This window comes from Planctomycetia bacterium (assembly GCA_021413845.1).
Lineage (GTDB): Bacteria > Planctomycetota > Planctomycetia > Pirellulales > PNKZ01 > PNKZ01.
Genome location: JAIOPP010000006.1, coordinates 1 through 115,343 on the forward strand (window position 1 = coordinate 1; position 115,343 = coordinate 115,343).

Annotated in this window: 70 protein-coding genes, 2 tRNA genes and 1 pseudogene (1 of these 73 running past the window's edge); 44 read left to right on the forward strand and 29 right to left on the reverse strand. The window is 59.8% G+C overall.

Translation table 11 applies throughout. The features are described 5' to 3' along the window. Positions 1–229 precede the first annotated feature (229 nt). From K8U03_00605 to K8U03_00630, 6 genes are all read right to left on the reverse strand, one after another. Positions 230–2,212: a DUF1998 domain-containing protein gene (locus K8U03_00605; GenBank protein ID MCE9603384.1), complete on the reverse strand. Its 1,983-nt coding sequence runs from the start codon at positions 2,210–2,212 to the stop codon at positions 230–232. A gap of 26 nt (positions 2,213–2,238) precedes the next feature. Continuing rightward, positions 2,239–5,925 (reverse strand): hypothetical protein, encoded by a 3,687-nt coding sequence (locus tag K8U03_00610; GenBank protein MCE9603385.1) that lies wholly within the window; start codon positions 5,923–5,925, stop codon positions 2,239–2,241. Then, the gene (locus K8U03_00615) at positions 5,922–8,066 is read right to left on the reverse strand and encodes a UvrD-helicase domain-containing protein (GenBank protein ID MCE9603386.1); all 2,145 of its coding nucleotides are present in this window, start codon (positions 8,064–8,066) and stop codon (positions 5,922–5,924) included. The genes K8U03_00610 and K8U03_00615 overlap by 4 nt, the downstream gene beginning before the upstream one ends. Beyond that, positions 8,059–9,576 (reverse strand): Hsp70 family protein, encoded by a 1,518-nt coding sequence (locus tag K8U03_00620; GenBank protein MCE9603387.1) that lies wholly within the window; start codon positions 9,574–9,576, stop codon positions 8,059–8,061. Before K8U03_00620 ends, K8U03_00615 begins: the two co-directional genes overlap by 8 nt. A 74-nt stretch (positions 9,577–9,650) precedes the next feature. Continuing rightward, entirely contained in the window at positions 9,651–11,102 is a 1,452-nt protein-coding gene (locus K8U03_00625) for a hypothetical protein (protein MCE9603388.1), read from the reverse strand. Next, complete coding sequence (locus K8U03_00630; GenBank protein ID MCE9603389.1) at positions 11,099–13,141, reverse strand: hypothetical protein; 2,043 nt, start codon at positions 13,139–13,141, stop codon at positions 11,099–11,101. Before K8U03_00630 ends, K8U03_00625 begins: the two co-directional genes overlap by 4 nt. A gap of 825 nt (positions 13,142–13,966) precedes the next feature. Between K8U03_00630 and K8U03_00635 the strand changes: the two genes are divergently transcribed. The 4 genes from K8U03_00635 (at position 13,967) to K8U03_00650 (ending at position 18,124) form a co-directional block, all read left to right on the forward strand. Then, the gene (locus tag K8U03_00635; GenBank protein MCE9603390.1) at positions 13,967–14,104 is read left to right on the forward strand and encodes a hypothetical protein; all 138 of its coding nucleotides are present in this window, start codon (positions 13,967–13,969) and stop codon (positions 14,102–14,104) included. A 1,105-nt stretch (positions 14,105–15,209) separates the two neighbouring features. Next, positions 15,210–15,365, forward strand: coding sequence for a hypothetical protein (locus K8U03_00640; protein MCE9603391.1), 156 nt, complete (start codon positions 15,210–15,212; stop codon positions 15,363–15,365). 510 nt (positions 15,366–15,875) lie between these two features. After that, entirely contained in the window at positions 15,876–16,199 is a 324-nt protein-coding gene (locus tag K8U03_00645; GenBank protein MCE9603392.1) for a hypothetical protein, read from the forward strand. Then, on the forward strand, positions 16,196–18,124 hold the full coding sequence (locus K8U03_00650) for a hypothetical protein (protein MCE9603393.1): 1,929 nt from the start codon (positions 16,196–16,198) through the stop codon (positions 18,122–18,124). The genes K8U03_00645 and K8U03_00650 overlap by 4 nt, the downstream gene beginning before the upstream one ends. A 37-nt stretch (positions 18,125–18,161) precedes the next feature. On the opposite strand, the gene K8U03_00655 is transcribed toward K8U03_00650, so the two are convergent. The 5 genes from K8U03_00655 to K8U03_00675 all read right to left on the reverse strand — a co-directional run bounded on the left by K8U03_00655 (position 18,162) and on the right by K8U03_00675 (position 24,862). Further along, a tRNA-Pro gene (locus K8U03_00655) sits at positions 18,162–18,236 on the reverse strand. Positions 18,237–18,560: 324 nt separating this feature from the next. Continuing rightward, positions 18,561–21,686, reverse strand: coding sequence for a vitamin B12-dependent ribonucleotide reductase (locus K8U03_00660; GenBank protein MCE9603394.1), 3,126 nt, complete (start codon positions 21,684–21,686; stop codon positions 18,561–18,563). Positions 21,687–22,271: 585 nt separating this feature from the next. Then, positions 22,272–23,171: an alpha/beta hydrolase gene (locus K8U03_00665; protein MCE9603395.1), complete on the reverse strand. Its 900-nt coding sequence runs from the start codon at positions 23,169–23,171 to the stop codon at positions 22,272–22,274. A 115-nt stretch (positions 23,172–23,286) separates the two neighbouring features. Then, the gene (locus K8U03_00670) at positions 23,287–23,973 is read right to left on the reverse strand and encodes a response regulator transcription factor (GenBank protein MCE9603396.1); all 687 of its coding nucleotides are present in this window, start codon (positions 23,971–23,973) and stop codon (positions 23,287–23,289) included. Beyond that, positions 23,966–24,862, reverse strand: a complete 897-nt coding sequence (locus K8U03_00675) for a sensor histidine kinase (GenBank protein MCE9603397.1) — start codon at positions 24,860–24,862, stop codon at positions 23,966–23,968. The genes K8U03_00670 and K8U03_00675 overlap by 8 nt, the downstream gene beginning before the upstream one ends. A 172-nt stretch (positions 24,863–25,034) precedes the next feature. Here K8U03_00675 and K8U03_00680 point away from each other — a divergent pair, with 172 nt between their 5' ends. The 4 genes from K8U03_00680 to K8U03_00695 all read left to right on the forward strand — a co-directional run bounded on the left by K8U03_00680 (position 25,035) and on the right by K8U03_00695 (position 29,857). After that, positions 25,035–27,116: a DUF2920 family protein gene (locus tag K8U03_00680; GenBank protein MCE9603398.1), complete on the forward strand. Its 2,082-nt coding sequence runs from the start codon at positions 25,035–25,037 to the stop codon at positions 27,114–27,116. 74 nt (positions 27,117–27,190) lie between these two features. After that, positions 27,191–28,054, forward strand: coding sequence for a phosphoenolpyruvate hydrolase family protein (locus K8U03_00685; GenBank protein ID MCE9603399.1), 864 nt, complete (start codon positions 27,191–27,193; stop codon positions 28,052–28,054). Between the two features lie 242 nt (positions 28,055–28,296). After that, positions 28,297–28,575: a hypothetical protein gene (locus K8U03_00690; GenBank protein ID MCE9603400.1), complete on the forward strand. Its 279-nt coding sequence runs from the start codon at positions 28,297–28,299 to the stop codon at positions 28,573–28,575. Positions 28,576–28,582: 7 nt separating this feature from the next. After that, positions 28,583–29,857 carry a Tm-1-like ATP-binding domain-containing protein gene (locus tag K8U03_00695; GenBank protein MCE9603401.1) on the forward strand — a complete coding sequence of 425 codons (1,275 nt, stop codon included), beginning with the start codon at positions 28,583–28,585 and terminating at the stop codon, positions 29,855–29,857. On the opposite strand, the gene K8U03_00700 is transcribed toward K8U03_00695, so the two are convergent. Next, positions 29,835–31,433, reverse strand: a complete 1,599-nt coding sequence (locus tag K8U03_00700) for a sigma-54 dependent transcriptional regulator (GenBank protein ID MCE9603402.1) — start codon at positions 31,431–31,433, stop codon at positions 29,835–29,837. The genes K8U03_00695 and K8U03_00700 overlap by 23 nt on opposite strands. Positions 31,434–31,490: 57 nt before the next feature. Beyond that, positions 31,491–33,104 carry a hypothetical protein gene (locus K8U03_00705; GenBank protein MCE9603403.1) on the reverse strand — a complete coding sequence of 538 codons (1,614 nt, stop codon included), beginning with the start codon at positions 33,102–33,104 and terminating at the stop codon, positions 31,491–31,493. Between the two features lie 428 nt (positions 33,105–33,532). Between K8U03_00705 and K8U03_00710 the strand changes: the two genes are divergently transcribed. The 18 genes and pseudogenes from K8U03_00710 to K8U03_00795 all read left to right on the forward strand — a co-directional run bounded on the left by K8U03_00710 (position 33,533) and on the right by K8U03_00795 (position 52,689). Further along, positions 33,533–34,894, forward strand: a complete 1,362-nt coding sequence (locus tag K8U03_00710) for a sodium-dependent bicarbonate transport family permease (GenBank protein MCE9603404.1) — start codon at positions 33,533–33,535, stop codon at positions 34,892–34,894. A gap of 133 nt (positions 34,895–35,027) precedes the next feature. Beyond that, entirely contained in the window at positions 35,028–35,660 is a 633-nt protein-coding gene (locus tag K8U03_00715) for a hypothetical protein (protein ID MCE9603405.1), read from the forward strand. 213 nt (positions 35,661–35,873) lie between these two features. After that, entirely contained in the window at positions 35,874–36,215 is a 342-nt protein-coding gene (locus K8U03_00720) for a DUF3467 domain-containing protein (GenBank protein ID MCE9603406.1), read from the forward strand. A 13-nt stretch (positions 36,216–36,228) separates the two neighbouring features. Beyond that, positions 36,229–38,148 (forward strand): preprotein translocase subunit SecA, encoded by a 1,920-nt coding sequence (locus tag K8U03_00725; protein MCE9603407.1) that lies wholly within the window; start codon positions 36,229–36,231, stop codon positions 38,146–38,148. Between the two features lie 107 nt (positions 38,149–38,255). Continuing rightward, positions 38,256–39,746, forward strand: coding sequence for an ATP-binding protein (locus K8U03_00730; GenBank protein ID MCE9603408.1), 1,491 nt, complete (start codon positions 38,256–38,258; stop codon positions 39,744–39,746). Positions 39,747–39,924: 178 nt separating this feature from the next. Further along, a tRNA-Thr gene (locus K8U03_00735) sits at positions 39,925–39,998 on the forward strand. Between the two features lie 136 nt (positions 39,999–40,134). Next, positions 40,135–41,460: a tetratricopeptide repeat protein gene (locus K8U03_00740; protein MCE9603409.1), complete on the forward strand. Its 1,326-nt coding sequence runs from the start codon at positions 40,135–40,137 to the stop codon at positions 41,458–41,460. A gap of 129 nt (positions 41,461–41,589) precedes the next feature. Continuing rightward, positions 41,590–41,808 carry a hypothetical protein gene (locus K8U03_00745; GenBank protein MCE9603410.1) on the forward strand — a complete coding sequence of 73 codons (219 nt, stop codon included), beginning with the start codon at positions 41,590–41,592 and terminating at the stop codon, positions 41,806–41,808. Beyond that, the gene (locus K8U03_00750) at positions 41,805–42,086 is read left to right on the forward strand and encodes a type II toxin-antitoxin system mRNA interferase toxin, RelE/StbE family (protein MCE9603411.1); all 282 of its coding nucleotides are present in this window, start codon (positions 41,805–41,807) and stop codon (positions 42,084–42,086) included. The genes K8U03_00745 and K8U03_00750 overlap by 4 nt, the downstream gene beginning before the upstream one ends. Positions 42,087–42,092: 6 nt before the next feature. Then, the gene (locus tag K8U03_00755) at positions 42,093–42,659 is read left to right on the forward strand and encodes a ribosomal protein L7/L12 (GenBank protein MCE9603412.1); all 567 of its coding nucleotides are present in this window, start codon (positions 42,093–42,095) and stop codon (positions 42,657–42,659) included. Between the two features lie 166 nt (positions 42,660–42,825). Next, entirely contained in the window at positions 42,826–44,241 is a 1,416-nt protein-coding gene (locus tag K8U03_00760) for an undecaprenyl-phosphate glucose phosphotransferase (GenBank protein ID MCE9603413.1), read from the forward strand. Positions 44,242–44,454: 213 nt separating this feature from the next. Next, positions 44,455–45,129 carry a hypothetical protein gene (locus tag K8U03_00765; GenBank protein ID MCE9603414.1) on the forward strand — a complete coding sequence of 225 codons (675 nt, stop codon included), beginning with the start codon at positions 44,455–44,457 and terminating at the stop codon, positions 45,127–45,129. A gap of 778 nt (positions 45,130–45,907) precedes the next feature. Beyond that, positions 45,908–46,360, forward strand: coding sequence for a VOC family protein (locus K8U03_00770; protein MCE9603415.1), 453 nt, complete (start codon positions 45,908–45,910; stop codon positions 46,358–46,360). 323 nt (positions 46,361–46,683) lie between these two features. Beyond that, positions 46,684–47,145, forward strand: a complete 462-nt coding sequence (locus K8U03_00775) for a hypothetical protein (GenBank protein ID MCE9603416.1) — start codon at positions 46,684–46,686, stop codon at positions 47,143–47,145. Continuing rightward, complete coding sequence (locus K8U03_00780) at positions 47,127–48,821, forward strand: PQQ-like beta-propeller repeat protein (protein ID MCE9603417.1); 1,695 nt, start codon at positions 47,127–47,129, stop codon at positions 48,819–48,821. Before K8U03_00775 ends, K8U03_00780 begins: the two co-directional genes overlap by 19 nt. Positions 48,822–49,609: 788 nt before the next feature. Beyond that, positions 49,610–50,206: pseudogene (locus K8U03_00785) on the forward strand (PQQ-binding-like beta-propeller repeat protein). A 33-nt stretch (positions 50,207–50,239) separates the two neighbouring features. After that, the gene (locus K8U03_00790; GenBank protein MCE9603418.1) at positions 50,240–51,592 is read left to right on the forward strand and encodes a PQQ-like beta-propeller repeat protein; all 1,353 of its coding nucleotides are present in this window, start codon (positions 50,240–50,242) and stop codon (positions 51,590–51,592) included. 458 nt (positions 51,593–52,050) lie between these two features. Then, positions 52,051–52,689, forward strand: coding sequence for a sigma-70 family RNA polymerase sigma factor (locus K8U03_00795; GenBank protein MCE9603419.1), 639 nt, complete (start codon positions 52,051–52,053; stop codon positions 52,687–52,689). A 34-nt stretch (positions 52,690–52,723) separates the two neighbouring features. Here K8U03_00795 and K8U03_00800 read toward each other — a convergent pair whose 3' ends face one another. Next, entirely contained in the window at positions 52,724–58,267 is a 5,544-nt protein-coding gene (locus K8U03_00800) for a protein kinase (GenBank protein MCE9603420.1), read from the reverse strand. Between the two features lie 585 nt (positions 58,268–58,852). Further along, positions 58,853–59,980 (reverse strand): hypothetical protein, encoded by a 1,128-nt coding sequence (locus tag K8U03_00805; GenBank protein ID MCE9603421.1) that lies wholly within the window; start codon positions 59,978–59,980, stop codon positions 58,853–58,855. Between the two features lie 285 nt (positions 59,981–60,265). Here K8U03_00805 and K8U03_00810 point away from each other — a divergent pair, with 285 nt between their 5' ends. The 13 genes from K8U03_00810 to K8U03_00870 all read left to right on the forward strand — a co-directional run bounded on the left by K8U03_00810 (position 60,266) and on the right by K8U03_00870 (position 85,037). Then, positions 60,266–61,744, forward strand: a complete 1,479-nt coding sequence (locus tag K8U03_00810; GenBank protein ID MCE9603422.1) for a DJ-1/PfpI family protein — start codon at positions 60,266–60,268, stop codon at positions 61,742–61,744. 327 nt (positions 61,745–62,071) lie between these two features. Then, complete coding sequence (locus K8U03_00815; protein ID MCE9603423.1) at positions 62,072–64,672, forward strand: tetratricopeptide repeat protein; 2,601 nt, start codon at positions 62,072–62,074, stop codon at positions 64,670–64,672. A gap of 26 nt (positions 64,673–64,698) precedes the next feature. Then, entirely contained in the window at positions 64,699–65,520 is an 822-nt protein-coding gene (locus K8U03_00820) for a DUF4159 domain-containing protein (protein MCE9603424.1), read from the forward strand. A 55-nt stretch (positions 65,521–65,575) separates the two neighbouring features. Beyond that, complete coding sequence (locus tag K8U03_00825) at positions 65,576–66,586, forward strand: MoxR family ATPase (GenBank protein ID MCE9603425.1); 1,011 nt, start codon at positions 65,576–65,578, stop codon at positions 66,584–66,586. A gap of 126 nt (positions 66,587–66,712) precedes the next feature. After that, on the forward strand, positions 66,713–67,618 hold the full coding sequence (locus K8U03_00830; protein MCE9603426.1) for a DUF58 domain-containing protein: 906 nt from the start codon (positions 66,713–66,715) through the stop codon (positions 67,616–67,618). After that, entirely contained in the window at positions 67,615–69,948 is a 2,334-nt protein-coding gene (locus K8U03_00835; GenBank protein MCE9603427.1) for a BatA domain-containing protein, read from the forward strand. Before K8U03_00830 ends, K8U03_00835 begins: the two co-directional genes overlap by 4 nt. Continuing rightward, the gene (locus K8U03_00840; protein MCE9603428.1) at positions 69,945–73,952 is read left to right on the forward strand and encodes a hypothetical protein; all 4,008 of its coding nucleotides are present in this window, start codon (positions 69,945–69,947) and stop codon (positions 73,950–73,952) included. Before K8U03_00835 ends, K8U03_00840 begins: the two co-directional genes overlap by 4 nt. Then, the gene (locus K8U03_00845) at positions 73,949–76,333 is read left to right on the forward strand and encodes a glutamine amidotransferase (GenBank protein MCE9603429.1); all 2,385 of its coding nucleotides are present in this window, start codon (positions 73,949–73,951) and stop codon (positions 76,331–76,333) included. Before K8U03_00840 ends, K8U03_00845 begins: the two co-directional genes overlap by 4 nt. After that, the gene (locus K8U03_00850) at positions 76,330–77,370 is read left to right on the forward strand and encodes a hypothetical protein (protein MCE9603430.1); all 1,041 of its coding nucleotides are present in this window, start codon (positions 76,330–76,332) and stop codon (positions 77,368–77,370) included. Before K8U03_00845 ends, K8U03_00850 begins: the two co-directional genes overlap by 4 nt. A gap of 63 nt (positions 77,371–77,433) precedes the next feature. After that, on the forward strand, positions 77,434–79,509 hold the full coding sequence (locus K8U03_00855) for a hypothetical protein (protein MCE9603431.1): 2,076 nt from the start codon (positions 77,434–77,436) through the stop codon (positions 79,507–79,509). 188 nt (positions 79,510–79,697) lie between these two features. Further along, a complete protein-coding gene (locus K8U03_00860) occupies positions 79,698–80,156 on the forward strand; it encodes a hypothetical protein (GenBank protein MCE9603432.1) in 459 nt (152 codons plus the stop codon). A gap of 239 nt (positions 80,157–80,395) precedes the next feature. Then, positions 80,396–81,805: an efflux RND transporter periplasmic adaptor subunit gene (locus K8U03_00865; protein ID MCE9603433.1), complete on the forward strand. Its 1,410-nt coding sequence runs from the start codon at positions 80,396–80,398 to the stop codon at positions 81,803–81,805. Between the two features lie 67 nt (positions 81,806–81,872). Beyond that, positions 81,873–85,037, forward strand: coding sequence for a CusA/CzcA family heavy metal efflux RND transporter (locus tag K8U03_00870; GenBank protein MCE9603434.1), 3,165 nt, complete (start codon positions 81,873–81,875; stop codon positions 85,035–85,037). Here the strand turns inward: K8U03_00870 and K8U03_00875 are convergent. The 9 genes from K8U03_00875 to pstS form a co-directional block, all read right to left on the reverse strand. Then, the gene (locus K8U03_00875; GenBank protein MCE9603435.1) at positions 85,034–86,647 is read right to left on the reverse strand and encodes a response regulator; all 1,614 of its coding nucleotides are present in this window, start codon (positions 86,645–86,647) and stop codon (positions 85,034–85,036) included. The genes K8U03_00870 and K8U03_00875 overlap by 4 nt on opposite strands. After that, positions 86,644–87,219 carry a chemotaxis protein CheB gene (locus tag K8U03_00880; GenBank protein MCE9603436.1) on the reverse strand — a complete coding sequence of 192 codons (576 nt, stop codon included), beginning with the start codon at positions 87,217–87,219 and terminating at the stop codon, positions 86,644–86,646. Before K8U03_00880 ends, K8U03_00875 begins: the two co-directional genes overlap by 4 nt. Next, complete coding sequence (locus K8U03_00885; protein ID MCE9603437.1) at positions 87,219–88,046, reverse strand: protein-glutamate O-methyltransferase CheR; 828 nt, start codon at positions 88,044–88,046, stop codon at positions 87,219–87,221. The genes K8U03_00880 and K8U03_00885 overlap by 1 nt, the downstream gene beginning before the upstream one ends. Before the next feature lie 54 nt (positions 88,047–88,100). Continuing rightward, complete coding sequence (locus K8U03_00890; GenBank protein ID MCE9603438.1) at positions 88,101–91,577, reverse strand: response regulator; 3,477 nt, start codon at positions 91,575–91,577, stop codon at positions 88,101–88,103. A gap of 351 nt (positions 91,578–91,928) precedes the next feature. Further along, positions 91,929–96,287, reverse strand: a complete 4,359-nt coding sequence (locus K8U03_00895) for a glutamine amidotransferase (GenBank protein ID MCE9603439.1) — start codon at positions 96,285–96,287, stop codon at positions 91,929–91,931. A 285-nt stretch (positions 96,288–96,572) separates the two neighbouring features. Next, positions 96,573–97,391 carry a phosphate ABC transporter ATP-binding protein PstB gene (pstB, locus tag K8U03_00900; protein ID MCE9603440.1) on the reverse strand — a complete coding sequence of 273 codons (819 nt, stop codon included), beginning with the start codon at positions 97,389–97,391 and terminating at the stop codon, positions 96,573–96,575. A gap of 12 nt (positions 97,392–97,403) precedes the next feature. Next, on the reverse strand, positions 97,404–98,306 hold the full coding sequence (gene pstA, locus K8U03_00905) for a phosphate ABC transporter permease PstA (protein MCE9603441.1): 903 nt from the start codon (positions 98,304–98,306) through the stop codon (positions 97,404–97,406). Then, complete coding sequence (pstC, locus tag K8U03_00910; protein MCE9603442.1) at positions 98,303–99,289, reverse strand: phosphate ABC transporter permease subunit PstC; 987 nt, start codon at positions 99,287–99,289, stop codon at positions 98,303–98,305. Before pstC ends, pstA begins: the two co-directional genes overlap by 4 nt. Before the next feature lie 75 nt (positions 99,290–99,364). After that, on the reverse strand, positions 99,365–100,438 hold the full coding sequence (gene pstS / locus K8U03_00915) for a phosphate ABC transporter substrate-binding protein PstS (GenBank protein ID MCE9603443.1): 1,074 nt from the start codon (positions 100,436–100,438) through the stop codon (positions 99,365–99,367). 281 nt (positions 100,439–100,719) lie between these two features. Here pstS and ppk1 point away from each other — a divergent pair, with 281 nt between their 5' ends. Beyond that, positions 100,720–102,819 carry a polyphosphate kinase 1 gene (gene ppk1, locus K8U03_00920; GenBank protein ID MCE9603444.1) on the forward strand — a complete coding sequence of 700 codons (2,100 nt, stop codon included), beginning with the start codon at positions 100,720–100,722 and terminating at the stop codon, positions 102,817–102,819. A gap of 18 nt (positions 102,820–102,837) precedes the next feature. On the opposite strand, the gene K8U03_00925 is transcribed toward ppk1, so the two are convergent. Continuing rightward, positions 102,838–103,962, reverse strand: a complete 1,125-nt coding sequence (locus K8U03_00925; protein MCE9603445.1) for an aminotransferase class I/II-fold pyridoxal phosphate-dependent enzyme — start codon at positions 103,960–103,962, stop codon at positions 102,838–102,840. Positions 103,963–104,103: 141 nt separating this feature from the next. Continuing rightward, positions 104,104–104,811, reverse strand: a complete 708-nt coding sequence (locus K8U03_00930) for a glycosyltransferase (protein MCE9603446.1) — start codon at positions 104,809–104,811, stop codon at positions 104,104–104,106. Positions 104,812–105,082: 271 nt separating this feature from the next. Here K8U03_00930 and K8U03_00935 point away from each other — a divergent pair, with 271 nt between their 5' ends. From K8U03_00935 to K8U03_00945, 3 genes are read left to right on the forward strand one after another with little or no spacing between them, the layout of a single operon-like run. Beyond that, entirely contained in the window at positions 105,083–107,173 is a 2,091-nt protein-coding gene (locus K8U03_00935) for an efflux RND transporter periplasmic adaptor subunit (protein ID MCE9603447.1), read from the forward strand. A gap of 44 nt (positions 107,174–107,217) precedes the next feature. Continuing rightward, the gene (locus tag K8U03_00940; protein MCE9603448.1) at positions 107,218–108,558 is read left to right on the forward strand and encodes an HlyD family efflux transporter periplasmic adaptor subunit; all 1,341 of its coding nucleotides are present in this window, start codon (positions 107,218–107,220) and stop codon (positions 108,556–108,558) included. Positions 108,559–108,576: 18 nt separating this feature from the next. After that, the gene (locus K8U03_00945; protein ID MCE9603449.1) at positions 108,577–110,820 is read left to right on the forward strand and encodes a hemolysin D; all 2,244 of its coding nucleotides are present in this window, start codon (positions 108,577–108,579) and stop codon (positions 110,818–110,820) included. On the opposite strand, the gene K8U03_00950 is transcribed toward K8U03_00945, so the two are convergent. Beyond that, positions 110,805–111,785 carry a cobalamin-binding protein gene (locus K8U03_00950; GenBank protein ID MCE9603450.1) on the reverse strand — a complete coding sequence of 327 codons (981 nt, stop codon included), beginning with the start codon at positions 111,783–111,785 and terminating at the stop codon, positions 110,805–110,807. The two genes, K8U03_00945 and K8U03_00950, sit on opposite strands and share 16 nt — an antisense overlap. 102 nt (positions 111,786–111,887) lie before the next feature. Here K8U03_00950 and K8U03_00955 point away from each other — a divergent pair, with 102 nt between their 5' ends. Next, positions 111,888–113,300 (forward strand): aldehyde dehydrogenase family protein, encoded by a 1,413-nt coding sequence (locus tag K8U03_00955; GenBank protein MCE9603451.1) that lies wholly within the window; start codon positions 111,888–111,890, stop codon positions 113,298–113,300. 114 nt (positions 113,301–113,414) lie between these two features. Here the strand turns inward: K8U03_00955 and K8U03_00960 are convergent, their stop codons facing one another. Together K8U03_00960 and K8U03_00965 are read right to left on the reverse strand one after the other, a co-directional pair. Beyond that, the gene (locus K8U03_00960; GenBank protein ID MCE9603452.1) at positions 113,415–114,719 is read right to left on the reverse strand and encodes a type III polyketide synthase; all 1,305 of its coding nucleotides are present in this window, start codon (positions 114,717–114,719) and stop codon (positions 113,415–113,417) included. A gap of 495 nt (positions 114,720–115,214) precedes the next feature. Next, a protein-coding gene (locus K8U03_00965) for a molybdopterin-dependent oxidoreductase (protein ID MCE9603453.1) crosses the window boundary here: on the reverse strand, positions 115,215–115,343 show its 3' portion. It continues 363 nt past the right edge of the window; the window shows 129 of its 492 coding nt (coding positions 364–492); its start codon lies off the right edge, out of view; the stop codon is at positions 115,215–115,217.

Genomic DNA, 115,343 nt, shown 5'->3' on the forward strand with positions numbered 1-115,343 from the left:
AGCAGCAGGTCGACGTCACGCACCCTTTGCCCGTAGCATTGGGCTGCGGTGATGAGCGAGACTTTTTGTTGGGGATCGTCAAGCGCCCCCCACTCGTCCGCAATCATGCTGGACAGTTGTTGTGCTGCGATGTATTCAGGATCGCCAAGTTCACCAAAGACTTCCCTCATGTTGCTCCTTAGTGCTCGGTGAACCTATTGCCGCGATCTATTAGGCGAGTCATCATTGGTCAATCGAGGTTGTCGGCGTCAAAAAACGAAGCTGCTGGACTAAACCCCCGTGGAGGAATCACAAGCACTCGATCCTGATACCCGTTGTTTCGCTCGCAGCTCGTTTCCGGGACGAGCGCACAAGCATGACATGCAGCCCTATTTAGACCCATGTGTCCTTGACCTGACGTGGTGGAGCAAACTGGGTCAGAAGAACACCAAGTTGCCGTTCGCAGCGCCTCCTGCAGAACAGGGACCAGACGGTCGGGATCGCCCATGCGCACGAGTCCGCCTAGGCTTCCGTCTGCGTCCGACGTCGACGTATAGATAAGAAATCCGGCCATCTCGCCTCCTGGGCATGTAGGGGGCATCGCCGAATTTGGCTCTGCGACATATAGTCGTTCTCGTAGCGAGGCTGAGGAATACCCGCACTCCAGCGTCAACTGCCTGATCAGAAGATGAGCGATTGTGTGAACGAGGACAAATCTTGCAGAGGGGCACGACGAACTGTTCCAACCCTCTTGAACCGCGACGTTGAGAAAGTTCGACCGGAGTGGTTCCATCCGCTCATCGACTGCTGTGCGTAACTCCCACTCGCGAACGCGCTCCAGATTCAACTCGATAAAAATGCCTTCGCCGCGGAGTTCGATCGCCGGCAACCACTGCATCGGCCCTCGAGAGATACTCGCAAACTTGGCCTTTGCTGAGTCTATATCTGGATTCTCACGGGAAATCCGACGAAAGCCTTGGAGCGCCGTTACTTCCCTGAGGCGATGGACCTTGACTATCCGATCGAGATAGCTGCGCCATGTTTCTGGCACTTCGACGGCGTGAGCGTCGAAGTTTCCTCTTGGGTTTGATTCCCCTCGCCGCAGGGCCTCGCATTCCGCGAATCGCCGTCCGGATGGCGTAATCCTTGGATCCTGGGAAGCGCTTTCGCCGCGCAGTCGGTCTAAGATTGCCATTACGCAAGTGTCGTCTGTGAAACTTTTCTCTCGATCAAAACCTTGTTCTCGCAGCCGACGCAGCTGCCTTCGAGAAAAGTTCTCCAACTCTGGAGGTGGCAGGTTCTGTTCTGCACGATCTTCGCAATCATCCTCCCATCGACTGCGTAGTTCATCGACATATTCATCAAGTGCCTCCGCCAATGAATCGGTATAGGGCGGGATCGAGATTACGGAGGTAGAAACCGGCAAATGGATGTTGGTGGCTCCACGAAGGAAGACTTTTAACGGTCGCGCACAGCCCTTTGCATCACGGCGGTTCTCCAACCACGGGCGCCACCCTTCGCACCTCTTAGTTCCCTTTAATGCTCTGTCGGCAAATACTCCGCGCAAGGGTTCTTTCACTCCACAGCTGCAAGAAACGATTAAGTCGTCAATGGCGAGAGAGCCGCCAAGCGTCTTGAGATGCATGTAATGGAGTGGTTGTGGTTCAACCTTTGCGGCCTCGTCGCTTACTTTGCGGTGAGCCCACGCATACCAGGGGAAGTCGTCAATGTGTCCGGGATGATCCGGCTCAGGCCCTTCGGCATCGTGATGACAGACGACGACAAGACGAGTGGGTACACCAACCCCTCGGCATTGCCGATTGCCGTTTGTGCGTGTGCATTTTGCCTTTCCCCCGTTAAGCGACTCGAATGCGAATCTTTCGCCAAACTCGGGACTGATCTCAGGTGACTCGTTGCTGACTTCTCGGGCCATTCCGATGGCGCTACACTCGGGGCAGTAGAGCCACCGCGGGAAACGGCAGGCTGGAAGGAGAGCTGGAAACGTATTTTCTTGATCGGCCACCGGAGGTGCCTGAAACCACCTCTTGTCCACCAGTCTTTCGAGATCTGGTTCGTGAATAACTTGGCACTTGTTCCTTGCTGGCCAGAAGTCCAGTCCAAGTGGCATCGCTGAATGAAACTGGAAGTCCACCACGGCACCGGTTCCAAAAGTCAAAAGTGCTTGACTCTGACGAATTTCGCCGATTTTTTTGACTTGTGGACGCCGACTCATTCCTTCGGATCTTGAGCGAGCCATTTTTACCCCTTTGTGGCATCAGTTGTAGAGCCATCCTCGTTATCGTCGGAGGACTTCGGTGGTGAAGACAGCACCGGAACGATCTTCAGCCGGAAGCCGGTTTCCGGTTCAACATTCCGCATTGAGTTGGGGGCGCCTTCCAATCCGTCTCGTTCTCGACGAGGAGCGGTCAATTGCCGTAGCAATCGGTTCGGCCCGACATCCCATTGCATGCCAGAACCATATTTCGCATTGGACGAATATAATGCAGCCCATTTTTGCCAACGTTGAAGCCTATCTTTGACTTCCTGTTTTGTGACAGCCGCCTCGCGGGGGTCCTGTGCGATTACTCGATCAACGACCGGCTGTACCAGCGACCAAAGATGATCGATATTGGCTGTGCCCAATGCTAATGGATCCGCGACAAGTGAACCATCTAAATGACGCAGGATAGCGATCAATACCGCCGATAGCGCTCGATCACGCGTCGGTGACGACCAGGGAGTTACACTTGTTGCCTCTACCTCCCGGTAAAATGCCTCGTGATACGGCACAAACCTCTCATAATGCGAGCGGTCGCGAGAACGTGTCCAATTGAGAAGGGTTATGACAAGGCCTGGAAACTTTCGTCCGACGCGACTCGACGCTTGGATATACTCCGCTGTGGTCTTCGGTTGTCCCTGTATCATCATTAGGCCAAGCCGGTCGACGTCTACGCCAACACTGATCATATTGGTTGCCAACAGAACGTCGATTGCGTTGCCACCCGAAGGAGGCCGGTATGGCTGTTGAAGAAGTTGAAGTATCTTCGGGATATCAGCAGACTTAAGCCGGCTGGTCAATTCTTGCGGCTGAGAAAGGACTCGGACCGGATTGATGTGACCGAGGCGCTGTCGTATTTGCGCGAAGCTCTTCATGTAATTCGGGACGTCGTCTTGAGCGAGAACGTTTCCCCCGGCAAGTTCCCGGATGCTATTGAAGTAGCTCACTAGTGTCCAATATGGATCTCTCACATCGTCCGGCAGCTCGCTGACTAATTGTGTAAGAGCTCCACAACATCGCAAAAATAATTGCTTCCCGGACGTGCCGGGCGCCATCAGGCCTAAGTATGTGCGCCCAGGAAGGTCCGGGGCAACCTGTGCAAAAAAGGACTCTCCCGCAGTCAGGGCTGGTGGCGGAAATTGGCGGACCTTTCGTTGAAATAAGTTCCACACCTGTTCATCGGCTCGCCTGATAGTCGCCGTCGAGCCGATCACCTTGGGAGTACGTCCTGCATTGTCACGCGCCAGAACGTCAACCGCAGTCTCGAACAGGCCGACCATGGTACCCAACGGTCCAGAGATCAGGTGGAGCTCGTCCTGGATGATCAAATCCGGAGGTGGGAGGTGCGCCGCAAACGATAAGCGTCCAAAGAGCGAGCGGGTGTCGGCATTCCAAGTCAAACGAGCGAATTTATCAACCGTGCCAATTACGACGGAGGGTGGTTCGTCGTAAATCTGCTCGTCCACGATCTGCACTGGCAAACCGGAGTCCCGACGGAATGGACAATTTCCCTTAAGTGGCGCCGGTAGTCGGCCTCCACATTGAAAAACAAGCCGAAGTCCTCGGGCATTCAACTCATCCGGCGAATTAATGGTTTTGCCCAGGGAATCGGTGATTCGCATGCGAGAAACATCTATCGCGTTACCACACCATGGACAATCGCGAATGTGTCTTAAGTCAGATCCCGATTCAGGTTCATGCCCGTCTTTAAGGCGCGTCAGGATGCTGTATGCGCCCTCTACGACGTCCTCGCCGGTGCCAATGTCTCTGAAGCGGTTTGGTGAGGAATTGCCACCGATCCACAATCCGATGACGAAGGGGGTTAGTCCAACATTCAGTGTCTGATTACGAATGTCTCGTTTTTGTTCGCGAATTCCTTCGCAAGCGCAAATAAGTCTCGTGGCTCTTTCGAACTGCTGAGTTGTTAGAAGGCGAAGCGTATACCGTGTGATGACACTAACGCCAGCGCCCAGATCCGGATTTGTCGGTTCGCGTAAACGGCGATGAAAAAGTGTAAAAGCCGTTAGCCCCAGATATGCTTCGGTCTTCCCGCCGCCGGTCGGAAACCAGATCAGGTCCATCAGCTGTCGTTCTGTGGGGCGTTCACTAGTAGTGTCGCCACTAGATGAACTTGGCGCATCGACTCTTAGATCGGGAACAGCAATCGAGTTAATCGTCATCAGCAGGAACGCCAGCTGAAACGGTCTCCACTTGGCCGGTGCCAATGTATCCAAGTCTTCGATCGGCTTTCCTGCTCGACGTGCGCTCTGTAGCGCAGCCATCTGCTGCTGCTGAAACATTGCTTCATTTGCCAATCGAAAGCATCGAAATGCAATGGGGTTGGAACGCAGAGTCTGAATGCCAGCTCGCATCCTGGCGAGCACTTCGCGACCAAGTACGTCAATATTCGGAACCGCAGCTCGTTCGCGTACAGAATCACTTTGATCTGGATCGCGTATTTCCGCGACCGCTTCATCAATTTCTAACCGACGGTCTTTCAGCCACGCAGCATAGGTACAACACAGTCCTTCGAGGGCACCGAGGATCCAGTCGTCATTACGCGCCCCGGCAAGATATTTCATGATAAATATATTGTCAGGCTCTTCCTCTCTGAAGTCGTCGGGCAGCGCAGATCGAAGCGCACCTATTAGCTTAGCAGACTTATCGTCATCCTTGGAGTTGAAGAGATCGTAGCGCAATTCCGGCACCTTGAACTGAGGAACAAACTCAGTCCAGATACGTGTTGCAGTCCGATGTGTCGGGGAAGTGCGTTGCCAGTCTGCCGCACAGCCGTGACCTGTGGCAAAGTCGCGAGCATGCCGATATAGGAGAAGATGCTGTACGTAATCGGGATCTGACGTCCGGCTCGCCCCCGCTGGAGACTCGACAAAAACCTCCTGTTCTTCGCTATCCGTTGGGAAAGCTTCGATTTTGGGCTGGAAAATCGTGTTGCATTCTCGCTCTTGCCAATCGGTTGCGGATACTTCATTTCGGTTCACGAGCGTTGCCGTAATCAGTTTCGGCTTATTTGGCCCATGGTCATGTTGCCGAAGATCCAGTTCAACACGCGAAATCGGCCCCGTTTCCCCGTCAAAAGGATACAGCTTTTTGTCTTGGGCTCCGACGCAGATCAATTGCGTTGTCGAGAAGCCAACTCGCTTCCAAGTCTCACGTTTCTTTGGGTTTGCTTCTTCTGCGGCCTTGGCGGTTCCTTCGGCGGTAACGCCCAGAGGAACTTCCGTCGTTTTTCCGAGACCTTGCAAGAGTCCACCGAGAAGCGGCTCGCTTGGCTTTTTCGTTTTGCCGTCCGTTAATGTCGTATTCTGTGAAGGCTCATCCGGAGGTGTGTGAATGTAAATCGCGGCCGATATCCGCAATTGAACCGCGGTCACTTCGTGTCTGACATGAAGCGTTAGCCCCATGGCCGAAGGCCACATGGCATTAATCAAAGATGGAATGCCCTCCAAAGAGGACTCATTATCGCCCTCTTGCAATTCATCGTTTTGCTCAGTATCCGTAGCAGAATTCATTGGCCGGAGTGAACCGCAGATGTAGGTCCTAGAAGGCGGGTCAGCCAATACCTCATCGTCGACGCCAGGTCCTACCGTTGACTTACGAAATTCTTCAACCAGTGAAGTACGCGCGGTCAGGTATCCTGTCATGTTCATCGATTGCCTATCCTTTCAATGCACCCTGAAAGTTCCGGTAAGAGCACAAAGGGGAATGCCGGGTTTCCCGTAACAAATGTTCTCACATCTATAATCCGGACGGAGTACTGGCAATTAAGGGCGTCTTCGACTCCAAGATGTTTGCGCACGAAGTCGGCGAACTCGACAGTAAATCCAGGTCCAAACTTCCACGTTGATGCTAATCCCGCAACCTCGAGGCCGAATCTGCCATCACCGGCATAGTGAATGCGAAGGCGTCCAAGCCGGCGGAATTCACGCCATAGCGCCTCCTGCATTGCGACGAATTCTTGCTGGGCCACAACTTCGGCGGCGTCATTCAATCCGCCAATATCGAAGAACTCGAATTTCCAATTGAAGACATTCGGGAGCCAGTAGCTACCCGAGCATCGATAAACTTCTCGACGTGCTCGGGTAGCGGCAACATAAGCCAAGCGACATTCCTCGGGGTCGGAACTTCGTTGATCGAGAATGCGATCAAGGTTTGCGATTACTACGACATCAAACTCGCGGCCTTTAGCTTGATGGATCGTTGAGATCCATACTTCTCCTGCCTGAGGTTGCTCCCGCAAGTCAGTGGGTACAACCGGGTTTCGATCAATACCCTCTATGATGTCGTTTAAAAGAAACCCATTTGCATTAATGCTGAATGCAGTAGTTAGCCAGTCTAGGTTTTTCGATGCCTCGTTAACAGTACGCGATACTCGCGTCGCGTATGCCTCGAGGAACCCGGCGCGTGTATACCTTTCGGTGGTGTTCAAACTCCCAAATACGCGCCCAATCCAGCCAGGATACCCTCTGCCATCAGATTCTGCCACAACCTTAAGCGGCCTATTGAACCGCTCCTTCAATATCGAGCACCCTACCTCAAGCTGTCGTACTTCCCGATTGGTTCGAGCCAAAATGGCGACACGCGTCTTGCGCGAATCTTCGTTAGCCAATTCTAGAGGATCTTCGAGGACTGGCTGTTCCTCAAGTAATGACCGGAGCATATTTCGATCCGGATGCTCTCCGGGAAGTTTGTTTCCAGCTTGGTCATCCATCGCAGTCTGCAGGTTGACCATTAGACGTTTGCAGGAGTGACTGAATCGGAACTGTTCTGTAAAAGCGAGCAGTTCAAGATCATTGTAGATGACTTTAAGCTCACGTATCAGCCAGAAGGCATCCATAGACCGCTCTTCGAGCGGCATGCCTTCTAGCGCGAATCCATAGATCGCCTGACGAAGATCGCCAAGGATCAGAACTCCATGCTTTGTACCGCTCAATGCGCTGAGCAAGTTGCGAATTAAGCGCGCCCGTACCCCGACGACATCTTGGACTTCGTCTATGACGACCAGCCGCACTCGCTGTCGAATGAGCCGCACTGCTTCAGCTTGCACTTCAGCACCCTTGCCACCTTCCAATATCTGTGCCAGCAAACGGACATTGGCGTCATACCCTGTTTGCGCGCCGTTGGAAAGTAAAGAGCCTAAAAGTACACCTGTGAGTGAGTCGAGAGTAGAGATACGAGGATGCTGGTAAATAGCGCCCTCTCGCCGCACCATTTCTAACGCCAGCCGCTGGCTCAATTCTGCAGCTGCTGCTCGCGAGAAGCTCACGACCAAGACCGTGCTAAGATCGCCACGCAGATGATTGGGACCGGCAAGTTGTACGAGCCGTTGAATTACGGCATGCGTCTTGCCTGTGCCCGGCGGCGCAATTACTAGTTGATGCTCGTTCACTTGCGCCAATATGACGCGGTTTTGTGGGGTGACGAGCGACGCACATGCTCGGGAGGGAGCGTCTGACAGAGAAGTCGGCTCGTCACATACGGGTTGCAAGGTTACGGGTGTGTCATCAAGAGTGCGAGGAACCGGCGGAAGAAGGAATCGATGAGCGTCACAGATACCTAGGTAAGGATCCTTAATCGCGATCCGAAAATCCTGAAAGTGCTTGCGCTCAGCCCGCTGCGAATCCGTTAAGTCCTTCATCACTTCGCCACGCCGCAACATCCAGAACAGACGGATATACTGGTACAGCTCCTCCCAATTGAGGGCTTGCTGGAAACGAGTTACATCGGCCTGTATGCGATCATAGCTGACTACATTAAGTCGAACCTGGATATTGGTCTGAAAGTCATCCATGAGTCGACCTGCTTGTGCCCGGTACTAACGCAAGTGGAATGCGACTAAGTTCAACTTGTTCCCGGGTCTCTTGATAATTGTCCAAGCCGTCAAGTTGTATCCGACCGATTGCCATTGCAGTGACATATAAATATTCATCTAGGCCAACTCGTAATCTCACATCGTAGGGTATGGCGCTTCGTAGATCGGGATCACGGCGGTGTACTACTGGCACCGATAATATTTCCAGCGGCTCATATTGCCCTCTGTCGGGTACGTAGCCGACTTCTAGAACGGCTTGCGGCGCAGCCAAGTCGGTTACCCGATACTTGTACTCTCGATAGGTTAGCTCTCCGCTTCCTCGCGGAAACGGTTGCCCTTTGCGAAGCACATAGTGGAGTCGATCATCGAATTGCCGTATAGCGATATCTGCTGATAGGGCTAGTTCAAAACCACGCTCGGCGAGAATTGCACATCCTCTGACAGTGGCCCGCTGCCTATTCTCTACAACCAACTCTCGCGCTTGCGGCCAAATCATTTGCAGCTTCTTGCGTACCATTGCTGACTGCGGCGGTCCGCCCACAAGCAGATAGTGTGCAACATCTTCAATCGCTAAATTGGCGCTACGCGTAGTTTCTATCGCGAGCCGGCGGACTTTGTCGACAAACCAATCAAGGCACTCTTCAATCATCGGCCCCGTCAACTTGAAGTATGGATAGAGTTCCGGCGGGGTATCCTGTTGCCAAAAGTCAGTATTGTTGGCCAGCGAGCCCGTAGACAGATAGGCTATTTTCCCGCGCTCCAGACGACTCAGTATCGAGCTTTGTATGCTCCGATTCGCTGAGTCAAACCAAGACTGAGCATCTGGGCATCGGGAAAGCGCCTTTGAAAGGATCCGCAAGTCGAGGTCCCGGCCGCCAAGACCTGAGCTCCGGGCATTTACGTTTAGGTCCTCGATGCGGTTTGGTGAGCGGGCGCAACGCACGATTGTGATATCTACAGTTCCGCCGCCCCAATCAATCACACCGACTGGTCCCTCTGGAAAATCGCCGTGTTGAATCGCGGAATACACCGCCGCAGTTGGCTCATAGACAAACTCAACTTGTGATATACCAGCGCCTCTCGCAGCTCTGAGTAGGGCTTGCCGATGGGCGGGAGGGAACTCCACGGGAGTGGCAATCACGGCTCCGAGCATGTCCGGTGCTGGACGGCCGCCGAAAAGCTGCTCAATCAATGATTTCAAGAAGCGAGTGACAAGTTCTTCGGTATGAAACGTTTTCGGGCCTATGCGAAGTTCCGGAGCTCGGCCTAATTGCGGCTTGAGTCCGGTGATGATTAGGCTATTGTCACCATCCGTTAGAGACGCCTTTAGCGCATCGAAGCCATATCGATAGGCATCTTGGAAATAAGAGATCATTGACGGTATTGGAAGATCGCCGGTCGGTCCTCCGAGTGTTTCAGCAAAGCGCTGCTGTTCGATCATTGCGGAGGCTGAATTCGTTGTTCCGAAGTCGATCCCAATCCAGAGCATGTTCCCTGCTCCTCTCATTTCCATAAGCGTTGGCACTTAGAATGTCCATTGACTCGTTCGCTAAAGGACGCCGGTCAAGAGGCTTTAATTGGGTGTCCTAGGCCGCCAATCTGTTGCCACAGGATTTCGTCTAACTGATTCCAGATTCCTGCGAGATGACGAGGTTCTCGCTCCCCTCGCACAACTTTTTCAAGCATGCTTGCCATGAGCTCCCATGTTTGACGAAGGTCCATTCCCAAGCCATCCAACGCATGTTGACGAATTTGGGCGAGTTGCCGATCCGAGCGATGTGTTAGACGTTCGTAGTCTTCCTTTGTCGTTCTCAACTCCTTCTCTGCTTGCGCCATCGTAGTCTGAAGAACGGAGTAAGAATGTTCCAGTTGCGCCCGTCTCGTTGCTTCTGCATCGCGTTGCTCCCGAGCGCTGTTCAAATCACTCCTTAGCTCCGATATGCGTGATTCCTGAAGTTGCAGCGAGATTTGTAGCTGACCGATTTCTTCCTGAAGTGATTGCCTTTCGTGCCGCAGAGCTTTTAGCTGGTCACTTGTGGTCTGCTGATTTCGAGGAAGTGAACGGAGGAAAGTGAACAACGCGTTTATGCTGGCCTTCACGGGCTCTGGGAGGTCTGATAACGCTTCCTCCCACGCGCCTACTGAGTTCTGCTTTACGGAGTCAGCGAATGCAGGTTCGGCATCGAGACCGGTGAGTTGTCGAGAGGGATCGAAGTTCGCGATGACGTTTGTCGAGATTGGCCGCAGCAGTTCGCCGAACTGCCGGATAAGCTCTGTGCCAATTGGGGCTTGACGGATTTTAGAATTGTACTGACTCGAAAAAGGAGAGAGTTCGCTGAGGCACATCAGCAGCGGAACGATGCCACGTATGCCGCTGTGATCAATCTGGCAAATCCTATCCAGATACGGTTCCGCAATATCGCGTCCGCGTTCGTGCTTAAATGAAGTAAAAGGCGTCAATAAATCCAGTGACATTTGTGCCCATGCGTCGCACCAACAGGGGTCGCTACGGCGGTCAATTGCCCGATCCCAAACTCGCACTCCTAGAAAGGCAAAGTCATCGTTGAGTTTCTTTCTCAAATCACGTAGTAGTGGCTTCGAGAACCGAAAAACCTCTGCCGAATGTCGTTTGCCAGGGGATGCTGCTTCTAAGTCGTTAGAAACCAAGCGACAAACGATAAGATCGTGAAGCAGATAGCGATGGGCGTTCGGTGCTTTACTGAGAAGTAATCCCCGAATAGCCGCTTCCGTCGAGACGGAAGTGTCGAGCATGCCGAGCGCTTGCGAAAAGAGGCCGAAAGCATTGTCATGCAGCGCGGCAGCGCTACCAATGCGGGCGACGAGTTGCTGCAAGGGATCCTTGCGGAAGCGGTCTCGTACTAATAGATCCAAACGGCGGATGGAATCTTTCAGTGGATCCCCGCCAGTTACGATTCGCTCCTCGAGCTCATTTAAAAGTAGTTCAATGTCACCGGGGGCACTTGTCGTAGTTGGGAATGTTTCGGAATCTGTCACGTTGTTTCTCTTGCAAGCGGTCTGTTTGTGCGGTGCTCATACCCCTGCAAAAAGCGCAGGAAATCAGCCCGGCACGGGAAGTATGGTTGGACAAAGTGTTCGTTAGAGCGGTGCGTTACCGAAGCCGCAGAGCCGGAGTCCGTCTTAAGGCGATTCGCGGCGTCCGCAAGTGCCTTCAGCCATGTTCGTTCCTCTGATGTACGAGATTCATCAGAGGCCGCCTGAGATAGCGTGGCTTTCCAAGCTGCAAGGCGGTTTCTGAGAGGCGGCTCTGTGTAAAACTGCAGCTGAATTGCCACCGTTCCGACTTCAGCAAGTATGCCAGCAGGAACATTCTCAGGTTGAATCAATGAAACACGCGCCGCGGTTCGCGGTGGATCGTCGAGGTAGCCCAGTAATGTATCGATCAGTTGATAAAGGATTGACTTTTGATCTCGTATCGCGTCGCGAGAGCGATCGATGAGAGTGTACAGCGAGTATTCGTGCCAAGGTTCGTACAAATTACGAAGAAATCTGTAAAGCAGTGTCGCGTTTGCCAACGCAGGCTCACCCGAAGGCCAAGATTCCAAAAAGTCAGTTAATGGTGTATCTCCTTCAGGTATAGCGGGAGAAAACGCTGTGATATCTAGACTTCGAATCGCGAAGGTTTCACCCTTACGTCTCAGTGCCAGTCGATACTCACCCGGCTCTCTCACACTTACAGAACAGCAATGTATTTGGCGATCAAGGCCGCTGCTGTTCATTTGGACGGGAAAGCGCTCCTCCGACTGTTCTGGTTCACCCGCGGCTAGTGGAATGGCAATAATCTCAAGAGACTCGCCTGCAACAAACCCGCATATTACTTCGACCTCCAATTGGCAAGTAGTCCCACCGGCAAGAGAAGGAATTCCCTGGTGCAGCATCTTGAATCCTAAAACACACGGGCGCAGGTCAAGCGAGATGCCGCCGACTTTTCTTCCGTCGCTCTCCAAGCAAATTGACGAGTAGGGACTTCCCAGCCATTTTTTCTGCGCAGGCGTGTCCTCAAACAGTTCCCTAGGTAGCAGCTTAAGAAGATTGAGGTCGCCAACTACCGGCCCTTGCAAGATTGTCGCGACGAGAAAATCTCGAGGAGTGATCGACTCCCCAGTATTCACGGCGATCTGGACTTTTTGATCCACATTCGGAATGACAACTCGCGCGCAAGGCGTAAAAGTATCAATTAGGAAGGTCCGCAATGCCTCAAGATCCCATTCGTCTTTCCAAAACCACGCTCCCAGTAACGTTAAGTCGGTTCGTTTCAGCAAATCCAAATTCGAAAACGGGAAGCGGTTCGATAGGTAAACCGCCTCGGCAACGACTTGGCCCTCGGAAGGGATTTCGTTGGATGTAGCTTCCCGTAGTTCGAAGGGATTGTGAAGGCCGGAAGTGTCCTCGAGACGGACGCCACCCGGTATTTCCGGACTGCGCGGAAGCGGAGTTTCGAGATTGTACGGTAGCACTACAAACCGCTCGCTCTGTCCGGAAACCCCCAGGGTGCCGCCAGCACCTTCTTCGAGCTCCAGCCAACCATCAAGCGCGATGCGCCGAACGTTGAACCCTGGTTCGGTTAACTCAATTGAGAGAAATGACTCTAGGGGCAATCTCAGCTGCACTCCGCTTGCCGAGGGTATCACGGAAAAGTCGTTCCGAAGGCGTTTGCACGGGACGCGAATAGAAGGCACCGACTCAGCGTCCATTCCAGCAGTCAACTCAACATGGTCAAGTAGTTCTAGAACTTGTTCGGCCTCCAACCGAACATCATCGTGTTGAAAGTCAACACTGAGGCAAAGCAGCGGGGGAGCCCCGAAGAACACCTGTATTCCGGGGTCCGAAAACGCGAAGCTAGAGCTAGAGATTTCGGAAATGTTTGCGTCGGACGGCATCAAGCGCAGGCGCGCAAGTGGGCGACGGCGTGGATCAAAGCTCCAACGCTCGCCCGCGGTGGCCACGGTGGTTTCGCAACCGTTTTGCGGGATTACTTCGTAAACCCGGGATTTGTCTAGGGAAGGATGCGACAAAACTATTTCCTGGCATCGTGCTCCAGCGATTTCAGGAGTTTCTGTCGTTAGCAATATTATACTGCCTTCTTGCGGCAATAGGTGTTGACCAGGGAGGAGTCGCCTTCCTGCTGCAAATAGCGAAGGACATGGCCACCGGAGACTGATTTCTGCCAACGTGGTGGAAGTGCCGGTAGTACCTTGGCGAACGCTGAAGAGAGTTTTACCTCCAGCCGTTGCAGGTGCCCGACAACGCACGTCATGCCAGCCGCGAGAACCTGCATTCGACCAGAGTCGATCAGCACGTCCGTCGACTGACTCGCAGCTGAGAGTAACGCGGTCGTTCTCCCCATCACCTAGCCAAAATCGACTTACATAAAAAACCGGATGGAGTTCGCGGTCTAGCGAAGGCCAAGCAAATAGGCGCAGCCTCGAGGGCGCAGCCCAACTCTGTCCCGAATGTGCGGTCGGTTCTTGTCCGAAAAGGTGTCCGCTGTGAAGCAATTCATCGTCTGAAATCGGACCTACCCATACCCAGGCATCGGGTGTAGACAAGGATCCGTTCGTCCCAATTACCGGTCGCGACTGAGTTCGCAAACGGCTAGGATGTGGCACACAAAAATTGCTACGACTAGCACGCCAACGCATATCGTTATCGATGTGCCAAGCATCTCCAGCTCTTTTTAGGACACCAACAATCTCATCCGCGGTCCGGCCGAGATCGTCCAGAAGCATTACCCTTCGAACGACGTCGCCATCCAGCTGCATTGTCCCGTTGCCAATTGGTGGCGGTCCACTTGAGCGAAGTGACCACGAACCACCGTTGAAACGAAGAACTGCTGCCGGATGTCGCCGAAACAGTATCTGGAGCTGATCGAGGGAGTACGCTTCAATCCCAATCGCTATATGTTTTCTCAGAATCGCTACGATCGCAGCTGGCAGACCGGACAAACCGGTGCCGAGGATATTGCGCGCACGATCTAACAAAGAGTCGACGGTCCAGCCGTCGTCAGGCGGGATTTGGCCGCGAATTAACTTTGCAAGGACAGCCAGTCGAATCCCTGCCTCAACAAGACATTCCCTCAGGGCATTGATAGAGCCAAGTTCTTCTTGACTAACAGTTTTACTAGTCCGAAATGCTTGGAGAAGCGAATCAAAACGTCGCTGAGCGAGATCTCGCGGATCGGTAGTTCGGGCCCAATCACTGAACATCCCGTCTAAGAACTGTTCTGTGAACTCACTCGAAATCCAAACAAGTGCACATTCTCCAATAACCGCTCGCACAAACCAGAAGTGGTGTCCCTCCTGCGTGTAGCAACTCGATCTGCTATATCGATCTAACCAGCCGCGCAAAGCGGCACGGATTGGTAGCTCTCCGGCAAATCGTTGACGAAACGCGAATTGCCTGTTGAGCCTGTCCGGACCCATTCCGGCGAGCAACGGAATGACAGTGTCTTCCCAAAGCCGATAGCTGTGGCCGGCGGCCTGAGTTTGAATTAATAATAGGAACGCCGGTACGTGGCGCTCGTCGAAGCCACCGGCGAGAATTGACGCTTCTAACTCGTTACGCAGCGCTTGGGCATTATGAATAGGCAGTTCTGCTAAACCGAGCCGCCAAAATGCAACAGTACTAACGCCGGACCGGCTGCAATAGTCGCGAAAGGCCGCTTGGAAGGCCCGAGCGATTGCGTCGATTTCCGGCATCGTAGCTAGTCCCCCCTAATTGAGTGCCTCTGATCATAACTACTTTGAAACTGGAAGCAACTTTTTGATAGTCTGCTTGCCAGCGAGCAACCGCCTCCCGCGCATCGAAAAAATCGCCCGAAGACGACGAACTCAACTTAGACGTTGGCCACGTCATTAATTTCGGAAAAGGTGTCAAAGCTTGCCACCGCTGCCGACTTCTGCGGGATCCCGGTCAAGTAGGCGCCGACAGCAAGGAGGTGGCTCGGGGAGCAGGAGTCCACGCTGCGTCAAATGGAAAGACGCATAGCGCGAACGCTGCTTACTCTCCCCTGCGCGGCGAATGACCCATTGGTAATGAGAGCTTCGCGGTCTGAACGAAGGACGGCAATAAAGAAGTCCGGAAGTGGATCTCATCGAGGGCTTCGACGACGGCGTCGTGGAGTCGGTCGAAGTCGGCGGGGACGAAGTTGGCGAGCTTCGAGTACTTGGCATGGCTCCAAAGCGCTTCGACCGGGTTGAGGTTGGGTGCGTGACCCGGAAGCCATTCGACATCGAGTAAGGACCGCAAGTTTATCATCGTGAGGCCGGACTTGTTTGACGGGGGCAGGTCTTTTCGGCTTGTTCTTTATATCGTAGTTTAGGGTTATAGTGTTTGCTATGAAGTATTGCCCTGACCGCAGTTCAGGACCACGGCCTTAATTCCCTGACAAATCGCGTCATATCAACTGTGAGGCATAGCTAGCATCCGCGGGGTTGCAAGGTTATCGAAGAAAAAAGCCGGCAATACTGGTATTGCTTGCAACTTAAAAGCGTTTTAGCATCCTTGGCCGCAAGAAATGCGTGGCACACCTACTTCGACGCGGGGCCAAGGATGGCAACGAATACCGAACAATACGACGACACGCTTGGAGTCGACCTCGACGTCCGGAGCTCGGCATTTCGATTCGCCGAGCGGAGCACGTTACTCTGCGGCGAATCGCTTCTTGCGATTGCCGCAGCTGCACAGACTCGCGGAATGGTCTGTGATGTTCAGGGACTTCCGGCCGGATTTGTTTTCGAGCTTGGTGCTGTGGCACAACTGATTGTCTGGGAACTCCAGGGATTACGTCCCTTCTTGCCGCCCGATTTCCCGACGTCCGAGGCCGCAGGCGAGGAATTGCTCGAGCGCGTTGAGCGCGAACCCCTCCAATTTCTCGATCTTAAGTCGGCGATTCTCTCGCGCAAACTCGCGCAGTTCTGGCTCGACGGATTCAGCCGTTTTGCATCGAGCTCGCTGGAGGCCGACATTCATCTCGGCGACCTCGACGAAGACACGCTCGTCGAAGCGGTCGCGCAACTTACATGGAAACTTCGCCATCGCGGCGGTGTCTCAAGCTCGCAGGAAATTCAATGACTAAGGTACGACGACCGAAAAAAGGTCGCTTGCTGTTCTACACCCGCGACTCAGGCGGAAAGCATGAGACGACGCCCGGGCAGTATGTCGGGCTCGCCGCATCATACGCCGCAAAAGAAGGTCTGGCGTTTGACGGAACGGCAACCGCGATCGAAGGGATGATCGGTTCAGGTCGCTCGACAAGCGGCGATCTGTTCCTCGACTATGACGTGAAGGGAAATCAACTGACGCGAGACGCGCTCAGTGCATTGATTAAACGCATCGAGACGGACCCGGAAGTCACGCACGTCTACATCCCGCGCCGTGATCGGCTGGCGCGCCCCGATCATGCGGCTGAAGGAATGCTGCTTGAAACGAGCCTGCGCATGCTCGGCGTGTCTTTGGTCTTCATGGACAAGGTTCTACCGCCCCGTCAGTTAGGGCATCGCGATTCCCTATCCGACATCCTCATGTCGGCGATCGACTACGATCGCGCCGGTAACGATCGCCGTGAGCTGGCACAGAAGATTCTTCTCGCCCAACTGACGCTGGCCCAAGCGGGATTTACGACCGGCGGGCGCCCGCCTTACGGCTTTCGCCGTTGGCTCGTGAAGATCGACGGCACTGCCGTGCGCGAATTGGTTGAAGGAGAGCGAGTTCGGATGGCAGGTCATCACGTCGTCTGGCTACCGGTTCCAAACGATCACCCGGAAATGCGAGTGATCTACCGGATCTTGGAGCTCATCAAAGAGATGCCCGCAACTCGTATCGCGAAGTTGTTCACCAAGGAGGGAATTTCGACACCCGATGAGGGCCGCACCCGCACGGATAACGGCGTTACGCACAAAACGAGCGGCGTGTGGCATGGGAATACGATCAAGAATATCGCAGAGAATTCTCTGCTTCGAGCGGTGGTGACCTATGGTCGCCGTTCGATGGGAGATCAACTACGCTTCGATGTCGCCGGCCCGCGGGCTTTGACGGCCGAGGACTACCGTGATGACGACAAGCCGAAGGTTATTCGAAACGACGCAGGGCTTCATCAACTTGCCGAAGCAAACTTTCAACCGTTGGTCGACCCCGACGAGCACGTAAACATTGTGAAGATTTTATCGGAACGGGGCGGCACTCAACGGGGCAAGGCACGCTCCCGCGATCCTGACCGAAACCCGCTCGGTTGCCGGGTCGTTGACCTGAAATGCTGTTGGCCGATGTATCGGGTGCCGAAGGCTCCGGAGTCGTTCAAGTACTCGTGCGGATGCTATATGCAAAGTCACGGGGCGAAGTGCGAACACAATCAAGCGGACGGGCCGACGCTCGTGAAGATCGTCATCGATGCCCTACGGCAAAAGATCTGTTCGCCTAGCGCGATGGAAAAATACGAGGCGCGATTGCTTGAGTTGGCAACGGAGGAAAGCACGGTTTCCGTCGATGTCACCAAGCTCGCCGCGAAGGAAGAGGAGTTGCGTGAGGTCCGCCGTGATCTCTTCAAAGTCGGGCGCAACTTGGCGCTCGCCGAGACGAACGAGCTTATGAAGGTGATTACCCAGACCTTCGACGAGTTCAAACTGCGTGAGGCGCGGTTGGAGCGAGAGGTCCAAGAGCTGCGACTTTCGAACACGCCGAAGCAAGATATTCAGGCGGAGGTGAACGCTGCGCGGGGTGCTCTTGACCGGCTACCGGAATTGATTGAGGATCCGACGAACTTGGCGGATGCAGCGACGGCGATCCGCTTCGTTAACGCGTACGTATTCCTAGACTTTCACAAAGTAGCGCAAGGCAAGCGGACCTTAAATCGGGTCCACAGCGGAGCGATCACGTTTGGAAGCGAAATCCCGCCGGTCAAAATCTATGAAGGACCGACGGGCCGACGAGCCTTGAACGAACAGAAGACGGCAGCGTTTGCCGTCGGTGCGAAAGGAACAGAACTCCTTTCACACCCTTGAGATCCGATCGAGAGGAACAGTCGTTAGGAAATGTCAGTCGGGGCGACAGGATTTGAACCTGCGACCTCTTGGACCCCATCCAAGCGCGCTAGCCAGTCTGCGCCACGCCCCGATTCTCTTCTTTCCGTTTCGCTTTCGGCAGCGGCTGCCGATTTCGTGCGGCGTTTTACTTGCCGCGTTCTCAAAACGGAGAATTTGGAGTATCGCATACCGCTGGGGTTAATTCAACGGCTGCCTGCTTCGCAGGTTTTGCCGTTGAATTCTGCGACGAGCGCAGCTTTCGATCCAATCGAGCGACAGGCACGGCACATAAACGCCAACGGACGGCGGACCTCGTAAGATCCGCCGCCCGTCGCTCATTGCACCTTGCTGCCGTACGTTTCGTCGCCTGTCGTTCGGAAACGCTTAACGGCATCATCGCTACATCTTCATTCGACTACGAGCAGCCCATGCTGGCTCCGCAGTTGTGACAGAGGTAGCAGTTGCCGGCTCGCACGGTGATCGAGCCGCAGTTGTCGCAACTCGGGGCGTCCGATTGGAACGACGCGAACTGTTCGCTCCGTACCGTGAGGTTGCCCGGCACTACGAGCGCACTCAAGTCGTACTTCGGTGCGACGCCGGCTCGAGCCAGCAGCGTGTCTTCGCTCTTGCCGTTCGAGTCGGGCTTTGCCGAATCCGATTTTCCCGCGTCCGATTTGGTAGCGGCCTTCGCAACAGGGCTCGTCGCTCCCCCGGAGCTGATGCCGTTGGTATACGAACCATGTGCGTTGCCGTTTCCATTCCCGTTCAACGCAGTCGTGATGAGCGACGGCGTCGTGGTGGTTGCGGGCTTAGGCGTTCCTGCCCCGCTCATCGACCCGCCGGCCTTCTTGGCGGCGGGCTTCAGCTGCCCCGAGGCATCATCTCCTTTGGCAGCCGCCGGCTTTCCGCCGGAGTCGCCGACGGTCGCCTCGCGATAGCCCGGCAAGAAGGTGATCCCCATCCAGCGGACGATGTAGTCGATCACGCTCTTGGCGATCTTGATGTCGGGGTTCTTCGTGTTCCCCATCGGCTCGAACCGCATGTGCGAGAACTTGTTCACATAGGCTTCGAGCGGCACGCCGTATTGCAGGCCCATCGAGATCGCGGTGCCGAGGCAGTCCATCAACCCGCCGACCGTGCTTCCTTCCTTCGCCATCGTGATGAAGAGTTCGCCCGGATGGCCGTCTTCATAGAGGCCGACGGTCAGATAGCCTTCATGACCGGAGACGCTGAACTTGTGCGTCACCGATTGACGCGTGTCGGGCAAGCGACGTCGCCGCGGACCGGCCGACTTCGCGGCCTTGTCGGCCGTCTTGCTCTCTTCGCTGCTCGTGTTGAGCGGCTGGCTTTCCTTCGAGCCGTCGCGATAAATCGCCAAGGCCTTCAAGCCGAGTTGCCAACCTTCGACGTAGGCCAAAGCAACGTCTTCCGGAGTGGTCTCACGCGGCATATTCACGGTCTTCGAGATCGCACCCGAAAGGAACGGTTGGGCGGCGGCCATCATTTTGATATGGGCCGGCCACGCGATCGAGCGAGTTCCATTGCGCGGAGTAAACGCACAATCGAACACTCCGAGATCGTCGTTCTTGATGCCCGGCGCGCCTTCGATCGTGTCGTTCTTGTCGATATACGCCAAGATCGATTCGATGTTGGGCTGATCGTAGCCGAGCTTGCGAAGCGCCGCGGGAACCGTGTTGTTGACGATCTTGAGCATCCCGCCGCCGGCGAGTTGCTTGTACTTCACCAACGCGATGTCCGGTTCGATGCCGGTCGTATCGCAATCCATGAGGAAGCTGATCGTGCCGGTCGGGGCGAGCACCGTCGCCTGGGCGTTGCGGAAGCCATGCACACGGCCGGCCGCAAGCACTTCGTCCCAAATGTCGCGCGCCGCTTCGCGTAGATATTCCGGACAAGCTTGGTCGATCTTGTCGGCTTCTTCGCGGTGCATCTTCATCACGTTGAGCATCGGCTCGCGGTTCTGAGCAAAGCCATCGAACGGACCGACCGCCGCGGCAAGTTCGGCGCTCGTCAGATTCGCCGTGCCGTGCAAGAGAGCCGTGATCGAGCCGCAGAGGCCGCGAGCGGCATCCGAGTCGTACGACAAACCGCTCGACATGATCAAGCTGCCGAGGTTCGAATAGCCGAGGCCGAGCGGGCGGAACTTGTGGCTATTGGCCGCGATGAGCTTCGTCGGGTAGCTCGCGTGGTCGACGAGAATTTCTTGCGCCACGAAGAACAACCGGCAAGCGTTGCGGAAGCGTTCGGCGTCGAACGTGCCGTCGGCCTCGCGGAACTTCATCAGGTTGATGCTCGCCAAGTTGCAAGCCGTGTTGTCGAGGAACATGTATTCCGAGCACGGATTGCTGGCGTTGATCCGGCCCGAGTTCGGGCAGGTGTGCCACTTATTGATCGTCGTGTCGTACTGCACGCCCGGATCGCCGCACTGCCAAGCGTTGGCAGCCATCTTGCCCATCAATTCGCGAGCCGGATAGGTCGGGCCGGGGATCTTCGCGTCGGTAACCCAATGCGTGGTCCATGGCTTGTCGTTGACGACGGCGTCCATGAATTCGTCGGTCACGCGCACCGAGAGGTTCGCGTTTTGGAACATCACCGAGCTGTAGGCTTCGCCGTTGAAGTTAGAGTCGTAGCCGGCGGCGATCAGCGTGCGCGCCTTACGCTCTTCCTTCGCCTTGCACTCGATGAACTCGAGGATGTCCGGATGCCAGATCTTGAGCGATTGCATTTTTGCGGCGCGACGGGTCTTGCCGCCGCTCTTCACTACGGCCGCGATCTGATCGTAGACCCGCATGAACGACAATGGGCCGCTCGGCTTGCCGCCGCCCGACAGCTTCTCGCGCTGCGAGCGAAGCGTCGACAGATCGGTGCCGGTGCCGGAGCCGAACTTAAACAACATGGCCTCGCTGCGGGCGAGCTCCATGATGTCTTCCATGTTGTCTTGCACGGCTTGAATGAAGCAGGCCGAGCCTTGCGGATACTCATACGGGTTGTCGGGAACGCGCACTTGCTCGGTCTCGGCATCCCAATGCCAATTGCAAGCCGCCCCCTTCACGCCGTATTGATGAAACAGACCGACGTTGAACCACACCGGCGAGTTGAATGCGCCGTGCTGATGCAGGCAGAGCCACGACAACTCACGATAGAACTTCTCGCCGTCTTCGGCGGTCGCGAAGTAGCCGTCTTTGATGCCCCAGTCGGAAATGGTGCGCGTAACGCGATGGATGAGTTGGCGCACGCTGTATTCGCGCTGCGGCGTGTTCACTTCGCCGTAGTAGTATTTGCTGCAGACGACGTTCGTCGCCAGTTGCGTCCAGAAGGTCGGCACTTCGCAATTGGTCTGCTCGAAGAGCACCTCGCCGCTCTCTCCTTTGATCGCCGCGGTGCGGGTTTCCCACTGCACCGTGTCGAACGGACTTTCCACGTCGGTCGGGCAAAAGACCGGTTCGACCATCAGGCCCGTCGAAAGACGGCGCGACTTCTTGGTGGCGCGTTCCGCAACGCCGCCGGCACTAACATCAGCCATGAAAAGATCCTTGAAGAATGCGAAAGAGGAGGGGCGTCCTAACCGCGGACACGTGTACTAATATACACTAAGCCAGGAAGTAGTATCGGCAGCCGGAAGACGTTGTTGGAATCCATTCGCAGGCGTCGGCCGCGAAAACTAGTTTTCACCGTATCATTCGGCGAAATTGGCGATTCGACACCAATATATTGTAGACGAAAGCCTCTCGGCCACAACATACAGGCGACAGGGGCTCGATCTTACTGATCCGCGACGAGGCGTCAATGAAATTCTTCCGATGCTCTCCAACCGCTTGCGACGACACGTGTTAGCGATTGGTGAGCGCTCCGTACACCTCGAATGAGCGGTAAGCGGTCTCGCCCTAAGTCGTTGAGGGCTGGACTGTTGGGGCAATCTATTTGACAGCCTCGGCCGGCATTGCTAGCCAGCAATTATTACCAACTTTTTTTGGTTGGCCCAAATGTCCTCCCGCGGCCTTCGACGAGCCGGGGAATGGCGCGAACCGGCCGCGGCGGCAACGTTAAATCAACGCATCGCCACGCTCTGCACCTCTAATCTGCACCTCTAATACGTGTCGCCTATGCGTCACTTGCCTTGCAGTGCGCCGATCGATTCCAACCAGTCGCCGGCGCGCGCCGGCCAAGTCGAGATTTTTTCTTTCTTCGGCCGCAAGCCGTAGCCGTGGCCGCCGGTCGGGTAGAGATGCATCTCGGCCTGCACCTTGGCCTGCTTCAAAGCCAAGTAATAGAAGAGCGCTCCTTCGACCCGCACTCCGTCGTCTTCCGTCATCGCGATGAACGTCGGCGGCGTCTTCTCCGTGATGCGCAACTCCGGCTGCAAGACGTTCTCTTTGTTCACGAGATACGCCGGATAGATCAGGATGCTGAAGTCGGGCCGGCAGCTCACCTTATCGGCATCGTCGATCGGAGCGTAAGTTCGCTTCTCGTAGTTCGTACTCGCGAGCGCTGCCAAGTTGCCCCCGGCGGAGAAACCGAGCACGCCGATCCGGTTCGGATCAAGCCCCCATTCGCTTGCCCGATGCCGCACCAAGCCGATCGCCCGCTGCGCATCTTCGAGCGGCGCATCGTGGCGCGCACGCTCCTTCCGGCCGGGCACGCGATACTTCAGCACGATGCCGGTTACGCCGATCGTGTTCAACCACTCGGCGACTTCCGTTCCCTCAAGGTTGTAAGCCAGAATGTTGTAGCCGCCGCCGGGACAAATGACGACCGCCGCACCGTTCGCCTTGTCGGCCGCCGGCTTGTAGATCGCCAGCTCAGGGCTCGACACATTGCCGAGCCGAATCGTCTTGTCGCCCGGCTTCATCGGCTGCGCCGCTTCCGGCCCGATGTCTCCCTTTTCTTGCGGAGCGCCGTTCGGAAACAGCACCACGGTCGCGCTCGGCGCGGGAACATCCAATTCAACGGCCTGAGCCGGCGCCAAGCATAAGAAACAGCCGAGTAGCGCTACCGTCGCGCAGTGCATACGAGTCGACATGATGACGATCCTCAAGAACGATGAACGTTGGGGAGCGAACGAAACCGACGACGCGAACGTCGCCCGGGCGCGCAAGTGTAATCGATCGAGAGTCGCGATTCATCTAGTTTTCGCGAGGTTCGCTCGTCAACAGGCCCGCCTCGATCGCGCGGCGCGTTAGATCGGCCCGACTTCGGCAACCCAGCTTCGTCATCAACCGCGATCGATACGACTCGACCGTCTTCACGCTGAGCACAAGCCGATCGGCGATCGCTTGATTGGTGTGGCCGAGTGCGAGTTGCCGGAAAACCTCCCGTTCGCGCTCGCTCAACGAGGCAAATAGGGAATCGCTCGCAGGCTCCGCCGCAGAACTCGACTCCGCTTTCGTAATCGATTCGAGATCGATGAACGCACGGCCTTGCGCCAGCGCGCGAATCGCCGACAAGAGCTCCGTATCGGCCGATTTTTTGACGACGAACCCGTGCGCTCCCGCCGCCAGTGATGACTTGAGATACGCCGCGTCGTCGTGCATCGTCAGGACGAGAATCTTCATGCCGGGCAGCTCGCGCGCGAGCGTTTCGATCGTCGGCGCAGCGGGGCCGTCGGGCATATTCAAATCGAGCGACAACACATCCGGCCGCAGCTCACGACAGATGCGCTGCGTCTCGCCGAAGCCGCCGGCCTCGCCCACTACTTCCATATCCGCCTGCGTATTGATGAGCAGCCGCAGGCCGGAGCGCAGCACCGCATGATCGTCGGCGACGACGACCCGGATTTTTTTCGACGTCGAGAGCTTCGATGACTCAGTCATGGTTGGAATCTCTCAACGGGACGACGACGCTCACCTGCGTTCCTACGCCGATGGTCGAAACGATCGTCGCTTCCCCGTGCAATTGTTCCGCGCGCTCGCGCATGCTCAACAAACCGAACGGCCCTTGAGCGGCCGGTCGTCGCAAGACCTCGCCGGCATCGAAGCCACGACCGTCGTCGCCGACGCGCAGTTCCGCGCTCTTCGCGCCGCACTCGAGCGCGACCTCGATGCGGCCGGCTCGGCCATGCCGCAAGGCGTTCATCGTCGCTTCTTGGGCGATGCGGTAGAGCGTCGTCTCCACTTCGGCAGGCAATCGCGACTCGAGCGGGCAATTGCAGGTGAACGAGGCATCCACGCCATGCGCCGTACGGAAGTCGGCAACGTATCGTTCCAGCGCGGCGGCAAGGCCGAGATCGTCGAGCACGGCCGGTCTTAGCCCGCGGGCCAAGCGACGGATCTCTTCATGCGCTTCACCGCCGATGCGGCGCAGCTCGCGGGCATACATCTTCACCGTCTCCAGAGAAGGTGCTTCCTCTAAAGTTCGCAGCCCGACGGTCAGCGTCGTCAACGTCTGACCGAGGCCGTCGTGGAGATCATGGGCCATGCGGCGGCGCTCGGTTTCTTGCGCCGCGAGCAATTGCGAAACCAGCAACGATCGCAAAGCCGCGAGGCGCTGTAAAGGCCGAATGACCAGCCACCACAAGAGAGGCGCGAGCACGAGCGTGAGCCCGCAAGCGTCGACGAGCGCTTCCAGTTGCGGCGTGCTGTCGGCCGGCAAGATCCAAGGCAACGACAACATCACCGTCGCTTCGACGATGAATACGAGCGCCAACACGGAAAGAAACAACCGCAACGGACGAACCGGCGCGGAAACATGGAGCAAGGACATGGGGACGACGCCTCGAAATAACACGGCCCCGGGTGGATACTTGGGGGCACTCGCACGACAATCTCCCTACCGCCGCGAGAACATATCTTAGTCCGTAAATGCAGGCTAGAATCTCGGCTTGTCGAAAGTCTTTCCGGAATTCGAATCCTTCTCTCGCGATACTTACTTAATCATGCTTAGAAACCCGATCGAAGTCTATCGCGGCATCCCGTTCTTGCTCACGCTCGTGCTGTTTGCGCCCCGACCTTCCGAGGCGCAAGACTGGCCGAAGCTGCCGGAGAAAAACGGCGCGCTCATGATCCCGGGACAAGAATGGCCGCAGCAGCCCGGCGCGCGCGAAGTGCGCGTCGGTGTGTACTATCCCGACGGCACGCGCGCGAGCATCGGACCCGGCACGGGCATCTTTCTCGTCTTGCACAACTGGGGCGGTCTCGACGTCGACGGCACGGCGAGTCCGTCGGTGATCGCGAAGCAATTCAACGTCGTAGCGCTGAGCGTCCGCTATTTGCAAAGCGGCAAAGAAGAGCCGCTCGGCGCTTACGACTTCGGTTGGATCCAAGGGCTCGACGCACTCCGTGCGCTCTGGCTTGTGTTTCACGAGCTCGATGCCGCGGGCACTCCCTTTGCGCGCGGCCGGATCTTCACCACCGGCGGATCGGGGGGGGGCAACGTCTCGCTGATGGCGAACAAGCTGGCGCCGCGCACGTTCACCTGCGTGATCGACATGTGCGGCATGAAGAAGCTGAACGATGCCATCGCCTACAAACTGTCCGGCTCAGGCGGATTAGACGCGCGTTGGAGCCGCGATCCGGCGAGCCCTAGTTATCTGTCTCCCGGCGCGCAAGAAATCCGCTTCGTCGGCCATCCCGCGCATCTGGCCGAAATGAAACGGCTCGGCACCACGGCGAAGATCGTCACGGTGCATGGAGTCGACGACAAGACCTGCCTCGCGGACGGCTACGAAATGGTTGCCAATATGCAGCGCGCCGGCTTGGACATCGTGCCGGTTTGGGTCACGAAAGAAATGGTCGACGGCACGGTCTTCAAGTCGACGGGCCATTCGCTAGGCGATCGGACGAAGATCCCCGAGCGCGTCGCCGGTAAATGGCTGCAACCTGCCGGTGCCGAAGCCTTGGAACGAAAAGGGGCAACCGACTTCGAGCGGAAGGACGAAGTCCGCTACGCGACGACCGACGGCGCGTATGTGATCTCGTATGCGCAAGGATTCCCCGTGGGCCGCTTCGAGCCCGCCACGCCCGCACCGACGTATCAAGACCATTTTGATTTGCTGAATGTCCGCAGCGCCGACGGCAAGAGCCATGTCGCGAAGACGCCGGCCGAATGGGAGGAGCGGCGCAAGCATATCCGGGCCGCGCTCGAACGGGTGATGGGGCCGCTTCCGAACCCGGCAAAGCGTGTCGCTCTCGACGTCGTCGTGCTGGAAGAAACGAAGCTCGACGGCGGACTGATTCGTCGCAAGATCCGCTACGGCAGCGATGCGACCGACAGCGTCTTGGCGTATCTGTTCCTTCCGGCAGCGGCGGCGAACTCAAAGCGCCCCGCGATGCTTTGCTTACATCAAACCGCAAAAGCCGGCAAAGCCGAACCGGCAGGCTTGGGGGGCAACGCCGATCTCAAATACGCTCTCGATCTCGCGCTGCGCGGCTACGTGACGATCGCTCCCGACTACCCGAGCTTCGGCGATTCGAAGTACGACTTCGGTTCGCAACACGGCTACGCTTCCGGCTCGATGAAAGCGGTTTGGGACAATGTCCGCGCGGTCGACTTGCTGGAGACTCTGTCGGAAGTGGATGCCACGCGCATCGGCGCGATCGGCCATTCGCTCGGCGGACACAATGCGATGCTCACGGCGGTGTTCGAGCCGCGCCTCAAGGCGATCGTCTCCAGTTGCGGCTTTTGCACGTTTCTCAAAGACGACCTGCCGAGTTGGACAGGCCCCGTCTACATGCCGCGCATCAAAACCGAGTTCGGCAACGATGCGGCCCGCGTGCCGTTCGACTATACGGAAATCGTCGCGGCGTTCGCCCCGCGCCCGTTCTTAGCCTGCGCCGCCGAAGGAGACACCGACTTCGACATCACCGGCGTGCGCGACGTGATGCAGGCCGCGCAAAAAGTGTACGACCTCTACGCCGCGAGCGACAAACTCCGCGGCTACTACCCGCCGGGCCCGCATGCGTTTCCGGCCGACGCGCGCAAACTGGCGTACGACTGGCTCGACCAAATGCTTAAATAAGATCGTGGTTGGCCGTTCGTCTTGTCGTGCTTGTTTTTCCGTCGTGTTTGAGATTTTAGAAATAGAGAATCGCGATGCCGAATCCTTGGACCGGAAAAGGAAACCCCTACACGCGCGAGGAAGTGCGGGCCCGACTGCAAGCCGCGCTGGATCGAGGAGAGCCGCTCATTGCCGCCGGAGCGGGAACCGGTATCTCGGCGAAGTTCATCGAGCGGGGCGGGGCCGATCTCATCATCGTTTACAACTCCGGCCGCTATCGGATGGCCGGCCACGGCTCGACCGCCGGCCTCATGTCGTACGGCGATGCGAATGCCGTGGCGATGGAAATCGGCGAGTTCGAAGTGCTGCCGGTCGTCGAAGAGGTGCCCGTCATTTGCGGCGTGCATGGGAGCGACCCGCGCCGGCGCATGTGGCATTGGCTCTTGCAAGTGAAAGCGATGGGCTTCTCGGGCGTGAACAATTTTCCTACCCATTGCATCGTCGACGGCAACTTCCGTCAAATCTTAGAAGAGACCGGCATGAGCGTGCGCAAAGAGTTCGAGATGATCGCGCTCGCACGAAAGATGGAGCTGTTCACGATCACCTATGTGTCGACCCCGGACGAAGCTCGCGCCATGGCCGAGGCAGGTGCCGATGCGATCATCGCGCACGTCGGCACGACGATCGGCGGGTCGATCGGAGTCGTCGGGGCGACGTGTACGTTGGACGATGCGGTCGCGCGGACGCAAGCCGTGATCGATGCGGCGCGCAGCGTGCGCGACGACATTTTCTATCTCTGCCACGGCGGCCCGATCGCCACACCGGACGATGCCGCGGAAGTGCTGCGGCGCACCGACGCCGTCGGCTTCGTCGGGGCCTCGAGCTTGGAACGGATGGCGGTCGAACAGCCGCTGGTCGAAATTACGCGAAAGTTCAAGGGGATCAAGAGAGGCGATTGATCGTCGAAAGAGAGGGAGGGCCGACCTTCATGGTCCCGAAGTTTTTCCGAAATCACGAAAATTATCGCCGAAACCGCTCACTTCTCGCTCTTCGGGTTCGCGGGCGCAAAGTGTCGATGGCCGGCACTCTAGCTTCGGCCGGCGCGGCGCTGTTAAGCTAAGCGTCTTCTATGACCAGCGATGTCTCACCGCCGAACCGACCTTCGCGACGCACCGTGAAGACGCCGCGCTTTTCGCCCCCCATGCGAATCCTGTGGTGGCTCGGAGCACTTCTCCCCTCGATCGTGCTCTTGATCGAGTATGCCGCGCCGGCGACGTTTTCCGGCTACCGCTTCGTTACGCCGCTGAACACGCTCGCCGTTTCCGTCATCGTCTGTTCGGCCGCGAGCTATTCGCAACGTCGCGGCCTCGAGGCGCAGTTGATCGACTTCTCGCTCGTAATGCTCCTCTCTCTCGCTCAAATCACGCTGATTCACGCGCTGGTTTATCTCCGTTTCATTTCGCCGTCGATCACCCCCTAGACGTCTTATGCCGTACGTCTACGCCATCGCGACGATGGATACGAAAGGGGAAGAGCTCGCTTACACGGCCGAGCTTTTGCGCCGCGCGGGAGTCGAAGTCGCCGTGGTCGATGTCGGCACGCATGGCCCACCGATCGGCTTCGAGCTGCTCGCCGGCGACATGAAGCGCGTGCCGCGCGAAGTCGTCGCAGCGAGCGTCTCCGAGCAGGTACTAGGCTTCGCCGATCGCGGCGCAGCGGTGTCGGCGATGTCGCTCGCTTTGACGAACTATCTCACCGCCGAACATGCCGCCGGTCGACTTGCCGGAGCGATCGGGCTCGGCGGCGGCGGAACCGCGCTCATCGCGCCGGCCCTGCGTGCGCTCCCGATCGGCGTGCCGAAGCTGCTCATCTCGACGATGGCCTCGGGCAATGTCGCCCCCTATGTCGGCTCGACCGATCTCGCCATGCTCTACTCCGTGGTCGACGTCGCCGGTTTGAACTCCGTCTCGCGACGTATTCTTGCGAACGGCGCGCACGCGCTCGCCGGCATGGTGAAGTTCGCCGACTCTTCATCATCACCGGCCACCACGCTGCAAACGCCGTCGACGAGGCGATCTCGAACCGTTGCTATGACGATGTTCGGCGTCACGACGACTTGCGTCGACGGCATCCGCCGCTCGCTCGAGGCACGTGGCGAAGACTGTCTTGTCTTTCATGCGACCGGTTCCGGCGATCGGGCCATGGAAAACCTCGTGCGCTCCCAACTCATCGACGGCGTGATCGACGCCACGACGACCGCCGTGGCCGATGAAGTGGTCGGCGGCGTGCTCGCGTGTGGGCCCGAGCGGTTCGATGCGATCTTGGCGGCGCGCTTGCCGTATGTCGTGAGTCTCGGCGCGCTCGACATGGTAAACTTCGGCGCTCGTGAAACGGTGCCCGAGCGGTTCGCGGAGCGAAAGTTGCACGTCCACAATGCGCAAGTCACGTTGATGCGCACGACGGCCGAAGAGTGCCGCGCCATCGCTCGTTGGATCGCGGCGAAGCTCAATCGTTCGACCGCGCCGCTGACGATTTTGATCCCGGAGCGCGGGCTTTCGGCCCTCGATGCCGAAGGAATGGCGTTTTACGATCGCGCGGCCGACGCGGCGCTCTTCGACGAGCTTGAGCATCGACTCCTGACGACGGCCGAGCGCCGTATCGTCCGACTGCCGCTGCACATCAACGATCCCGAATTCGGCGCGGCGCTGACGGCCGAATGGCTCGCGCTCGCCTGCGAAGTTAATTCGCCGAGCGTTCGCTGAGCATGCCGAGGGCGCGAAGTTTCGTTCGCAACGTCATGCGCGAAATACCGAGATATTCGGCCGCGAGCTGTTGATTTCCTTCGGCGTAACGCATCACCATCTCCAACACGATCCGATCGACCTTGTTGCCGACTTCGCGATAGACGTTCGTCGATTCATCGGCCAGAAGGTTCCGGGTCAGCGCGGCGAGATCGAGCGGCACGTCGCCGCTGTTGTGATTCGGACCATGTACACCCGCGGCGTTTGCGGAAGCCGGCTCGACCTGCGAAACCTTGCCGTTGGACGACGACGATGCGTTCGTCGGCAGCGGATTGCCGGGCGAGAGCGGCATTCCGATTTCGGTCGCGCCGTCTTTCACGCCGCTTTCGAGAATGAAGGTCGAGCCCGCCGCGGGCGTCGCGCGGACGCGACAAACGTCGGGCAGCGAATCGGCAGTGATGATCTCTCCGGTCGTGCGCACCATCGCATAGCGGACGGCGCTCTCCAACTCGCGAATGTTGCCGGGCCACGAATGGCGCTGCAGCAACTCCAGCGCTTCGAGCGTGATCGCGCGGATTCGCTTCTTCAACTCCCGATTGAACCGCTTCAGAAAGTGCTCGGCCAAGACCGGAATATCTTCGCGTCGATCTTGCAAGCGAGGAAGTTTGATCGTGAAGCCGTTCAAGCGATAAAATAAGTCGCGGCGGAATTTTCCTTCTTCGACCAGTTGCGCCAAGTCGCAATTCGTCGCCGTGATGATCCGGACGTCGGTCTGAATCGTGACGTTGCCGCCGACCCGCTCGAACTGCTGCTGTTGCAAAAGCCTTAGTGCTTTGGCTTGCGTCGCGGGGCTCATGTCGCCGATTTCATCGAGAAAGATCGTGCCGCCGTTCACTTGCTCGAACTTGCCGATCCGCCGTTGATCGGCTCCGGTGAACGCTCCGCGCTCGTGACCGAACAACTCGCTTTCCAGCAACGTCTCCGAGAGGGCCGCGCAATTGATCGCGAGAAACGGCTTCTGATTACGACTGCTGTAGTGGTAGATCGCGCGGGCGACGAGCTCTTTGCCGGTGCCGCTTTCGCCGAGGATCAACACCGTCGCATCTTGCGAGGCCACGCGACCGATCGTCTTGTAAACTTCTTGCATCGCGGGTGCGAAGCCGACGATCCGATCGGCATCGAGCGGTACGTCTTCCTCTCCCTCGGTCAGCCGCGCCGGAACGTGGCTCAACCGGCTCATCTCCAGCGCCTTCGACAACGACGCTTGCAACTGACGAAAATCGACCGGTTTGATCAAGTAGTCGAACGCGCCGCGGCGCATCGCATCGATCGCCGTATCGGTCTTCGAGAACGCCGTCATCATAATCACGGGAATGCGCGAATCGATCTCGCGAATCCGATCGTACGCATCGAGGCCCGAGATGTCGGGCAGCCGTACGTCGAGCAGTACGGCGTCGGGACGATGAAGCTTCACCATCTCGATTCCGACTTTCGCATTCGGAGCCGTGACGATCGTGAGCTTGTCCGTGGCAAGGCTCTCTTGCAGGCTCAGTCGGATGTTCGGTTCGTCGTCGACGATAAGCAACGTTTGAATCATGAGCGAAGCGACGAAGAAGAATTTCGGGGAGTTATGAATCGGAGGACGAACAAGGAATCAATTCGCGGCGACGAGCATCGCGCCGCTCGCCGGGCTTTCTTGCGAAACAGGTAAAAACGGCATCTCGATGACGAACTCCGCGCCGCGCGGGCTGCGATTATGGGCCGAAATCTTGCCACCATGCGCGGCGACGATCTGGCGGCAGATCGTCAGCCCGAGGCCGGTGCCGGTATCTTTCGACGTCACGAACGGCTCGAAGATGCGCGGCAACATTTCGTCGGGAAAGCCGGCACCCGTATCGAACAGGCGAATGCGAAACATCGGCAATTCTTCGGTCGGTGCATCGGCGGCGACGCGCAGAGCGTCTTGCTCCGAATCGAGATTCTGCATGGCGTCGGAAGTCGGAGGGTGCTCCGCGGGGTCCGGAGCTTCCAGCACGATCTGAATCATGCCGCCGTCGGGCATCTCGTCGAGCGAATTGAGCAGCAAGTTCAAGAGTAGTTGCTTGAGTTGCGCCATATCGCCCGACGCCGTGACGCGCCGACTCGGCACCACGCAATGCAACTCGACGTCGTGTTGATGGGCTTTCGGATAGACCAGATCCAGCGCTTGGTAGATCACCTCGGCAACATCGATCGGACGCATCGATAGCTCGGGCGGGCGAGCGAAATCGAGAAACGATTGAATCGACTCTTCGAGGCGAATGAGCTCTTCGTTGATGATCGTCAATTGCCGACGATTCAGCGGCGCCTCCCCTTCGCGCGACAATGCCGATTGCACGAGCACCTTGATCGGCATGAGCGGGTTGCGTAGTTCGTGTGCGAGACCGGCGGCTAGTTGCCCGACGATCGCCAATTGCTCGCTGCGGAGCAGTTCGGTTTCACGCTGCTGCAAGCGCTCGACGACTTGCGTGATCTCGCGCTCGACATGGCGGATGCTCGTTTCGACCCCGGCGAAGTCGCTATAGCGCGAGATGAAGACCGCCCCGTTGACTTCGTTCAGCTTTCCGGCCACGCCGCGCACCGAGACTTCCAATTGCACGATCGAACGATTCACGGCCCTTGCCAGCCCGACCCCGACCAGCAGCCCGGCGATGCTGCCGGTGATTCCGAGCAGCAGAAACCCGGTGCGCACGTATTGCGCCGTCACACGGCTCGCTTCGGTCGTGCGGTCGACGACTTGTTTATCGTAGTTGATGCAAGCGCGAGCCGGCACGAGCACGGTATTCGTCAACACCTCGTCGACCAGATGGGCATAAGCACGCTCGGTTTCGGCATTCGCCGGCGCATCGCGAAGCAGAGCGTATTCCCGCTTGAAGCGTTCGTACCCGTCGGCGACGATCTTGACCATCTCCGACTCCTCCGGCGTGCGCGCGGCATCTTTCGCGGCTTCGATCAACGGCTGCGAGTCGCGCAAAAACATATCGACGTTTTCGAGATGCTTTCTTTCGCGGGAACGAAGAAACAAATCGAGCTCGCGACGAATTTCGCGCATCGCCGTGAAGATTTCTTCGGCGGCGATCATGCCGTGTACTTCACGTGCAATGAGTTCCGAGCTCTCGAACTGTTGCTGCTGCACGTGCCAAGCCGCCGTGATGCCGACCGCCAAGAGCAATAAGCTCAGCGCAACCATCGGAGCGGCGATCTTCAGCGTGATCCGCGATTTCCACATCGGCGATTCGGCACGTTCGTTAGTGGGGGAGATGGCAAACTCTTAGCCGCGGCGCGCGGCCAAAATCTTTTCTTAGTGTCATCGATTCTTCCTCGAAAAGAAGAGGGGGTCTTAGAAGGCCTTCGCAGCGAAATCGACTAACAGAGGCCGCGTCATTTAGTCCGTCGAGCGTTTTCGACCCGTAAATCATAGGGTTTCAGGAATCACCCGCGAAGTGCATTCGCCACGGTCGATCCACCGCGGGCGAGCGTTCATTACGGACATTTAATTGCCTGCATTACGAACAAGTAAGCGCCCGGGCGTTGGCACGTCGACTGCTTTGTTCCGGTCGTACCGAGTTCGACGCTCGGCACGATCGAATCGAATACCAGATCGCGTTTCAAAGCTGCTTACACGCTCGTAGTCGCTTCTCATTTAAGGACGCCGCAATGCTACAAGACTTCCTCACGAACGTTTCGCACAACCTCTTCAAGCCGTTGCTGCTGTTCTTCTATGCAGGCTTCGCGATTCCGCTTTTGAGGGTGAAGTTCGAGTTCCCGAAGGTGCTCTATCAAGGACTCACGATCTATCTCTTGCTCGCGATCGGCTGGCACGGCGGAGAAGAGCTCGCCGGCTTGGAACCGGAAATGTACGGTCAAGCCGCCGGCTTCATGGTCGTCGGGTTCTTCACGAACCTGATCATCGGCATCGTCGCCTTCGCCTCGTTGCGGGCCTTCACGAAGCTCCGCAAGATCGACGCCGCGACGGTCGCCGGCTACTACGGCTCCGACTCGGCCGGTACGTTCGTCACCTGCCTCGGCGTGATGACGGCCGCCAATATCGCTTTCGCTCCTTACATGCCCGTGATGCTCGCCATCATGGAAATCCCGGGCTGTCTCGTCGCCTTGTTCATCGTGTCGAAGATGCGTAACTCCGGCATGGACGCTCTCGGCAACATGCCGGGCGAAGAAGGTTTCAGTCGCTTCAACCGCGCCGACGGCACGAAGCTTCCCGCCGCTCTCGACGAAGAGCTGGACGAAGTCGTGTTGGCGGAAGACGAAGAACTCGTCGCCGCCGGTTCGACGACGAAGTACGGCTCGGGCAGCGGCAACGACGTCCGTCGCGGTCGGGGCAACGGCGCCAACCACGGCGGCTCGCTGCCCGACGATGAAGAAGTTTCCCAGTCGAAGAAGGAACGCCAACAAGCTCTCGACGCCGAAGACGACATCGCCCTCCGCTCGGGCGATTCCAAGGACGGCAAACCGGGCGACAAGAAAGCCCCGCTCTTCAGCGGCGAGCTCCTGCACGAAGTGTTTCTCAATCCGGGCATCTATCTCTTGTTCGCCGGTATCGCCATCGGCTTCATCAGCCGGCTGCAAGGCGCGAAGGTGATCGCGGCCAACGACATGCTCTTCAATAACTTGTTCCAAGGCATGCTCTCGCTCTTCTTGTTGGAAATGGGCATGACCGCCGCTCGCAAGCTGAAAGACCTCAAGGCCGGCGGCTGGCAGTTCGTCGCGTTCGCTCTAATCGCTCCGAACGTGTTCGCCACCTTCGGCATGATCGTCGCCCACTTTTACGGCATCTTCTCCGGTCACCCGCTCGAACAAGGAACGTATGTGCTGTTCGCCGTGCTGTGCGGTGCGGCGTCGTACATCGCTCTTCCGGCCGTGCAACGGATGGCGATCCCCGAAGCCAGCCCGACGCTCCCGCTCGCCGCTTCGCTCGGTCTGACGTTCTCCTACAACGTCACGATCGGCATCCCGGTCTATATGGAGATCGCGAAGATGCTCATGCGATCTTCGGCCTAATCGTCGAGTCTGCGGACTTCGATCCGAGGTGCCTGGAGCGCTCTCGGATCGAAGCCGCACTTCCGATCCGTACCGTCTCTGAATGCAACCCGTAATCGAAACCCAATGGTCCGTGATTTAGGAGACCGTTTGTATGACGAAGTCGAACTATAACCGCTTGGAAGGACGTTCCGGCGACGATCGTTTTGAACAGGAATCGTTTGTGAACGGCAAGAATTTTTCGGCCGATCACGGCGGCATCGCGGAACTCGAAAAGCCTGCGTCGCGCGCAGGCCTCTCCGATCGCGACGAATCCGTCCTCGGAACTTCCGCAACCTTCCGCATGTTGCCGCAGCGGTTTAAGCAAGGCTCGATGAAGCTGCTGTGGGCCGGCGTCAGCGGCGGTCTCGGCGCATTCCTTTTAGCCGAAGTTCCCAACACGCCGGGCCTCGCCTTGAATCTCGCCATCATCGGCGGCATCGGCCTGATTGCCGGGGCAGTCATGGCGGCACTCGCGTTTCGCGACTTTACCGGTCGACTCATCGTCGACTCGCAAGGCGTCGCGCTGACCCCGCGCTGGGCCGGCTTCAAGCTCGCTTGGAAACAAGTCAGCTCGTGGCAAGTCACCGATGAAGATGAGTTGCCGCCGCAAATGCAGCAGCTCAAGCTGTGGCGAAAAGGAGAGTCGACGCCGATCATCGTGGACACGAGTTGGCTCTGCGTCGAGTCGCGCGGCACCCTGCGAAAAATCCTCCGCCAGGTCGCAGGGGAAGACCGCTTAGGCTAATCGACGGCTCGCGGCTCGCCGACGAATCGTCTACCGTTATCCCGCTCCTAACATCGCCTCGTCCGTCGGAAAATCGTTTCCGATAGGCGAGGCGATGTTGTTTTCAGGCAGAAGCGGAGCGACGGCCGCCGGCAATGGAATTGCATCACACGCGACGTATCGACTACGATGCCATCCATCTTCGCCGGCCTTTTACGAACGAGAGCTTGACCCATGGCAGAACAAGAACGGAAGCCCGACCCGGCCTCGCAACGGCCGACGACGGAAATCCAGATCGACGATTCGAAAGTCGCGGCGCTTTATGCGAACTTCTGCCGCGTTACCGGAACGCCCGAGGAGTTGGTGGTCGATTTTTCGTTGAATGCCGCCCCTGCCGAGCAACTCACGGGCCCGATCGTGTTGTCGCAACGGATCGTGCTGAGTTTCTTTACCGCCAAACGCCTCTTCCAAGCGCTCGGCATGTCGCTCCAGCGACACGAACAAGCGTTCGGTCCGATTGAAACGAATGTGCAAAAGCGGGTCGTGCCGCAACAGCAGCCACGACCGAACTCGTAGCGCGCTCGCGTCGATGCGCCGACTTCTCACCGCCTGGCGATTAGCTACCTGGCGCCGCAAGGTGGTGCCCGCGGTCCATGCTCGCGGCGCTCGACTCGCCGATCTCGAGGCCGAAGCGCTCCGGAAGGAAAGCCGGTCGGTAGGCTATCGGCTCAAGTGCGGCGAGCCGATTCACAAACTCGTTCCCGACGCGTTCGCACTTGTGTGTGAAGCGGCCCGGCGGACGATCGGCCTGACTCCTTACGACGTGCAACTCCTCGGCGGCATGGCGCTGTTGGATCGCGCAGTCATCGAGATGCAAACCGGCGAAGGGAAGACCCTCACGGCTTTGCTTCCTGCTTACGTGCGCTCGCTCGCCGGCAAGGGCATGCACGTCGCCACGGCCAACGATTACCTCGCCGCGCGCGATGCCGAAACGATGCTGCCGGTCTATCAAGCGCTCGGGCTCACGGTCGGCACGGTCACTGCCGATACGCCGCCGCCGCAACGGCGCGCCGCTTACCGCTGCGACATTACTTACGGCACGGCGAAGGAGTTCGGCTTCGATTTTCTTCGCGATCGTCTCACCTCGCGCACCGAAACGGAAGCCGGTCGACGGCACAACGAACTCTCGCCGGGCACCGACTCGCCGTTTCTGCAGCGCCCCGCGTATTGCATGCTCGTCGACGAGGCCGACAGCATCCTGATCGACGAAGCGAGCACGCCGCTCGTGATCGGCGGACCACGCTCGGCCGGGAGTGCGAGGCAGGAAGCTTGTTATCGTTGGAGCGCCTCGATTACGGCGCAACTCGCGGAAGGAACCGACTTCATCAGCGAGCAGCGACCGCGCCGCATCGAGCTCACGGCCGTCGGACGTCGGCATGTGCGCGAGTTGCCGAAGCCCGTCGCGGCGACCGAAATTTCATTGTCGATGCTCTACGAGTTCGTCGAGAGGGCCTTGCGCGTCGAGCGCGACTATTTGCGCGACCGGCATTATGTCGTGCGCGAGAATCCGAAAGAGCGCCGTTTGGAGGTCGTGATCATCGACGAATTCACCGGCCGACCGGGCGAAGGGCGCCGTTGGCAAGACGGCATCCATGAAGCGATCGAAGCGAAAGAGAAGTTGGAGATTCAATTCAACGAAGGACAAGCGGCCCGCGTCACCGTGCAAGATTTCTTCGGTCGCTATCCGCTGCTCTGCGGCATGTCGGGCACGGCGGCACCCTCGCGCGGCGAGTTCCGCGGGATCTACAAAGCCGATGTCGTAACGATTCCGACGCACCGGCCGAGCCGCCGCTTGCTGTTGCCGGCCCGCGTGCTGGGGACGACCGAAGCGAAGTGGCGGGCCGTGGTCGAGGAAGTGCGCGAGTTGCATGCCGTCGGCCGGCCGGTGCTGATCGGTACGCGCTCGATCGATAAATCACACCAACTCTCGACGCTGCTGACCGAGGGCGGCATTGCGCACGAAGTGCTCAACGCTTATCGCTTGGCGGAAGAAGCACGGATCATCGCGCAGGCCGGCGAGTGCGGCCGAGTCACGGTCGCCACGAACATGGCCGGCCGGGGGACCGATATTCATTTGAGTGCGGAGACGGTCGCGCTCGGCGGCTTGCATGTCATCGGCACGGAGTTGCACGAAGCCCAGCGGATCGATCGGCAACTCATCGGCCGCTGCGGCCGGCAAGGAGATCCCGGCTCGTTCCGCCAGTTCCTCGCCCTCGACGACGACATCCTAAAATCCGGCTTCGGCGAAGCGAAAGCGGAGCGAATCAAACAAGTCGGCGCATCGGCAACCGGCCCGCTGGAAAGCTGGCTCCCCCGCTTCCGCACGGCCCAACGAACGCTGGAGACCCGCCAAGTGACCGGGCGAAAGATGCTGCTACATCAGGAACAGCAAAGGCGTAAGTCGTTCGGAGAAATGGGGTTGGACGTTTATCTGGATGCTCCGGGGTAATCTACAATCAACCGACAAGCCCATAATTCTTTTCGATTTAGGCTTATGGAGCTACCATAAGCATCACCAAGAGTTGCTTAACGCCGTCTCCCTGCTAAGGTGAAGGGATGTCTAAATGGCTTCCAAAACCGGCCGACTATGCGGCAACATTCCGAACTCAGAATCCATGGCAGTCGCTCGGCGTGGTTCCAGCCGAGTTGGCGCCTGATACGCAGAGACCATTAGCAGATGTGCTTTGGAAGACGCTTCTCGACACCTCGTCAAAGCGACATCAAATCATCTTGGGGCCTCGGCGAGTCGGTAAGACGACCGTTATGTATCAGACAGTGCGCCAACTGTTGAATCGAAAGATCGTAGCGGATCGAGTTTGGTGGTTGCGTTTGGATCACCCTCTCCTAATTGATTGGGATTTGGGTGATATGGTCAAGCAGATCATCAAAATCTCTCGGGCTACAAACGACGCACCTGCATATGTCCTCCTTGACGAGCTGACCTATGCGAAAAAGTGGGATCTTTGGCTTAAGACGTTTTTTGACGAGAAATGGCCGATCCGTATCGTCGGCACGTCAAGCGCTACGGCAGCAGTCCGACAACGCGGAACGGAAAGCGGTGTAGGCCGATGGCACGAGCAGTATTTAGCACCCTATCTTTTTACGGAGTACCTCGACCTAAAGCGAATCACTTATTCGGTTTCGTGTGAGCAATCGCTCGGACAAACCATTGCGAGACTCATTGATCAAGACATGCCCTTCGACGCTTTGGCTGAAAGTCGAAGGCGATTTCTCCTCACCGGTGGCTTCCCGGAATTGCTACTGGCGGATAGGCGACCTGACGAGGCATCGGAACTGTTGCGATCACAGCGAGTTCTTCGATCGGACGCCCTAGAGAAAGCGTTGTATAAAGACATCCCGCAAGCATTTAATATTCAAGATCCGACAAAACTCGAACGTTTGCTTTACATCGTTGCCGGACAGATGACGGGAGTCGTTTCGCCGAATACGATCTCGGCAGGTCTCGAAATGGCCGCAGCGACAGTAGAGAGATATTTGGCATATCTCGAACGTGCCTTTATCGTCTTTACGCTTCCAAATTTCTCCCCATCCGAAGAGGCCGTTCAAAAACGTGGAAAGAAGCTTTATTTCGTCGATGGTGCCGTAAGAAATGCCGCACTTTTGCGAGGTATCGCTCCGCTTAGCGATCCGGCAGAGATTGGAATTTTGGTGGAGAACATGGCCGCAAGCCACCTTCGTGCTCTCGCCTACCAAGAAGATGTGCGTCTGTATCATTGGAGAAAAAAAGGAGCGGAAGTCGACCTCGTTTACGACCATCCGGACGATCCATTGGCATTTGAAATTACAGCTTCAAGGTCGCATGGACATAAAGGCATTCATGCCTTCCATGAGGCATATCCTAAGTTTCGGGGATCGTCCTATATTGTCGGAGACTTCGAAAAAGGAACTCATCCGACACTGGACCAGCCAGGTACCTTGCCTTTAGATCTCTTTTTTCTCGCGGTCGGCTGTCAGGAACGCCATGCACTCGAAAGCCGTGTCCGCGTCGGTCTCGACGATGGCGATGGTCAGCTACTACTGTTCTGATATCCGAATTTCTATCGAGCATCTCGACAATTCTCCGCGACCTATCACATACCCCCCTTTATTAGGGCAAGACCAACGGTTGCCCCCACTTGACTCAACCTTTGATCTCACCATAAATTAACAGTTTCCGTCAAACGGCCGTCTCGGGCTTTGCGCTCTCGGGGCACGTCGTCGCATCGCCGCTGTAGCTTCAATTGGTAGAGCACCGCTTTCGTAAAGCGGGGGTCGTGGGTTCGAATCCCACCAGCGGCTCTTGTTTTGCGCCGCTCGCAGTCGGGCTCGGTTCGCACGTCGCCCGGGTTTTTGCCGTCGCATCGAATCTATTTTTGCTTGGGGTGCTCGTCTTCGTACGGGTTCCTTTCCTCGGTCGTATTGGGAGATCGTTCGTATGTCGCAAGGCTTGGAATCGGGTATCAAGCAGTTGGCACTTTCGAACAGTCCGCTGTCGCCTGCCGAAGTGAAGCAGGCCATGCAAGCGGTCTCGACCGACATGACGAACTTTCGCGCCTTGGCCGATGCGGTCAACGAGCTGGAAGTGAACGAGAACCCGACCCCGGCCCAAAAGGTTCGGCTCGGCATCTGCTACTACCTGCTCGGCCGCAATCGCTTGGCGACGTCGACCTTGAGCAGTGCCGACGGCAGCGCGCTGGCCTACTTCTATCTCGGCAAGGCGAAGTTCTCCCAAGGAGATCACCGCGCGGCCGACGAAGCCTTCCAACAAGCAGCCAAGGGGGGCTTCCCGCACGACGATGTCACGCTCGCCCGAGCCGATGCGCTGCGCAACGCCGGCGATGCCAAGGGGGCGCTCACGTTGCTCGATTCTCTCTCCGGCGCGGTCGAGCAAACGGCCGAATATCTCTATCAACGCGGAGCCACGGTCGGCGTGCTCGGCGGCAACCCGACGGAAGTCGTCGCGCTGCTGGAACGGGCCGTCGAACTCGATCCCGGCCATCCGGGGGCATTGTTCGGCCTCGGCATGGAGAACGATCGCCGCGGCAACGATGAATACGCCTTGGATCTCTACCAACGTGCGGCCGTTCGCTTCCCGACGCATGTCGGAGCGCTCTTGAACCTCGGCATCTTGTATGAAGATCGCTTGCAGTTCGAGAAGGCTCGCCAGTGTTATCAGCGCATTCTCGATGCGTATCCGAACGATCCTCGGGCTCGGCTCTTTTTGAAAGATGCCCAAGCTTCGAGCGATATGTTCTACGATGAAGATGCGCAGCGCAAGCGCGACCGGATGAGCCAAGTGCTCGGCATCCCGGTCACCGACTTCGAGCTTTCGGTTCGAAGCCGCAACTGCCTGCAAAAGATGGGGATCATGACCCTCGGCGATCTCACTCGCTGCACCGAGCAAGAGTTGCTCGGCAGCAAGAACTTCGGCGAGACGAGCCTCAACGAAATCAAAGAGATGATGACGTCGAAGGGGCTGGAGCTCGGACAACTCGCGCACGAGAAGTCGCACCCGACGACGACGTACGAACCGGAAGCGCTGAGCCCGGACGAGCAAGCGTTGCTCAGCAAGAGCATCGCCGACTTGAACCTTTCGGTTCGGGCCCGCAAGTGCATGGTCCGTTTGAATATCCAAACCGTCGGCGAGTTGATCCGCCGCACCGGCGACGAGATGCTCGAATGCAAGAACTTCGGCGTGACGAGCCTCAACGAAGTCCGTGAAAAACTCACGCAATACGGCATCAAGCTCCGTGGAGACTGAGGTTTAGCCGCCGATATCGAATCGAACAAAAACGCGGCGGCTCATCCCGCCGCGTTTTTCATGCGCCGGCGTCCGGAAACGCTTTGGGAGAGTCTGCGAGGTTTGCTACGATGGTGTTAGGAGGATCACATGATAGCTTCTACATCTAAGTTCAACGATTTACTGAGCGAAGTCGGCCGATTGTCGCTCGAAGAACAAACGGAATTCGTGAACGTGCTTCAGCACAGGCTCATCGAACTGCGGCGTGATGAAATCGCGGCCGACATTGCCGAGGGAATGAAAGAGTTCGCCGAAGGAAAATCGACTCCCACGACCGTCGAGGAGATCATGCGCGAGCTGAAGTCGTGAAGCGAGCGATTCTACAGTCCAAGTCTTTCGCCCGCGCCTCGAAAGCTTATCTCAAGACGCACCCTAAGAGTGCTGACGCAATTGAAGACGTTCTGAATCTCCTCGCGGCCGATGCGTACGACCCGCGCCTTCGCACCCACAAGCTACAGGGGCGCTTTGACGGTTATTGGTCGTGCAGCGCCGGCTATGATCTTCGGGTCTTGTTTCAGTTCGTAACTCATAACGGTGAGGAAACGATCCTTCTCCTCTCGCTGGGTACGCATGACGAGGTCTATTGAACATCGATGGCTTCCTGCCCGATCTGCAATCATGTGAATCCGGCCGGCACGGCGCGGTGCGAGAAGTGCGACTCGTGGCTCGCGCAGGCTGCCGACGTCGGGCTCAAGCCGCAGGTGCGACCCGAGACGGCGAGCGCGAACACCACCGGTTCTGCGTCGCCGCTCACTCCGCAGTTTGCCGACGAACTACTCGCAATCCTCCAGGCGGGACGAAAGATCGAAGCGATCGCATTGTTTCGCGAGCGAACCGGGCTCGGCTTGCGCGAAAGCAAAGCGGCCGTCGAAGCGCTCGAAGCTGGAAGGCCGTTGCCGAACAGCGAAGCTGCTGCCGGAGTCGACGAAGGGAAAGTCGTCGCACTGTTGCGCGAGAATCAATTCATCAGCGCCATCAAAGAATATCGCACGGCGACCGGCCTGGGCTTGAAAGAGGCGAAGGACGCGGTCGAGGGGATCGCTCGCAAACACGGCATCGTCCCTAAACAGCAGGGATGTCTCGGCGCGCTGCTTCTCCTCTCGACTGCGATTCCACTGACCATGTGGTGCGTTGCGCAATTCGCGGCGGCAGGCCGATAGCTTCGCGCCAGGTCCGGTTATGCGGGTCGTTCCGCCTGTGTTAGACCACGCCTGAACGGACGTAAAACCGCGACCTATGTTTGCCGGAATCTCCACTTCGGACCTGCACGCGCTTTCGTAAGCCGGCGGATCGTCGTATTCAGGCACACTCGCTCAGGTTCGCGTTATGCAAAGCCGTCGGATCACGCAGCACATTTCGCTGCTCGGCATCGTTCTCCGAATGACCGATGTGGCAGGCATTGCGCTCGGCTTGTACGCCGCTGCGGCATGCGTCGATGTAGAGCCCGCGCATGCCGGCGCCATAGCCGCCGTGGCGGCGATCGCCGTGTTTCATTTGCTCAGCGAAGTGACCGGGCTCTATCGAAGTTGGCACGGGGTCTCGGCCGATCGCGAACTGCTGTGCGCAACCCTGACTTGGTCCCTGGCGGTACCGGTCCTGTTCGTGCTCGGCTTTGCGTTCGATACGCTTGCACCGCTTACTACCGAGCTTTCGCATCGTGGGATTCTGCTTTGGGCCGGGCTCGCGCCGCTTGCGATCGTCGGGCTGCGCTGTGGCTTTCGGATGTACCAACGTCGACAACGGGCCAAGGGGCGCAACGTCCGGGGGCTCGCGATCGTCGGCTGCACGGAGATCGGCTTTCAACTCGCGCGCAACATCGAACGAGCGCCGTGGAGCGGTCTGCGCACGGTCGGCTTCTTCGACGACCGGCCCGAGGAACGTCGTCAATCGCTGCCGAACGACGTGGCGGCCTGTGTCGGCAACATCGAAGAACTCGTGCGCCAAGCGGCCGACGGCCGAGTGCATATGATCTACATCACGCTGCCGCTCAGGGCCGAAAACCGGATCAAGAGCGTGTTGCAGCGGCTGGCCGACACGACGGCGTCGGTCTATCTCGTGCCGGATTTCTACGTGTACGAGTTGCTCCATTCGCGATGGATCAACGTCGGTGGGCTGCCGGCGGTGAGCATCTTCGAGAACCCGTTCTACGGCGTCGACGGCATGGTGAAGCGCGTGCTCGACGTCACGGTCGGTACGCTGATGCTCGTCGGTGCGGCGATTCCGATGCTGTGCGTCGCGGCGGCCGTGAAGCTCTCCTCGCGCGGGCCGGTCTTCTTCAAGCAGAAGCGCTACGGTCTCGACGGCCGACCGATCGACGTTTGGAAGTTTCGCTCGATGACGGTTTGCGAAAACGGGGCGGAAGTGACGCAAGCCAAGAAAAACGACATGCGCGTGACCAGGGTCGGTGCGTTCATTCGCAAGACCTCGCTGGACGAGCTACCGCAGTTGTTCAACGTGCTGGAAGGGACGATGTCGCTCGTCGGTCCTCGGCCGCATGCCAACGCACACAACGAACACTTCCGCAAGCAGATCCAAGGTTACATGCTGCGCCATAAAGTGAAGCCGGGCATCACGGGCTTAGCTCAAGTAAGCGGCTGGCGCGGCGAGACCGACACGCTCGACAAGATGCAAAAGCGCGTCGAATGCGACCATCAGTACATCCGCGACTGGTCGCCGTGGCTCGACATTAAGATTTTGTTCCGCACCGTGTTTACGGTGCTTTCGAAGCAGAATGCGTATTGAGGAAGGGATCAGGGGTCGGGGGCCAGGGGTCAGTTAAGACCTGAGCCCCGCGGAACTCCCGTCTTCTACTGATCCCCGACCTCTGACCTCTGACCCCTGCCTAAAAAAAGAAACCGGCCCGGGGTTTGATCCCCGGGCCGGCTTTTATTCAGCAACACATTTCCGAATCGCAACGCTTAGTAAGCGTGAGCGATCGAGCGACCGCTGCGAATCGTGGCCGAAGGATCGACCATCGGCGGAGGAGGCATCGGGCCCTTCTCCTTCTTCGGAGCAACCTTCGGAGCGGCCGGGGCAGCCGGAGCTACCGCGTCGCCACAGGTGGTGCAGGTCGGAGCAGCATCGGCACAGGCCGGAGCGGCACACGTCGGAGCAGCACAAGTCGGGGCGGCACACGACGGAGCGGCTTCACCGCAGGTCGGAGCAGCACACGACGGAGCGGCACACGAAGGAGCAGCCGCACCGCAAGCCGGGTCGGCACAACCGTTGGTGCAGCTATTGCAGCTGTTGCACTTCGGCAAGCAGCAGCTGATGTTCTTGAACCGGAACAACCGGCTCAGGATGCAGCGATCGTTGCACTTCGAGCCGCAAGGATCGCAGCAGCCGTTACCGGCACCGCACGAAGGACCGGCAGCACCGCAAGCCGGTTCGGCAGCGGCACAGTTCGGACCAGCGTCACCGCACGACGGAGCGGCACAGCTCGGGGCTGCACAGCTAGGAGCCGCACAGCTTGGGCCGGCGTTACCGCACGACGGAGCAGCAGCACCGCAGGCCGGATCGGCACAGCCGGTGGTGCAGGTGTTGCAACCGGAGTTGCAGCAGCCGCGGTTCAACAGGCCGCGAAGGCCCGAGAACAAGCCGCATTGTTTACCGCAGCCGCTACCGCATTGATCGGCACAGCCGTTACCGGCCGAACCGCAAGACGGATCAGCAGCCGCACAAGTCGCTTCGTGGCAGGCAGGACCCGCATCGCAGCAGGAAGGTTGGCAGCAGCTGCCCCCACCTACCATACGATCGAGCAAACCGGCTCCGAAGCTTTGGCTACATAGCCCGGCACTCATTACGAGCGCCCCTAGAAACTTAGAGAATTTCATCGAGCAACGTCTCCTTTGCGGAACTGCGGGCAGCGCGTCGCTTCGACTTCGACACCGTTTGGGCCGCACCTCTTTGTGCTGCTGAAGCGAAGCGGCTGAACACGCGTCGCAGGCATCCTGCCCGTCGCTCGTTCGGCCAACTTCAGAGGTTCGATCCGTCGGTGTTTCTGTCGGTGCGGCGTGGGTCGGGACCCACAATTCACAAGTTATGAACATCAGAACCGTCGAGCCCTTCCGTGGCTCGAAAAACTGGTGCGGCCTCTGATGTCGCAACGGGCCGGTTGGGCTCCGTGTGCTACACATGGACAACCTTTGTAATCGGCCCCGCGGAGAATCCGCCTTGAGAGGGCGGAACTAATTTTCCTCAAATGGTTTACGTTTCCTAAGGGGCAAGGTTTGCGCGTCGCGTAGACTAGGAAAACCTTGCGGCCTCACAACCGGCAAAGTCTGCCGAGTCGATCGTAGGCGACGCACGATCGGTCTGTTATCGTCAGCCCGATCGGCAAGGTCGGCCTAGCTTTTGAAATCGCATTTCGCTCGCGTGCGCTCGATAGCACTCCCAGCATGGTTGCAACATGACTATTCGTTACGCCCATACCAACCTCATTGCCGACGACTGGCGAGGCTTGGCGGACTTTTACGTCGAAGTCTTCGACTGCGTTCCCATCAGCTCCGAGCGCGATCACCATGGGCCTCTGACGGACCAACTGACAGGCATGCCCGGCGCGAGGATCCAAGGTCGCCATCTTCGTCTTCCAGGACACGGCGACCTGGGGCCGACGCTCGAGGTGTTCAGCTATGCCCAGAACGCCGCGCACCCGCCGACCGAGCTCCACCGGCCGGGCTTCCAACACTTAGCGTTCGAGGTCGACGACGTGGAACAAAAGCGAACCGAGATCCTTGCCCGCGGCGGACGCGAAGTCGGCCAACTCGTGACGCTCGATATCGCCGGCGCGGGCTTGCTCACGCTCGTCTATCTGACCGATCCCGAAGGGAACATTCTCGAACTTCAAAAGTGGCATAAGTAGCCGTCGGACTGTGAGTGTCGAAACTCTCCACTTCGAAGTTACGAGCCGCGTAGCAATCGGCGACACAAGCACACCCCTCTTTCGCCGGCGATGGCGTTCGGCGGCAACTCTCAGAGGGAAAGTCGTTCCGATACCGGTCAGATCAACGGTTTTGCATCCCTTTTCACGGGCAACTTGCTAGGCCCTTCCCGGCTGCGTATCCTTAATCCTTCCCGCCGTGCTCCCCGCCTGCTTGCAAATTCGTCGTTCGGCCTCGATCTCGCGGCCGTTTCGCTCCGCATTGCTTCGGCATCTTGAAATAACCTCGCATTGAGAATTCCCGTATGAAATCGTCCCGCCTCGTCGTGACCCGTTCGTGGATCACCGCTCCTTGGGCACTCGCTGCGATTCTGCTATTCGCCGCCCCTTCCTTCGGGGCCGATCCGCTCGATTGGCCCAACTGGCGCGGCCCTGAACAGAACGGCATTTCACGCGAGACGGGCCTTCCCGCCGAATGGGATTTCGACGGCACGAATCTTCTCTGGAAGAGCACCGAACTCGCCACGCGCTCTACGCCGATCGTGATGAACGGCAAGCTCTATACGTTGGCGCGCAGCAATCCCGAAACACACAAGGAAGGCGAGAAGGTCATCTGCGCCGATGCCGCCACCGGCAAGATCTTATGGGAAAACAAATTCAACGTCTTCCTCTCGGATGTTCCGGCCGAGCGCGTGGCCTGGGGTGTCGTCGTCGACGAACGAACGTCGCCGTCGTTTATGAAGACCTCGTGCTTATCAGCGCCGTGATGACGAACTGGGGCGAGCTTTCGGTTCCCGCGCATCGCTTCATCGCCTTCGACAAGAAGACGGGTCAAGTCGTTTGGTTCAACGGCACGTCGCTGCGTCCCGACGACACGACCTATAGCACGCCGACGATGGGGGTCATCAACGGCCAAGCCTCGATGGTGTTCGGTTCCGGCGATGGTCGGGTTTGGGGTTTCCAACCGCGCACCGGTAAGCCGGTGTGGAACTATCAAATGTCGCTGCGAGGTTTGAACGTTTCGCCGCTGATCTCCGGCGACACCGTCTATTTCGGCCAAAGCGAAGAAAACCCCGACGACAGCAGCATGGGTGCCGTGGCGGCGCTCAACGTGGCCGACGCCAAAGGAGACGTGACGAAGACCGCCGCTCTCTGGCGCAATAAAAAGCAAATGGTCGGCAAGAGCTCGCCGGTCGTGGTCGGTGATCGGGTTTATGCGTTCGACGACGGCAACATCTGCTATGTGCTCGACGCGAAGACCGGCGAATCGATCGGCAAACCGCTCCGCCTGATCGGCTCGATCATGCGTGCGAGCCCCCTCTATGCCGACGGTAAGATTTACGCCTGCACGACAAGCGCGTATCACTGCATCGAGCCGACGAAGACCGGTGCGAAGATCACGCAAAAACTCCGGTTCCCGAACGGCGAAGAGATTCACGGGTCGATGATCGCCTCGCACGGCCGGCTCTATCTGCCGACGATCAACGCCATGTACTGCATCGGGTTGAAAGATGCCGTACCGGCCGCAACCGAGCGTCCGGCGTTGCCGAAAGAAGCCGAACTCACCGACAAGACCCCGGCGGTGGTGCAGGTCGTGCCGGCCGAATCGCTCATCAAGCCGGGCGATAAGATCGCTTACAAAGTTCGCTTGTTCAACGCGCGCGGCCAGTTGCTGGAAGAACCGAAAGACGTGAAGTTCAGCATCACCTCCGGCGGCGAGATCGACGGCTCGGGCAACTTCACCGCGGCGAGCGAACCGAAACATACGGCAGCTTACGTGACCGCCGAAGTCGGTGGCTTGAAAGGAACGGCAAGGTTGCGCGTCATCCCGCCGTTGCCGTGGAAATTTAATTTCGACGAGATCACGGTCGACACGCCGAATCCGGTGTCGGGCGTCTTGGAAGGAGAGCCGCCGGCCACGTGGATCGGCGTCCGCTATCGCCACAAGATCCGCGCAGTCGACGGCAACAACGCGATGGTCAAGGTGACGACGATTCCGAAAGGAACGCGCAGCCAAAGTTGGATGGGCCGCACCGACTTCCACGACTACACGATCCAAGCCGAAGTGCGCGGAGCTACGAAGAACGGCAAGCTGCCGGATGCCGGGCTCATCGCGCAGCGCTATACGCTCGACTTGATGGGCAACGCGCAACAATTGCAGATCCGTTCTTGGACGGCCCTCCTCGAACATCGCTTCGCCGTGAGCGCGCCGTTTGCTTGGAAGCCGAATACGACTTACGTGTTGAAGTTCCGCGCAGAGACTTCCGGCGAGAAGGCGATCTTGAAAGGGAAAGCCTGGAAGAAGGGAGATGCCGAGCCGGCCGAATGGACGATCACCGGCACCGACGAAGTCGGCAATCTCAACGGAAGTCCCGGCCTTTTCGGCAACGCGAACGATGCCGAAATCACCTACGACGAAATCACCGTGACGCCGAACGAGTAAGCATAACTTTTCGATCATCGCTATTCGAGGTGCTCCGTGGAGCACTTCATCGCCCGATCTCAGATTAGGATAACCTCATGTTCTCGACGTTTTCTCGCCGGCTCGCGATTCCCTGTTTAGCGAGCTTAGCGTTCGGCCTCGGCTGCGATTCCCCTAAGCCTGCCGCACCCCGCGGAAGCACCGGCGGAATCGGTAGCTCGGCGATCGCAACTCCTGCGTCATCCGACCCGCTCGCTCCGCCGGTGATCGAAGTTCCGGCGAAGGTGAAGCTCGAGCCGGCCGAAGTGGCTCCGGTCAAAGTCGTCACGGAAGGGACGCCGGTTCCCGTCGCCTCGGCCGCAGGCTCGAAGAAAGTCGTCGAGAAGGAAGTCACGGAATCGATCGTCGTTCCCGGCGCTACGAAGACGACGACGACCGAAACGAAGGTCGGCGGCACGGACGTCAAGACGACCGTCACGACGACGCCCGCCGCATCTCCTACCGGCACTTCTCCTACCGACATCGGCGGCAAGCCGCCCATCATGCTCTCGCCGAGCGTTACCGTGAAGGTCGCTACTCCGGCTGCAACGCCGACCTCGACCGTGCCCGTTAAAGTCGAGGTGAAAGTCGAGCTCGCGAAGCCGGCTACGGAAATCAAGCCGGAAGTGAAGCCTGAGATCAAGCCGGAAGCTAAACCGGAAGTGAAGCCTGCGCCTGACGCGAAACCGCAAGCGGACACGAAACCGGCTCCCGAAGTGAAGCCTAATGCCGAAGTGAAGCCGGAGGCGAAGGCTCCGATCGCCGTTGCGATGGTAGACACGAAGACCACCTCCGGCGCAACCGCTATCGCACCCTCGGCGGGTTTCCTTCCGCCGCAAGCCTTGCTGGCCGGGAAGTCGTCCGTCGCGGCGCCGGTCATCGGCGTGAAGAAGGACGACTGGAATCAGTGGGGCGGCTCGTCCGTTCGCAACAACATTCCGGCCGGTAAGAACATCGCCTCCGAATGGTCGCTCGGCGAAGGCTACCTCAGCGACGGAGTCTTCAAGAAAGAAGACGCGTCGAAGAACGTCCTGTGGGCCGCCGCCGTCGGTTCGCAAACCTACGGCAATCCGATCGTCGCCAACGGCCAAGTCTATGTCGGCACGAACAACGGCGCCGGCTGGATCAAGCGCTATCCGGCCGCAGTCGATCTCGGCTGCTTGATCGCGTTCGACGAAAAAGACGGCAAGTTCCTCTGGCAACATTCCAGCGAAAAATTGGCGACCGGTCGCGTACACGATTGGCCGATGCAAGGTATCTGCTGCTCGCCGCTCGTCGAAGGGGATCACGTCTGGTTCGTGACGAGCCGCGGCATCGTGCTTTGTCTCGATGCCCAAGGTTTCTACGACGGCGAAGACGACGGCCCGATCGTCGGCGAGCCGGTGCGGCTCTTCGACGTAATGAAGAACGACGACCCGAAGCTCGACAAGCTCGAGCCCATGCTCGTCGAGCTCAAGGCGGGCAAGGTCGCCGAAGGCTTGCGCAAGCAGTTCTCCGCGCTCGGCATAGAGCTGCCGGCCGATGTCGCCGTCGCGGCGGGCAAGCGCCCGAGCAGCTTCGTGGCGAAGTATAAAGACGGCGCGCTCGAACGCGTCATTCAAATGCAGATGGAAGGGCCGAAGCTCGGCGTATACAAGGTTCTCAACGTCTCCGACAAAGACGAAGCCGACGTGATCTGGCAGCTCGACATGATGAACGAGCTCGGTGTTTCGCAACACAACATGTGCTCCTGCTCGGTCACCGATGCCGGCGATTTCCTCTTCGTCTGCACGTCGAACGGCGTCGATGAAGGCCACATCAACCTGCCTGCTCCCAACGCTCCGAGCTTCATCGCGCTCGACAAGAAGACCGGCAAGCTCCTCTGGAAAGACAGTTCGCCGGGACTCAACATCTTGCACGGCCAATGGTCGAGCCCGGCCTATGCCGTGATCGACGGCACGCCGCAGATCATCTTCGCCGGCGGCGACGGTTGGCTCTACAGCTTTAAGGGAGACGCCGGAAAAGACGGCAAACCGGAGTTGCTCTGGTCGTTCGACGCCAACCCCAAGACCTCGAAATACATCCTCGGCGGACGAGGCACGCGCAACGAGATCATCGCCACACCCGTCATCTACAACGACTTGGTCTATCTCGCGGTCGGCCAAGATCCCGAGCACGGCGAAGGGATCGGCCATCTCTGGTGCATCGATCCGAAGAAGCGCGGCGACATCAGCGGCGAGCTCGCCTTCAGCTTGAAGGATCCCAAGACCCCGATCCCGCATCGCCGCTTGCAAGCGGTCGACGAAGCGGCCGGCGAAGTCGCTCGCCCGAACCCCAACTCGGGCGTCGTTTGGCACTACAGCCAGTTCGACAAAGACGGCAACAAGAAGGTCGCCTGGGAAGAAGAAATGCACCGCACCTGCGGCACCGTCGTCATCAAAGACGATCTGCTCTACATCGCCGACTTCAGCGGCTTGTTCCACTGCGTCGACGCGAAGACGGGCGTTCCTTATTGGACCCACGACTTGCTCGCCGCGTGCTGGGGTTCGGCGATGATCTGCGACGGCAAGGTTTACATCGGCGACGAGGAAGGGAAGATCGCGATCTTCAAGCACTCGAAGGAATACGAAGAGCCGGGCATCGTCGAGATGGGCAACTCCATCTACACCACGCCGCTCGTCGCCAACGACAAGCTCTTCATCGCCAACAAGACCCACGTCTTCGCCATCGGCCCGAACGAAGGGGACGGCGAGTCGAAGAAAGACGAGAAGTAAAACGCTTGCCTCGCTCAAGCCCTCGGAGCGCGGACGGCGCTCCGAGGGCTTTTGCATGCGCTGGCGAATGACTGATGCCTCATGTCTAATGCCTAAGGAAGCACGCATGTCGAAGCCCGAGGGTTTACTATTCGTGCTTCGTCCTTCTTTCGTCATTCGGATTTCGACATTCGACCTTAGGGAATCGACATTCCCTCACTGACCTCCACGAGCCCGGCGACGTCGAGCATTCCGGTGATGCTCGTGTCGAACTACCCGGAATACCAAGCCCAGGCCGTGGCGCTCGGAGCCGCCGCAGGTTTCGGTAAGGCGGATCTCGACCGCCCGGAAACCTTAGCGAAGTTCGCAGCCGCCCTCCAATCATGAGGTGAACGAAGGTAGCGAACGCTTCGCAACGAGCGTAGTATGCACCGACGATCACTCGCCGTCCCCATGGATAGACCCAGAGTCCGCTCATCGTGACCGACGCAGCTTCCGTTTCCGGCATCACTTCTCAGAGTTTGCTCGCGCGCGTGCGTCGGCATGCGCCGGAAGCTTGGGAACGCTTGTCGGCAATTTATGGACCCTTGGTCTATCAATGGGGACGCCGGTGCGGCCTGCCGGCGGAAGACGCCGCGGATATCGTGCAAGAAGTGTTCGGAGTTCTCGCGCGCAGAATCGACGACTATCGGGGCGCGGGAAAATTTCGCGCCTGGCTCTGGACCATCACGCGCAACAAAGTCCGCGATCATCTTCGCCGCTCACAGGCGCAAGCCCTCGCCGTCGGCGGATCGACCGCTTATCAAAGCCTGCAACAACTCTCCGACGATGCGCCCGAGCCGTGGTCGGCGGAAGAGCGGAGCGCAACGAAGCATTCCGTTGCGCAGCAGGCCGGCGCGGAGCAAGGCCTGGCGGAAAAAGGAATCACGACGCGGACCTTGGAACTGGTGCGCGCCGAGTTCGAGCCGACCACTTGGCAAGCGTTCTGGATCGCGACCGTCGAAAAAAGAACGGCCGCCGAAATCGCCGCCTCGCTCGGCATCACGAAGCACGCCGTTCACCAAGCCAAGTACCGCGTTCTGCGACGCTTGCGCGAAGAGTTCGACGGGCTCGCGTAAGCGTAAACGCCGGATACCGTGGCGTCGGCCGACGCTACTTCATCTCGCAGTTCGGCAAGACCTGCTTAAGCGCTTCCAGCATCGCCGGCTGAACGCGCGAGCCGATCCTCGTCAACGACTTCAACTGCTTGCAGTTCTGCAGCGGCGCGAGATCGGAGACTTGCGTGCTGTCGCAATTCAGACTGGTCAGCGGCATTCCCTGCACCACCGACAGGTCCGCGACCGGGGTCTTGCTGACGCTCAAGAGCGTGAGCTGCATCCCTCTCAGCGGCGATAAATCCGACACCCCCGTGCCGACGCAATACACGGCCGTCAACGGAAGTCCTTGAAGAGGAGTGAGATCCACGAGCGTGCTCCCGGGCTTGTTTCCGCTGCAGTTCAAGACCTTCAAGCCCGACAGTGCCCGCACGGGATAGATGTTCGACACGTTGTCGGAAAGAAACATCAAATCGGTGACGACGCCGTCTTGAATTCTCGGCACCAGCTTCCCATCGAAGCCGGGATTGAGCTCCATCATCTTTTTAGAAACGGCATCGACTTGCTGTTGAGCAGGCAGCGCCGCGACTTCCTTCAGCCACTTCTGATAAGCGACATTGCCGAACGGACCGCGCGGGTCGTCGACGAGCGGCTTCGGCACGGAAACGGCGGCGCCGGTCGAGCTCGGCGCTGGGCTCGCGCTCCGTTCACCGAGCGGCGTCGTCGGAAGCTTGCGTGCCGGAACGACCGCGGTCGCTTCGACGATTCGCTTCTCGATCCGTACTTTTTGCAAACCGGTCAGCGACGGTAGCGCCGCTTGATACCAATAGAGGGCGGCGGCGGCGAGTTCCTTTCCGGTCCCTTTCTTGGAAGCGTCCCAAAACGCGTCGGCCATAGCGGCGCGTGCAGCCCCTTCGGCGGCGACCGTCATGCTCTTGGCAGCGAGATCCTTCCACGCCTCGTCGCTCCCTTTCGCCAAGAGCGGAAAAGCCGTCGTCCAATCATCCTCGACCATCGCCCGATACCGTCCGACGAGGAAGTTCGCTTCCGAATCATCAGGCGCGGTCGCGAGTTTCGCGAGTGCGGCGGCGGCAGCGGTCCATTCCTGTTGTCGCGCTGCAAGCAAAGTATTTCGATCGCGGGTCGACTTCACGGCCGCCGCGTCGCCGATGCGCGGGGCGATCGTCAACGCATAGTCGCCGAAGCGCTTCGCTTCGTCGAATGCCGCACGGCCGATCGCGGCTTCGAGCATGGCCGTCGCGTCGTCGTAGATCGCGCGGGCAACCGTCGGCGGGCGCGTTTTCAGAAGCACCCCCTTCCAACTATCGATGTAGATCGTCGGAGCGTCGACGTCGTAGTCGTTCACGATCGTCGCGAGCACACGGCGCAACACCGCCGGATCGTCGCCGTCGACCGCGAACACGCGAGCCTCGTTGATCAGCACGTAACGGTCGGTCGGCTCGACCGTTTGTCGCGATTGCTCCAGCAGCTTATCGGCGAACCCGGACTTCTTATCCGGCACGCGCGCTGCGGTGTAATCGTCTTGATAAACTTCCTTGATGAGCTGCAAGGCGGCCTGTTGCAGCTTCGCATCCGGCACCGGCAACCGCGAACCAGCCGCATTCGGAGCAGGGGCTTGGCCTTCCGTCGCGGAAACAACGTCGGGAGGGTTGGCCGGAGCGACAGGCATCGTTGGCGTGACAGCCGGCGACGGCACCTGTGCGAGCGTCGAAGGTTTCGGTCCTGAGGTCGCAGGAGATCTCGGGCCCGAAGCGACGGCCGGCACCGACTTCGGCGGAGCATTCGCTTCGGGCGCCATCGTCCAAATCAGCTCGGGCAACGCACCTTGTGCGGCCGGTTGGTCGGTAAGGCGAAACTCGTACGTCGCCTTTTGCGGCTCGCCCAATCCTTGCCCGGGAATGAGCACGACGTCGACCGCGTAACGGCCGACCGGCAGATACATCGTTTGCAGCGGCATGCGCAAGGTAACCGTTTCGCCGCTTTGAACCACGGCTTGCTCGCTCGCCATCGACCAAACGCCGAAGGAAAAAATGCCCGGCTGCATGGTATGTAGGTTCGCGTAAGGCTGGAGCGCCGTAGGGCCCGGCTCCAGGCATCGCAGTTCGGTTTTCGCCATCGCGACATGCCGCATCGCGGAACCGGTATAGGTGCCCGACAAAGGAAGAGCATTGGCCGTTGAATTGCGGGCGCGAATCAGCATCGTGTAGGCACGGCCGCGCTGATTTTCGCGAGCGAGCGGCGAGATCTCAAACGCCAATGGTTGCGAAGGGGACGAACCACCGACGAACTCCGTGGTCGCCGGAACGCTTTGCGTCAAGGTCGAGGCGATCGGAAGCGGTGACGTGGAGGCCGGAGTCGCAACGTCGGTGGGTGCCCAGCGAGGGTTCGTCAGCTTGCCGTGGAAGTTGTTGCCGCTGGAGTCGATGAGCCTGTCGCCGGAGCCTTCATCGCAATGGTAAAGTGCGATCGTGTCGGCGTCGGGCGTGAAGCGGCGTTGCGGCGTGAAATGCGCCTGATAGCGCACGACTTTCGAGATCCGTAACTCGTCGATGTAACCTTGCGATTGAAAGAAGTCGAGCGGCTCGTAGAGCAGGTTGGAAGTGAGGCGGGGAGGATTGTGAATTAACGTCTTGCCGTCGAACCAACTGAGAATCTCTTGTTGTCCGTTGATACTCCTGCCGAACGTGATCGCGATGTGATGGAGTGCCGGCGTCGCGTCGGTTGCGAATAGTTCTCCGCCGTAGGTCGGCAATCTCGACGCGGTGCCGGGCGAGCGTAACATCTTGTGACTCGAATAATAGCGCCGCATCGTCCGATCGATGCCGATGTTCCAACTGGCTTTCATTTGCGGCATGTTGCGGCCGGAAAACTCGAAGAATGCCGGTCGATCCAGCGACACGGTCGATTTGACGAAGAACTCGTCGAGCATTGGGGTCGGGCGGGGGACGGTCCAAGCTTCGATCGTCAGAGGAGTCGAGCCGTCGTAGTGCAACGACTCGACCGTGATCAGCGGGTTCTTCACATCGAACGGCTCGCCGTAGATCCAAAGATTGCCGGTCGGCGGAACGACAGGGGCGGGTGTCGCTACGGAGATCGCCGAAGGGGGCGTCGTGTTCGTGTTCGCGTTAGTATTTATCGAAGCGATCGCCCCGGCAGGTTCCAACGGCATCCAAGCGGCCTCCATGATCCAGCCCGTATCGACCGGTTGATCGACGATCCGGAACTCGCACGTTGCCTCCTGCTTTCGGCCCAGGCCTGCCATGGGAGCGAATACCACATGGAGTCGGTAACGTCCGACCGGCAAATCCGACATCCGCATCAAACCTGGCATCGAATACGAATAGTGTTTTGCCATCGAAGTGTTTTTCGTCGACAGCGCGAGCGAGGTGAGACCGATGCGCGAGCTCGTCGCACCGCGCGCTTGGATCATTTGCAGCGCTGCGGGATCGGAATCGAGATATTCAAGATGCGTATGGACATACAAGAAATTTTGACTTCTTGAAGGATCCGGGTTCGGCGGAAGCGGGAGTTCCGGGAGATTGGGATTCGTGGTACGAACGTTGAGCGGCACGTCGGTGCCGCGCGGCACTTCTTTGCGAATGGAGTCGAAGAAGAACGCTAAGGGTTCGGATTCGTCCGACCCTTGAAAATGGGGTCGATCCGCATTGCCCCCGAACTTTCCGGTAACCGTCCTTACTCCTGTCGACGGAGAAACGGCGACGGGAGGGTTGTTAACGGTCGGCGCAAACGTCGGAGGGTTGTTGACCGGCGGAACGACTTCGGGAAGCGGAGGCGCTGGGTTATTCGGCGGCGTGTTATTGGAAACAGGGACGCTCGGCGCAGGGCCAACCGGTACGATGGCCTCCGGGCGCTCCGTCTGCGGCTGCACGACGACGGTCCCGCCGTCGGGCACTTCCACCCGGGCGATTTCCCTGCCGCTCTTGTCGCGAATGCTGACCCACACACCGAAGCACAACAGCACGGCTCCGGCTGCCGCCGCGGCGATGAGCGGCATCCGATTGCCGCGCTTCGGCGGCAACGCTGCCCCGGTCATCGGTCGTCGGACTTGCGGGATGGTCATCGAACTGGGGCTGGAGCCCGGCATCGACCCGAACCCGGCCGGTAGCGGCGCGGCCGGTGTCGGCGCGATGGGCGCGACGGCGAAGTCGACCACTCCGAAATCCTTGGCCGTATCGATCGTCGGCAGTGCTTCGGCGATGTCTTGCATCGTCGGGCGCAGATCAGGTTGCTTCGAGAGCATCCGCGCCAACAGCCCTTCGAGCGCGGCCGGGGCTTCGGGCCGAAGACGGCGGAGTTGCGGCACCGGCCGCTCGCGATGAGCGAGAATCTTTTCCACGAGCGTATCGCCGCCGAAGACGTATTCGCCGGTGAGGATGCGATAGAGCGTGCAACCGAGGCCGTAGACGTCGGACTTCGCATCCGCGTGCCGCGTGTTCAGCGCCTGCTCCGGCGCCATGTAATCGACGGTCCCCATCACTGCGCCGGTGTGCGTCAATTCTCCCTCCGTCATCACTTCGCCGAGGCCGGAGTCTTCGAAGCGCGCGAGGCCCATGTCGAGCACTTTCACGGTGCCGTCCTGGTCGATGAGCAAATTGCCGGGCTTGATGTCGCGATGCACGATGCCCTTCGAGTGCGCGAACGCGAAGCCGCGCGCCGCTTGCGCGATGTAGTCGCACGCAAGTTTGACGTCGAGTTTCCCTTGCTTCTTCACGAGCGAAGAGAGGTCCGGTCCGGCGACGTGTTCCATCACCAGATAATGGACTCCGTCTTGCGCCCCGGCGTCGTAGGCATGCACGATGTTCGGGTGGATCAACTTCGCCGCGGCGCGCACTTCGCGCTCGAAACGCTTGATCGAGTCGGCGCTCTTCATGGCCGCCGTGGAGAGGACCTTGAGCGCCACGATCCGATCCATGCGGCGATGCCGGGCCTTAAACACTTGCCCCATGCCGCCGGCTCCGAGGCGATCGATCACCACGTAGTCGCCGAAAACGAGACTCTTTCCCTTACCCTGATAAACCGTAGCCGCTTGAAACTTGGTGAGCTTCCCTTGTTGCACCAAGGCCTGCGCCAAGGTCTGCACGTCGTCGGTCTTATCTGGGGGAAGCTGCTTATCGATCACGGTCAATTCGTCGGTGGAAACGAACCCGATGGTCGTGATGAATTCGACGAACTCCGTACGCGTCATAGTTCGAGCCGCTTTCGAGTCGGAAGACGAAGGAATCTTGCCGGTAGCGGAACTTTGCTGCTGAGCTCCGTGTTGCTGAGCTCCGTGTTGCTGAGCTCCGGGCTGCTGAGTTCCGTCCGGCGGGGGACCGTTGCGCTTGAGCGATTCTACAACTTTACGGCACGCCGGTTCGTCGACATAGGGTTGCGCGGCCGCAGGTGCTTGAATTCGCTCGAGGAGGCTGTCCGACGACGCGGAATTGAGCCCGTGGACCGTATCTTCGCAGTTCGAGCACTTCGCCACGTGCGCCGTGACTTCCTCGGCCTGCGCGATCGGCAACAGCCCATGAACATACGTCGATAGCTTTTCGTGCGTTGGGCAAGGTTGGTTGGTCACGGGAGCGAAGTCTCCAACAGGCGGTTGTGTTGCGGCAGCACGCATTGGGGCAGGTTCCAGCGCGATCCAATGGCGCTCTACCTATACAAGACGAAGGGGGTTCACACTTGTTTTTCCCGCCGTTCACATCGCTGCCGCCGAAGCCACTTCGCAATCAGTTGAAAGGCCGATGGGTGCGATTTCAAAGCATATCTTCGCATGCTCTGAGCCGTTTGCCATAAGATAACGCCCCGCTTATGCTTCGCTTGAATCCCTCCATAAGAAGGAGACACGAAGAGGAGAATTGCCGCGAACTGGAATCCGCGGCTTCAGAAAGCCGAGATGGCTTTAGGCCGTCGCAGAGAGCACGACGGCCGCGTCGACCATCGAGCCGACGCAGAAGATTAGGCCGAGATGCCGGTCACCGCTGGATCGCTCACGGCAAGTAGCGATACTTCACGATGGCCGACGAAGTCGCCTCCGATTACGGAAGCCCTCATCTCATTGTGCGCAACGAAATGAGAAGGCAATGCCGCCGATCAAAGATTCGTCGGCGCAGGCGCATTTTTCACCGCGTTAGGACCCGACGTTACTGCTTAGCAGCCACTAAGGCTTCTTCGGCCCGCAATAGGAAAGGGCTAGCAGCGCAAAGCCGGTCGAAAGGTTTGGGTCTCCCTCGAACCATTTACCGTTCTTGTTGACCCACGAGCCATCGGTTCCTTGGCGCGTAATGAGAGCCGCGGCGAGATCATCGCGCCAGACGTGCGCGACCCCCTTACCATCGGTGAGCGATTCTTGGCCCAAGGCATCGAGCGCGCGGGCGAAGAGCATGTAGTAGTAATAGAGCCCGGCGTCGCCGAGGCCGGGATTGCTATCGAGCGTGTAGTTGTCTTTGATCCACTTGATCGCCGCGACGACGCGCGGATCGTCGGCCTTCAAGCCGGCGAACACCATGCTCTTCAGGCCGGCGTAGGTCATCGAGGCGTAGCTGCGAAGACCGCCGTTCTCGGTCTTTCCGGCCGGGCTGCTTCCGCCCCCGGCGACGGAATAATAGAAGCCGCCGTCGGGGTTCTTTGCGCTATGCTCGGTCGTGTTGTGTTCGGTTTCCAGGTTCTGGCAGCGCGAGATAAACACCAAGGCGCGCTTCACCGCTTCGTCGTCTTTATCGTTCCCCGCGGCTTGCAGTGCTTCCATCAAGAAACTGGTGTTCGACAAGTCGGGCCGGCCTTCCTTGCCGTAACTCACGCCGCCGTAGCTGAGGTCGGAAGGCTCGCCGCCGAACTGAAGACTCTTCACGTACGCGTCGGCCTTCTTAATCGTTTCGTCGAACTTGCCGTCTTTGTTCGCTTCCGCAAAGCAGACGATCGCGAGGCAGGTCTCGTAGTTGCCGAGATGACTCCCGACTTTATAGATGCCGCCGTTCGGTTGCACGAACGTCTTGAGATAGGCCAAGCTTTTGGCGACGACCGGATCTTCCGGCGTGATCCCGACGCGCATCAGCGAGGTCGCGACCAGCGCGGTGATGCCCGGTCCGGCGACGGCCGTGAACGACCCATCGGCTGCTTGCCCCTTCGAGCGCAGGTATTCCACCCCGAGCGCGATCGCCCGCTCGCGCTCGGCCGCGGTCGGCTGCTTGGCCGTGGCCGTGGCTTGCGCATGCAGCCGGTTCTGCGAAGTCGGAGCCATCGCGAGCGACGTCATCAAGGCGACGAAAAACCATTTCGATAACGACATCGTGCGACTCCTCGAAACAAGGCAAGATAGGACGAAGCGATTCGCGGCCGAGAACGGTCGCCGCTCGTTAGCATATCACTATCCCGCGCTCGATCCACCACCCTCGGAAAGCGACGAAAACATCGCCGCAAAAGGCTGTTTTTTCGCCGCTTGATGCCCAACGAAAGCTATCACGGGAATAAGCCGGTGTTAGGATAACGAAAGGTTAGGACCGTTCCTCCGAATGATGCTCGGTTCCCGACACACGGCATCCTACTTCCGCCATAAGAAGGGGTTACTCCGCCGATGCGATCGTACTTCGACACCCGTTTCATCGGCTGGATCTTCATCGCATCGGTTGGTCAAGCGCTCGCTGCTTATCCTTCGTCCGCCTCGGCTGCCGAGGCCGGTAGCCCATGGACATCGCTCTTGGCCGAGATCGATGTCGCACGCGCTCCTGCCGGAACTTGGAAGAAGACCGACGACGGGCTGCGTGTCGCTGCCGCTCCGAGTGCTCGTGTAGAACTTCCTGCAACGGCCTCGCCGGAATACGACCTGCGCATCAGCTTCACGCGCCACACCGGTCGCGACTCCATCGCGCTGTTGTTCCCACACGGCAAGGGCCAAGCCGCATACGAAGTCGATGCCTGGGGGCTGCACCTGGCCGGCATCCAAAACATCGGCAGTCGCGACATTCGCAACAACGTCTCGCGCCGCAACGATACGCCGCTCGTGAACGGTCGGCGATATACGATGCTGCTCGAGGTTCGCAAAGATCAAGTTCGCGGACTGCTCGACGGCAATGTGGTAACAACGTACGCCGGCGACGGCAGTGAACTGGCGCTCTCGAACCTGTGGACTCTTTCGAGCCCACGGGCACTGGGCCTGGGAGCGTGGGAAAGCGAAACGACGTTTCATAGCGTCGAGTTCCGCGCGGCCGGTGGATCTTCGACGCCTGCTGCCGTAGCGACGACGAAGCCTGTCGTCGACACGCCGACAACGACGATGAAACCGGCTCCCACGACGGTGGCGAAACCGCAAGCGAAGCCCGGCGTACGACCCTCGGGGCGGGCGAACTATCGCGGTGTTGCCGCGGCGTCGAATACGGGAAAAAAGCGTGTTTTGATCGTCATCGCCAACCATCATTTTTTCTATCGCGAGTATGCCGACCCTCGCGCTGCGCTCGAAAGCGCAGGGATCGAAGTCACCGTCGCCGCCGGGCAACGGGCTCCCTGCCGGCCGCATCCCAACAGCGGTCAGAGTGATGCCGGCGTCGTCCAACCCGACCTCGCGCTGGCCGACGTGAAGAGTGCGAACTACGACGCGATTCTGTTCTCCGGCGGTTGGGGCGCTTCGGCGTATCAGTTCGCCTTCAACGGCCGCTACGACGACGCAGCCTACAACGGCTACCCGAACGTGAAGACGGGCGTCAATCGCTTGATCGGCGAGTTCATAGCGCAAGACAAGTATCTGTGCGGCATCTGCAACGGCGTTTCCGTCTTGGCTTGGGCTCGCGTCAACGATGCGAGCCCCCTCTTGGGCAAGCGCATTTGCGCACCACCCGGCCCTGCGGCGCCCGGCATCTACGACGGCCAACGTGCGCAGCCCTCGTCGCGTTGGCATCCGGAAGCGAACGGCGCCGTCATCGCGCCGGCCGGCTCGATCGGCGTCGTTGGAAACACCACCGACGATGTGTTGGTCGACGGTAAGATCATCACGGCCGAAGACGACTACTCGGCACGCGAAGCAGGCCGGCGACTCGCCCAACTATTGATCGGGAACTAAGCTCGACGTTTCGGGTCGCGCCGAAAAGACGAGGTTTCGCCTTAGCGCGTGCTCTGAAGATCGCGATGCTGCCGCGTCCTGAATTCAAGGCGCGGATTGCTGCGGCAACTGATACAATGCCCGCCGGGTTCGACTCGAACTTGACTCAAGCCATGCTCGCGTCGTCGTTCACACGACGCCGCTCATGTCGGGACAGGCGACGTGCGAGTTTCCGCTTCTTGCCGCATGAGGTCCGAAGCATCGCCGAAGAATTTCGGCGACGACGGAGATCTCGTCGCCGCAGCAAGACCGACCTTCCCATTCTCGCGAGCTCTAACGCTCGCTCTCATGCTGACCATCGGGCTCGGCCCCACTTCGGCTCGGGCCGATTTCGACGAGGCCTTCGCGGCCTTTCAAACCGGCAATTACGCCGAGGCTCTGACGGCGACCGACGTGGCCGTCAAGCAAAACTATGCCGAAGCTCGCTGGTGGCGATTGCGGCTGGAATGCCTGACGACGCTCGGCCGCTATGCCGAAGGAGTCGAAGCGCTCGAACTTTCGCGACGACATCACTATATCGACGCTTCGCTTCGGGTCGTGGGCTTCGAGGTAATGCGACAAGCGGGCGACCCGAAGAAAGCCGAAGACTCGCTCGTCGAGTTGATGCGGGTCGCCGTCAATTCTCCATGGCGATTCAGTTCGGCCGAAGATCGAGTCTGGATCGGCCGAGCGGCCGCGCTGCTCGGTGCGGATGCCCGACAGGTGCTGGAAAGCTATTACGAGCCGGCGCAAAAGCTCGATGCCGAGTTGCGCGTCGCCTATCTCGCGATCGGCGAACTGGCGCTGGCAAAACGCGATCTCGCGGTTGCGACCGAAAACTATCGTGCCGCCCTGAAGCGCTATCCCGAAGACCCCGATTTTATGTGCGGGCTGGCGCGGGCCGTCGATGAAGAGTCGGAAGAGGAGAGTCGCAAGCTGGTCGCGCAAGCGCTGGAGCGCAACGCCGCGCATGTCCCCAGCCTGCTCTTCACGGCCGAAGAAGCGCTCGCGCATGAAGACTTCAGCGGCGCCGCGGCGGCTCTCGATAAGCTCGCAAGCGTCAATCCGCAGCACGCGATCGGCTGGGCCCTGCGCGCAGCGCTGTGCTATCTAAAAGCCGATTCCTTCGGCACCTGGTATTGTCGCGAAGCGGCGCTGGAGACTTGGAGCGACAATCCCGAGGTCGACCACGTACTCGGCGAAAAGCTCTCGCGCGCGTATCGCTTCGCGGAAGGGGCGAAGTATCAACGGAGCGCGCTGGCGATCGACGCCAAGTATCTGCCGGCTCGCACGCAACTCGCGCAAGATCTATTGCGGCTCGGGGAATCGGATGAAGGTTGGCGGCTCGTCGAAGAGGTGCAGCAGGCCGATCCGTACGACGTCGTCGCTTACAATCTGGCGACGTTGAAAGATCGACTCAAAGATTACACGACGCTCGACACGAAGCATTTTCGCTTGCACATGGAGCGGCGCGAAGCAGCCGTCTACGGCCCGCGCGTGCTGGAGCTTTTAGAACGAGCGCGGATCACGCTCGGCCAGAAGTACGGCTGGATGCCTGCGCGACCGGTCGTGGTCGAGATTCTAACGCGGCAACAAGATTTCGCGATCCGGACGTTCGGCCTCCCCGGCGGCGACGGCATCCTCGGCGTCTGCTTCGGCATGGTGATTACGGCGAATAGCCCGGCGGCGCTCGCCGGACAAACGACGAACTGGGAAGCGACTCTCTGGCACGAGTATTGTCACGTCGTCACGCTCGAACTCACGCGACATCGCCTGCCGCGTTGGCTCAGCGAAGGGATTTCGGTTTACGAAGAGCGCCAAGCCGATGCCACGTGGGGGAATCGACTCAATCGCGAACTCCGCACGATGATCGTCGCCGGAGAGCTCACGCCCCTCTCGAAGTTGAACGAAGCGTTCCGCAAGCCGAAGTCGGGCGAGCATTTCAATTTGGCGTATTACGAAGCTTCCCTCGCGATCGAATACTTGGTCGAGAAACACGGCTTCGCGACTTTGCGAAAGATCCTCGGCGACGTCGGCGCCGGGCTGCCGATCAACGAAGCGCTCGTGCTCCGCGCCGGTTCGCTTGACGCGCTGGATAAGTCGTTCGGCGAGTTCGCGCTTGCTCGGGCCGAGGCCTACGGCCCCAAAATCGATTGGTCGGACGAACCGATGAAGACGTTTCCGCGCGGCTCGGCGGAAGGGATCGCGGCGTGGCTCAAGGATCATCCGCAACACTACCTCGGCCGTATGCGCTACGCGCAAGCCTTGATCGAGGCGAAACGCTGGGACGAGGCCGCGAAGACGCTCGACGCGCTCATTGCCGATGTGCCGCAATGGGCCGGGGACGGCAGCCCTTACTCGCTCTTAGCTCGCGTGCGCCGGGAACAAGGGGATGTGCGCGCGGAGCGAACAGTGCTCGAAGCTTCGGCTGCGACCTCGGACGATGCGCTCGAAACGTATCGCCGCTTGATCGAATTGGCGCTCGCAGCGGGCGACGACGGCGCCGTGCGCACGAACGTCGAACGCTATCTCGCCGTTCAGCCGCTCGACGAATTTCCGTATCGCACCGCAGCCGAACACGCCAAGGGGGCCGGTGCGAACTCCGCCGGCGCGACACGTCAGGCGATCGCCGCGGCACGCTCGCTCTTAGCGCTCGACCCGGCCGATCGTGCGGGAGCGCATTATCTTTTCGCCTCGCTGTTGCACGCCCGGCACGACCCCGAAGCCAAGCGCCAAGCGCTCCTCGCACTCGAAGAAACGCCCCGCTATCGCGATGCGCAAAAACTGCTGCTCGCGATCGTCGCGCAGGAAACCGAAGCAGCCCAGCGCAACGAAAAAGCAAAGCTCGACGAACCGGAAAAGAAGCCGGTTTCGCCGCTGCCGAAGAAGCCCCTCACGGTGGAGCCATGAACGGTGGAACAATGAACGGTGGAAGCATGCCACGACGTCGGCTGATGTTACTCGCCATCTTCGGGCTCGCCGCGTCGCTCGTATTCGGCGTCGCTTACGCGCAGCGTCGTTATCGCGAGCGGCAGATCCAAGTCGATCGCAACGGGGTGCCGATGTGGGAAGTCGACACGGACATGCCGGACGAGGTGTTCACGTTCGCGCGCTTGCGCTACCGCTCGTCGCATCGGGGCTATGCTTGGGCGACCGACTATCCCGACGCCGATCTGAACCTTTCCTATCGTTTGCAGCAGCTCACCTCGATGCGCTCGCACCCGGAAGGGAAGGTCGTCGACATCGACGACCCGACGCTGTTCGACTATCCGTTCGTCTACATGATCGAGCCGGGCGACATTCAGATCACGGACGAAGAAGCGGCGACCCTGCGGCGCTACTTGCTGAGCGGCGGCTTTCTGATGGTCGACGATTTCTGGGGCGACTACGAGTGGGAAAGTTTTCATTTCGCATTCAAGCAGATCTTTCCCGATCGCGAACTAACCGAGCTACCGGTCGAGCATCCGGTGTTTCATTGCGTATACGACTTGAAGGAGAAGCCGCAGGTTCCGTCGATCGGGATGGCGCATGCCGGCCGCTCGCAAGGGATCACCTACGAACGCTCCGATGCTCGCGAGCCGCATTACAAGGCGTGCTTCGACGACAAAGGGCGCATGATGATGATCGTCTGCCACAACACCGACCTCGGCGACGGTTGGGAACGCGAGGGAGAAGACGAATGGTACTTCCGCGAGTTCTCGGAAAAGAAATCGTATCCGCTGGGGATCAACATCCTCTTCTACCAATTCACGCACTAAGCCTGCCGCATAGTTTTCGTTCCCACTCCACCTACCGCTCGCGCAACTTCCCGCCATGCAGCTTACCTACGAAGAAGAACAAGCGGACGTCGAACAGATCCGTTCGGGCAAGGCCCGCGTCGATGCCGAATTGTCGAAGGTCATCGTCGGACAAAAAGAAGCGGTCGAGCAACTCTTGCTCGCACTCTTCGCCGGCGGCCACTGCCTGCTCACCGGAGCGCCGGGCCTGGCGAAAACGTTGCTCGTGAAGTCGATCGCGCAGGTGTTTCATCTCAAGTTTCAGCGCGTGCAATTCACGCCCGACTTGATGCCGGCCGACATCACCGGCACCGAAATCCTGCAAGAAAACGATGCCGGACGCCGGACGCTCACGTTCGTGCGCGGGCCGGTCTTTTGCAACGTGCTGCTGGCCGACGAAATCAACCGGACCCCGCCGAAGACGCAAGCCGCACTGCTGGAAGCGATGCAGGAGCATCAAGTCACGGCGGCCGGCGTGCGCTACCCGTTGGACGAGCCGTTCTTCGTCTTAGCGACGCAGAACCCGATCGAAATGGAAGGCACCTACCCGCTTCCCGAAGCGCAGCTCGATCGCTTCATGTTCAACGTCGTGATCGACTACTTGCCTGAGAACGATGAAGTCGAAGTGGTCAAGCAAACCACCTCGCGCAAGCCTGCCGCGATCGAGCCGTTGTTCACCGGCGACGACGTGCTCCGCTTTCACGAGCTCGTGCGCCGCGTGCCGGTCGCGGAGGAAGCGGTGCGCTATGCCGTGCGGCTCGCGGCGATCAGTCGTCCCGGGCAGCCCAACACTCCGGACTTCGTGAAGCAATGGGTCAGCTGGGGTGCGGGGACCCGCGCCGCGCAGTACCTCATTCTCGGCGCGAAAGCTCGGGCCTTGCTCGCCGGCCGCGTGCATGTATCGGCCGACGATATTCGCGCGCTCGCGCTGCCGGTGCTGCGCCATCGCGTGCTCGTCAACTATCGCGCCGAGGCCGAAGGAGTAACGGTCGATCAAGTCGTCGCGCGGATCATCGAGCACGTTCCCGGCCCGATCGAACCCAAGTAGTTTTCCTCTCCCGATGTTTTCCGTTCCCCGCCTTCCGACGAACGATTCACGATGAACGATCCTTCCGCACAGCCGAACGAAAGCCCTCGTCGCGGCGCGGCGGGATGGATCGACCCGGCCGCGCTGATGCGCATCAAGAATCTAGAGCTGCGGGCTCGCTTCGTCGTCGAAGGTTTCTTTTCAGGCCTGCATCGGAGCCCGTTTCACGGCTTCTCCGTCGAGTTCACGGAGTATCGGCAATACTCTCCGGGCGACGATCCGCGCTATCTCGATTGGAAACTCTACGCGCGCAGCGATCGCTACTACATCAAGCGCTTCGAAGACGAGACGAATCTTCGCTGCCACTTGGTCGTCGACTTCAGCCGCTCGATGGACTACGGTTCGCTCGGCTTCACGAAGGCCGACTACGCGCGCACGCTCGCCGCTACGCTCGCCTACTTCCTCAACTCGCAGCGCGATGCCGCCGGCCTCGCCACGTTTCACGATCAGCTCCTCGATTATCTTCCCGCTCGTTATCGCCCCGGCCATCTGCGGCGCTTGATGCTGTTGCTCGATCGGCCCGCCGAGGGGACTTCGACCAACTTGACGAAGCCGCTCGAGCGCGTCGCCGAGCTGCTCGGCAAACGGGGCGCCGTGGTGCTCGTCTCGGATCTCTTGGCTCCGCTCGACGGCCTGTCGCAGCAACTCGCTGCGCTCACTTCGCGCGGCCATGAAGTCTCGATTTTCCAAGTTCTCGATCCGACGGAAGTTCGTTTCGAGTTTCCCGATCCGGCCTTGTTCGTCGATGTCGAAAGCGGTCGCGAGTTGTATGTCGACCCGCAAGCCACGCGTGCCGGTTATCTGCGTCGGTTCGAGGAACATCAACAAGAGTTGCAAGCGTTGACGGATCGCTTGGGGGTCGAGCTCGTTCGGCTCACGACCGATCGCCCGCTCGAGCAAGCGCTGTTCGACTACCTGCAAAGCCGTTCGCGGCGCGGCCGCCCGACCCGACGACGAGCCATGTCGTCGGGAAGCAAGGGGGGTAGCCCATGAGCTTCCTCGCTCCGTGGTTCGTCGTGGCGGGAATCGCGGCCGTTTCGCTGCCGATTTTGTTTCACCTCTTCCGCCGCACGCCGCGCGATCGGCTGCCGTTCAGCACGTTGATGTTCCTCGCGCCGTCGCCGCCGCGCGTGACGAGTCGGAGCCGCCTGGAGAACTGGCCGCTGCTGTTGTTGCGCGCCCTGGTGTTGGTGTTGTTGGCGCTCGCTTTCGGGCGGCCGTTGTTGCGCGAGCTGTTGGAATCGCAATCCGATGTGCCGGTCGGAAGTCGCACGGTGTTGCTCATCGACACCAGCGCCAGCATGCGCCGCGGCGATCTTTGGACACGAGCCCTAAAGGAAGCCGACGCCATCGTCGCCGCCTCCGGTCCGCACGACGAGATCGCGGTCCTGGCGTTCGACGCGACGACGCATCGAGCGCTGACGTTCGAAACATGGCGCTCCGCCCCGCTCGGCGAGCGAGCCGCATTCGCGCAGGCTGCGTTGTCGGAATTGAAACCTTCCTGGTCGGCGACGCGATTGGACTTCGCGCTGACTGCGGCGGCGGAAGAACTCGATGCGGCCGATGATGAAGCCGGCGACGGCGCTCGGGCCGGCGAGAAGCAAGCGCTCGACGTGCGGCGATCGAACCGCATCGTGCTGATCTCCGACTTGCAAGCTGGGAGCCGGACGACCGGCTTACAGAGCTACGAATGGCCGAAGCAGGTTGAACTGCGTGTCGTTCCGCTCGCGCTCGAAACGGCGAACGCCGGCCTGCACGCACTGGAGACGACGCTCGAAACGGACCAAGCCAAAACCGAGCGGACCGAAACCAAACAAGCCGGAGTCGAAAAGACCGAACCGGCGGCGAAGAGCCCGCGCGTGTTGGTGACGAACGCCGCGGACTCGAAGCGCGAGTCGTTCGACTTGGTGTGGCAATCGGTCGGCAAGACGGCCGAGGCGGACGCTCCGACAGTGAAGACCTATGTGCCGCCCGGCCAAACCAGGATCGTGCGCAGCCCTCCGTTGCCGGCCGGCGAAACGGCGCAACTCGTCTTGCGCGGCGACGAAGAACCGTTCGATAATGACGTCTGGTTCGTGCCCCCTAAGAAAGAACGGCTGCGCATCCTGCACCTCGCGACGGAAAAGGCCGACGATCCGCAGACACTCCGCTATTTTCTCGAACGGGCCTTTAGCGATGCGCAAGCCGCGCGCGTCGTCGTCGTCGAAACGATCGACCCGGCGGTGCCGGGGTTGCGCGCCCCTAAGGAGCGCGACCTCGACGACGTCGCGTTGGTCGTCGTCGCGACCGAGAAGCCGATCTCCGAGGCGTGGAACCAAGCACTCGCGGCGTGGATCGAGCGGGGAGGCGCTGCGACCGCGGTGCTCGAAAGCTCCGCCGACGCAGCGTGGCGAGCGCTGCTTCCCGCCGAGCTCGCCGAGCCGAGCCGCATCAAGATCGCCGCTGCCGATCGCGCGCGCGAGTATGCTCTTATGGGGGTGATCGACTTCAAGCATCCGATCTTCGCGCCGCTGGCCGATCCGCGCTTCTCCGATTTCACGAAGATTCGCTTCTGGCGACATCGCAAAACAACGCTCGACGACGTCGCGACGAAAACGGTTCGCGTGCTCGCTCGCTTCGACGACGGCGACCCCGCGGTATTGGAAGTCTCGCGCGGCTCGGGCCGGATCGTACTCTTCGCTTCCGGGTGGCAGCCGCGCGAAAGTCAGCTCGGTGTCTCCAGCAAGTTCATACCGCTGATGACGACGCTCGTCGATCTCGGAAGCCGTCGCCCGCCGGCGATCGCGAACTACGAAACCGGCGCGACGATCGACCTCGCGCATCTCAGCGCCGTCGCGGAGCCCGCGGAATCGAAGTCGGCATCGAGTCCGACGGCGACCCCAACTTCTACTGCGAAGCCGGAAAGCACGGCGAAATTGGATGTCGTTTCTGCTCGATCGCCCGGGCCCTGGATTGTTCGCTCGCCCGCTGGACGAGAAACGACCGTCGGTATCGAAGCGCCGCGATTCGCGTTCGCCGATGGGCCCGGTATCTATGAAGTGCGCTCCGGGGCAGGGCTACGGCGAATCGCAGTGAACGTGCCTGCCGAGGAATCGAAGACCGCGCCGCTCGCGGTCGAAGCGCTGGAATCGCTCGGGGTGCGGCTCGCGAAAGCGGAGACGCCGACGACGCCCGAGACGATCGCGGAACGGCAGACGTTGCAGGTCCGAGAAATGGAATCGCGGCAGCAGTTGTGGCGCTGGTGTTTGGCTGCGGCATTGGGTGTGATCGTGATCGAAACATGGTATGCAGGCCGCGTTGCGCGGCGGGAGTCGGTCGCATGAAGAATCCGAATACGCTGGAAGGCGAACTACGATCGGTCGCGGCTCGCTTTCGGCGACGAGCTCTGTGGCGCAGTCTGACGATCGTTTGGATCGTGGCGATCGTTGCTCTAGCGGCGACGTATTTCATCGTGCCCGATCGATTTCGCGCCGGGCTCGGAGGCGGCCTGTTTCTCGGAGCGATCGGAGCCGCCGCCGTGGCGGTCGCCGTTGCTCAGCTACGGAAATTCGATTTGCGCAAGGTGGCTCATGAGGTTGAGCTGCGCTATCCCGATCTGCAAACGAAACTACTCGCGGCCTTCGAGCAAGAACGGGCCTCGATGACCGGGCAGCGAGGTTTTCTCGAACAGGAATTGATTAAAGAGGCCCGCATCCACTCGCTGACGCACGCTCGTTGGCGGGAGACCGTGCCGACGAGCGAACTGCGGATGTGGGCCGTCGCGCAGGGTGCGGTCTCGCTGATCGTGCTGCTCATGTTCGGACTTCAGATGCTCTCGCAACGCCGCGAGAGCGGGATGGAGACGAGCGTCGCCGCCGATGAAACGCCGGCAAAACCGCTTTGGAAATTCGAAGTCGAGCCGGGGGACGTCGAACTCGAGCGAGGAACCGATCTGCTGGTGCTCGCCCGTTTTCCCGAGCCGATCAAACTCCCGCGCGAAGCCGTGCTGCACGCCACCGACGTAGCGGGCGAACAACGACACCCGCTCGTGCAGAGCTTGAGCGATCCGGTGTTCGCGGCCCGCGTTCCGGAAGTGCGGGCGGATCTCACCTATCGTCTGACGTTCGAGGATCAGACTTCGCGCGAGTTCAAGGTCTCGGTGTTCGACTATCCCGAGTTGGAGCGGGCCGACGCGGAGTTGAACTATCCTTCATATACCGAGCTTCCCAAGCGACGCATCGAAGACGTGCGGCAGTTGAGCGTGCTCGAAGGGAGCGAGGTCAAGCTGCTTTGTCGCTTGAACAAACCGGTCGCTTCGGCAAGCCTAGTCCCCGCGGAAGGGGAAGCGATTGCGCTCGCCCCGTCTCCCGATGACAAGCAACTTTACATCGCGGCGCAAGTCGTATCGAAGAGCGTTCGTTGGCGACTGGAGCTTGTCGACGAGCGCGGCCGCAAGAACCGTGAGAACGTCGAGTTCGTCGTCGAGGTGGTGCCGAACCGACCGCCGGAATTGAAACTTTTGTTTCCGCGCAACGACGTGGCCGTGTCGCCGTTGCAAGAGGTTCCGTTGGAAGTGGAAGCGTCCGACGATTTCGGGGTGGTCCGGTGGGGCTTAGCTTACGAGTTGACCGGCAAGAAGACGAGCTCGTTGACGCTCGGCGAGAAACTCCCGGCGAAGGAAAAGCGGAGCGGCAAGCACTTGCTCGCGCTCGAAGACTTGAAGGCGGTTCCCGACGAACTCCTGGCATGGCACGTGTGGGCCGAAGACCTCGGGCCCGACGGCAAACTGCGCCGCACGACGAGCGACATCTACTTCGCCGAGGTGAATCCGTTCGAAGAGATTTTCCGCGAATCGACGATGGAAGGAGGGGGACCGCCGGGAGAAAAGTCGCCCGTCGACGAAACGGCGAAGCTGCAAAAAGAGATCATCTCCGCGACGTGGAATCTGCGCCGGCGCGAAAGCGGCGAGAAACCCTCGGCCCCCTACGGTTCCGATGTGCGCGTGATCGCCGAAGCGCAGCAAAAGACGCTCGATTCGTTGGAGAAGATGAAAGAGAAACTCCGTTCGCCCGATGCGCTCGCGATCGTCGCCGAGATCGAGAAGCAAATGCAAGCCGCCAAGGCGGAACTCACCGCCGCGGCCGACTCAGCCACGCTTCCACCGCTCGACAAAGCCTTGCCGCCGGAGCAGGCCGCCTATCAAGGTTTGCTCAAACTTCGGGCTCGCGAGACCCGCATCATGCGTATGAAGAATGCGCAAGGCGGGGGCGGTGCCGAAAGCCCGGCGGGCCAGAAGCTCGATCAACTGGAACTCAGCGAAGAAGAGAACCGCTACGAAAAGCGAGGGAAGTCGGCCGACCCGAACGAGACGCCCGCTCAACGCGAACGGGAAGCGTTTCTGAATCGGCTGCGCGAGTTGGCCCGTCGACAAGAAGACATGAACGAGAAGATCAAGGAACTCCAAGCGGCCTTGGAAGCGGCGAAAAATGAAGAGCAAAAGAAGGAACTCGAACGGCAGCTCAAGCGCCTCCGCGACGAGCAGCGCGAGCAGCTGCGCAACGTCGACGAACTTAAGAACAAGCTCGACAAGCCGGAGCATAACGAACCCCTCGCCGAAGCGAGCAAGAAGCTGGAAGAGACTCGCGAGAACATTCGGCAGGCTTCCGATGCGCTGGAGAAGGGGCAAACCCCGCAAGCGCTGACCGCGGGTGCTCGCGCCGAGAGCGGGCTCGACAAGCTGCGCGAAGACTTCCGCAAAAAAACCGCCGGCCGGTTTGCGGACGAAGTGCGCGATCTCCTCGACAGAGCCCAGCAGTTGGACGACCGCCAACAAGCGATCGGCCGAGAACTGGCGGATGACAAACAGCAACCGAAGGGAGCCGGTTTGAAATCGAAGGGAACCGCCGCGGAGCCGAAGCTGGCCGAACGTCTCGCCGGTCAGCAGAAGGAGCTCGCCGGCGTGCTCGATCAAGCGCGCGAAATCACCGAGCGCGCCGAAGGAAACGAGCCGCTCCTGACCAAGCAGCTCTACGACGCGATTCGCGAATCGAGCCAGAAGCAGACGCCGCAAGCGGTCGATATGCTTCGTCAACTAGTCGAGCACGGACTGTCGCAAGAAGCGAAGAAAGTCGAACCTCGGGCCCGCGAAGGAATCAGCCAACTGCGCGACAAGATCGAGAAGGCGAGCCAAGGGGTGCTCGGCAACGATATCGAAAGCTTGCGCCGCGCGAAAAGCGAAGTCGACCGCCTTGCGCAAGCGCTCGAGGAAGAACTTCGGCGCGAAGATCCGAGCGCCGCGCCAAGCGGCAAGCCGGGAGATCGGGCCGGCAACGATCCTGCCGACAAAAACTCGCAACAAGCAAGCGCGGCACAGTCCAACAGTAACGGTAACGGTAACGCGAACAAGAAAGAGGGCGAAGGCTCGCAGCAAGCGCAAGGTAAAGAGCCCGGCAAGGAAGCTGGTAAGCAACCCGGCTCGGAATCCAGCGGCGCATCGGGCGCGAACGAGAAGCCCGAAGCGAAAGGGAGCGGTAAGGGAGCTACTCCGAGCGAAGGGCGAACTCCTTCCGGCAGCGAATCGCCGAGCGGCTCGCCGGGAGAAAAACCGATGCCCGGAGATCAGCCTGGAGGCAAAGAAGGACAAGCGGGGAAAGGCGATGCGCCTGGCAAGGGGGATGCGCCCGGTGAAGGAAAGCCGAGTGGAGATAAGCCCGGTGAAGGCAAAGCGCCGAGCCCCTCGGCTCAGGCAGGCCGCACGCCGGGCTTGCGCGGCAAGGGAGCGCAGCCGTCGCCGGGTGAGGGAGAAGGCGAAGGGAAAGGCCAAGGTGAAGGCAAGGGACAAGGCAAGGGACAAGGTGAAGGGCAGGGACAGGGTGAAGGGCAGGGGCAAGCCTCGTCGGGCCAAGGGTCGTCGGGTAAGCCGTCGTCGTCGCCAGGCAAGCCGAGCAGCCGGCCACAGCCTGGCGAACGCGAAACCGCGAACGCCAATCAAGCGGGCACCGGTTCGCATGGCGCGCTCACCGGCCCCGACTGGCGTGAGTGGTCCGACTCGTTGCGCAACGTCGAAGAGTTCGTGCCCGGCACGCGGTTGCGTTCGGAGGCGGCGCGCGTGCGCGAGGAAGCACAAGCGATCCGCACCGAAGCGAAGCGCCACTCGAAGGCCCCGAACTGGAGCTTGGTGCGCGAAAAAGTTTACGACCCGCTCATCGAACTGCAGCAACAGCTGGATGAAGAGCTGGCAAGGCGCGAATCGCCTGAGGCCGCCGTGCCGCTCGATCGCGATCCCGTGCCCGATCGTTTCGGCGAGGCCGTGCGGCGCTACTACGAACGCCTCGGGAGCGGCCGATGAGCGGTAGCTCCGCACAACTGCTCGGAGCGCTGGTGTGGGGCGCGCGCGCTTGGCTACTACCGGCCGTCGCGATCACGACCATCGCGCTTGCCGTGCTCGCTTGGGGCTACCTGCGGCTCGGCGGTTCACGGCGCTTGCGCTTCACCGCGGCGACGTTGAAAGCGGTCGGTATCGCGCTGCTTGCGGCTATTTTGCTCGATCCCCTGTGGTCGGGCACGCGCGCTCGCCCCGGCGAAAACATTCTATTGATCCTGGCGGACAATAGCCGCAGTATGCAAGTGCGCGGCGACTCCGGCACGAAGACGGTCGGGGATGCTTTCGCCGAGCAACTCGGTGGAACGCTCGGCGACGAACGCTTGCCGTGGCTCGTGCGGTTGAAACAAGATTTCGATGTGCGCCGCTATGCGTTCGGCGATCGACTCGAGCCGCGCACTTCGTTCGCCGACTTCAAGTTCGACGGCCGCTCTTCGTCGCTGCATACGGCACTCCGCGCCTTGGCGACGCGCTTCGAGGGGCGACCGCTCGCGGGCATCGTCTTGCTGAGCGATGGTTCCGCGACCGACGTACTTTCGCCGGCCGATCTTGCGAAGCTCCCGCCGATTTATACTGTGTTGCCGCCCGAAACGGCGCCGGCCGCGGAGGTGAGCGTTACGCAAGTCGCCGCGACGCAGACCGGCTTCGAAGATGCTCCGGTCACGTTGACGGCCGAAGCCCAATTGCGCGGATTCGCCGGCGAGCCGCTCGTTTGCCAAGTGATTGACGAGGCCGGGAAAGTCGTGCAAACACAGGAGCAAACGCCCGGCGAGCGCGACGGCACGGCCGCGTTTCGTTTTCAGTTTCGACCGGCGAAACCGGGACTTTCCTTCTATCGCGTGCGCGCGACGGCGAAATCGCAACTCGGCGTCTGGGAAAAGCCCGAGATGAGCCGCGAAGGGACGCTCGCGAACAACGAACGAATGGTTCAAGTCGATCGAGGTCGAGGGCCGTATCGCGTGCTGTATGTCGGCGGCGCGCCGAATCCCGAGCATAAGTTTCTCGGTCGCTCCTTGGCCGACGATAAGCAAGTCGAACTCACCTCGCTCGTGCGCATCGCGCGACGCGAACCGAAGTTCGACTTTCGCACGCGGGCCGGAGAGACGTCGAACCCTCTGTTCCGCGGCTTCGATAAGACGGACGACGAGACCGAGCGCTACGACCAGCCGGTGTTCGTGCGACTCGGCATTCGAGAAGAAAACGAACTGCGCGACGGCTTTCCGAAGTCGGCCGATCAACTGTTCGCTTACCATGCGGTCGTGCTCGACGACGTCGAAGCCGAACTCTTTACGACCGACCAAATGGCGCTGCTTGCGCGCTTCGTTTCCGAGCGCGGTGGCGGCCTGCTCATGCTCGGCGGGCCCGACGGCTTCTCGAAGGGCCGCTTCGAGAAGACGCCGGTTGCGGACATATTGCCGGTTTATATGCAGCGCAGCGCAGCGACGATGCCGCGCCCCGAAGCCGGTTATTGTTGGAAGCCGACGCGCGAAGGTTGGCTCGAGCCTTGGCTTCGTCTGCGAGCCAACGAAGCCGACGAGCGACTCCGCCTCGAAACGATGCCGCCGTTTCGGACGTTGAATCGGACGTCGGGCATCAAGCCCGGCGCGGTGGTGCTGGCCGCGGCGGTCGATTCGTCGGGTGCGGAGCAACCGGCGTTGGTCGTGCAAAACTACGGGCGCGGGCGAGCGGCGGCGCTGCTCATCGGCGACATGTGGCGCTGGCGGCTGAAGATGGAACCGGAGAATCAAGACCTCGAAAAAACGTGGCGGCAACTGGTGCGTTGGCTCACCGCCGACGTGCCGGGCCGCATCACGGCTTCGAGCGAAGTCGTCGCCGATGAGCTGACGCAATCGGTGCGGATCGCCGTGCGAGCGCGTGATCCGGATTATCGCCCGCTCGACAACGCACAAGTGAAACTGCGAATCGTTTCGCCCGACGGCACGACCTTGCCGCTCGATATGGAACCGAGCCGGCGCGAGGCGGGGATCTATGAAGCCTCTTATGTTCCCCGCGCGCCGGGGGCGTATCGGGCAAGCGTGAGCGTCGTCGACGGCTCCGGCAAAGAGATCGGCGGAAGCGAAACCGGCTGGACCAACGATCCCTCGGCCGATGAGTTTCGCCGGCTGGAGCCCGATCGAGACTTGCTGCGGAAGATTGCGACCGAAACGAAAGGGGACACGGTCGAACTGAAGGATCTCGAACGGTTCGCTTCCGAGCTCGCCGCCCGTCCGGTGCCGGAGACGGTGCAATCGCTGTTTCCGATCTGGCATACGGCTTGGGTCTTCGGGCTGGCGATCGCGTGTTTGGCCGGGGAGTGGGGACTGCGGCGCTGGAGGGGCTTGCCGTGAAGTTTTGGCGAATCACGTTCGGCATTTCGTTCGTCTTCCTCAGCGCTGCGCCTTTACGGAGTGCGGCACCGAGCAACTCGGCCGATGGGAAAACAAATGCGGAAGTCGCGGGTGCGCGGACGACGCTGATCGTCGTCCGTGGTGCGGACGGGGAAGAACGGTACGGAAAGATCTTCGCCGAAGAGACCGCGATCTGGCGTAAGACCGCCGCCGCGAGCGACGTTCGTTTCACGCTCATCGGCGAAGAAGAGGCCGAGGCTGACAAGGAAGCCGCTGCGAGCAGTTCGGATAAAGAGCGGCTACTAGCGCAACTTCAAACCGAAACGACCGCGGCTTCTCAGACTGTTCCGCTCTGGCTGATCTTCATCGGACACGGCACGTTCGATGGCCGAACCGCGGCCTTCAACTTACGGGGTTCGGACGTGTCGAGCGTAGAGCTTTCCGAATGGCTCAAGGAATGCCGCCGGCCGATGGTCGTCGTGAACACGACCGCCGCGAGCGCGCCGTTTCTCACCGCGCTCAGCGCGCCGGGCCGAGTCGTCGTTACGGCGACGAAGAGCGGGCAAGAGCGAAACTACGCGCGCTTCGGACGCTACTTCGCCAAGCGCGTGACCGATCTCGGAGCCGACCTCGACAAGGATGAGCGAACGTCGCTCTTCGAGGCATACCTTGCCGCGGCGCGCGATACGGCCGACTTTTATAAGAGCGACGGTCGGGTCGCGACCGAACATCCCTTGCTCGACGACGACGGCGACGGCAAAGGAGTGCGTGCCGACTTCTTCGAGCGTGATAAGCTGGTTAAACGCTCGCTCGGCGAAAAGGCCGTCGATGGCGATGCCGCCCGACGATTCTATCTGGCGCCGAGCCCGGCCGATGCCCAGCTCACGCCGGCTCAACTTGCCGAACGGGACAGCTTAGAAGCGGCTCTCGCGGCGCTGCGCGGTCGGAAGCAACAGTTGGCGGAATCCGACTACTTTGCCGAGCTCGAGCGCTTGCTTCTCAAGCTCGCTAGGTTACAAGTAGAGCCTACGAAATAGTCGATTTCGTGCCGCATCCTTTGCTGCGCCCCGCCTCGTTTGCCCCCGCCTCAAGTGAAACTCATGCTCGCTTCGTCGCTCGCGCTCGTATTCCGCGCATCGTTCCAGTTCACGCTCGCTATCACGATCCTCCTCTCGCCGAGTTTTTCGTTCGCCGAGACCGAAGCGGCGAAGATGGGGACGAAGCCCGAGGCGTGGTGGCCGGTGCAGCCGCGGCCGTTGCCGCTGGTGCATCCGTTGTTCTCCGACGACATGGTATTGCAGCGCGAGATCGCCGCGCCGATTTGGGGTTGGAGCAAGCCGGGCGATGAGATCACGGTGTCGTTCGACGGCGCTAAGAGCGGCACGACGGCGATTGCGGGAACCGACGGCCGTTGGTCGACGAAGATCGGCCCGTTCGCGCCGGGAGGCCCGCATAAGCTTTCGATCAAATCGTCGGAACAAGAAGTGACGCTGTCGAACGTGCTCGTCGGCGATGTGTGGCTTTGCTCCGGGCAATCGAACATGAATTGGCCGGTGCGTCTGGCGCAAAACGGTGCGCAGGAAGCTGCGGCGGCGGACAATCCGCACATCCGTTCGTTTACGGTGAATTTCTATCCTGCGGTCGTGCCGCAGAAGTTGCCGCCCCCTGCGAAGTGGGAAGTCTGCAACCCTGAGTTTGCGAAGAACTTTTCCGGCGTCGGTTATTTCTTTGCTCGTGAAATCAATAAGACGACGAAGGTTCCGATCGGCATCATTCATAGTTCGGTCGGCGCGACGTATGCCGAAACTTGGGTGAGCGCCGAGGCACTGCGCAACAAGATGCCGGAAGACTTTCCCGCGCAGTTGGACGAAGTCGAGCAATGGGCTAAGGCCGACGGCGGCTCCGACGACTACTTCGCCGAGATCGAGCGCTGGGTGGCCGCGGTCGATCCGAATAGTGCGCGCCTCCGATATGCGTCGGCCGTCGACTTGAACCATGACGATGCGAAGGCCGGTGCGTGGCGCGAGATCGAAGTTCCGAAGCCGTGGGAAGAGGCCGGTTTCTCGGGGTTCGATGGTCTCGCGTGGTTTCGCCGCACGCTCGATATTCCTCAAGATTGGATCGGCGACGATCTGAAACTGCAACTCTCGCTCATCAACGATGTCGATGTCGTGTGGTTCAACGGCACCCTCATCGGCTCGACGCAGCTGAAAGGGAGCCGCAACTACGTCATCGATCGGAAGCTCGTGAAGCCGGGTGCGAATCTGCTCTCCGTCGCGATTTTGAACCACACGGGACCGGGAGGGTTCTGCTCGCTGCCGCAGCACATGAACCTCGTGCCGATGAACAAAAAAACAACGACGACGATTCGACCGGCGGGAACTTGGAAAGGGAAGGCCGCGGTCGCGATAACCGAGATCAAACTGCCGTTTCCGCAGCCGAAAGTTCGCAACTACAAAACGATCACGTCGATGTACAACGGCATGATCGCGCCGCTCGCACCGTTTGCGCTGAAAGGGGCGCTCTGGTATCAAGGAGAAGCGAACGGACCACGCTGGTTGCAATATCGCCGCTTGCTGCCGACGCTCATCGCCGACTGGCGCGAACGCTTCCAGGTCGGCGACTTTCCGTTCCTGATCGTCTCTTTGGCTAACTACAACCCGCTGCAAAAGCTACCGGTCGAGCCGGGTTGGGCCGAGATTCGTGAATCGCAATGGCGCACTGCGCGTATGGTGCCCAACGCGGGACTCGCCATGACGATCGACATCGGCGGCGAAGACATTCATCCGCGCAACAAGCAAGAAGTCGGCCGACGGCTTTCGCTCGTTGCCCGACGCATGGTCTACGGCGAGAAAGACTTGCTCGACTCGGGCCCGACGTTCACGAAGATGGAAATCGATCCGGCGATGAAGAATCGCGTCCGATTGCATTTCAAACACATCGGCGGTGGGCTCACGGTGCGCGCAGGGGATCCGAAGCTCACCGGGTTCGTCGTCGCCGGAGAGGATAAGAAATTCGTGTGGGCCGATGCCGTGATCGAGGGAGATACGATCGTCGTCTCGTCGCCCGACGTGCCGGAGCCGAAGCATGTACGCTACGGTTGGGCGTGGAACCCGTTGGTGAATCTTTTCAACAAAGAAGGCCTGCCGGCGATCACTTTCCGCACCGACGAGTAGACACCCATTCCGGGTGCGCCCGCCGAGCTTATTTTTGCGCATAGACGGTAATAGCGGCGTTTTCGGGTCATTCCGAATGTTTTTGCCAGGCGGGTGCTAGAATAGATTAAGCGATTCCGTCACTTCGCTTGACCCGATTGCCGATAACTACGATAGTGCAAGTGGTAAGTTCGACTGAGTAAAACGTCGTGCGTAGCGTCATTTCTCACATCGTCGTCGCGGTCATGGCGCTGCATACGCTGCTGGGGTGCTGTTGGCATCATGGGCACGCGCATGCCGTCGAGATCGCGCACGACGCCGCGGAAACACCGGCTCACGACGAGCACCACTGTCGCCATCATCATCACGATCACGACGCAGTAGCCGACGGTATCGAGTTGGCCGATGGCGTCGATGCGGCTGATCAAGATGAAGGCCGGCAGGCACCGGCTCCTTGTTCCGAATCATGCGGCGATAAGTGCCAATTCGTTTCGACGAGCCGGGTCGAACTCGAACGCCCGACGTTTTCGACCGACCTGCATTTCGCCTCGCTGCCGGCGATCGAGATCACGGGCGAGCTCTCCTTCGTACGGTTCGAGACACGCCGCACGACCGTGGCTCCGCTGCCGATACGGCTGCATCTTTGGAATCGGCTGCTGTTGATTTAATTCTTTGACGGGCTCGTCGGCAAGCTCCCGATAGCGGTAGCTCGGCCGCGATTCTTCGGCCCCTCAACCGGCTTTCCGCCGGTTTCTCGGTAACGCATGGCCGCTTGCCCGCGTCCGTTCGTTGCCGCAGCGTTTCGATTCGTTTTCATTTTCCAAGATGCGTTGCGCTTGCGCCCTTCACGGCGACGGCGCGCAGCCGCAACTTCAAGACGTATGCCGTCTTTGCTTAGGAATGGTTTATGAGTGCCAAATGTTTCACGCGCGGTCTTCTGATTCTCGTGCCGATGCTCATTGCGGCCTGTGCCGCAGGGGTATATTTCGCTCCTTCGCTACGAACCCGATTTCTCGCCGCGGTCGGTGCCGAAGCCGGCTACGAAAAGCCGGTGATGAAGCAACCCGACGAGCATGCGGGTCATGAGCACGGCAGCCATGACCATGCCGGACATAGCGAACAGAATTCGATCGAGCTCAGCACGCAGGCTCAAGCCAACATCGGCTTGAAGCTCGGGAAGGTCGAACTCACGACTTTCAACCGCACGATCTCGGTGCCGGGCATGTTGCGCGAACGGCCGGGTCGCTCGACCGTCGCGATCACGGCTCCGCTCACCGGCATCGTCACGCAGATTTTCCCGATTCTCGGCGAAGCGGTGCAGCCCGGCCAAAAGCTCTTCGAGTTGCGTCTGACGCATGAAGAGCTGGTACAGGCGCAAGGAGATTTTCTTCGCGTTGCCGAAGAACTCGACGTGATCGAGCGCGAGATCAAGCGATTGGAGAAGATCGCCGTCGACGGCGGCATCGCGGGGCGTCAGGTGCTCGAACGGCAATACGAACAACAAAACAAGCAAGCCGTGTTGAGGGCCCAACATCAAGCGCTCCTCTTGCATGGCCTATCCGAAGAACAAGTGAATGGGATTTTGACGAAGCGCACTTTGCTGCGAACGTTGATGGTCTTCGTGCCGGAAGAACAAGAATCTGCGATCAAGAACGAGTCGCCGATACAAGTAACTTACGAAATTCAAGAACTGAAAATCGAGCGCGGGCAGAGCGTTACGGCCGGCGAAACGATGGCCGTGCTGACGGATCATGCGACGTTGTTCATCGAAGGAAGCGCGTTCGATAAAGACGTCCTCGCGGTCAATCGCACGATCGAAAACGGCTGGCTCGTCGATGCGGCGATCGAAACGGAAGACGCGCCGCCGCAAGTCATCAGCAAACTGCCGATCTTATATGTGGCGGGAAAGGTCGATCCGGAAACGCGCACGTTTCATTTCTACGTGCCGCTTACGAATCCGCTGCTGCGCGACGTGAAATCGGCGGACGGTCATCGGTTTCTTAGTTGGCGCTATAAGCCGGGCCAGCGCGTGCAAGTCGTGGTGCCGGTCGAGAAGTGGAAAGATCGGATCGTGTTGCCCGTCGGGGCCGTAGCTCAGAGCGGTGTGGAGACCTACGTTTTCTCTCCCAACGGCGACCACTTCGATCGTCGAGCCGTGCATGTCGAATACCGCGATCGCTTCTCCGTGGTTATCGCCAACGATGGTTCGCTGTTTCCGGGCGATTCCGTAGTGCTAGCCGGTGCGCAACAAATGCAGCTGGCCTTGAAGAATAAATCGGGAGGGGCGATCGATCCGCATGCGGGACACAACCACTAACGCCGCCGTTCGTAATGCCGCACGCGAAGCTCGCACGCCCGTCACGTACGTTTGAGGAATTCCGTTCATGCTCAATGCCGTCATTAAATTCTCGCTTCGCTATCGCCTCGTGACGATTGCTTTAGCGCTCGTCGTCACTTGTTACGGCGGTTATGAGCTGTCGCAATTGCCGATCGACGTCTTTCCGGATCTCAATCGTCCGCGGGTGACGATCATGACCGAAGCTCCCGGCCTTGCTCCCGAAGAAGTGGAGACGTTGATCACGTTCCCGCTCGAGTCGGTGCTCAACGGTGCTACCGGCGTGCAGGCGGTGCGAAGTTCTTCCGGAGTCGGACTGTCGGTGATCTACGTTGAATTCGCTTGGGGTACGGATATCTACGTCGATCGGCAGATTGTGGCGGAGAAGATCGCGCTCGCGAGCGATCGGATGCCGAAAGGAGTCAGGCCGCAGTTGGCCCCCATCTCGTCGGTGATGGGTCAGATCATGCAGATCGGAATCTGGAGTGAAGGAGGAAAGACCGATCCGATGGAGGTGCGCACCACCGCCGATTGGCTCGTGCGCCAGCGCTTGCTGACGATTCCGGGAATCGCGCAGGTCGTCACGATGGGAGGAGGCCGGAAACAATTTCAGGTGCTGGTGAATCCCGAGAAACTTCTGAAATACGACCTGACTTTGGAAGATGTCGAGCATGCCGTGGCGGCAAGCAACTCGAATGCCACGGGAGGCTATTTGAATCAAGGAGGGAACGAGCTGTTGGTCCGTTCGCTGGGACGGATTCAAAAGATCGAGGAATTGGAAAGCGTCGTCGTTAAGGCGTCGTCGGATCGTTCGGTGTTGCTCGGCGATGTGGCGCGCGTGGCGGAAGGAGCGCAAGTCAAACGGGGCGACGCCGCCGTCGATGGAATGCCGGCCGTCATGCTCACGATCTCGAAGCAGCCCGGTGCCGATACGCGCAAGCTGACGGATGACGTCGTCCGGGCTCTGGAAGATCTCAAGCCATCGCTCCCGGCCGATTTCCGCATCAATACCGATGTGTATCAGCAAAAAACGTTCATCGATTTGAGCATCCAGAACGTCGTCGAGGCGCTTCGCGACGGGGGGATACTCGTCGTCATCATCCTGTTTCTGTTTTTGCTTAACTTTCGCACCACGTTTATCACACTGACGGCAATCCCGCTGTCGATCGTGGTTACAGGCTTGATTTTCAAATGGTTCGACATGTCGATCAACACGATGACGCTCGGCGGATTGGCCGTCGCCATCGGCGAGCTCGTCGACGATGCGATCGTCGATGTCGAGAACATTTTCCGTCGCTTGCGCGAGAACCAACATGCGGCGCACCCGAAAACCGCGCTGCGCATCGTCTACGAAGCCAGCAGCGAAGTGCGCAACTCGATCGTCTTCAGCACGATTCTCGTCGTGTTGGTATTCGTTCCTTTGTTCGCGCTCGGCGGGATGGAAGGACGCTTGTTCACGCCGCTCGGCGTGGCCTATATCGTGTCGATTTCGGCATCGCTCGTCGTCTCGCTCACCGTGACACCGGTGCTTTCTTATTGGTTGCTGCCGCAGGCGAAGGTCATGGCGCACGACAAGGACGGGCTGTTGGTTCGTGTGCTTAAAAACATCGCGGGACATGCAATTCGCCTCAGCGTGCGGCATCCGTGGCCGATTTTGACGACAGTTGCCGCGGCGGTCGTCGTGAGCCTCGTGGTCGTTTCGCAACTCGGCCGAGATTTTTTACCGTCGTTCAACGAAGGGAGCGTGCAGATCAACGTGCTGCTTCCGCCCGGCACGTCGCTCGACACGTCGAACCAGATCGCGGGCATGGTCGACCAACGGCTGAAGAAGATGCAGACCGACGGCAAGGTTCTGGCCTTCGGCCGACGGACGGGCCGAGCGGAACTCGACGAGCATGCCGAGGGGGTGAACGTTTCCGAGATTATCGTCAGCCTCAATCCGAACGCACATCAATCGCGCGAGGAAGTGCTGGCCGAGATGCGCGAAGAGCTCACGCAGGTGCCCGGCGTTACGATTTCGGCGGAGCAACCGTTGGCGCATCTCATCAGCCATATGCTTTCGGGCGTGAAAGCGCAAATCGGCATCAAGCTCTACGGCGACGATCTCACCGTCTTGCGCACGAAGGCCGACGAAATGAAGGCGGCGATCGAGACGGTGGCGGGAGTCAAAGATCTGATGGTCGAACAGCAAATCGAAATCCCACAACTTCAGATCAACCTCGACCGCCGGCAACTCGCCGCCAACGGCATGACTTCCGACTACGTGAACGAGTTCATAGAAACGGCGATGAACGGTCGTGTCGTTTCCGAGATCGTGCTGGGAGAGCGGAAGTTCGATCTGGTCGTTCGATTGGAAGACGAATACCGCCAAGACCCGACGAAGCTGCAACGGCTATCGTTGAACCTTCCGAGCGGCGGCCGCATCCCGCTCTCGTCGGTCGCGGAAATCATACCCGGCACCGGCCCGAATACGATCAATCGCGAGAGCGTCAGGCGACGGATCATTCTTCAATGCAACACGGCGGGCCGCGACCTGAACTCCGTCGTGACGGATATTCAAAAGCGATTGGAGCCGATCCGAGCGTCGCTCCCGAACGGATATCTCATCGAATACGGTGGACAATTCGAGAGCCAGAAAAACGCTACGCGCACGATCGGCCTGTTAAGTTTGATTTCGCTTTCGGCGATGTTCCTGGCGCTGTACACGTTGTTTCGCTCGGTAAATATGGCCCTGCAAGTGCTGTCGGCGCTGCCGATGGCCGCGATCGGCGCCGTCGCGGCGCTCGTCATCACCGGGCAATCGCTGACCGTCGCGAGCATGGTCGGATTTATTTCGCTCTCGGGCATCGCCTCGCGCAACGGCATCCTGCTGATCGCGCACTATTTGCATCTCGTTCGCTACGAGGGAGAGAAGTTCACGCCGGAAATGATCGAGCGCGCCGGCAAGGAACGCTTGGCCCCGATGCTGATGACGGCGCTCACGGCCGGCATCGCGCTGATTCCGCTAGTGCTCGCCTCCGGCGAACCGGGCAAGGAAATACTTTATCCGGTTGCGACGGTAATTCTCGGCGGCTTGATCAGTTCGACGCTGCTCGACTTCTTCGTTCATCCCGCATTGTTCTGGCTCTTCGGGCGGAAAGATGCCGAGCACCAAGTCGCGGTCGGCGACGGCGATGAACTCGACGAAGCGATCGCCGCGCCCCAGTCGCGTTAAGGGGAGATTCCGCTGAGTGCATCCTTAAGGCGCGTTAGTTCGACCGGCTTGACCAAGTGTTGATCGAACCCGGCGGCGCGCGTTCGTTTGCGGTCTTCGTCGGCACCGTAGCCGCTAAGCGCGATTAAGTGCAACGACGCCGACGAGGGATCGGCGCGCAGCGCTTGGGCGAGGGCGTATCCATCGAGTTCGCCCGGCAAGCCGAGATCGGAGATCACGACATTCGGATGAAAGGCTTTGACCGCGTTCAAGCCTGCGTTCCCGTCGCCGGCCACCTCCACTTGGTAGCCCAAGAACTTTAAGAGCATTTGTAGGCTTCTGGCCGCATCGACGTTGTCTTCCACGATGAGAATTCGCAATCCGCCGGCGAAAGACTTTGCGCTTTCCGAAACACTCAGTTCATTCGCAACGACGGCGACTTTCATGAGCGGGATTTTCATCGTGAAGGCCGCACCTCGATTCGGGCCTTCGCTACTTGCGCTCACGGAGCCGCCATGCAATTCGGCGAGCCCCTTTACGAGCGCCAAACCGAGCCCGAGCCCGCCGTTTTGACGATCCAAAGGTTGATCGGCCTGGCAAAACGGCTCGAACAAGTGCGCCATAACATCGGCGTCTAATCCGGCACCAGTATCGCTTACCGTGACGATTCCGATTCCCTTGTCGAGCTCCGCATCGACTTCGACCGTAACGTTCCCTCCCGGCGGCGTAAACTTTCCTGCGTTGTGCAGCAAGTTGCCGATCACTTGGGCCACGCGCGTCGGATCGGCCATGAGCGGCAGCGAGCGTTGCCGCAAGACGATTTCGAAATGGACTCCGCTCGATGCCAATGTGGGCCGGTAATCTTCCGAGGTCTGTCGAACGATCTCGACTAAGTCGCACCGTTCGGTTCGTAGTCGGACCTTGCCGCGAGCGATCCGCGCAACATCCAGCAGGTCGTCGATCAAACGCGACATGTGCGCCACTTGGCGCGAAAGAATCTCGCGCGCACTTTCGATGGTATCGTTCGTAGGGCCCGAGAGTCGAAGAATCTCGACCGCGTTTCGAACCGGTGCAAGCGGATTGCGCAGCTCGTGCGCAAGCATCGCGAGGAACTCGTCTTTTCGTCGATCCGCTTCCTTGAGCTCCGCAGCGTACTTCCGGCTTTCGTTGAGCAAGCGAACGTTCTCGTCCGTCGCGATCCGCAGTTCATCGCGCTGCAACGCGACCTCTTGCCGCTGCCGGTACAGCTCGAAGAAAACGTCGGTTTTGCTTCGCAGAATGTCGGGCTCGATCGGCTTATGAAGAAAATCGACCGCCCCGGCCTCGTAGCCCCGAAAGCGACGTTGCCGATCGGCGCTGCCGGCCGTGAGGAAGATGATGGGGACGCGCCGCGTCCGTTCCGTCCCGCGCATCAACTCGGCTAGCTCGAAGCCGTCCATAATGGGCATCTGAACGTCGAGGATCGCTAAGGCGACGTCGTACTTCAACAAGAGCTCGAGTGCTTCGGTGCCGGACTTCGCTTTGAGCGCCACCAAGCCCTCGCGGCGCAGCAGCGCTTCGAGCGCCAAGAGATTCTCCGCAAGGTCGTCGACAAGCAGAAAATAAACGGGTTCGAGATGCGTGGCGCTCATACGAGTCCGGCGACCTCGATGAGATAGGCAGCGATTTCCGGCAAACCGAGTACGCGAGCGCCGGGACAAGCCGCGAGCGCAGATTCAGGCATCGCCGAGGCGTATGCCGATTTCGGACACTGAACTACGGTCGAGCCTCCCGCACGGTAGATGGCACGCAAGCCTTGAGAGCCGTCGCTATTGGCTCCGGTGAGAACGACGCCGACGAGGCCCTCGCCGTAAACATCGGCGGCGGATTCGAATAAGACATCGATCGAGGGTCTGGAAAACAGCACGGGCTCTTCGCTCGAGAGCGATAGCCGATCGTCGGCCTCGACCAACACATGATAGTCGGGAGGCGCAATGTAGACAGTGCCGGCTTGAAGCGGTTCTTTATCTTCGATTTCCCTCACGTCGACTCGGCATTTCATCTGTAAAAGCTTAGCCATCACACTGTTTTTGTCCGGAGCAAGATGCACGACTGCGATCACCGGCAGCGGATAATGACGCGGCAACAACGGTAGTATAGCCGATAGCGCTTCCACTGCGCCGGCCGAAGCACCGATGACGATCGCTCGAGCGCGCGACGGCATTAGGGGGTGCCTCGTTTTTGATAAATGCGCGCGTCGCGCGAGAACTCGGTGAAGTCGTCGGCATGTCGGGAGAATCGCAAACTTTCTTTCGCACCTAAGCCGAGGAACCCTTTGCGCGACAAGGCGTCTTTGAACAAACCGACGGCCCGATTCTGCAGTTCCGGATCGAAATAGATGAGGACGTTGCGACACGATACTAATTGGACTTCGGCAAAAACCGCGTCGGAGACGAGGCTATGGTCGGAAAACACGGTTCGACGGCGTAGGCTCTTGTCGAATACCGCGGCTCCGTAGGCCGCGGTGTAATAATCGGACAACGACGACTTGCCTCCGGAACGACGATGGTTTTCCGTAAATAGCGGGATTCGATCCAGCTCGAACACTCCCGCCTCGGCCTTCTTCAGCGCTTCCAGGTTGATGTCGGTGCCGTAAAACAACGTGCGATCTTCGAGCCCCTCTTCGCGAAACAGGATCGCGAGCGAATACAACTCTTCGCCCGCACTACAGCCCGCCACCCATACCTTCAAGGAAGGATAGGTCCGTAAATGGGGGACGATGAGCTCGCGAATCGTGCGGAAATACGCAGGATCGCGAAACAATTCACTGACTTGAACGGTTAAAAAAGAAAGCAGCGGAGAAAGCAGCGTCGGATCGTGCAGCAGCCGATCTTGAAGGAGCGAAAACGTTCGGCAACCGAAATGGTCCTTCGCGCGATGCAGTCTGCGCTTCACCGACGCCGGCGAATAGCCGCGGAAGTCGTAGTGGTACTTACGGAAGATCGCTTCGAGCACGAGGCGAATCTCGATGTCTTCGGTCGTGTCTGACATCGCATTCTCTCTCAAGGGCACCTTCGACGCACGACCGCTTCGCTTCACTACCGCTTATCGAGGAATCCATACTCGTACCAACGACAGCAGCTTTTCCACATCCAACGGCTTTGCCATATAGTCGTTGGCACCGGCCGCGATGCACTGTTCTTGATCGTTTTTCATCGCTTTGGCCGTCAACATGATCACAGGGAGCTTCTTCCATTCCGCTCGTTTACGGATCTCTTGAGTCGCCGTGATCCCGTCCATCTCAGGCATCATGACGTCCATCAGCACCAGATCGATCTCTTCGCCCTGCGCTTCGCGCGACTTCTCCAAAGCCGCCAACGCTTCCCGGCCGTTGCGGGCGAATTTGATGATCGCACCGCGCGGTTCGAGGATGCTTGTTAAGGCGAAGATGTTTCTCACGTCGTCTTCGACGATCAAGATTCGTCGACCTTCGAGCGCGGCGTCGCGACTGCGCGCCTTCTCCAAGAGCCGCTGCTGCTCGGCCGGTAAATCCGCCACGACTTGATGCAAAAACAACGTCACTTCATCCAGCAAGCGCTCGGGCGATTTCGCTCCTTTGATGATAATGGATTTAGAATAGCGCCGGAGCCGCTGCTCTTCGTCGACCGATAGCTCTCGGCCCGTGTAGACGATGACCGGCGGAAACGAGTAAGCATCTTCTCGGCTCAACGTTTCCAACAACGAATAGCCGGATGCGTCCGGCAAAGTCAGGTCGAGTACCATGCAATCGAAGGTCGCGTCTTTAAGTTGCTCGAGGCATTCGGCCGCGCTCCCGGCACCGACGGTTTCCACGTCGTGCGAGCCGAGCAGCTTGCGAAGACTATCGAGTTGCACGACGTCATCTTCCACGACTAAGACCCGACGCATCCGCTTCTCCAGCCGCGATTCCAAACGCTGCAGCGTATCGACCAATTCCTGTCGCGCGACCGGCTTAATCATGTAACCCACCGCTCCGAGCGAAATCGCCGTTTGTCCGTAGTCGCCGGCCGTGACGACATGCACCGGAATATGCCGCGTGCGAGCATCGTGCTTCAACCGATCAAGCACGGAAAGGCCCGAATGATCCGGCAACCCGACGTCGAGCACCACAGCGCTCGGCAGGTATTGGACCGCCATGGCGATCCCTTCTTCGGCGGTCGCGGCGATAAGGCACTGAAAGTTCAACTCATGCGCAAGGTCGATCAGAATCTTCGCGAAAGATTCGTCGTCTTCGACAACGAGAATCACGCGGCGATTGCCGGTCAAGCGCTCGCGATCGTCGTCGATACGGCGTGCCCGAGGCGCGCTCGGCGTCGGCGCGGCTGCCGGTCGAGCGAACGCCGGCGCATGCGATGTGGCGGGAGTGTTCAGCGGAAAAGCCATCGACTCCGACGATACATGGCGATGCGCAGCAGGCTTGTAAGCAGCGGTCAACGCTGCGTCGTAGACTTCGGGAATCGTCACCGTAAACACGCTGCCCCGGCCCGATTCGCTTTCGAGGCGAATCTCGCCGCCGAGAAGCCGCGTGAATTCGCGCGAGATGGAGAGGCCGAGTCCGGTGCCGCCGTATTTCCGATTCGTCGTTCCATCGGCTTGGCGAAACGCTTCGAACACGGCCTGCCGTTCGTGCTCCGCGATTCCGATGCCCGTGTCGATCACCGTAAACGCGATCCGGCCGTCGACGTCGCGGCTCACCGTGAGCGCGACCTCGCCTTGTTCCGTGAACTTCATGGCATTCGACAATAAGTTCTTCAGCACTTGCTGCAGCCGTTGCCGGTCGCTCTCAATCGTCGTCGGGCAACCGGGCAAAAGCTCGGTTCGGAATTTCAGCCCCTTCTGCTCGGCTACCGGCTTGAAGGTGCGGATGAGATCCTCGATCAGATACGACAGCGGCACTTGCTCCGGCCGGATCTCCATGTGGCCGGCTTCGATCTTCGACAGGTCGAGAATGTCGTTAATGAGCGAGAGCAGATCGTTGCCGGCGGCGCGGATCGTTTCGGCATACTGCACTTGCTCGGCCGAGAGATTCCCCTCGGAGTTATCGGCCAAGAGCTTGGCGAGAATGAGCGACGAATTGAGCGGCGTCCGCAACTCGTGCGACATATTCGCCAGAAAGTCCGATTTGTACCGGCTCGCTTGTTCCAACTCGCGGGCCTGCATTTGCAGCGAGGTCTTCGCGCGGCTCGCTTCGTCGCGTTGTACTTCGAGAAGCTGCGCCTGCTCTTCCAATTGAGAGTTCGTCTGCTCGAGTTCGGCTTGCTGTTGTTCGAGGCGCGATTGCGATTCCTTCAAGGCACGGCTCTGCTCTTCGAGTTCTTCATTCGATACGCGCAGCTCCTCGCCTTGCGTCTGAAGTTCTTCGGTCTGACGTTGCGTTTCTTCCAGCAGGTTCTGAAGATGTGCGCGATAATTCGCGGAACGAATCGCGACGCCGATCAGCTCGTATGCCTTCTCGAAAAGCTCCGTCGCCTCCTCATCGACGGGATGCACGAACCCCAGTTCGATCACTCCATTGACCGCGCCGTCCGCAGTGACCGGGGCGACGATGAGATTGCGCGGCTTGCTATGCCCGAGCGCCGATCCGAGCGACAAATAACCGTCGGGGACGTCTCTCACGATAAAAGTCCGCACGTCTTTCGCGGCTTGGCCGAGCAGTCCGTCGCCCGGCTCGAAGCTCTGAGGGATCGAGCTTTCGGCGGGCACCCCATAAGCGGCGCTGCGGCGAAACCGGCTGCCGTCTTGCACGAAGAACGCGCCGGCCTGTGCGTCGAGATATTCGGCGAGGAACTTGAGGACGCTATCGCCGAGTTGCTCCAAGCGCGGATCGCCGGCCATCGCTTGGCTTAAGCCGATCTGTCCGAACTGCAGCCAATCTTGCCGACGACGGGCCAGCGCTGCGCGGCGCATCAAGTAGCCGACGACGCCTAGCAGCACGACTCCGACGATCCCGGTCAGGATTCCGCTGCCGACGGCAACTTGATAGGCGTTCTCCGTTTCTACGACTCGGATCTTCAAGAGCGCCAGTTCGTCGTCCTTCATCGTTCCGATCTGAGTTCGGATCGATTCCATCGCGACCTTTCCGCGATCGGTCGAAATACTCGCTCGCGCTGCGTCGAAGCCGTTTTCGCGACGCAGGGTGATGACTTCATCGAGAAACCCGATCCTCAGGGCGACGGCTTGCTTAATGCCGACCGTACGAGCTTGCTGTACCGGGTTGTCTACGGTCAACCGCTCGACTTCTCGTTCGCGATCGTGGACGCGTAGAATCGTCGTCGCATACGTTGCCAGATATTTCTCATCGCCCGTAATCACATAACCGCGCTGCCCGGTCTCGGCAATCGTGACGAGTGACATGACGTCGTCCAACGCCGCCAAAACTTCATGGGTGTGCGTCACCCACCACGAGTTGTCGCTGAGTGCGCGGGTATTTAGATACGACACGAGCCCGCTGGTGACGAACAGAATCAAAACCGTGGCGAGGCCGAGAGTCAGATTGACGCCGGCTCGAACGCCGAGCGTCGCAGGAGTCGTCCGCTGGGTCATGAAAGGAACACGTTGAGATTTTTGAGGAACATCGATGTCCGCGACGATACGAACGGAGAGCCGCTAATCTAGCAGGGAGTCAGCCCGATTGGAGCGGCTCGCTACCGGAGGTCGCACATTAGCGCTTTCGGCAAGCAACGAGAGGTCGGCGGACGAAAATCGGCTTGAAAGCCGGATGAGAGCAAAAATTGCGCCTCGTCGGATTTCCGCAACCGATGATCGAACGTCTTGGCCTGGAACCGGGAACGAAATGGCCCGACCACCTCAAGCTCAGCACAAACGAGGCGCGATCGATGGTCGTTCAGCCGCCGGCTTGGGCGACGAAGAGACAATAACGAGCCACATAGCGATCTAATTTCCGGCTCGACTCACGGACTTGGGCGAGGCGCTCGAGCGCTCGCGATAAAGCTGTTGCACATCGGGCAGCTTGGCTTGCGACAATGCACTGAATTCGCCGAGCTTGTCGTCGGGAATCATGCGCAAATAGCGCAGCGCCAGAGGGAGCGATTTCCGCGAATCGATCCGCTGCAGGGCGCGGGCCGCAGCTTGGCAAGTTGCCGATTCAAGGCCGATCGTCTCCGGATAAAATTGTGCGTCGAGCAGTTGACGCGCTCGCTCGAGCTTGCGAATCGCGATTTCGGTTTCCCGAATTCGGGTCTTCGCTTCGAGGCCGGTTCCTCCTTGTTGGATAGCGTCGCGCAGGCCGGCTCTTGCCCCTTCGAGTATCCAACGCTGACGCCAAGCGTAGAACGGCAGCTCCAAGACTCCTTGGCAAAATTGCTCGGCGGTCTCGGCATTGCGCCGACCGCAACGCCATAAAGCCTGCGCAACGAAGGGGCGTAAGAGTCGCGTTCGATAAATGTCGAAGACCGTCGACGTGTTGTAGTTGTCCGCGACTTGCAGCGCCGTCCATTTCACATCTTGATCGGCAAGCTGGCGGAGCTCCGCTTCGAGCGTCGGCAGAGCCGCCGGATCGGCACTCGCGGCGATGCATCGCAAGCGCATCACCGGGTCTTGCAGCTTCCAAGCTTGAATCGTCTCGAAGCGAATCGACTTCACCGACGTCGCGGCGATCTCCGCCACGAGCGTCTCGAGCATCAGCGGCGGGGCTTTGAGAAATTTTTCGCCGAGTTTCGACCAACCTGCGTCGTTCTTGATCTTAAAGCCGATGCTCTCGATCAATTCGTTGTAAGCTTGCGGGTCGACCTTGCTCGGATTCTCCAACAGATACGTCGCGACCACCAATGCCTCGGCCTCGCCTCCTTGAGCGAGTAAAAAGCGGAGTCGATCGAGCCCTTCGGTTTTGGGCTTCGTCACCGCTTGTTTCGAGCTTCCTCCCAGGGCATCCTCGAAAGCCTCGCTCGTCAACATCTTCACTTCTTTCGCCAAGCGTGCTGCGATCTCGGGCGAAGGGGTCGAGCGCTGCTCAGCCCCTTTCGTGAGCGATTTCAACATTTGAGACACGAGCTTCGGCCATGCGGCGTTTTGCCAATACGGAGTTTCCGGCATCCCGGAATGCGAACCGGTCCAGACTAAAACATTTCCTGCGCCGAAATTTCCCCCGATTAATAGAGGAGCCTCGCCGACCTTCATCAGCACCTTCGCCGCCGGACGAACTCGCACGTGATTGATCCATTCGATCGCCGCCGAAGTTCCGAAGTCGGGAGCCGACGCGCCCAGAGCGGCGGCGTAGTCGGCCGTCGCAGCGAACGATCGATGCGACTCTTGAAGGCGCAACAGATGTCCTGCTTGCAGAGTTTCGAGCGGTAATGCTTCTTCGAGAAAGCTCCCTTCCCAAGAGCCTTTGGAAAGAGAGTACCAGCCTCCCATGACGAGCAAAGAACCACCCGCCGAGACGTAGTCGCGCAGATCGCGCCGCTGTTCCAGCGTGAACGCCGTGGCCGGAAGATCGTCGAGCACGACGGCATCCATCTCCGCTAATCCTTCGCGCGTGGGCCAACCTTCGAGACATGCGATGTTGTCCTTCGCCAGGGGGACACTGCACGCGATGCGGCCGTTGACGAGGCTCGCATCGTGAAGTTCGACGCTCGGCAACATCACCGCGGCTTGCTCGACCCGATCCCAATGCGAGAAGACGCCGCGAACGACCAGCACGTCGGGCCGACCGTTGCGGCGCAACTGAAACGGCGGAGCGGCCGGAATCCCCGCAACCAATTGGGCATCGACGTCCGCTCGATGCGCCGAGAAGTCGACCGGCAAATGAGCTTGAGCGCCGGGATTGTTGTCGATCGGCTCGCCTTGCGCAAGGATTTCGGCGAGCACTTCAGGCGTGACTTTCACACGGGCTTCGTTCACTGCGCGCACCACTTCCGGGCCGGTCGATGCGCTTAATTGTAGCGCGGCCCGCGCCTTCTCCGCATCGACGCTCCCTGGCTTCGCGAAGTTCAACGGAATGTCGCACAGCGTATGCAGCGCCGGAGCCGATGTCTCTTTGCGAAGTTCGATCGCCACCAGCGACCACACACCGATGCTCGGCACCGTGACCAGCCCGTCGACCACGGGACTCACGGTCGTGGTGAAATTCGTCGGATCGTCGCAGGCGACCACCGACAAGGCTTGATATCCGGCCGGCAGCGCGAGCTTAAACGTGACGTTTTCTCGCGGACCACTCACGCCGCTCGGCGGCTGATTCTGACCGTGCAGAGTCAGCTTGTCCGTGGCGTTAACAAGTTGCATCACCAACCACGAGCGATCCGGCCCCGCCGATTTCTCGTAGACGAAAGCGTCCCAACGGAAGTCCGCGTTGTTGACCGGTTGAACGACTTTGCGCGGATCGGCCAAGCGTCGGAGACCGGGATCGAACATGAATTCGGAGAAGCGCGTCGCGAACTTATTGAAGTGCCCGCCCCCGCCCATCGGCCGCGCGCCGCCGGCCAGCATCAACGCTTGATTCCAGACCGAAGATTCGTCGGAGATGCAAAGAAAGTAGCCGCCGTGCAAGCGCGTGGCATCGCCGACCGAACGAAGATGCTCGATGTTCGTCGGCACCGGTCCCAGAATGCCGCGATAATACTCGGACATGATCAAGCCGCCGGCTCGCGCGCACGCGGCGAGCTCGACATCGGTCGCCGCACCTTCGGCCGTATTATGTTGCGGGCCGCAGTAGTTGTAGCCCAGTGCGAAGCCGGGTATCTGCGATTGGATTCGATCGGCGGCGTGCTTCACCATCCGCGCCGACATCGCGGGGTTCTGATAGTAATTGAAGTGGCCGTCGTAGCGCACGCCGTCCCAACCGAATTGCTTCGCCGAGCGGACGATCTCATCGCAACCGAAATCGGTCGCGGCATGATTGCCGATCAACGTCCAACTCGAGATCCAGGATTGCCAAAAATCCTCATCGCGACCATGCCGGCGATACCGATTTTCCAACATCCGGTCGAGCACATCGACGCTGATCGCTTCATGCGCGAAACCGGCTTTCGAAAAAACATTCATCTGCTCGGGATGCTTCAGCGCGTATTCGACGCCCGGCACTCCAGCCGCGCACGACTTACCGTAGGTGATGCATGCCAAGCCGTAGCGATGAAAAACACGATGCAACGTCGCAAGCGCGGCGCGGTTCTTCGTGTACTGCGTTTGTCCGGAATGGAACGTGGCGTCGTCGTCGATCGTCATCTTGCTGAAGTCGCACGGGGCCCACGCAAAGGCCTCGTACATATTCGCGTAGGCGGCCATGTTGGCTTGCGCGATTCGTTCCGCTTCTTGCTCGGCTTGCTCGGGAGTCCAGCGTTCGCTGCCGAACTGCGGCAGACCTCGCCCATGCAGCGCGACCATCCACGGATTCGTTACGACGCTGAAGGCATGCGTGCCGACATCGGAACCTTCCGGGGTTTCAAGTCGCACTTCGACGCCGCGTCCCCAAAGTGCCGACCCGACCGGTGCCGAATAACTTTGAGCAACCGTACCGCCGGCGGGGAGTTGCACGTCGCCGGAAAAAATGGGAGTGCGCTCGCTCAAGCCTTGAACCAGCTCGACGGTCAGCTTTCCCTGCGTAGGCTTAGTGCTTAAATTCTCCAGCGCGACCATGATCTTCGCCGTATCGCCGGGACGATAGGTGAGCCGGTCGCTGCCGACCGTGGACACCAACACCGGACCGGACAGCGATCGAACCTCGATCCGATCGAGCAACACCATCGGCAGCACGCTTGCCGAGGCATCGACCGGCGGAGCTTCGGAAAGCCCTAACTCGGCAAGCGGATCATCGCTCTTCTTTTTCTTGGGCTTACCGCTTCCGGAGCCGGGGCCGCTCAAGGTTCCGGTCGTCGTCTCGAGTTTCAGCACTTCCTTCTTGGCGTCGACGGAGAGCTGTCCTTGTTGAACGCGAATCGCCAAGCGATCCGCGCGGTTGATCAGATCGATCGAGAGGGGAGCGCCGGCAGAGAGCGCGTCGACCGTCATCTTCGCGGAGGCGTCGCCGACGGAGAGCGTGATGGGAGTCGAACGGAAGGCGGTTCCCTTACCGTTGTCGCGCAGAAAGGCTTGCACCCTGACGCGACCGAGGCCGAGCGGCACCGATGCGGCGACATCCGTCGCTACGACGAATGTTTGCGGCACATCTTTCAAGCGAGCCTTCGTGCCGGGCAACTTCTCTCCTTGGATCACGACGGGAGGTGCCGCAAACGACCACGCGGCCGGAAGCAAGAGCGATAGGAAGATGAGGGCCGGCAAACGCGCAGAAGACTTCGACATCGAAAGATCCTGATGGAACAACGATCGACGCGCCGTTTACGGAAGGGGCGCAGGGGGGATTTCGCAGGCAGGGGAGCGCAAGGTGGTAGGCGCGCTCGGAATCCGATCGTCGCTTACGAGTCGGTGGGGCACCGACACGCAGGCCACGAATCGGTCCCCATTTTACCCACAGAATGCCCCCCGATGGGGAGCGATGAGAGATTTTTTCCCGTTTCTCCTTAAGCCCTGATTAAGGAGAACTTACGCTCGCAACGATCGCTTTTTACGATCGCGTTGTCGTGCGGCTTAGCTGAATTCGCCGCGTAGATAGTCTTGCGTATGTTTCTCGTGCGGGTTCTCGAAGAGCTCGTCGGTCTTCCGATGCTCGACGAGATAACCGGTTCGGCCACCCTTCGTGGTGTCGACGTACATGAACGCCGTCGAGTCGGCGACCCGTTTCGCTTGTTGAAGGTTATGCGTCACGATCGCGATCGTGAACCGCTCCTTCAATTCCTTCATCAGATCTTCGATGCGGCGCGTGGCGATCGGAGCGAGAGCCGAGCAAGGCTCGTCCATCAGCAACACTTCCGGCTCCGTAGCGATGGCGCGCGCGATGCAGAGTCGTTGCTGTTGTCCGCCGGAGAGCGAGAGGCCGCTCTTCGTCAACTTATCTTTGACTTCGTCCCACAACGCAGCACCCTTCAACGCCTTTTCCACGCGCTCCGCCACGCTATCTTTGCACCGATTGATGCGCAGCCCGAAAGCGACGTTGTTGTAGATGCTCATCGCAAACGGATTGGGCTGTTGAAAGACCATGCCGATGTAGCGACGGACGGCGACGGGATCGATTCCGGCACCGTAGATGTCCTTCCCGCGGAAATGGACATGGCCCTCAAAGTGAAAGCCGCGCACGAGGTCGTTCATGCGATTGATACAGCGCAGCGCCGTGCTCTTACCGCAACCGGAAGGGCCGATGAAGGCCGTGATCGTCTTCTTGCGAATGGGAATGTGCGCATCGCGAACCGCGAGGAACTTGCCGTAGTGCAGGTTCTTGATCTTGCAGTCGATGATGACGTCCGAACGAGCGCTGACCGTGTGAACCGGGGCGTTTTTAACAGCAGACATTGCCCACCGCTCCTAATGCGTATGAGATCGTCGAGATAGTAGTTGACCGATAACGTTGAGAACGAGCACCAACATGACGAGGACGAGCGAGGCGGTCCAAGCGAGTTCGATTTGATCGTCGGACGGCATGCCGGAAAAGTTGTAGATCATGACGGCGAGCGAAGCCGTCGGTTCCATCAGTTCGAGATTGCCGTTGTGGACGAGCCAATCTTTGCTGAACAAGGCCGTAAAAATCAGCGGAGCCGTTTCGCCCGCCGCTCGCGCAACCGCCAGCATGACCCCGGTGAGAATCCCCGGAATCGCGGTCGGCAACAGCACGCGCCACGCCAGTTGCGTCGAGGTGCAACCCATGCCGATGGCCGCTTCGCGCATCTTCGCCGGAACCATGCGGATCGCTTCTTCCGAAGTGAGAATGATCGTCGGCAGCATCAGTAAGGAAAGTGCCACGCCGCCGGCAGGAGCCGAGAAACCACCGGTCAGCAGCACCACCATCGCATAGGCAAACACACCGGCGAGAATCGAAGGCAGCCCGGTAAGCGTCTTCGCACAGAAGCGAACGGCGCTCGCCGTGCGTGTCGTCGGGCCGATTTCAGCTAAGTAAACCGCAGCCAGGATCCCGAAAGGAATCGCGATTGCGGAGGCGATCCCGACCATCGCCAACGTACCGACGATGGCGTTGCCGAAGCCGCCGTCGGCGAGCGATTCGGTAAGCACGGTCCAGTTCAGACGCTTTCCGCCGCGCCAGATCAGCATCGCCAAGACCGAAACGAGCGGGAACATCGCGAGCAACGTCATGCCGCCCGTAAGCAGGCTAAGACCGGCGCTGAACGCGGCGCGCGGCGTATACAGCGACTTCTCGAGTTGCGGCAGATCGACCCCTTCGAAGGGATCGCGAATTTCGAGTTGAGCGCTCATTTGGAAATACCCGACAGACGTGACGAAGCGCGGGACAGAATCAACGCACCGAGGAAGTTGACGGCCAAGGTGATAAGCAACAACACGAGAGCGGCATACATCAGCACTTGCACTTCGTGAGTGCCGGCTTCCGGAAAATGGTTGGCGAGCAGCGCCGCCAACGTATTGCCGGGCGAAAACAGCGACCAACTCAATTTGTTGGAGTTGCCGACGAGCATCGCCAGCGCCATCGTCTCGCCCAACGCGCGACCGAAGCCGAGAACCATCGAACCGAAGATCCCGGTCGACGCCGTCGGCACGATCACGCCGAGAATCGCTTCCCAACGAGTCGCACCAAGACCGACCGCCGCTTCCTTCAACTTATTGGGAACGGAAACCAGCGCATCGCGCGAGATTGCGGAAACCGTCGGCAAGATCATGATGCCGAGTACGAGCGCGGCCGGAAACATGCCGGGCCCGCTCAGCGCCGTGCTGAAGAACGGCACCTGACCGAGATGCTCATGCAACCAATTGGCCGGACCACGAATCAACGGAATGACGACGAAGATCCCCCACAATCCATAGACGACGCTGGGGATAGCGGCGAGCAACTCGATGATGTTCTTCGCGACCAACTCGACTTTCGGCGGCAGAAAATCTTGACTCAAAAAGATCGCGATCGCCACGCCGAACGTCGAGCCGATCAACAAGCCGAGCACGCTGCTGTAGAGCGTCCCCAAAATTTCCGGCTTGAGGCCGAACTGATCTCGGTTGGCGTCCCAGGTATCGGAAGTAATCAGGCTCAAGCCGTATTGCTGAATAGCGGGCAGCGCCTTCTCGCCGATCTGAAACACGATGAGAGCGACGAGCAGGATCGTCGCCCAAGCGAAGAACACGGTCGAGCCCCGAAAGGCTCGATCCATGAACTTGTCGCCCGAACTCGGCGGCCGCGAAAGACCGACGACTTCCGTTTCTTCGTATTCGCTGCTGGTGATCGTCGCCATGAAAAACTACTCGAATGAAAATCAAAACGATCGGATCGATCGCATACTCGAACTTTCAACACCGCAGACGATCGACTACGGCTTGATCTTGTCGAGCGCCTTGGCGACCTTATCCGTCACAGCAGCCGGCAATGGGATATAGCCATGCTCTTCGCTGATCTTCTGGCCTTCGGTGAGGCCGTAGCGAATGACGTCTTTGAGAGTCTTCGCCTTGTCGGCGTCGGCGTAGTTCGTGTAGGTGAGCAGCCACGTGTAAGTGACGATCGGGTAAGAATCCTTGCCGGCCGGGTCCGGAATCCACACGATCAGATTGTCGGGCATCGGCACCGAAGCGAGAGCGGCTTGAGCGCTCTTCGTTTCAGCTACGACGAAAGCACCTTCTTTATTCTCAAGCGCGGCGACGGAAAGCTTCGCTTGGCTGACGAATCCGAATTCGATGTAACCGATCGCGCCGGGAGTTTGCTTGATCGTCGCGGCGATGCCGTCGTTCTTCTTGGCGCCGATCGCGGCGGTTGCCGGCCAAGCCACGGTCTTGTCGGTGCCGGGACCCTTCTTCCATTCCTCGCTGATCGCCGACAAGTGTTGCGTGAAGACGAACGTGGTTCCGCTGCTATCGGCCCGATGGACCGGGGTGATCTTCGTATCGGGGAGCGTAACGCCGGCGTTCGACTTGGCGATCGCCTCGTCGTTCCATTTCGTGATCTTGCCGAGAAAGATGCCGACATAGGCTTCGCGCGAGAGCTTGATGTTCTCGGGCGCACCTGGAACGTTGTACGCAAGCACGATGCTGCCGGCCGTCATCGGCAACAGCACGACGCCCCCTTCGACCTTCGCAATCTCGGCATCGGTCATCGCCGCATCGCTCGCCGCGAAGTCGACCGTCTTATTCGTCAGCTGCGTGATGCCGCCGCCGCTGCCGATTCCCTGATAGTTGATGCTCACGCCGGGATGCAGCTTCCGGTAGTCGGCAAACCATTTGTCGTAGAGCGGGAACGGAAAGCTAGCCCCTGCGCCGGCGAGCTTGACGTTTCCCGATGCAGCCGAGCCGGAGCCCCCCGCTGACGAGCCCGACGTCGAACCGGACTTCGAGCACGCAGCAATCGTGAAGCAGGTGAGAATCAAAAACGTGTACGGCAAGACGCGACGCATGGTCATAAATCACTCCGGATTAATTTCGCTTTCTCGTTGTGGGCGACTTCGATTCTGGCCGTGACGCGAAGGGCGTTCTAGGTGCGGAGCACGATTTCACGGATTTCTCACATACAGCTTCGGACCCGCGATTTTGTGCGGATAATGCGAGCGAAATGTTCGGATTTCGTGAGCGCAATCCTGCCGATTGCGGCGGTGGAGCCGACTGGCGAGAATTTCTTGTTACTCCGGCGAGCCCCTCGGCATCCCATTGCGTCGCACTCATAAGAAGGAACCTTTCCATGCATCTTGAGTCTGCCGCAATCACGACGTCGAAGCCGTTCCGCGATCGCGATCTGGCTTGGCTGGAGTTCAATCGCCGGGTGTTGCACGAAGCGGCCGACGAGCGTAATCCGCTGCTCGAGCGCGTCAAATTTCTCGCCATTGCCGGGAACAATCTCGACGAGTTCTTCATGAAGCGCATCGGCGCTCTCAAACAGAAAGCAAGTTTGAATGAAGCGCTCGACGGCGATGCCTCGTATAAGAACTTGCTCGAGTTACGCAGCGCGATCACTGCTTTGCTCACATCGCAGGCTGCGCTTTATTCGCAAACGATCGTGCCGGAGCTAGCGCGTCACGGCATTCGCATCGTCGGCGGAAACGAGCTAAGCGAAGGCCAAGCGGAAGCCGCTCGGCAATTCTTCCAAAAGAAAGTCTTTCCGATCCTGACGCCGCTGGCCGTCGACCCTGGGCATCCGTTTCCGATCTTGTCGAATCTCTCGACATCGCTCGGCATCATGCTGCGCAACCCGGAAACCGACGGCCGATATTTCGCGCGCGTCAAGGTTCCCGGAAATCTTCCGCAACTCGTTCCGCTTCCTTCCGACCTCGTTACCGATGACGCGTCTTCGTCGCAATCTTTTATTCGCTTGCTCGATCTGATCCACCTGCATCTCGACGCCTTGTTTCCGGGAATGATCGTTACCGAAGTCATGCCTTTTCGCATTACGCGCACCGCGGCCGTCGACATCGACGACGACGAAGCAGGCGAAAGCCTCGCCGCCATGGTGGAAGAGGAAATTCGGCAACGTCGTTTCGAGCGCGTGATTCGTTTGGAGTACGCCGCCGGCGGGAGCGGCGCGATGCTCTCGCTCTTGCTCGGCAAGCTCGAGCTCGGCGAAATCGACGCCTACGAGATGACCGGCGAACTCGACTACACCGATCTCTTCACGATTGCCGGCTTGCATCGCACCGAGCTTCACGAAAGCCCGTGGCATCCGATCGTTCCCGCCACTTTCGACGGCCACGATCCCGACATGTTCGCCGTGATTCGAGCGGGCGACGTCTTAGTACACCACCCCTACGAAAGCTTCGAGGCGAGCGTCGAACGGTTCATTCGCCGCGCGGCGTCGGACCCGAAAGTCGTCGCGATCAAGATGACGATCTATCGCGTCGGGGCCGAAACGCCGTTTCTCGATGCCTTGCTCGCGGCCGCCGAGGCCGGCAAGGAAGTGGCTTGCTTGGTCGAAGTCACTGCGAGCTTCGACGAGCGACAGAACTTGACGTTGGCTAATACGCTGGAGAAGGCCGGCATCCATGTGGTCTACGGAATGGTCGGACTCAAGACCCATTGCAAGACCACGCTCGTCGTGCGCCAAGACGAAGACGGCTTGCGCTGTTACGCGCATATCGGCACCGGCAACTACCACGTGAAGACCGCCCGGCTCTATACCGATCTCGGTCTTTTCACCTGCGACCCGATCATCACCGGCGATGTCGTCGATCTATTCCATTATCTGACGGGCCTGTCGTTGAAACGCAATTACGTGAAGCTGCTCGTCGCTCCTGTGAACATGCGCGATCGGTTCCTGGCGATGATTCGCGAAGAGGTGCGGCATCATCAAGCCGGACGTCCGGCGCATTTGATCGCCAAGATGAACCAACTCGAAGATCGTGAAATTTGCGACGCGCTCATCGAGGCTTCTCAAGCCGGCCTGCAGATCGATCTCATCATTCGCGGGCTCTGCGTCCTGAATCCCGGCATCCCGGGCGTCACGGAGAACATTCGCGTGATCTCAATCATCGGCCGCTTCTTGGAGCATTCGCGCATCTACTATTTCCGCAACGGCGCCGAAGAGCCGCGAGACGGAAATTTCCTGATCGGCTCCGCCGATTGGATGCATCGCAATCTTTCGGGACGCGTCGAAGCGATCGTTCCCATCGAAGCCCCGGCCTTGCGACGACGACTTGGGGATTTGCTCGAAATCATGCTCGACGATCGCCGCCAAGCCTGGGACATGCAATCCGACGGCACCTATATCCAACGCAGACCAATCAACGAAAACGATGCCACGGCGATCGGCACCCATCAACTGCTGATGAATGCGACGCATGCCTCATAACCGATTTCAAGCGACAGCTTAAATCCCGGCCAAGCCTTCTTCCAATGCGGCTAAGATCGCTTCCGGGCTTTCGATGCCGACCGAGAGGCGGATCGTGCCCCCTGTGATCTGGAGCTTCGCGCGCTCTTCGGCGGTGAGCCCGCGATGGCTCGTTGATTCCGGATGGCTAAGCGTCGTGCTCAGATCGCCGAGCGAAGGGCAGAACGGAATTCGCTTCGCCGCGGTGATGAAACTTTGCGCCGCCGCGCTTCCGCCGGCCAACGTGAAGCTCAGCATCGATCCGAACCGGCCCGCGAACTGCCGCGCCGCCGTCGCATGGTCGGGATGGTCCTCAAGACCGGGATAGTAAACGCGCGCGCACTCCGCACGCTGCGCGAGAAACCGTGCCGCCGCGAGTGCATTACTCGATGCACGTTCGGCGCGCAGCGCCAGCGTGCCGATGCCGCGAGCCGCGAGCCAGCTGTCGAACGGCGCGGCCGAGAGTCCGTAGCTGCCGACGACGCCGACCATCCGTTCCCAAGCATCGGCCCGACCGCAGACCGCTCCCAGCAGCACATCGCTATGGCCGTTCATGATTTTCGTCAAACTCTCGAAGACGATATCGGCACCCAGCTCCAACGGTCGGCAAAGCACCGGGGACGCAAACGTGTTGTCAACGACGAGCCGCGCCTGGCCCGCATGCGCCACATCGGCCAACTTCGCGACATCGACCACGCGTACCAAAGGGTTCGTGATCGTCTCGACGACGACGAGCTTCGTCGCCGGCGTCATCGCCGCGCGCACCAGCGCCGGTTCGCACACATCGACTCGTGTCGAACGGATGCCGAGTCGCGAGAGTTCCTTTTCCAATAGCGTCAGCGTGCGACCGTACATCTGATCCCCCACGACGACATGATCGCCCGACGTCAGATGCGCCAGGAAGATCGCCGAACAGGCCGCCATGCCCGAACCGCAAACGATCGCCTTCTCGGCACCATGCAGCGCGCGCACGCGTTCCGCTAAAAGATCCGAATTCGGATTCCGATCGCGGCTATAAACATAACCCTCTTCCTGGCCCGAAAGCAGCCGCCCGGCCTGCTCGGGATCTTCGCAGCGATACACGGCTGCTTGGTAGATCGGCGATGCCAAAGGAGAAGTCGGCATCGCCGGCGGCTCGTCTGGCCGAGGACAAAGATCTTCGATGCTGTCTCGCTCGGGAAGTTGCGCCATCGGAGTTGCTCACGGATGTGATGTCGAAGAAGTAAACCGACGGAACGGGCGAGCACGTCGTCGTCCGGCAAGAAATCAACGAACGCAGTGGTCGGGCAGCTTGCCGAAGCGTTCGATAAGCGAAGCCCGATAGAGCGCCGGAAGCGACTCCCACCACCGAGCCTTGCCGAGCGACTCGTTCGACGGCAACGGAAACGGCACGACCCGTCCTTCGAGATCGCCGACGAGTTCGTTCACGGCGCGTGCGGCAGCGCCGTGCGAAAGAATCCGGCAAGCGTTTTCGGCGGTCTCTTGCATGTAGCGCCGATAACGGGAATCGGTTCGCGCGACTTCGAACTCTTGAGGATGCGCCGACAACACGTAAGGGATACCGGCTTCCAGCGCCAAATGGCCGAACAACCAAACATGCTGCACATGCACGATGCACGGATCGTAAAGATCGATTTCGCGATCGAACTCGGCGCGCAACAGATCGCGATAGTCGGAAAGTTGCCGATCGCTCAGCGCGGCGAATGTGACGTTGCTGCGCCCGGCTTCGGCCACGGCGGTCGGAGACGCAACGCCCCCGAACGTCGGCATCGCATGCGGGAACGGTGCGCGGCGATCGGTCGCATGGCAAACGACGCGCCGCACGTTCGGCTCGACCTCTTCCCCCGGCTCGTCGTCGACGCACAGAATGCGCACCTGATGCCCGGCGGATGCGAGTCCGCGCGCAGCGCTATCGACGAAGCGGCCCGATACGGCACCGTCGAGCGGCTCGTGGCTGGTGAACAAGATACGCATCGAAAAGCAAACGCGAAAGAAAATCGCAAAACGACATGTGCGGAGCGCGGCGAACGCCGACCCCGCTGCAAAAAGTAGCCGAAAGAATGCTAGCACGGCCCGAGTCGGGGGTCTACGGGTCTCGCCGAACTTGCGGCCAACCGAACGCTTCCCTTCGCGCCGGCAGTGGCGGTATCTGCGAGAGACTGGTACTGCATCGTAAACCCCGGGTCGGTATAGTCCGCACCGCGCGAATGTCGGCGAATGCCCGAGATCCGCGTCGGAGAATCTCATGTCGACTACGCTCGATCCAAGAACGCCGGCACCCGGCCCGACACCCAGCATTGAAAAGCTGCGCGAACTCCATGCGCGCCTCGCTGCGCAGGCGCGCGCCGCGAACCAGCCCGAACGATTCTTTCGTGAGTTTCTTACCTCGACGACCGCTGCGCTCGACGGCACGGCGGGCGCAGTTTGGATCGCAGACCGAGGCAGCTTACGCCTAGCTGCCGAACAGCACCTATCCACCGACGACCGCGCGCACTACGAACGACTGGCGGCCGAAGCGTTTGCCGAAGGAGCCGGGAGATTCGTCGGTCGCGACGGCCGAACGCTCGGCGAATCGCGCAACGAAAACCAGCCTCAAGCGCACACTGCGACGCAGCACGACGCCGTTATGTCGTATCCGATTCGCATCGGCACCGCGGTATTGGGAATCGTCTCGATCGGCTTCGCCGACGAGCCGGCACGCGGCGCCCAGAGCGCGTTGCAACGAACGCTCGTTCCGCTGTGCGACCACGCGGCCGATTATCTCTTTCGCCGCCGGATCGATACGAACACCACGAGCGACGATCGCGAGACGAGCTTTGCGCAGCGCATCGCGGAGTTCGCGCTCGAAGTCCACGCGCCGCTCGATTTACGACGGACCGCCGCCGCGATCGCCAACGAAGCGCGGCGCCTCACCGATAGCGATCGGGCCGGAATCTGCGTCTATCGTCGTCGCCGAGCCGAGGCGTTCGCCGTCAGTGGACAAGATTATTTGGATCGACGCTCGAATTTGGTTCGGCGCTTAGAAACCCTCGCGGCAGCCGTCGCCGCCAGCGGCGAGAAGCTTCGTTTCCCGCACGACGATACGGCACTCGCCCCGCAAGTGGAATCGGCTCTGCACGCATATCTCGATGAATCGCAAGCTCGCGAACTGACCGTGGTGCCTCTCCGTTGCGGAGCGACGGCAACCGATGAAATCGTCGGCGTGCTGACGATCGAACAAATCGCGACAGCCGCGCCGATCCCGAAGCCGCATATCTCGCAGAGCAGCGACGATCGTCGACAGAGCCCGACTATGGAGTCGACTCCGCATCACGAGGCAGAAGGCTTGAACCTCCTTGAGTCGCTGATTCCGCACGCCGCGACCGCACTCACCAACGCGCTTCGTTACGATGCCGTGCCGCTCCGTTCGTTGACCCGACCGTTTGCCACCCTCGATGCCTTCACCGGCGGAAGCAGACTGAAGAAACGATTGCTGGCCCTCGGTGCGGCGGTCGGTATCGTTGCGGCGCTCTGCGTCGTTCCCTACGATTTCGCCGTCGAAGCGCGCGGCACGTTGCAACCGGTCGATCGTCGCGATGTGTTCGCCTCGGTCGATGGAATCGTGAATAAGATCTTCATCCGTCACGGCGATCGAGTACGTGTCGGCGACCCGCTCTTCGAACTGCGCAGCACCGACCTCGACGTGGCGGAAGCCGATCTCATCAAAGAGATCAACGAGACCGAACAAGAATTCGCAAACGCGCAGCGGCAATACAACGAAGGTCGTTCGCTGACGGCCGCGGAAATGCAGCGCCTCGTCGGCCAGATCGCCACGCTCGAACAGCGCCGCGAGAGCTTGCGCCGACAAGCGACGTTGTTTTCCGAAAAGCGGGCGCGGCTTCGCGTCGTCAGTCCGATGGTCGGGCAAGTCGCCACTTGGAACATCGAAGAGCTTCTCGCCGAGCGGCCCGTTCGCCAAGGGCAAACGCTTGCCGGCTTGGTCGATCCGGATGGCGAGTGGGAAGTCGAGATTCGCGTACCCGAGGATCGCTTCGGACACGTCGCCGAAAAGCATCGAGCCGGGCTTCCACCGCTTGAGATCACGTTCGTCCTCGCGACCGATCCGGGCCATGAATACAAAGGGACCGTCGTCGAGACGCACCTGGCGGCCGAGCCGCGCGGTGAGGAAGGAAACGTCGTGCTCGTCACGGCGAAGATCGATAAAAGCCTGCTCGCGCAACTTCATCCCGGCGCAGATGTCCGCGTCCGCGTCGAATGCGGTTCGCGCTCGCTCGGCTATGTGTTGCTGCATGATGTTTGGAGCTTCGTGCAGTCGCGAATTTTGTTCAAGCTTTAGAGGAATCGCAAACCCGAGTTTTGCGATAGGGCAAGGATGCCGGTATGAGAAGTCAGACACACAGCCGCTTCAACCGCTTACGCACGGCAGCCGTGGTTGCATGCGGCTTGGCGTCGGTTATCGGCGCGCAGATTTCAAGCGTGGTTGCGCAATCGTTCCATGCGAAGCCCGCCGCGCCGCAATCGCCGGTCGAGCCGCCGCAGGAATTGCCCGTCGGTATGGAATCGCGTCCGATCAACGAGGCTCGCCCGAACATCGATCCTCATCGCGCGGCGCGCGGCCGCAACGACGGGAGCGTTGCACCGACGCAATTCGTCGATCGCTACGGTAGCGGCGGCTATCAAGCTCCGGCGCAGAGCAACATCCATAGCAATCTTCCGACTAGCCCATCGAACCTACCGCAGGGCGGCGCGATTCCGCCTAGCTCGGCAAACGGTTCGTCGGCAAATAGCGCCGCCCTCGGCGGAACCGCCGCGGTGCCGGTGCTCCGGCATTGCGTGGTGAAGCTGATCGATCAGGTCACGGTCTCGGTGCAAGAGCCCGGCATCGTCACGGCTCTGGAAGTGCGCGAAGGGATGATGGTCGAAGCCGAGGCGCAGGTCGGGCGCGTGAGCGACAGTCAATCGCGTATGGCGAAGCTCGTCGCCGAGGCGGAGCATAAGATCGCGCAAGACCGCGCCGGAAACGATATCGAAATTCGCTATGCCGAGTCGGCGGCGAAGGTCGCCGAATTCGAGTACCGCGCCGGACTCCAAGCCAATCAGAAGGCCGCGAATTCGATCTCGCAAGTGAAGCTGCAAGAGATGGCTTTGTCTTACGAAAAAGCTCAGCGCCAGATCGAGCAAGCGCAACACAATTTGCAGATCTCGAAAGAAGAAGCCGAAGCGAAACGGGTCGAGGTCGATGCGGCCGAAGATAGCGTGCGACGTCGCCAAATCACGAGTCCTATCGGCGGCGAAGTGGTCGAAGTGCCGGTGCATGTCGGCGAATGGGTTCAACCGGGCGATCCGATTTTTCGGATCATTCGCTTGGATCAACTGGCGGTCGAAGGTTTCTTACGCGCCGCCGACTATACTCCCGGCGAGATCGTAGGGAAACCGGTCGTCGTCGAGTTGCTGCTCGCGCGCGGGCGGCCGATGCAATTCACCGGCAAGGTCACGTTCGTACATCCTGAAATCGACGGCCGTGGTCAATTCCGCGTGAAGGCCGAAGTGACGAATGTCGCCGAAAACGGTCAGTATCTCCTTCGCCCGGGCCACGACGTCGATATGGCGATTCGCACCGATGCGGCTGCCGCCGCGCCGATCGCCATGCCTACCGAGCCGGCTGCGACGACGCCTCCCGTGCCGCTAACCGGTAGCTTGCCGGCCGCTCCCCAACGCTAAAACCGCGGCACGCGCCTCATGTCGACGATCGCCGAACTGCCGACGACTGCGAGCGAACGCGCTACGACGGTGCGGGCCCGCGTCGATCTTCGCGCGGTTCGGCAACTCCATCAAGGAGTCGTCGGCTGGATCATTAAGAACCCGCTGAGCCTCGACTACTATCGGCTGCTCGATGAAGAATACTTCTTGCTCCGTCAGCTCGACGGCCGCAAAACTCCGAGCGAGATCAAGCGAGCCTTCGAGTCGCGTTATGCTCCGCAAACGATCGACTTCGACGAGATCCAGCGCTACATTGCGCTCCTCCATCGCGACGGCTTGGTCGTTTCCGCAGCGGCCGGACAAGCCGAGCCGCTCGCACGTCGGAGCGAGGAACGGAAGCTGCAGATGCGGCGCGAGCGCTACGGCAACCCGTTCGCGCTCCGCTTTCGCGGCGTCGATCCCGATCGATTGCTGAACGGACTTTATCCTTGGCTCGGCTGGTTCTTTTCGTCCTGGTGCGTGCTGATTTGCAGCGCCATGATCGGCGCGGCGGGGCTCGCGATCGTGGCCCGGTTCGATGAGTTCGCGGCGGCTCTTCCGACGTTTCATCAGTTCTTCACGCCGTCGAATATCGCGTGGCTCGGCGTCTCGCTCGCGGTCGTGAAGGTGTTGCATGAGTTGGGGCACGGCCTCGCTTGCAAGCACTTCGGCGGAGAATGCCATGAGCTCGGTTTCATGCTTTTGTTTTTCACGCCGACGATGTACTGCAACGTCTCCGACTCTTGGTTGCTGCCGAATAAATGGCAACGGGCCGCGATCGGTGCGGCCGGCATGTACGTCGAACTAGTGATTGCGGCGCCGGCCGTGTTTCTCTGGCGGTTCAGCGAGCCCGGAATTGTCCATAGCCTGGCGCTCAACGTGATCTTCATTTGCACCGTGAGCACGCTGCTGGTGAACGCGAATCCGCTGATGCGCTACGACGGCTACTATATCCTTTCCGACCTCTTGGAGATTACGAACCTCGGCTCGAAAGCGACCGCCGCGCTCCGTCGCGGAGCCGGTCGGCTCTGTCTCGGCATTCGTTATGCCGACGCCGACGATCCTCTTCTGCCGCGCAAGCATGTCGGCCTGTTCGTCGCGTATGCCGTGGCGTCGAGCGTGTATCGGTGGTTCGTCTTCTTCGGCATCTTGTGGTTCTTCAACAAAGTCTTCGAGCCGTACAGGCTCGACGTCGTCGGCCATGCGTTCGGCGCGATCGCCGTCGGCGGGCTGATTCTCATGCCGATCCGCGGCGTGCGACGATTTTTTTCGGTTCCTGGGAGGATGCAACTCGTGAACAAGTCTCGCGCGGCGGTCACGATCTCGGTGCTGGGAGCGATCGTCTTCGCGGCGCTCGTGGTTCCACTGCCGCATCGGGCCTACGCACCGCTCGAAGTTCGGCCGCGCGATGCACATTCCGTTTACGTCGAAGTGCCCGGCACGATCGAAGCGGTCTTCGTGCGCCCAGGAGAAGCGATCGTCGCCGGCCAACCGCTGGCGAAGCTCGCGAATGTCGACGTGCGCATCGAAGTCGACCGGCTCGTCGGCCGGCGCGATGAGGCACGCGTAATGTTGGCCTCGATGCAGAAGGAACGCTTCACCGATCCGTTGGCAGCGTCGCGCGCGGCGCTCGCCGAACAATCGCTCGCGGCGCTCGATCAACTGCTGGCGAAGCGCGAAGCCGATCTCGAGCGACTCACGATCCGCGCGCCGACGGCAGGCACCGTGCTGCCGCCCCCGGAAACGGCACCGCAACCGACGGACGATGGCCGGCTGCGCGAATGGTCGGGCACGCCGCTCGATAAGAAAAACATCGGCAGCACGCTCCCTGCCGGAACGCTGTTCTGCCGGATCGGCGACCCGAACCGCATGGAGGCGATGCTGCTCGTCGATCAGGGAGACATCGAATTCATCCACCTCGAACAACCGGTCGACGTGCGACTGAACGAGACGCCGGGTAGAACGTGGCATGCGCAAGTGCGCGAGATCTCGAAGACCGATGCGAAGATCGCTCCGCGGCAACTCTCGAATAAGTCGGGCGGCGAGATGGCGACCCGCACCGACGACACCGGCACGGAGCGATTGCGCTCCGCCGCGTATCAAGTGCGGGTCTTCCCGCTCGACGATCCCCACGGCATGCTACGCATCGCACTCGCCGGCGAAGCGAAGATCTACGTCGGCACGCAGACCCCGGCACAGATGCTCGCGCGAGGGTTTCGACAGACGTTTCATTTCGAATGGTGAGCGTGAGCGCGAAAGTCTCCCAGGCGCTGCCAAGTTCGACCGTCGCCGCTTGCGATTTCACGATCCCCACGCGCATCGTCTTCGTACAACTCCGGATGCACCAAGCGCGATAAGAGCTCCAGGCTATCCACGATCCTCGGTCCTGAGCGATTGAACAGCGCATTCCCGTTGACAGCATAGACGTTCCCCGCGCGCACGGCCGTGAGCTCGTTCCAGCCCGGTCGTTGCGGTAGATCGGCCGCTTCGCGAAGCGTGCGCTCGAGATCGAAGCCGCACGGCAGGACGACGATCACCTCGGGATCGAAGGCGCGAATCGTTTCCCAATCGGTATAGGTGCTGTGTTCCCCGGCCGTAGTCGCCGCTTGAGTGCCGCCGGCAAGGTCGACGAGTTCCGGCGTCCAATTCGCGGCAACCATCAGCGGCTCGATCCATTCGATGCACGTCACACGTCGGCGACGTTCGGCGGGCAAGTTGCCCGTCCGTGCGCGAACCGTGTCGATTCTTGCCACCAAGCTCTTCACATACGCGGCACCCTCGTCCATCCGATTGGTTGCGATGGCGAGGCGGCGAATATCGCCGAGAATGTCGTGGAGAAAATGAGGGTTGAGCGCGACGATTTGCGTCGAGGCCAGCGCTTCTTCCGACTGGACCGTCGCGACGACGTCGTCGTAGCGGATCGCGCACACATCGCACTGCGCTTGCGTGACGATGAGGTCCGGCGCAAGCCGAACCAAGAGCTCTACGTCGATTTCGTACAATGGCTTCCCGGCCGCGACCAACTCCTTCACCTGCCGGTCGATCATGGCGCTCGGAGCATCGGCCGAGATATTCGTGAACGAGATCTTCGGCTTCGCGAGAACCTCGGCGGGGAAATCGCATTCGTGACTCACCGCGACGACTTGCTCGCCGAGGCCGAGTCCGTAGAGCATTTCGGTAGCGCTGGAAATAAACGAAGCAATGCGCATGAGAATCGACGAGCCTTACGAAACCGAAATGGAAGCCGGATGTACGATCGCCGGTCGAGCGATATAATTCGCGCGACGCCATCAACCTAGGAGCGAATGACGATGCGTATGTTTTACGGCAGCGACTGGCACGACGCGACCCAAAAGATCGAGGTCCGTAATCCGTACGACGATTCGGTGGTCGGCACCGTTCCCTCGGCGACGCCGAGCGACATCGAAGCGGCGCTCCAAGGAGTGACGGCCGGCGCGAAGACGATGGCCGCGCTTCCCGGCTATAAGCGCTATCAGATCTTGCTGAAAGCGTCGCAGCTTATGGAGGCCCGCGCCGACGATCTCGGGCGGACCATCAGCAGCGAAGAGGGAAAGACGCTCGCCGAAGGACGCATGGAAGTCCTCCGCGCGAAGGAGACGCTCGAGCTTTCGGCCGAGGAAGCGAAACGGATCGAAGGGGAAGTGCTCCCGCTCGATGGCGCTTCGGGCGGAGCCGGCAAGCTTGGGTTCACGCTCCGGATTCCTTGCGGCGTCGTGGCGGCGATCACGCCGTTTAACTTTCCGCTGAACTTGGTCGTACACAAAGTCGGTCCGGCATTAGCCGCAGGAAACTCCGTCATCATTAAGCCGGCCGGCGATACGCCTTTGTCGGCGCTGCGCATGGTCGAGGTGCTGCTTGAGGCGGGCCTTCCTCCGGACGGCATCGCGTGCCTCACCGGCTCCGGCAAGACGGTCGGCGAACCACTCGTGCGCGATGCCCGAGTGCGGAAGGTTACGTTCACCGGCAGCCGCGATGTCGGCGAGCACTTATGCAACATCGCGGGAATCAAACGGGTGACGATGGAGCTCGGGTCGAACAGCCCGCTCGTCGTGTTGCCGGATGCCGATCTGGAAAAAGTGGCGAATGCGATCGTGACGAGCGGCTACGGCAACGCCGGGCAGCTTTGCATTTCGACCCAGCGCGTGCTCGCGCTCGGCAGCGCCTACGGCGACTTGCTCGACTTGCTCCGGCCGAAGGTTTCGGCGTTGCGCTTCGGTAATCAGCTTGATCCACAGACACAGATGGGCCCGATGGTGCGCGAAGCGGATGCGGTGCGCGTCGAGCAATGGATCAACGAAGCGGTGGCCGGGGGAGCGCGAGTCGTATGCGGCGGGAAGCGCAACAAGACCGTGGTCGAGCCGACCGTCTTGGCCGATGTGCGACCGGAAATGAAAATCAGTTGCGATGAGTTATTCGGTCCGGCGGTCGGCGTGACGCGCGTCGCTACGGTCGACGAGGCGATCGCGCTTGCCAACTCGACGCGCTACGGCTTGAGTGCGGCGATCTTCACGCAGAACATCGACTCGGCGTTGAAGTTCGCCCGGCAAGTCGAGAGCGGCAACATCCACATCAACTGGGGAACCGCCTGGCGGGCCGACTTGATGCCGTACGGCGGCCTGAAGGATTCCGGCCTGGGGAAAGAGGGGCCCAAGTACGCGATCGAGGAAATGACCGAGACGAAGACCGTGATTATTCACGGGTGAGGCTGTGCGTGCGCGGCGGGATTGCCGCAGCCGGCACGTGCGCCCCCAGATATTCATCTGGGGCTATTGAACGGAGATGCGCGAAGTAGCATGCTTTCTCGGCACGCGCTACGTCTACACGAACAGCGCGGCTTCCGCTGCTAATCCTGGCCCGAAACCTAAGGCGACGCACGGCATCTTCGCGCCCGAGGCGCGTAGGCGTTGCAGGATGAAGAGGACGGTCGGCGACGACATATTGCCGCATTCGGCGAGGACTTCGCGCGACACGGCCGTAGCGGAGCGCGGCAGGCCGAGGCTTTCTTCGACCGAAGAGAGAATGCGCGGCCCGCCCGGATGCACGGCCCAACTCCCGACGTCTTCGATCTTGAGCCCTTGCGCCGCCAGCCACGACTCGAACCACGGTCGCAGGTGCTTGCCGATCAAGTCGGGCACACGCGACGAGAGGAACATCTCGAACCCGTTGTCGCCGAGGTTCCACGACATCGCATCGGTGGAATCGGGAATGACGCACGAGCCGGTCGCAGCGCAACGCAACGTGCCGCCGTCGTTGGCGGATGCGGCATTGGGTGCGGAGTCGGCGTGGCCGATGACGAGCGCTGCCGAGCCATCTGCGAAGACCGCGTTGCCGACGGCGCGAGTCGGGTCCCATTGAAACGAGTAGTGCAAACTGCAAAGTTCGACTGCGCACAAGAGAACGCGATTCTTCGGATCGGCTTGCGCAATCGCGGTGGCGGCGCGGAGGCCGTTGATCGCGCCGTGGCAACCCATGAAGCCGACTTGGATCCGGCCGACATCGCCGCGCAGGCCGAGTCGATTGATGATCGAGATATCGATGCCCGGCGCAAAGAAGCCGGTGCAGGTAACGGTGACTAAATGCGTGATCGCGGCGGCAGCGACGCCGGAATCGATCAGCGCGAGTTCCGCGGCATGTACGGCGAGTTCGGGTGCCGCTTCCGCGAAGATCTGCATCCGTTCGGCGGTCGAAGGGCCGCGATGGACCGGACCATCCGACTCGGGCAAGTCGCCGAGTTCTTCTTCGGTCATGTCTTCGATATGCGCGTCGTCGAGCATGCCGTCGATGATGCGGCGGCGACCGTTAGCGGAGGCGGCGTGACCGTTGCCGTTGTGGGACGAACCGTTCTTCGACGCACCGACTTCGGCGTGCAAGGCGGCAGCGCCGACCGTCGAGACGACGGTTGCCGGAGCGGCAAGCCACTCGAGAGCGATTTGATAAGGTACGCAGGTGGCGCGTTGTTTAACGCCTGCCTTGCGATAGAGAACCTTGACGAGTTTCTTCTCCGCTTCGTCGCGGCAGCAAATTTCTTGGGCGAGCATGACGGCATCGTCTTGCGCCATCAGGTATTCGGGCTGAGCGGTTCCGAGTCCGAGAATCGCGGCATGCGAAGACGACTGCGTCATGTCTGAGTTTCCCAAGCGACAAAAATACGAAACCGCCGACCTAATTCATTCGGACCGACACCGGACGCCGAGAGCATCGGCGAACCGAACGCACGAAGACGCCGACTGCCAGAGACGGCGTGCTTGTCGAATCGGCGCAGGTCTATTCGATAGAACAACTTAGCGTCGACTAAACGTCGCGATCCGGCAATCCTTGCCCGCGAGCGGCTACCGAGGCGAACCGGTTCGGTGTTCGACTCTCTTCCGCCACCGGCTCGTTTGAAGAAGCGCGGCTGTTGAAGAGAGATTTGTGTCGAATCGAACCGCAATACAAGAGCGCCTCGTTCAGACTGATGTTACATCGATCTGTAGTGTAAAGGTTTACGCCGTCTTGAGTCAATGAGACGTGACCGGCCTTGAAGATGCGCAAAACGGCTGCCGGCAGGGTTCAAACCGTAATTCCGGCGATTCTTAAGAAGCCGCAATGCGAACGGGGGGAGCCGCGAAGCTTCGAGGCTATGCTCCGCCGGTCGATTCCTTATGGTGCAGTTCCGCGTGTTCGTCGGCATCGTGCGGGCGGTTGTCGAAGCCGCGGACCGCGGAGAGCTCGATCCGATCGACGAACTTCACGTTGGCGCATTCATC

Excerpts from the sequence above, each read along its gene's own strand:
- K8U03_00605 (MCE9603384.1), bottom strand. The coding sequence starts at position 2,212 with ATGAGTCGGCGTCCACAAGTCAAAAAAATCGGCGAAATTCGTCAGAGT.
- K8U03_00610 (MCE9603385.1), bottom strand. The coding sequence starts at position 5,925 with ATGAACATGACAGGATACCTGACCGCGCGTACTTCACTGGTTGAAGAA.
- K8U03_00615 (MCE9603386.1), bottom strand. The coding sequence starts at position 8,066 with ATGGATGACTTTCAGACCAATATCCAGGTTCGACTTAATGTAGTCAGC.
- K8U03_00620 (MCE9603387.1), bottom strand. The coding sequence starts at position 9,576 with ATGCTCTGGATTGGGATCGACTTCGGAACAACGAATTCAGCCTCCGCA.
- K8U03_00635 (MCE9603390.1), top strand. The coding sequence starts at position 13,967 with ATGTCGCCGAAACAGTATCTGGAGCTGATCGAGGGAGTACGCTTCAAT.
- K8U03_00650 (MCE9603393.1), top strand. The coding sequence starts at position 16,196 with ATGACTAAGGTACGACGACCGAAAAAAGGTCGCTTGCTGTTCTACACC.
- K8U03_00660 (MCE9603394.1), bottom strand. The coding sequence starts at position 21,686 with ATGGCTGATGTTAGTGCCGGCGGCGTTGCGGAACGCGCCACCAAGAAG.
- K8U03_00665 (MCE9603395.1), bottom strand. The coding sequence starts at position 23,171 with ATGCACTGCGCGACGGTAGCGCTACTCGGCTGTTTCTTATGCTTGGCG.
- K8U03_00670 (MCE9603396.1), bottom strand. The coding sequence starts at position 23,973 with ATGACTGAGTCATCGAAGCTCTCGACGTCGAAAAAAATCCGGGTCGTC.
- K8U03_00675 (MCE9603397.1), bottom strand. The coding sequence starts at position 24,862 with ATGTCCTTGCTCCATGTTTCCGCGCCGGTTCGTCCGTTGCGGTTGTTT.
- K8U03_00680 (MCE9603398.1), top strand. The coding sequence starts at position 25,035 with ATGCTTAGAAACCCGATCGAAGTCTATCGCGGCATCCCGTTCTTGCTC.
- K8U03_00685 (MCE9603399.1), top strand. The coding sequence starts at position 27,191 with ATGCCGAATCCTTGGACCGGAAAAGGAAACCCCTACACGCGCGAGGAA.
- K8U03_00690 (MCE9603400.1), top strand. The coding sequence starts at position 28,297 with ATGCGAATCCTGTGGTGGCTCGGAGCACTTCTCCCCTCGATCGTGCTC.
- K8U03_00695 (MCE9603401.1), top strand. The coding sequence starts at position 28,583 with ATGCCGTACGTCTACGCCATCGCGACGATGGATACGAAAGGGGAAGAG.
- K8U03_00700 (MCE9603402.1), bottom strand. The coding sequence starts at position 31,433 with ATGATTCAAACGTTGCTTATCGTCGACGACGAACCGAACATCCGACTG.
- K8U03_00705 (MCE9603403.1), bottom strand. The coding sequence starts at position 33,104 with ATGTGGAAATCGCGGATCACGCTGAAGATCGCCGCTCCGATGGTTGCG.
- K8U03_00710 (MCE9603404.1), top strand. The coding sequence starts at position 33,533 with ATGCTACAAGACTTCCTCACGAACGTTTCGCACAACCTCTTCAAGCCG.
- K8U03_00715 (MCE9603405.1), top strand. The coding sequence starts at position 35,028 with ATGACGAAGTCGAACTATAACCGCTTGGAAGGACGTTCCGGCGACGAT.
- K8U03_00720 (MCE9603406.1), top strand. The coding sequence starts at position 35,874 with ATGGCAGAACAAGAACGGAAGCCCGACCCGGCCTCGCAACGGCCGACG.
- K8U03_00725 (MCE9603407.1), top strand. The coding sequence starts at position 36,229 with ATGCGCCGACTTCTCACCGCCTGGCGATTAGCTACCTGGCGCCGCAAG.
- K8U03_00730 (MCE9603408.1), top strand. The coding sequence starts at position 38,256 with ATGTCTAAATGGCTTCCAAAACCGGCCGACTATGCGGCAACATTCCGA.
- K8U03_00740 (MCE9603409.1), top strand. The coding sequence starts at position 40,135 with ATGTCGCAAGGCTTGGAATCGGGTATCAAGCAGTTGGCACTTTCGAAC.
- K8U03_00745 (MCE9603410.1), top strand. The coding sequence starts at position 41,590 with ATGATAGCTTCTACATCTAAGTTCAACGATTTACTGAGCGAAGTCGGC.
- K8U03_00755 (MCE9603412.1), top strand. The coding sequence starts at position 42,093 with ATGGCTTCCTGCCCGATCTGCAATCATGTGAATCCGGCCGGCACGGCG.
- K8U03_00760 (MCE9603413.1), top strand. The coding sequence starts at position 42,826 with ATGCAAAGCCGTCGGATCACGCAGCACATTTCGCTGCTCGGCATCGTT.
- K8U03_00770 (MCE9603415.1), top strand. The coding sequence starts at position 45,908 with ATGACTATTCGTTACGCCCATACCAACCTCATTGCCGACGACTGGCGA.
- K8U03_00775 (MCE9603416.1), top strand. The coding sequence starts at position 46,684 with ATGAAATCGTCCCGCCTCGTCGTGACCCGTTCGTGGATCACCGCTCCT.
- K8U03_00790 (MCE9603418.1), top strand. The coding sequence starts at position 50,240 with ATGAAGAACGACGACCCGAAGCTCGACAAGCTCGAGCCCATGCTCGTC.
- K8U03_00805 (MCE9603421.1), bottom strand. The coding sequence starts at position 59,980 with ATGTCGTTATCGAAATGGTTTTTCGTCGCCTTGATGACGTCGCTCGCG.
- K8U03_00810 (MCE9603422.1), top strand. The coding sequence starts at position 60,266 with ATGCGATCGTACTTCGACACCCGTTTCATCGGCTGGATCTTCATCGCA.
- K8U03_00815 (MCE9603423.1), top strand. The coding sequence starts at position 62,072 with ATGCTGACCATCGGGCTCGGCCCCACTTCGGCTCGGGCCGATTTCGAC.
- K8U03_00820 (MCE9603424.1), top strand. The coding sequence starts at position 64,699 with ATGCCACGACGTCGGCTGATGTTACTCGCCATCTTCGGGCTCGCCGCG.
- K8U03_00825 (MCE9603425.1), top strand. The coding sequence starts at position 65,576 with ATGCAGCTTACCTACGAAGAAGAACAAGCGGACGTCGAACAGATCCGT.
- K8U03_00830 (MCE9603426.1), top strand. The coding sequence starts at position 66,713 with ATGCGCATCAAGAATCTAGAGCTGCGGGCTCGCTTCGTCGTCGAAGGT.
- K8U03_00835 (MCE9603427.1), top strand. The coding sequence starts at position 67,615 with ATGAGCTTCCTCGCTCCGTGGTTCGTCGTGGCGGGAATCGCGGCCGTT.
- K8U03_00840 (MCE9603428.1), top strand. The coding sequence starts at position 69,945 with ATGAAGAATCCGAATACGCTGGAAGGCGAACTACGATCGGTCGCGGCT.
- K8U03_00845 (MCE9603429.1), top strand. The coding sequence starts at position 73,949 with ATGAGCGGTAGCTCCGCACAACTGCTCGGAGCGCTGGTGTGGGGCGCG.
- K8U03_00855 (MCE9603431.1), top strand. The coding sequence starts at position 77,434 with ATGCTCGCTTCGTCGCTCGCGCTCGTATTCCGCGCATCGTTCCAGTTC.
- K8U03_00865 (MCE9603433.1), top strand. The coding sequence starts at position 80,396 with ATGAGTGCCAAATGTTTCACGCGCGGTCTTCTGATTCTCGTGCCGATG.
- K8U03_00870 (MCE9603434.1), top strand. The coding sequence starts at position 81,873 with ATGCTCAATGCCGTCATTAAATTCTCGCTTCGCTATCGCCTCGTGACG.
- K8U03_00875 (MCE9603435.1), bottom strand. The coding sequence starts at position 86,647 with ATGAGCGCCACGCATCTCGAACCCGTTTATTTTCTGCTTGTCGACGAC.
- K8U03_00880 (MCE9603436.1), bottom strand. The coding sequence starts at position 87,219 with ATGCCGTCGCGCGCTCGAGCGATCGTCATCGGTGCTTCGGCCGGCGCA.
- K8U03_00885 (MCE9603437.1), bottom strand. The coding sequence starts at position 88,046 with ATGTCAGACACGACCGAAGACATCGAGATTCGCCTCGTGCTCGAAGCG.
- K8U03_00890 (MCE9603438.1), bottom strand. The coding sequence starts at position 91,577 with ATGACCCAGCGGACGACTCCTGCGACGCTCGGCGTTCGAGCCGGCGTC.
- K8U03_00895 (MCE9603439.1), bottom strand. The coding sequence starts at position 96,287 with ATGTCGAAGTCTTCTGCGCGTTTGCCGGCCCTCATCTTCCTATCGCTC.
- pstB (MCE9603440.1), bottom strand. The coding sequence starts at position 97,391 with ATGTCTGCTGTTAAAAACGCCCCGGTTCACACGGTCAGCGCTCGTTCG.
- pstA (MCE9603441.1), bottom strand. The coding sequence starts at position 98,306 with ATGAGCGCTCAACTCGAAATTCGCGATCCCTTCGAAGGGGTCGATCTG.
- pstC (MCE9603442.1), bottom strand. The coding sequence starts at position 99,289 with ATGGCGACGATCACCAGCAGCGAATACGAAGAAACGGAAGTCGTCGGT.
- pstS (MCE9603443.1), bottom strand. The coding sequence starts at position 100,438 with ATGCGTCGCGTCTTGCCGTACACGTTTTTGATTCTCACCTGCTTCACG.
- ppk1 (MCE9603444.1), top strand. The coding sequence starts at position 100,720 with ATGCATCTTGAGTCTGCCGCAATCACGACGTCGAAGCCGTTCCGCGAT.
- K8U03_00925 (MCE9603445.1), bottom strand. The coding sequence starts at position 103,962 with ATGCCGACTTCTCCTTTGGCATCGCCGATCTACCAAGCAGCCGTGTAT.
- K8U03_00930 (MCE9603446.1), bottom strand. The coding sequence starts at position 104,811 with ATGCGTATCTTGTTCACCAGCCACGAGCCGCTCGACGGTGCCGTATCG.
- K8U03_00935 (MCE9603447.1), top strand. The coding sequence starts at position 105,083 with ATGTCGACTACGCTCGATCCAAGAACGCCGGCACCCGGCCCGACACCC.
- K8U03_00940 (MCE9603448.1), top strand. The coding sequence starts at position 107,218 with ATGAGAAGTCAGACACACAGCCGCTTCAACCGCTTACGCACGGCAGCC.
- K8U03_00945 (MCE9603449.1), top strand. The coding sequence starts at position 108,577 with ATGTCGACGATCGCCGAACTGCCGACGACTGCGAGCGAACGCGCTACG.
- K8U03_00950 (MCE9603450.1), bottom strand. The coding sequence starts at position 111,785 with ATGCGCATTGCTTCGTTTATTTCCAGCGCTACCGAAATGCTCTACGGA.
- K8U03_00955 (MCE9603451.1), top strand. The coding sequence starts at position 111,888 with ATGCGTATGTTTTACGGCAGCGACTGGCACGACGCGACCCAAAAGATC.
- K8U03_00960 (MCE9603452.1), bottom strand. The coding sequence starts at position 114,719 with ATGACGCAGTCGTCTTCGCATGCCGCGATTCTCGGACTCGGAACCGCT.